Annotated in this window: 80 protein-coding genes (1 of these 80 running past the window's edge); 48 read left to right on the top strand and 32 right to left on the bottom strand. The window is 61.0% G+C overall.

The window, feature by feature from the left end; genetic code table 11:
• Window positions 1–61 precede the first annotated feature (61 nt).
• Window positions 62–1,330 (top strand): malic enzyme-like NAD(P)-binding protein, encoded by a 1,269-nt coding sequence (locus EC919_RS13795; protein ID WP_133774738.1) that lies wholly within the window; start codon window positions 62–64, stop codon window positions 1,328–1,330.
• A 247-nt stretch (window positions 1,331–1,577) separates the two neighbouring features.
• Here EC919_RS13795 and EC919_RS13790 read toward each other — a convergent pair whose 3' ends face one another.
• Window positions 1,578–4,052 (bottom strand): penicillin-binding protein 1A, encoded by a 2,475-nt coding sequence (locus tag EC919_RS13790; RefSeq protein ID WP_432213816.1) that lies wholly within the window; start codon window positions 4,050–4,052, stop codon window positions 1,578–1,580.
• A gap of 209 nt (window positions 4,053–4,261) precedes the next feature.
• Between EC919_RS13790 and EC919_RS13785 the strand changes: the two genes are divergently transcribed.
• The 12 genes from EC919_RS13785 (at window position 4,262) to hemE (ending at window position 21,198) form a co-directional block, all read left to right on the top strand.
• The gene (locus EC919_RS13785; RefSeq protein WP_074890782.1) at window positions 4,262–5,326 is read left to right on the top strand and encodes a pilus assembly protein PilM; all 1,065 of its coding nucleotides are present in this window, start codon (window positions 4,262–4,264) and stop codon (window positions 5,324–5,326) included.
• A complete protein-coding gene (locus EC919_RS13780; protein ID WP_133774734.1) occupies window positions 5,326–5,895 on the top strand; it encodes a PilN domain-containing protein in 570 nt (189 codons plus the stop codon). Before EC919_RS13785 ends, EC919_RS13780 begins: the two co-directional genes overlap by 1 nt.
• Entirely contained in the window at window positions 5,892–6,539 is a 648-nt protein-coding gene (gene pilO / locus EC919_RS13775; protein ID WP_133774732.1) for a type 4a pilus biogenesis protein PilO, read from the top strand. Before EC919_RS13780 ends, pilO begins: the two co-directional genes overlap by 4 nt.
• A complete protein-coding gene (locus EC919_RS13770; RefSeq protein WP_065986622.1) occupies window positions 6,536–7,063 on the top strand; it encodes a pilus assembly protein PilP in 528 nt (175 codons plus the stop codon). The genes pilO and EC919_RS13770 overlap by 4 nt, the downstream gene beginning before the upstream one ends.
• A 53-nt stretch (window positions 7,064–7,116) precedes the next feature.
• Window positions 7,117–9,195 carry a type IV pilus secretin PilQ gene (gene pilQ / locus EC919_RS13765; RefSeq protein WP_133774730.1) on the top strand — a complete coding sequence of 693 codons (2,079 nt, stop codon included), beginning with the start codon at window positions 7,117–7,119 and terminating at the stop codon, window positions 9,193–9,195.
• 4 nt (window positions 9,196–9,199) lie between these two features.
• Window positions 9,200–9,718, top strand: coding sequence for a shikimate kinase AroK (gene aroK, locus EC919_RS13760; RefSeq protein WP_065986620.1), 519 nt, complete (start codon window positions 9,200–9,202; stop codon window positions 9,716–9,718).
• 130 nt (window positions 9,719–9,848) lie between these two features.
• A complete protein-coding gene (gene aroB, locus EC919_RS13755; protein ID WP_133774728.1) occupies window positions 9,849–10,952 on the top strand; it encodes a 3-dehydroquinate synthase in 1,104 nt (367 codons plus the stop codon).
• Between the two features lie 10 nt (window positions 10,953–10,962).
• Window positions 10,963–12,588 carry an SPOR domain-containing protein gene (locus EC919_RS13750; protein ID WP_133774726.1) on the top strand — a complete coding sequence of 542 codons (1,626 nt, stop codon included), beginning with the start codon at window positions 10,963–10,965 and terminating at the stop codon, window positions 12,586–12,588.
• A 358-nt stretch (window positions 12,589–12,946) separates the two neighbouring features.
• Window positions 12,947–17,392, top strand: a complete 4,446-nt coding sequence (gene gltB / locus EC919_RS13740; protein ID WP_133774724.1) for a glutamate synthase large subunit — start codon at window positions 12,947–12,949, stop codon at window positions 17,390–17,392.
• Between the two features lie 122 nt (window positions 17,393–17,514).
• Complete coding sequence (locus EC919_RS13735; RefSeq protein WP_133774722.1) at window positions 17,515–18,933, top strand: FAD-dependent oxidoreductase; 1,419 nt, start codon at window positions 17,515–17,517, stop codon at window positions 18,931–18,933.
• 303 nt (window positions 18,934–19,236) lie between these two features.
• The gene (locus tag EC919_RS13730; RefSeq protein ID WP_133774720.1) at window positions 19,237–20,001 is read left to right on the top strand and encodes a S1 family peptidase; all 765 of its coding nucleotides are present in this window, start codon (window positions 19,237–19,239) and stop codon (window positions 19,999–20,001) included.
• Between the two features lie 132 nt (window positions 20,002–20,133).
• Window positions 20,134–21,198, top strand: coding sequence for a uroporphyrinogen decarboxylase (gene hemE, locus EC919_RS13725; protein WP_133774718.1), 1,065 nt, complete (start codon window positions 20,134–20,136; stop codon window positions 21,196–21,198).
• 274 nt (window positions 21,199–21,472) lie between these two features.
• Here hemE and EC919_RS13720 read toward each other — a convergent pair whose 3' ends face one another.
• A complete protein-coding gene (locus EC919_RS13720; RefSeq protein WP_133774716.1) occupies window positions 21,473–22,738 on the bottom strand; it encodes an MFS transporter in 1,266 nt (421 codons plus the stop codon).
• Between the two features lie 115 nt (window positions 22,739–22,853).
• Between EC919_RS13720 and EC919_RS13715 the strand changes: the two genes are divergently transcribed.
• The gene (locus tag EC919_RS13715) at window positions 22,854–23,744 is read left to right on the top strand and encodes a LysR family transcriptional regulator (protein ID WP_133774714.1); all 891 of its coding nucleotides are present in this window, start codon (window positions 22,854–22,856) and stop codon (window positions 23,742–23,744) included.
• Between the two features lie 83 nt (window positions 23,745–23,827).
• Here the strand turns inward: EC919_RS13715 and EC919_RS13710 are convergent, their stop codons facing one another.
• Entirely contained in the window at window positions 23,828–24,316 is a 489-nt protein-coding gene (locus EC919_RS13710; RefSeq protein WP_133774712.1) for a hypothetical protein, read from the bottom strand.
• Window positions 24,317–24,670: 354 nt separating this feature from the next.
• Between EC919_RS13710 and EC919_RS13705 the strand changes: the two genes are divergently transcribed.
• Window positions 24,671–25,453, top strand: a complete 783-nt coding sequence (locus EC919_RS13705; protein WP_133774710.1) for a ParA family protein — start codon at window positions 24,671–24,673, stop codon at window positions 25,451–25,453.
• Window positions 25,454–25,456: 3 nt separating this feature from the next.
• Here EC919_RS13705 and EC919_RS13700 read toward each other — a convergent pair whose 3' ends face one another.
• Window positions 25,457–25,834 (bottom strand): PAAR domain-containing protein, encoded by a 378-nt coding sequence (locus tag EC919_RS13700; protein WP_133774708.1) that lies wholly within the window; start codon window positions 25,832–25,834, stop codon window positions 25,457–25,459.
• 135 nt (window positions 25,835–25,969) lie between these two features.
• On the bottom strand, window positions 25,970–26,404 hold the full coding sequence (gene trxC, locus EC919_RS13695; protein ID WP_133774706.1) for a thioredoxin TrxC: 435 nt from the start codon (window positions 26,402–26,404) through the stop codon (window positions 25,970–25,972).
• 265 nt (window positions 26,405–26,669) lie between these two features.
• Between trxC and EC919_RS13690 the strand changes: the two genes are divergently transcribed.
• The 5 genes from EC919_RS13690 (at window position 26,670) to EC919_RS13670 (ending at window position 30,035) form a co-directional block, all read left to right on the top strand.
• Entirely contained in the window at window positions 26,670–26,960 is a 291-nt protein-coding gene (locus EC919_RS13690; protein WP_347876983.1) for an AbrB/MazE/SpoVT family DNA-binding domain-containing protein, read from the top strand.
• Window positions 26,960–27,322 (top strand): type II toxin-antitoxin system PemK/MazF family toxin, encoded by a 363-nt coding sequence (locus EC919_RS13685; RefSeq protein WP_133774702.1) that lies wholly within the window; start codon window positions 26,960–26,962, stop codon window positions 27,320–27,322. Before EC919_RS13690 ends, EC919_RS13685 begins: the two co-directional genes overlap by 1 nt.
• A 280-nt stretch (window positions 27,323–27,602) precedes the next feature.
• The gene (locus EC919_RS13680; protein WP_133774700.1) at window positions 27,603–28,532 is read left to right on the top strand and encodes a hypothetical protein; all 930 of its coding nucleotides are present in this window, start codon (window positions 27,603–27,605) and stop codon (window positions 28,530–28,532) included.
• A 113-nt stretch (window positions 28,533–28,645) separates the two neighbouring features.
• On the top strand, window positions 28,646–29,095 hold the full coding sequence (locus EC919_RS13675) for a hypothetical protein (RefSeq protein ID WP_133774698.1): 450 nt from the start codon (window positions 28,646–28,648) through the stop codon (window positions 29,093–29,095).
• Between the two features lie 277 nt (window positions 29,096–29,372).
• On the top strand, window positions 29,373–30,035 hold the full coding sequence (locus EC919_RS13670; RefSeq protein WP_133774696.1) for a hypothetical protein: 663 nt from the start codon (window positions 29,373–29,375) through the stop codon (window positions 30,033–30,035).
• Here the strand turns inward: EC919_RS13670 and selO are convergent.
• Genes selO through EC919_RS13655 form a run of 3 tightly spaced genes read right to left on the bottom strand, consistent with a single transcriptional unit; the run spans window position 30,019 to window position 36,678 of the window.
• Entirely contained in the window at window positions 30,019–31,482 is a 1,464-nt protein-coding gene (gene selO, locus EC919_RS13665) for a protein adenylyltransferase SelO (protein WP_133774694.1), read from the bottom strand. The genes EC919_RS13670 and selO overlap by 17 nt on opposite strands.
• Before the next feature lie 48 nt (window positions 31,483–31,530).
• Complete coding sequence (gene mscK / locus EC919_RS13660) at window positions 31,531–34,899, bottom strand: mechanosensitive channel MscK (RefSeq protein ID WP_133774692.1); 3,369 nt, start codon at window positions 34,897–34,899, stop codon at window positions 31,531–31,533.
• A 36-nt stretch (window positions 34,900–34,935) separates the two neighbouring features.
• Window positions 34,936–36,678: a potassium/proton antiporter gene (locus tag EC919_RS13655; RefSeq protein WP_133774690.1), complete on the bottom strand. Its 1,743-nt coding sequence runs from the start codon at window positions 36,676–36,678 to the stop codon at window positions 34,936–34,938.
• 232 nt (window positions 36,679–36,910) lie between these two features.
• On the opposite strand from EC919_RS13655, the gene EC919_RS13650 reads away from it, so the two are divergent.
• Window positions 36,911–39,535 carry a dermonecrotic toxin domain-containing protein gene (locus tag EC919_RS13650; protein WP_347876982.1) on the top strand — a complete coding sequence of 875 codons (2,625 nt, stop codon included), beginning with the start codon at window positions 36,911–36,913 and terminating at the stop codon, window positions 39,533–39,535.
• 20 nt (window positions 39,536–39,555) lie between these two features.
• On the opposite strand, the gene EC919_RS13645 is transcribed toward EC919_RS13650, so the two are convergent.
• Both EC919_RS13645 and putA read right to left on the bottom strand, forming a co-directional pair.
• Window positions 39,556–41,358 (bottom strand): acyl-CoA dehydrogenase, encoded by a 1,803-nt coding sequence (locus EC919_RS13645; RefSeq protein ID WP_133774688.1) that lies wholly within the window; start codon window positions 41,356–41,358, stop codon window positions 39,556–39,558.
• 216 nt (window positions 41,359–41,574) lie between these two features.
• On the bottom strand, window positions 41,575–45,528 hold the full coding sequence (gene putA / locus EC919_RS13640) for a trifunctional transcriptional regulator/proline dehydrogenase/L-glutamate gamma-semialdehyde dehydrogenase (protein ID WP_133774686.1): 3,954 nt from the start codon (window positions 45,526–45,528) through the stop codon (window positions 41,575–41,577).
• Window positions 45,529–45,958: 430 nt separating this feature from the next.
• Between putA and putP the strand changes: the two genes are divergently transcribed.
• Window positions 45,959–47,443 carry a sodium/proline symporter PutP gene (putP, locus tag EC919_RS13635; RefSeq protein ID WP_133774683.1) on the top strand — a complete coding sequence of 495 codons (1,485 nt, stop codon included), beginning with the start codon at window positions 45,959–45,961 and terminating at the stop codon, window positions 47,441–47,443.
• A gap of 57 nt (window positions 47,444–47,500) precedes the next feature.
• Here the strand turns inward: putP and EC919_RS13630 are convergent, their stop codons facing one another.
• Entirely contained in the window at window positions 47,501–48,172 is a 672-nt protein-coding gene (locus tag EC919_RS13630) for a polysaccharide lyase family 7 protein (protein ID WP_133774681.1), read from the bottom strand.
• 300 nt (window positions 48,173–48,472) lie between these two features.
• Between EC919_RS13630 and EC919_RS13625 the strand changes: the two genes are divergently transcribed.
• From EC919_RS13625 to EC919_RS13615, 3 genes are read left to right on the top strand one after another with little or no spacing between them, the layout of a single operon-like run.
• Window positions 48,473–50,629 carry a putative bifunctional diguanylate cyclase/phosphodiesterase gene (locus tag EC919_RS13625; RefSeq protein ID WP_133774679.1) on the top strand — a complete coding sequence of 719 codons (2,157 nt, stop codon included), beginning with the start codon at window positions 48,473–48,475 and terminating at the stop codon, window positions 50,627–50,629.
• A 57-nt stretch (window positions 50,630–50,686) separates the two neighbouring features.
• Window positions 50,687–51,187, top strand: a complete 501-nt coding sequence (locus EC919_RS13620) for a YgjP-like metallopeptidase domain-containing protein (protein ID WP_410928351.1) — start codon at window positions 50,687–50,689, stop codon at window positions 51,185–51,187.
• Between the two features lie 31 nt (window positions 51,188–51,218).
• Window positions 51,219–51,515, top strand: coding sequence for a winged helix-turn-helix domain-containing protein (locus EC919_RS13615; RefSeq protein ID WP_133774677.1), 297 nt, complete (start codon window positions 51,219–51,221; stop codon window positions 51,513–51,515).
• A 79-nt stretch (window positions 51,516–51,594) separates the two neighbouring features.
• Here the strand turns inward: EC919_RS13615 and EC919_RS13610 are convergent, their stop codons facing one another.
• A complete protein-coding gene (locus tag EC919_RS13610; protein ID WP_133774853.1) occupies window positions 51,595–52,053 on the bottom strand; it encodes a GNAT family N-acetyltransferase in 459 nt (152 codons plus the stop codon).
• A 205-nt stretch (window positions 52,054–52,258) separates the two neighbouring features.
• On the opposite strand from EC919_RS13610, the gene EC919_RS13605 reads away from it, so the two are divergent.
• Window positions 52,259–52,996 (top strand): substrate-binding periplasmic protein, encoded by a 738-nt coding sequence (locus EC919_RS13605; RefSeq protein WP_133774675.1) that lies wholly within the window; start codon window positions 52,259–52,261, stop codon window positions 52,994–52,996.
• On the opposite strand, the gene yccS is transcribed toward EC919_RS13605, so the two are convergent.
• The 12 genes from yccS to EC919_RS13545 form a co-directional block, all read right to left on the bottom strand.
• Window positions 52,977–55,184, bottom strand: a complete 2,208-nt coding sequence (yccS, locus tag EC919_RS13600; protein WP_133774673.1) for a YccS family putative transporter — start codon at window positions 55,182–55,184, stop codon at window positions 52,977–52,979. The genes EC919_RS13605 and yccS overlap by 20 nt on opposite strands.
• Window positions 55,185–55,441: 257 nt before the next feature.
• Window positions 55,442–56,620 carry an NAD(P)/FAD-dependent oxidoreductase gene (locus tag EC919_RS13595; protein ID WP_133774671.1) on the bottom strand — a complete coding sequence of 393 codons (1,179 nt, stop codon included), beginning with the start codon at window positions 56,618–56,620 and terminating at the stop codon, window positions 55,442–55,444.
• 151 nt (window positions 56,621–56,771) lie between these two features.
• A complete protein-coding gene (dbpA, locus tag EC919_RS13590; protein WP_133774669.1) occupies window positions 56,772–58,151 on the bottom strand; it encodes an ATP-dependent RNA helicase DbpA in 1,380 nt (459 codons plus the stop codon).
• Between the two features lie 86 nt (window positions 58,152–58,237).
• Window positions 58,238–59,680, bottom strand: a complete 1,443-nt coding sequence (gene mdtD / locus EC919_RS13585; protein ID WP_133774667.1) for a multidrug transporter subunit MdtD — start codon at window positions 59,678–59,680, stop codon at window positions 58,238–58,240.
• Between the two features lie 190 nt (window positions 59,681–59,870).
• Window positions 59,871–61,196: a TldD/PmbA family protein gene (locus EC919_RS13580; RefSeq protein ID WP_133774852.1), complete on the bottom strand. Its 1,326-nt coding sequence runs from the start codon at window positions 61,194–61,196 to the stop codon at window positions 59,871–59,873.
• Window positions 61,196–62,638 (bottom strand): TldD/PmbA family protein, encoded by a 1,443-nt coding sequence (locus tag EC919_RS13575; protein WP_133774665.1) that lies wholly within the window; start codon window positions 62,636–62,638, stop codon window positions 61,196–61,198. Before EC919_RS13575 ends, EC919_RS13580 begins: the two co-directional genes overlap by 1 nt.
• Window positions 62,639–62,882: 244 nt before the next feature.
• Entirely contained in the window at window positions 62,883–64,586 is a 1,704-nt protein-coding gene (gene betA / locus EC919_RS13570; RefSeq protein WP_166650538.1) for a choline dehydrogenase, read from the bottom strand.
• Between the two features lie 162 nt (window positions 64,587–64,748).
• A complete protein-coding gene (gene betB / locus EC919_RS13565; RefSeq protein ID WP_133774661.1) occupies window positions 64,749–66,221 on the bottom strand; it encodes a betaine-aldehyde dehydrogenase in 1,473 nt (490 codons plus the stop codon).
• A 74-nt stretch (window positions 66,222–66,295) separates the two neighbouring features.
• Window positions 66,296–66,889 carry a transcriptional regulator BetI gene (gene betI, locus EC919_RS13560; protein ID WP_133774659.1) on the bottom strand — a complete coding sequence of 198 codons (594 nt, stop codon included), beginning with the start codon at window positions 66,887–66,889 and terminating at the stop codon, window positions 66,296–66,298.
• A gap of 326 nt (window positions 66,890–67,215) precedes the next feature.
• Entirely contained in the window at window positions 67,216–68,397 is a 1,182-nt protein-coding gene (gene choV / locus EC919_RS13555) for a choline ABC transporter ATP-binding protein (RefSeq protein WP_133774657.1), read from the bottom strand.
• A complete protein-coding gene (gene choW / locus EC919_RS13550; RefSeq protein WP_192131039.1) occupies window positions 68,394–69,242 on the bottom strand; it encodes a choline ABC transporter permease subunit in 849 nt (282 codons plus the stop codon). The genes choV and choW overlap by 4 nt, the downstream gene beginning before the upstream one ends.
• 64 nt (window positions 69,243–69,306) lie before the next feature.
• Entirely contained in the window at window positions 69,307–70,254 is a 948-nt protein-coding gene (locus EC919_RS13545) for a choline ABC transporter substrate-binding protein (RefSeq protein ID WP_133774655.1), read from the bottom strand.
• Window positions 70,255–70,730: 476 nt separating this feature from the next.
• Between EC919_RS13545 and EC919_RS13540 the strand changes: the two genes are divergently transcribed.
• Both EC919_RS13540 and EC919_RS13535 read left to right on the top strand, forming a co-directional pair.
• Complete coding sequence (locus EC919_RS13540; protein ID WP_133774653.1) at window positions 70,731–72,107, top strand: L-serine ammonia-lyase; 1,377 nt, start codon at window positions 70,731–70,733, stop codon at window positions 72,105–72,107.
• Between the two features lie 459 nt (window positions 72,108–72,566).
• Window positions 72,567–73,670 carry a GlxA family transcriptional regulator gene (locus EC919_RS13535; RefSeq protein WP_074892165.1) on the top strand — a complete coding sequence of 368 codons (1,104 nt, stop codon included), beginning with the start codon at window positions 72,567–72,569 and terminating at the stop codon, window positions 73,668–73,670.
• A 37-nt stretch (window positions 73,671–73,707) separates the two neighbouring features.
• On the opposite strand, the gene EC919_RS13530 is transcribed toward EC919_RS13535, so the two are convergent.
• A complete protein-coding gene (locus EC919_RS13530) occupies window positions 73,708–73,974 on the bottom strand; it encodes a hypothetical protein (protein ID WP_133774651.1) in 267 nt (88 codons plus the stop codon).
• Window positions 73,975–74,305: 331 nt separating this feature from the next.
• Here EC919_RS13530 and EC919_RS13525 point away from each other — a divergent pair, with 331 nt between their 5' ends.
• Entirely contained in the window at window positions 74,306–75,145 is an 840-nt protein-coding gene (locus EC919_RS13525) for a 23S rRNA (adenine(2030)-N(6))-methyltransferase RlmJ (RefSeq protein ID WP_133774648.1), read from the top strand.
• A gap of 200 nt (window positions 75,146–75,345) precedes the next feature.
• Here EC919_RS13525 and msrA read toward each other — a convergent pair whose 3' ends face one another.
• From msrA to aceE, 4 genes are all read right to left on the bottom strand, one after another.
• Window positions 75,346–76,008, bottom strand: a complete 663-nt coding sequence (msrA, locus tag EC919_RS13520) for a peptide-methionine (S)-S-oxide reductase MsrA (protein WP_133774646.1) — start codon at window positions 76,006–76,008, stop codon at window positions 75,346–75,348.
• Between the two features lie 131 nt (window positions 76,009–76,139).
• On the bottom strand, window positions 76,140–78,833 hold the full coding sequence (locus EC919_RS13515; RefSeq protein ID WP_133774644.1) for a putative bifunctional diguanylate cyclase/phosphodiesterase: 2,694 nt from the start codon (window positions 78,831–78,833) through the stop codon (window positions 76,140–76,142).
• 460 nt (window positions 78,834–79,293) lie between these two features.
• Window positions 79,294–80,964, bottom strand: a complete 1,671-nt coding sequence (aceF, locus tag EC919_RS13510; RefSeq protein WP_133774642.1) for a dihydrolipoyllysine-residue acetyltransferase — start codon at window positions 80,962–80,964, stop codon at window positions 79,294–79,296.
• Between the two features lie 147 nt (window positions 80,965–81,111).
• The gene (gene aceE / locus EC919_RS13505) at window positions 81,112–83,757 is read right to left on the bottom strand and encodes a pyruvate dehydrogenase (acetyl-transferring), homodimeric type (RefSeq protein ID WP_133774640.1); all 2,646 of its coding nucleotides are present in this window, start codon (window positions 83,755–83,757) and stop codon (window positions 81,112–81,114) included.
• A 384-nt stretch (window positions 83,758–84,141) separates the two neighbouring features.
• On the opposite strand from aceE, the gene glnE reads away from it, so the two are divergent.
• From glnE to EC919_RS13465, 8 genes are all read left to right on the top strand, one after another.
• Entirely contained in the window at window positions 84,142–87,093 is a 2,952-nt protein-coding gene (gene glnE, locus EC919_RS13500; RefSeq protein WP_133774638.1) for a bifunctional [glutamate--ammonia ligase]-adenylyl-L-tyrosine phosphorylase/[glutamate--ammonia-ligase] adenylyltransferase, read from the top strand.
• Window positions 87,094–87,339: 246 nt separating this feature from the next.
• Entirely contained in the window at window positions 87,340–88,374 is a 1,035-nt protein-coding gene (gene waaF, locus EC919_RS13495; protein WP_133774636.1) for a lipopolysaccharide heptosyltransferase II, read from the top strand.
• A 1-nt stretch (window position 88,375) separates the two neighbouring features.
• Entirely contained in the window at window positions 88,376–89,440 is a 1,065-nt protein-coding gene (gene waaC, locus EC919_RS13490) for a lipopolysaccharide heptosyltransferase I (protein ID WP_133774634.1), read from the top strand.
• A complete protein-coding gene (locus EC919_RS13485) occupies window positions 89,440–90,564 on the top strand; it encodes a glycosyltransferase family 4 protein (protein ID WP_133774632.1) in 1,125 nt (374 codons plus the stop codon). Before waaC ends, EC919_RS13485 begins: the two co-directional genes overlap by 1 nt.
• Window positions 90,561–91,367 carry a lipopolysaccharide core heptose(I) kinase RfaP gene (gene rfaP, locus EC919_RS13480; RefSeq protein WP_133774630.1) on the top strand — a complete coding sequence of 269 codons (807 nt, stop codon included), beginning with the start codon at window positions 90,561–90,563 and terminating at the stop codon, window positions 91,365–91,367. Before EC919_RS13485 ends, rfaP begins: the two co-directional genes overlap by 4 nt.
• On the top strand, window positions 91,367–92,101 hold the full coding sequence (locus EC919_RS13475) for a lipopolysaccharide kinase InaA family protein (protein ID WP_133774628.1): 735 nt from the start codon (window positions 91,367–91,369) through the stop codon (window positions 92,099–92,101). The genes rfaP and EC919_RS13475 overlap by 1 nt, the downstream gene beginning before the upstream one ends.
• Window positions 92,098–92,853, top strand: coding sequence for a lipopolysaccharide kinase InaA family protein (locus tag EC919_RS13470; RefSeq protein WP_133774626.1), 756 nt, complete (start codon window positions 92,098–92,100; stop codon window positions 92,851–92,853). The genes EC919_RS13475 and EC919_RS13470 overlap by 4 nt, the downstream gene beginning before the upstream one ends.
• 194 nt (window positions 92,854–93,047) lie before the next feature.
• The gene (locus EC919_RS13465; RefSeq protein ID WP_133774624.1) at window positions 93,048–94,499 is read left to right on the top strand and encodes a lipopolysaccharide kinase InaA family protein; all 1,452 of its coding nucleotides are present in this window, start codon (window positions 93,048–93,050) and stop codon (window positions 94,497–94,499) included.
• Window positions 94,500–94,503: 4 nt separating this feature from the next.
• On the opposite strand, the gene EC919_RS13460 is transcribed toward EC919_RS13465, so the two are convergent.
• Complete coding sequence (locus EC919_RS13460) at window positions 94,504–100,554, bottom strand: membrane-targeted effector domain-containing toxin (RefSeq protein WP_133774622.1); 6,051 nt, start codon at window positions 100,552–100,554, stop codon at window positions 94,504–94,506.
• 382 nt (window positions 100,555–100,936) lie between these two features.
• Here EC919_RS13460 and EC919_RS13455 point away from each other — a divergent pair, with 382 nt between their 5' ends.
• From EC919_RS13455 to EC919_RS13440, 4 genes are all read left to right on the top strand, one after another.
• Complete coding sequence (locus EC919_RS13455; RefSeq protein ID WP_133774620.1) at window positions 100,937–102,694, top strand: carbamoyltransferase family protein; 1,758 nt, start codon at window positions 100,937–100,939, stop codon at window positions 102,692–102,694.
• Window positions 102,678–103,808, top strand: coding sequence for a glycosyltransferase (locus EC919_RS13450; protein WP_133774618.1), 1,131 nt, complete (start codon window positions 102,678–102,680; stop codon window positions 103,806–103,808). The genes EC919_RS13455 and EC919_RS13450 overlap by 17 nt, the downstream gene beginning before the upstream one ends.
• A gap of 78 nt (window positions 103,809–103,886) precedes the next feature.
• Window positions 103,887–105,095 carry an O-antigen ligase family protein gene (locus EC919_RS13445; protein ID WP_133774616.1) on the top strand — a complete coding sequence of 403 codons (1,209 nt, stop codon included), beginning with the start codon at window positions 103,887–103,889 and terminating at the stop codon, window positions 105,093–105,095.
• The gene (locus tag EC919_RS13440) at window positions 105,082–105,975 is read left to right on the top strand and encodes a lipopolysaccharide core biosynthesis protein (protein WP_133774614.1); all 894 of its coding nucleotides are present in this window, start codon (window positions 105,082–105,084) and stop codon (window positions 105,973–105,975) included. Before EC919_RS13445 ends, EC919_RS13440 begins: the two co-directional genes overlap by 14 nt.
• On the opposite strand, the gene EC919_RS13435 is transcribed toward EC919_RS13440, so the two are convergent.
• Window positions 105,944–106,585, bottom strand: coding sequence for a lipopolysaccharide kinase InaA family protein (locus EC919_RS13435; RefSeq protein ID WP_133774612.1), 642 nt, complete (start codon window positions 106,583–106,585; stop codon window positions 105,944–105,946). The two genes, EC919_RS13440 and EC919_RS13435, sit on opposite strands and share 32 nt — an antisense overlap.
• Before the next feature lie 121 nt (window positions 106,586–106,706).
• Between EC919_RS13435 and msbA the strand changes: the two genes are divergently transcribed.
• From msbA to EC919_RS13400, 7 genes are all read left to right on the top strand, one after another.
• The gene (gene msbA / locus EC919_RS13430) at window positions 106,707–108,527 is read left to right on the top strand and encodes a lipid A export permease/ATP-binding protein MsbA (protein WP_133774610.1); all 1,821 of its coding nucleotides are present in this window, start codon (window positions 106,707–106,709) and stop codon (window positions 108,525–108,527) included.
• Window positions 108,521–109,417 (top strand): GNAT family N-acetyltransferase, encoded by an 897-nt coding sequence (locus EC919_RS13425; protein WP_133774608.1) that lies wholly within the window; start codon window positions 108,521–108,523, stop codon window positions 109,415–109,417. Before msbA ends, EC919_RS13425 begins: the two co-directional genes overlap by 7 nt.
• 1 nt (window position 109,418) lies before the next feature.
• Complete coding sequence (locus EC919_RS13420) at window positions 109,419–110,822, top strand: PIG-L deacetylase family protein (protein WP_133774606.1); 1,404 nt, start codon at window positions 109,419–109,421, stop codon at window positions 110,820–110,822.
• A 151-nt stretch (window positions 110,823–110,973) separates the two neighbouring features.
• Window positions 110,974–112,398, top strand: coding sequence for a bifunctional D-glycero-beta-D-manno-heptose-7-phosphate kinase/D-glycero-beta-D-manno-heptose 1-phosphate adenylyltransferase HldE (gene hldE, locus EC919_RS13415; RefSeq protein WP_133774604.1), 1,425 nt, complete (start codon window positions 110,974–110,976; stop codon window positions 112,396–112,398).
• A 73-nt stretch (window positions 112,399–112,471) separates the two neighbouring features.
• On the top strand, window positions 112,472–113,446 hold the full coding sequence (locus EC919_RS13410) for a glycosyltransferase (RefSeq protein ID WP_133774602.1): 975 nt from the start codon (window positions 112,472–112,474) through the stop codon (window positions 113,444–113,446).
• Entirely contained in the window at window positions 113,446–114,156 is a 711-nt protein-coding gene (locus EC919_RS13405; protein WP_133774600.1) for a hypothetical protein, read from the top strand. The genes EC919_RS13410 and EC919_RS13405 overlap by 1 nt, the downstream gene beginning before the upstream one ends.
• Before the next feature lie 67 nt (window positions 114,157–114,223).
• The gene (locus EC919_RS13400; protein ID WP_133774598.1) at window positions 114,224–115,036 is read left to right on the top strand and encodes a hypothetical protein; all 813 of its coding nucleotides are present in this window, start codon (window positions 114,224–114,226) and stop codon (window positions 115,034–115,036) included.
• An 8-nt stretch (window positions 115,037–115,044) separates the two neighbouring features.
• Here the strand turns inward: EC919_RS13400 and EC919_RS13395 are convergent, their stop codons facing one another.
• On the bottom strand, window positions 115,045–115,343 hold the final stretch of the coding sequence (locus EC919_RS13395) for a metal ABC transporter ATPase (protein ID WP_133774596.1). 667 nt of this gene lie beyond the right edge of the window; only the last 299 of its 966 coding nucleotides appear in the window; its start codon lies off the right edge, out of view — the gene reads right to left on this strand; it ends in the stop codon at window positions 115,045–115,047.

The following is a 115,343-nucleotide window of genomic DNA, read 5'->3' as shown; positions in this document are numbered from 1 at the left end:
TTTATGACTTGCGTATGCTCGGCGGTCCGTCTGTCCAACAGCAAAAAAGCGGAATGCCCCCATGTCAGATTTGAAAACTGCCGCTCTCGAATATCACGCTCATCCCCGTCCAGGGAAACTCAGTGTCGAGATCACCAAAGCCACTGCAACCGCTCGCGATCTGTCGCTGGCCTACAGCCCGGGTGTGGCTGAGCCGGTCCGCGAAATCGGTCGCGATCCGGAGCTTGCCTACAAGTACACCGGCAAAGGCAACCTGGTAGCGGTCATCTCTGATGGCACCGCGATCCTGGGGCTGGGTAACCTCGGGCCTCTCGCGTCCAAGCCGGTGATGGAAGGCAAGGGCGTGCTGTTCAAGCGCTTTGCCGGTATCGACGTGTTCGATATCGAAGTCGATTCGGAAAGCCCGCAGGCCTTCATCGACACCGTGCGACGCATCTCCATCACCTTCGGCGGCATCAACCTGGAAGACATCAAGGCGCCTGAGTGCTTTGAGATCGAAAAGGCGCTGATCGAGCAGTGCGATATTCCTGTTTTCCACGATGACCAGCACGGCACCGCGATCGTTACCGCTGCCGGCATGATCAACGCATTGGAAATCGCAGGCAAAACCCTGGAAGCGGCGAAGATCGTCTGCCTGGGCGCTGGCGCTGCGGCCATCTCCTGCATGAAGTTGCTGGTGAGCATGGGCGCGAAGATCGACAACATCTTCATGATCGACCGTAACGGCGTGGTTCACGACGGGCGTACCGATCTGAACCAGTACAAGGCCCAGTTCGCTCACTCCACCGATAAGCGCACGCTGGCCGATGCTCTGGAAGGCGCTGACGTGTTCGTCGGTCTGTCCGGTCCGAACCTGCTGAGCGCCGAAGGCCTGAAATCGATGGCGGCCAACCCGATCGTGTTCGCCTGCTCGAACCCGGATCCGGAGATCTCGCCAGAACTGGCTCACGCCACCCGCAACGACGTGATCATGGCGACCGGCCGTTCGGACTACCCGAACCAGGTCAACAATGTGCTCGGCTTCCCGTTCATCTTCCGTGGTGCACTGGACGTTCGCGCCAAGCGTATCAACGAAGAGATGAAGATCGCCGCGGCCAACGCCCTGCGCGAACTGGCCAAGCTGCCGGTACCTCAGGAAGTCTGCGACGCCTACGGCGGCATCGCCCTGGAATTCGGTCGTGAGTACATCATCCCGAAACCACTGGACGTGCGCCTGCTGACTGTCGTTTCCGATGCCGTGGCGAAAGCCGCCATCGAAAGCGGTGTCGCGACCCTGCCGTATCCCAAGCACTACCCGCTGAAAAGCGTGGATGAAGTGTTTAACGGCTGATAGCTGAACGCTGCAAAAAAAAAGCCCTGCAGAGATGCAGGGCTTTTTTGTGGGTGCTTGCTTTGCAGCTTGGCGGGGTGCTTAGACCTTGCCTTGAATGACCGTAGGCGCCGGCTTGCTGGCGAACCGGCCTTGTCAGTCGACACCCTTTATCGCTGATTTACCGGGTTCGCCAGCAAGCCGGCGCCTACAGACGGCGCGTCCCCTGAAATCAGAGAAGTTGCCGAGGGCAGGCTTTACGCCTTCATCAGAACAAATCGATCGGCGCTGATTCATCCGCCGGCAGCGGGCTGCCTGGAGGAGGGCTGCCGCCGAGTTCGTTCACGCTAGGCGGCGTGTCTTCGCTTTTGAACAGCTCGAAGAACGCACCCGGCGTGCTCGGCGTGGCGGAGCGGCCGCTGACCGGGTCGATGCGCAGGCTGAGGATGCCCTCAGGTTCCGCCTGAACGTGCGGCGGTTTGTCCTTCAGCGCAGCACTCATGTACTTCATCCAGATCGGCAGCGCGACTGTGCCGCCAAACTCGTGGCGACCCAGGCTTTCAGGCTGATCGAAACCGGTCCAGACCGTCGTCACGTAATCGGCGTTATAGCCGGTGAACCATGCGTCCTTCGAGTCGTTGGTGGTCCCCGTTTTGCCCGCGATGTCCGGGCGGTTCATCGCCAGGGCGCGGCGACCGGTGCCGCGTTTGATCACGTCCTGCAGCATGCTGTTGAGGATGTAAACCGTGCGACCGTCAACAATCCGTTCCGCCACCACAGGTGCTGGCGCCGCGCCGGATGCATCCAGCGCATTCGGCACGACGTTGGCAGTCAGCGGCGGGGCTTCTGGCGCTGCATAGGTCGATGCGCTGCTGATGGCCGCTTCACTGACCGCCTTCGGGTTCGGGTCGTTGGCCGGCACTGTCGGCGGGTTGGCGACGAACAGGGTTTTGCCTTCACGGTCTTCGATCTTCTGGATGAGGTACGAGCTGACCTTATAGCCGCCGTTGGCAAACGCGCTCCAGCCGCTGACGATTTCCATCGGCGTGAGGGTGGCGGTGCCCAGGGCCAGGGACAGGTTCGGCGGCAGGTCCTGCTTGTTGAAGCCAAAGCGGGTGATGTAGTTGATCGCGGTGTTGACGCCCAGGCTTTGCAGCAGGCGGATCGACACCAGGTTACGTGACTTGTACAGCGCCTCGCGCAGCCGGATCGGGCCCAGGAAGGTGCCCGTGTCGTTCTTCGGGCGCCAGACCTTGTCGATGGCTTCGTCGACGAACACGATCGGCGCATCGTTGACCAGGCTGGCGGCGGTGTAGCCGTTATCCAGCGCTGCCGAGTACAGGAACGGCTTGAAGCTGGAGCCCGGCTGACGCTTGGCCTGCATCGCTCGGTTGTAGTTGCTCTGCTCGAACGCAAAACCGCCGACCAGCGCACGAATCGCGCCGTTCTGCGGGTCCAGGGACACCAGCGCGCTCTGCGCCACGGGAAGCTGGCTGAACTTGAGCGAGTTGTCCGGCTGACGCTGCAGGCGCACCAGATCGCCGACATGAGCGACATCGCCAGGCTGCTTGGGATTGGCGCCGACGCTGTTGGTGTTCAGGAACGCCTTGGCCCACTTCATGCTGTCCCAGGCGACGGTTTCTTCGTTCTCGCCATTGCGGGTCAGTACGCGGATGCCGGTCTTGTCGACCTGAGTGACGATGGCCGGCTCCAGACCGCTGATCGGACGCTGTTTGCTCAGTTCCTGCACCCAGCCCTCGCGGGTCTGGCCGGGGAATCGGCTCTCAGGCCCGCGATAGCCATGGCGCTGGTCATATTCGATCAAGCCGTCCTGCACCGCCTTGTTGGCGTCTTCCTGCAAGCCGCTCGGCACGGTAGTGGTGACGCGGAAGCCTTCTGTGTAGGCTGCGCTGCCATAACGACCCACCATTTCGGCGCGTGCCATTTCAGCGATATACGGCGCGTTCACTTCAGGGCTCTGAACGTGATAACTGGCGTTGATCGGCTCGACAAGGGCGGTCTGGTAAGTGTTCTGGTCGATTTTCCCCAGCTTGAACATGCGGCCCAGAATCCAGTCGCGGCGCTCTTTTGCGCGCACCGGGTTGGCCAGTGGGTTGAATCGTGACGGCGCCTTGGGCAGGCCGGCGATCATTGCCATCTGCGCGACGCTCAGGTCGCGGATGGATTTGCCGTAGTAAACCTGCGCTGCCGCCTCGATGCCGTAAGCCCGGTTACCCAGATAGATCTTGTTGACGTACAGCTCGAGAATCTCGTCCTTGGTAAGTTGGCGCTCGATTTGCAAGGCCAAGAGAATCTCGGTGGTTTTGCGCGAAAAACTGCGCTCGCTGGTCAGGAAGTAGTTTTTCGCGACCTGCATGGTGATGGTCGAGCCGCCGGACTGAATGTGACCGCTTTTGATCAGTTGGCTGGCTGCGCGCATCAGGCTGCTCGGGTCCACGCCGTAGTGGTTCTCGAAGTTATCGTCTTCGGCAGACAACAGGGCGTGAATGAAATTGGGGGGAATGTCGGCGAAACGGATGGGAGAACGGCGCATTTCGCCAAACTCTGCGATCAGTTTGCCGTCGCTGCTGAATACTCGCAGCGGGATCTGCAGCTGGATATTGCGCAGCGCATCGACCGAGGGCAGGTTCGGGGCCAGGTAGAGAAAGGCGCCGCTCAGGCCGAGCAGCAGCCCGCAGACGACCGCGACGATGGACCACCAGACAAACTTCAGCAGGCGTATCAAGGCTTTTGGATTTCCAGAAAAAAGAATGAGTTAGACGCAGGCATTTACAAATGAACACGCCTTGAAGCTTTGGTACACGAAAAAAACGCTGGGCATTATAAGCATTTTTCGTCGTCGAGCGTTATTTGCGCTACTGTCAAGTCAGCCGACAGTGGCACTGGACTAGAAATCATCCGTAAGTGACGGAAACGCATAGGGAATCGGTTGTGTTCGAACTCTTCAGTAAGAAGGCCAACACCCTTCTAGGGATCGATATTAGCTCTACCTCGGTCAAGCTCCTGGAGCTAAGTCGGTCCGGCAACCGTTACAAGGTCGAGTCTTATGCGGTCGAGCCACTGCCCGCCAACGCCGTGGTCGAAAAGAACATCGCGGAGCTCGAAGGTGTCGGCAGTGCTTTGACGCGTCTGCTGGTAAAAGCCAAGAGTAACGTCAAAATCGCGGCGGTTGCCGTCGCCGGTTCAGCTGTTATTACCAAGACCATCGAGATGGATGCAGGCCTTTCCGACGACGAGATGGAAAACCAGCTCAAGATCGAGGCCGATCAGTACATTCCCTATCCGCTGGAAGAAGTCGCCATCGATTTCGAAGTGCAGGGCTATTCAGCGCGCAATCCCGAGCGCGTCGAAGTGTTGCTGGCCGCCTGCCGCAAGGAAAACGTCGAAGTGCGCGAAGCCGCGCTGGCACTGGCCGGGCTGACGGCTCGTGTGGTCGATGTCGAAGCCTACGCGCTGGAGCGCTCGTTCGGTCTGTTGTCTGCGCAACTGGGTCAGGACCACGAGCAGTTGACGGTCGCCGTCATCGATATCGGCGCGACCATGACTACCCTCAGCGTGCTGCACAACGGCCGCATCATTTATACCCGCGAACAATTATTTGGCGGTCGCCAGTTAACCGAAGAAATTCAGCGCCGGTATGGTTTGTCCGTTAGCGAGGCCGGGCTTGCGAAAAAGCAGGGCGGGCTCCCCGACGACTACGTCATGGAAGTCCTGCAGCCGTTCAAGGACGCCGTGGTGCAGCAGGTGTCCCGTTCGCTGCAGTTCTTTTTCGCGGCCGGGCAGTACAACCGCGTCGACTACATCATGCTGGCCGGCGGCACGGCTTCGATCTCGGGCCTTGATCGCCTGATCCAGGAACGTCTCGGCACGCCGACGCTGGTGGCTAATCCCTTTGCTGATATGGCGCTGAGCGTCAAGGTCAACGCCGGCGCGCTTGCAAGCGATGCGCCTGCACTGATGATCGCTTGCGGTCTGGCCCTGAGGAGCTTCGACTAATGGCACGGATCAACTTACTCCCCTGGCGTGAGCAGCAGCGCGAGGAGCGCAAGAAGCGCTTCATCCTGGCGCTGGCCGGTGTGCTGGTGCTGGGCATCGGCGCCATTCTTTTGGCTGATCAATATTTAAGCAGTGCCATTGCTCATCAAAACGCCCGCAATCAATTTGTCAGGACCGAAATCGTCCAGCTCGACGCGCGCATCAAAGAGATCAGCGAGCTTAAGGCACGTCGCAAACAGTTGCTGGAGCGGATGAAGATCATTCAGGACCTGCAGGGCAACCGGCCGATCATCGGGCGCATCTTCGATCAAATGGCTCGTACCCTTCCCGATGGCGTCTATTTCAACGACGTCAAGATGACCGGGCAGATGATCAGCATTTCCGGCGCTGCCGAATCCAATAACCGGGTATCGGATCTGCTGCGCAATCTTGATGCCTCTGACTGGCTGGAGTCGCCGAGCCTGACCGAGGTCAAGGCAAACACTGCGGCGGGCGGCGTGGATCAGACCAACACCTTCCAGTTGACGGTGCGTCAGACGCAGCCAGCGGTTGAGGGGGTCCGGCCATGAACATGAATGATTGGCTCGATAGCCTGAAAAAGATCGACATCAACGACCTGGACATCAATAACCTGGGTTCGTGGCCCGCCGCGGTAAAGACCATCGCCGGCGCCCTGTTGCTGGCGCTGGTGTTGGCCGGTGGGTACTTCTTCTATATCCAGGACATGCAGGCTCAGCTGGATCAAGCTCATGGTGAAGAGACGGCGCTGAAAGAGCAGTTCGCGACCAAGGCCTATCAGGCTGCCAACCTTGCGGCTTACAAGAGCCAGATGGTGGAAATGGAAAACACCTTCGGCGCCTTGCTACGGCAGTTGCCAAGCGACACCGAAGTCCCCGGCCTGCTGGAAGACATTACCCGCACCGGTCTGGGCAGCGGCCTGGAGTTCGAGGAGATCAAGCTGCTCCCTGAAGAGGCTCAGCAGTTTTATATTGAATTGCCGATCCAGATTACCGTGACAGGCAGTTATCACGACCTCGCGACCTTCGCCAGTGGCGTCGCCAGCCTGCCACGAATCGTGACGCTGCATGATTTCGAGATCAAACCGCTGGACGCCAAGTCCCCCGGAAAGCTGCGCATGAGCATCCTTGCCAAGACCTACCGCTATAACGACAAAGGTCTTCAGAACGTCGACACGAAAGGGCCAGCGAAATGAGGGCGATGCGGTGGTTGTGCGTCGGCGTCACGCTGATGGGGCTCGCGGGTTGCGACAGCTCGAACGAATTTGATGATCTCAAGCAGTTCATGGCCGAGGTGCGCGCCCGGCCAGTGGGAACCATTGAGCCGATGCCCAAGTTCCGGCCGTACGAGGCCTTTACCTATGCGGCGGCCAGTTTGCGAAGTCCGTTTCAGCCGCCGATCAAGATCGATCTGGTCAACCGCCCGAAGGGCTCGCACCTGGTGCAGCCTGATCCGACGCGGGTGAAGCAGTTCCTCGAAGGCTTCAACATCGACTCCTTTGAAATGGTTGGCACGTTGAGCAATGAAACCGGCACGTTCGCACTGCTTCGCGGGGCGGGTGGCGTGCATCGGGTGAAAGTGGGCGATTACCTGGGACGTAATGATGGCCGGATCACGGCGATCACCGACTCGGCGGTGCAAGTGATGGAAATCGTTCCGGATGGAGAGGGGGCGTGGCTTGAGCGTCCGCTCAGTATTTCCCTCAAGGAGCGCTCATGAAGACGGCAAGCAAGCGAAGCACCTTCGGATCTGCACAGTGGTGGAATGTGAACATGAACAGGATTCTTTCGATTATCGGCCTGTCGCTAGGGATGGCGATGCTTTCACCGGTTGTTCAGGCGGCTAACCTCAAGACGCTGGATGTCGCCGCATTGCCGGGGGATCGAGTCGAATTGAAACTGTCCTTCGACGGTCCGGTGGCAGCGCCGCGCGGCTACACCACCGAGCAGCCGGCGCGCATTGCGCTGGACCTGCCGGGGGTGACCAGCCAACTGGCGATCAAGAGCCGTGACCTGGGTTCAGGCAATGCCCACAGCGTTGTGGTCGTCGAAGCCAAGGACCGCACGCGGGTGATCATCAACCTCACCACGCTCGCGCCCTACAGCTCGCGCGTCGACGGCAACAACCTGTTCGTGGTGGTGGGCCAGGGCGCTGCGGCCGCCCAGGGTTCACAGCCGAGCACCGCCATGGGCGCGGCGCGAGTGAGTGTGCCGGCCGCGCAATCGTCAAAACCTGTTGCGCGATCCTATGCACCTGGCCCGCGGTCGGTGAAAAACGTCGACTTCCAGCGTGGCGAGTTGGGTGAAGGCAACGTCATTATCGAGCTGAGCGACACCGGCATTGCCCCGGACATTCAGGAGCAGGGCGGCAAGATCCGCGTCGACTTCGCCAAGACGCAATTGCCTGAACCGCTGCGCGTGCGTCTGGACGTGAAGGATTTCGCCACCCCGGTGCAGTTCGTCAATTCCAGCGCCACGGGTGACAAGGCCAGCATTTCCATCGAACCGTCCGGTGCGTTCGACTACTCGGCCTATCAAACTGATAACAAGCTGACCATCAGCGTGCGTCCCCTGACCAACGAAGATCAGGAACGCCGCAACTCGGAAAAACTGGTCTACACCGGCGAGAAGCTGTCGCTGAATTTTCAGGACATTGATGTGCGTTCGGTGCTGCAACTGATCGCTGATTTCACCAACCTCAATCTGGTGGCCAGCGACACCGTCCAAGGCGGCATCACCCTGCGCCTGCAGAACGTGCCGTGGGATCAGGCGCTGGATCTGGTGCTCAAGACCAAGGGCCTGGACAAGCGCAAGATCGGTAACGTTTTGCTGGTCGGTCCGGCTGACGAGATCGCCGCGCGCGAGCGCCAGGAGCTGGAATCTCTCAAGCAGATTGCCGAGTTGGCCCCACTGCGCCGCGAGTTGCTGCAAGTGAACTACGCCAAGGCCGCCGACATCGCCAAGCTGTTCCAGTCGGTGACCAGCGCTGAATCGAAGACCGACGAGCGTGGTTCGATCACCGTGGATGAGCGCACTAACAACATCATTGCCTACCAGACCCAGGATCGTCTGGACGAGCTGCGCCGCATCGTGTCGCAGCTGGATATACCGGTGCGCCAGGTGATGATCGAGGCGCGTATCGTCGAAGCCAACGTCGATTACGACAAGGCCCTGGGCGTGCGCTGGGGTGGTTCGAGCAACAAGGGCAATTTCACTACTGGCGGTAGCGGCACCGTTACGGGTGCATCAGCGACCAATGGTCCCTACGTGGACATGGGCGTGACCGATGCCACCTCGTCGATCGGCCTGGGCTTCCTGACCAACAATACAATTCTTGATCTTGAGCTCACGGCGATGGAGAAGAGTGGCAACGGTGAAGTGGTCTCGCAGCCCAAGGTCGTTACCTCGGACAAGGAAACCGCGAAAATCCTGAAAGGTACGGAAGTGCCTTATCAGGAAGCCAGCTCCAGCGGCGCGACCTCGGTATCGTTTAAAGAGGCCTCGCTGTCTTTGGAAGTGACTCCGCAGATCACGCCAGATAACCGCATCATCATGGAGGTCAAGGTCACGAAGGATGAGCCGGACTACGTGAACACGGTACTGGGTGTGCCGCCGATCAAGAAAAACGAAGTCAACGCCAAGGTGCTGGTGGCCGACGGCGAGACCATTGTAATTGGTGGCGTGTTCTCGAATACGCAGAGTAAAGTCGTCGACAAGGTGCCATTTTTAGGCGATGTGCCGTATGTTGGCCGCCTTTTCCGGCGCGATGTGGTTTCGGAGTCAAAATCCGAGCTGTTGGTGTTTCTCACTCCGCGTATCATGAACAACCAGGCGATTGCTGTGAGTCGTTGATTCTGTGCGAAATTTAATTCTTGTGGGGCCGATGGGGGCTGGTAAAAGCACCATCGGTCGCTTGCTGGCCAAAGAGCTTCGACTGCCGTTCAAGGATTCCGACAAGGAAATCGAGCTGCGAACGGGTGCCAATATTCCCTGGATCTTCGACAAGGAAGGTGAAGCAGGCTTTCGCGATCGTGAGCAAGCGATGATCGCCGAGCTCTCCGCACTGGATGGGGTGGTCGTGGCCACCGGCGGTGGCGCAGTCATGCGCGAAGAAAACCGTCGCGCCCTGCATGCCGGTGGTCGGGTGGTGTATTTGCATGCGTCGGTCGAGCAGCAAGTGGGCCGAACCTCGCGCGATCGCAATCGACCGTTGCTGCGCACCGCTGACCCGGCGCGCGTGCTGCGCGAACTGTTGGCCATCCGCGATCCGCTGTACCGCGAGATCGCCGATGTCATCATCGAAACCGATGAGCGGCCGCCACGAATGGTGGTTATTGACATCCTCGCCCTGCTGGCCGAGCTTCCTCCCCGTTAAAGCGCAGACGGAAATGCGCTATCCTCGGCGACCATAAAAAGTGGGGTCGCTACATGGCCTTGCGCCATAGCCGGTGTCGGCGTTTTTCAAGACGCGCACCGGCAACCAATTGTTAACAGCGTGGGGACACATGCAGACACTCAAGGTCGAGCTTGGCGAACGCAGCTACCCGATCCACATCGGCGAAGGCTTGCTGGATCAGCCCGAGTTGCTCAAGCCGTATATAGCCGGAAAACAGGTGGCGATCGTCTCCAACGCCACCGTTGCGCCGCTCTACATGGACCGTCTCACCCGATCCCTCTCCGGTTACAGCGTCTTGCCGATCGTGCTTCCCGACGGTGAAGCCTTCAAGAACTGGGAAACCCTGCAAACCATCTTCGACGCGTTGCTCACCGCTCGCCACGATCGCCGCACCACTGTGATTGCATTGGGCGGAGGCGTTATCGGTGACATGGCCGGCTTTGCCGCTGCCTGCTACCAGCGCGGTGTCGAGTTCATTCAGGTGCCGACCACGCTGCTCTCCCAGGTCGACTCCTCGGTGGGTGGCAAAACCGGCATCAATCACCCGCTGGGCAAAAATATGGTGGGCGCGTTCTATCAGCCCAATGCGGTGCTGATCGACACGTTGTCGCTGAACACCCTGCCCGAGCGCGAGCTGTCCGCCGGGCTTGCCGAGGTCATCAAATACGGTTTGATCTGTGACGAACCGTTCCTGACGTGGCTCGAAGAGAATGTGGACAAGCTGCGCGGGCTGGATCAGGTCGCGCTGACCACGGCGATCGAGCGCTCCTGTGCCGCCAAGGCTGCGGTTGTTGGCGCTGATGAGCGAGAGTCCGGCGTGCGTGCCACGCTGAACCTAGGCCACACCTTCGGCCACGCCATCGAAACCCACATGGGTTACGGCGTCTGGCTGCACGGCGAGGCGGTGGCAGCAGGCACGGTGATGGCGCTGGAAATGTCGGCGCGTCTGGGCTGGATCAGCGAGCAGGAACGTGACCGGGGCATCCGTATTTTTCAGCGCGCCGGCTTGCCGGTAGTTCCGCCGGAAGACATGACGCCCGAGCACTTCCTCGAGCATATGGCGGTGGACAAAAAGGTCATTGACGGTCGTCTGCGCCTGGTGCTGTTGCGTCGCATCGGTGAAGCAGTGGTGACTGACGAATATCCACAAGAAGTACTACAGGCCACACTGGTCGCGGACTACCGCGCCTTGGTGGATCAGCTTAGAGGTTAATGAGAAATCCATGACTAGTTTGCACGCCGATGAGGCCTTCCTCGGTCATTACCAGTTGAGTCATGACCCCTTTGCAACGCGGGTTCCCGGCTTCAAGTTCTTTCCCGCACAGCGCAAGCCCGTGCTGGGCCAGCTGCATCATCTCGCGCGCTACAGCCAGCTGCTGCTGGTCGTGACGGGGCCGCACGGCAGTGGCAAGACGCTGTTGCGTCAGGCACTGGTGGCGAGCACCAACAAGCAGTCGGTGCAGAGCGTTGTGGTGTCTGCCCGTGGCGCAGGTGATGCGACGGGCGTGTTGCGCCAGGTTGCCCAGGCGCTGAACGTCGCTCAAGCGGAAATGCGCCCGATCCTGGCGCAGGTCGTGCAGTTGGCGCTGACCGGTCAGGAAGTCTACATCCTGGTGGACGATGCCGAACAACTGGGCGAATCTGCACTCGAAGCGTTGTTGGGATTGGCAGCAGGCACCCCGGAGGGGCGTCCGCATGTCTTCCTGTTCGGCGAGGCTTCGATCATTGATCGCCTGGATCAGCTGTGCGCCGAGAGCGGTACCGAGGAAGAACGCTTCCACGTTATCGAGCTGGCGCCCTATACCGAAGAAGAAACCCGTGAGTATCTGGCTCAGCGTCTCGATGGCGCAGGGCAGGGCGTTGAGTTGTTCAGCGCCGCACAGATCACTGATATCCACGAGCAGTCCGGTGGATGGCCAGGCGCGATCAACCAGGTCGCGCGCGATTCGATGATCGAAGCCATGATTGCCAGCCGCTCTGCGGTCAAGCGTCCAAGTATGGGGTTCAAAATGCCTAAGAAACACGTGTTGGCTTTGGGTGGGGTTGTTGTCGCGGCCGTGCTCGCGGCGTGGCTGATTCCAGGCCGCAGCAACGCACCTGCCACTGCGCCAGCCAACTCTCAGGCCCAACTGCCTCTGGGTCAGGGCCAGGCGCCGGCGCAACAATCGAACAACGGAGGCCCGGCCATCGAGTTTGCGGGTAACTCGCAGCCGATGCCGCTGCCAATGAACGGCTCGCAACCGGCGACCCGCGCGCCGTTGGCTGAAGCGGCGGGTTCGGGCGAGGGTGACGGCGAAGATGGCGGCCCTGCGGCTAATCAATCGCTGCAGCCGCCGACCGTGACCACCACTGCGCCACCGGTGGGCGCGACGGCAAGTCCTGCGCCGACCGTGGCGCAGCAGCCGGTCCCGGCAACGCGTCCGGCCCCGGCCGCCAAGCCAACGCCTGCTCCGGCCCCTGCCGCGAAACCTGCGCCAGCGCCGACTCAAGTGGCCACCGCCAAACCTGCTCCGGCACCGGCGGCCAAACCAGCCGCGGCCGCTGCAGCCTCTGGCGCGGCTGGCAGCGGTTGGTACGCAGGTCAGGCACCGACGCATTACGTGGTGCAGATCCTCGGCACCAGCTCTGAAGCTACCGCTCAGAGCTACGTGAAAGAGCAGGGCGCCGAGTATCGTTACTTCAAGAAAACCCTGCAGGGCAAGCCTCTGTTCGTGGTGACTTACGGCAGCTTCGCTGACCGCAATGCGGCACTGACCGCTATCAAGGCCTTGCCAGAGAAGGTTCAGGCTGGTAAACCTTGGCCTCGTACCGTCGGCAGTATCCAACAGGAACTCGCCGCCGCCCGCTGATGACGCAGGGGCCTTATCCAGGTCCCTCGCTTGGCCCTCCCGATATCACGCATGAGCGTGCTGCCAATGAGCAGCGCGCCTTGCGGTGTCTGCGTCTCAGACACGCATTGATCTTCGGGCTCTCATTGGTCAGACTCGCAAAAAAGCTCTGACTAGCACGAGAATCGATATAAAACCTTTCATGAATGCGACATAAATTTGCGACACTTCGTCGTCAAATTTGTGAGGACTTGTGTCGCTGTGTACAATGACCTCCCTTTTGCTCCCGCAAAGCCGGCATACGTTCGGCGTGGATGGTAAATGGTTGAATTGAAAAGAAATTTGCCTCGTTAAGGGGCAGCCTGGTGAGAATGTGTCTATGAAAGCAGGTCTGTACCATCCAGAAGAATTCAAGGATAACTGTGGTTTCGGCCTGATCGCCCATATGCAAGGCGAGCCCAGTCATCACCTGTTGCAGACGGCTATCGAAGCCCTGACGTGCATGACCCACCGTGGTGGTATCAACGCCGACGGCAAGACCGGTGACGGTTGCGGGCTGTTGATGCAAAAACCTGACACCTTCCTGCGTGCGGTGGCCACCGAGCACTTCGGCGTCGAGCTTCCGCGCCAGTATTGTGTTGGCATGGTCTTCCTCAATCAGGACGACGCCAGGGCCGAAGCGGCCCGCGAAAACATGAACCGTGAAATCCTGGCGGCCGGCCTGACCCTGATCGGCTGGCGCCAGGTGCCGATCGACACAAGCGTACTGGGTCGTCTGGCCCTTGAGCGTCTGCCGAAGATCGAGCAGGTGTTCATCGGCGGCGAAGGCCTGACCGATCAGGAATTCGCGATCAAGCTGTTCTGCGCACGTCGTCGCTCCTCGGTGGCCAATGCCGCCGACACCGACCACTACATCTGCAGCTTTTCCCACAAGACCATCATCTACAAAGGCCTGATGATGCCGCGTGATCTCACGGCATTCTTCCCGGACCTCAACGACGAGCGCCTGCAAACCGCGATCTGCGTGTTCCACCAGCGCTTCTCGACCAACACCCTGCCGAAATGGCCGCTGGCTCAGCCGTTCCGTTTCCTCGCCCACAACGGCGAGATCAACACCATCACCGGTAACCGCAACTGGGCCCAGGCCCGTCGCACCAAGTTCACCAACGACCTGATGGACCTCGACGAGCTGGGCCCGCTGGTCAACCGCGTGGGCTCCGACTCATCGAGCATGGACAACATGCTCGAGCTGATGGTAACCGGCGGCATCGACCTGTTCCGTGGCGTGCGCATGCTCGTGCCGCCGGCTTGGCAGAACGTCGAAACCATGGACCCGGATCTGCGCGCGTTCTACGAATTCAACTCCATGCACATGGAGCCGTGGGACGGCCCGGCCGGCATCGTCATGACCGAAGGTCGTCACGCCGTCTGCCTGCTCGACCGCAACGGCCTGCGCCCTGCGCGCTGGGTGACCACGAAAAACGGCTACATCACCCTCGCGTCGGAAATCGGCGTGTGGAACTACAAGCCCGAAGATGTGATTGCCAAGGGCCGTGTCGGCCCGGGCCAGATCTTCGCCGTGGACACCGAAACCGGGCAGATCCTCGACACCGACGCCATCGACAGCCGCTTGAAGTCCCGCCATCCTTACAAGCAGTGGCTGCGCAAAAACGCTCTGCGTATTCAGGCGACGCTGGAAGACCACGACCACGGTTCGGCGTTCTACAACCCGGATCAGCTCAAGCAGTACATGAAGATGTTCCAGGTCACGTTCGAAGAGCGTGATCAGATCCTGCGCCCGCTGGGTGAGCAGGGTCAGGAAGCGGTGGGCTCCATGGGCGATGACACGCCGATGGCGGTGCTGTCCCGTCGCGTCCGCACGCCGTACGACTATTTCCGCCAGCAGTTCGCGCAGGTCACCAACCCGCCGATCGACCCGCTGCGTGAAGCCATCGTCATGTCACTGGAAGTCTGCCTCGGTGCCGAGCGCAACATTTTCCAGGAGTCGCCAGAGCACGCTTCCCGCGTAATCCTCAGCTCGCCGGTCATTTCCCCGGCCAAGTGGCGCTCGCTGATGAGCCTGGATCGTCCGGGCTTTGATCGTCAGATTATCGACCTGAACTACGACGAAGCCATGGGTCTGGAAGCGGCCGTGTGCAACATCGCCGATCAGGCTGAAGAAGCCGTGCGTTCGGGCAAGACCCAGATCGTCTTGAGTGACCGCCATATCGCGCCGGGCAAACTGCCGATTCACGCATCACTGGCCACCGGCGCGGTGCACCACCGTCTGACCGAAAAAGGCCTGCGCTGCGACAGCAACATCCTCGTCGAGACCGCGACAGCACGCGACCCGCACCATTTCGCCGTGCTGATCGGCTTCGGCGCGTCGGCGGTGTATCCGTTCCTGGCGTACGAAGTGCTGGGCGACTTGATCCGTACTGGCGAAGTGCTGGGCGATCTGTACGAAGTCTTCAAGAACTACCGCAAGGGCATCACCAAAGGCCTGCTCAAGATCCTGTCGAAAATGGGTATCTCGACCGTCGCTTCGTACCGAGGCGCGCAGCTTTTCGAAGCCATCGGCCTGTCGGAAGAAGTCTGCGATCTGAGCTTCCGTGGCGTGCCGAGCCGCATCAAGGGCGCGCGTTTCGTCGACATTGAAGCCGAGCAGAAAGCCCTGGCCTTCGAAGCCTGGAGCGCGCGTAAGCCGATCCAGCAGGGCGGGCTGCTGAAGTTCGTCTACGGCGGCGAATACCACGCCTACAACCCCGATGTGGTGGCGACGCTGCAAGCCGCCGTGCAGCAGGGCGATTACAGCAAGTTCAAGGAATACACAGCGCTGGTGGACAACCGTCCCGTGTCGATGATCCGTGACTTGCTCAAGGTCAAAGAGCTCGACACGCCGCTGGGCATCGACGAGATCGAGCCGCTGGAAGGCATTCTCAAGCGCTTCGACTCGGCGGGTATCTCGCTGGGCGCGCTGTCACCGGAAGCCCACGAAGCGCTGGCCGAGGCGATGAACCGCCTGGGCGCCCGCTCCAACTCCGGTGAGGGCGGCGAAGACCCGGCCCGCTACGGCACCATCCGCAGCTCCAAGATCAAACAGATCGCGACCGGCCGTTTTGGCGTAACGCCTGAATACCTGGTCAACGCCGACGTGCTGCAGATCAAGGTCGCCCAGGGCGCCAAACCGGGCGAGGGCGGGCAACTGCCGGGCGGCAAGGTCAACGGCCTGATCGCCAAGCTGCGTTACGCAGTGCCCGGCGTGACGCTGATTTCGCCGCCGCCGCACCACGACATCTACTCGATCGAAGACCTGTCGCAGCTGATCTTTGACCTCAAGCAGGTCAACCCGGCCGCGCTGGTCTCGGTCAAGCTGGTGGCCGAAGCGGGCGTGGGCACGATTGCGGCCGGTGTGGCCAAGGCCTATGCCGACCTGATCACCATTTCCGGTTATGACGGCGGCACCGGCGCGTCGCCGCTGTCGTCGATCAAATACGCCGGCTCGCCGTGGGAAATCGGCCTGGCCGAGACCCACCAGACCCTGCGCGGCAACGACCTGCGCGGCAAGGTTCGGGTGCAGACTGACGGCGGCCTGAAAACCGGCCTGGACGTGATCAAGGCGGCCATCCTCGGCGCCGAAAGCTTCGGCTTCGGCACCGCGCCGATGATCGCACTGGGCTGCAAATACCTGCGCATCTGCCACCTGAACAACTGCGCTACCGGCGTGGCGACCCAGAACGACAAGCTGCGCAAGGACCACTACATCGGCACTGTCGACATGGTGATCAACTTCTTCACCTACGTGGCGGAAGAAACCCGTGAGTGGCTGGCCAAGCTCGGCGTGCGTTCGCTGGAAGAACTGATCGGGCGTACCGATCTGCTGGAAATCCTGCCGGGTGAAACCGCCAAGCAGCAGCACCTGGACCTGACGCCGCTGCTGGGCAGCGACCACATTCCGGCCGACAAACCGCAGTTCAGCCAAGTCGAGCGCAACCCGCCGTTCGACAAAGGCCTGCTGGCCGAGAAGATGGTCGAACTGGCGATCTCCGCCATTCAGGCCAAGACCGGCGGCGACTACGAACTGGACATCTGCAACTGTGACCGCTCCATCGGCGCGCGGATTTCCGGCGAAATCGCCAAGCTGCACGGCAACCAGGGCATGAACGATGCGCCGGTGACCTTCCGCTTCAAGGGCACGGCCGGGCAGAGTTTTGGCGTGTGGAACGCCGGCGGCCTGAACATGTATCTGGAAGGCGACGCCAACGATTACGTCGGCAAGGGCATGACCGCCGGCAAACTGGTGATCGTGCCGCCAAAAGGCAGCCCGTTCAAAACCCAGGACAGCGCCATCATCGGCAACACCTGCCTGTACGGCGCGACCGGCGGCAAGCTGTTCGCGGCGGGCACGGCGGGCGAGCGTTTCGCGGTGCGTAACTCCGGCGCCCACACCGTCGTGGAAGGCACGGGCGACCACTGCTGCGAATACATGACCGGCGGCTTCGTCTGCGTACTGGGCAAGACCGGCTACAACTTCGGCTCAGGTATGACGGGCGGCTTTGCCTACGTGCTCGATCAGGACAACACCTTCGTTGACCGGGTCAACCACGAGCTGGTCGAGATTCAGCGCATCAGCGGTGAAGCGATGGAAGCCTATCGCAGCCACCTGGAGCGCGTGCTGGCCGAATACGTGACGGAAACCGACAGCGAATGGGGCCGCAACCTTTGGGAAAACCTGGACGACTACCTGCGCCGCTTCTGGCTGGTGAAGCCGAAGGCCGCGAGCTTGAAGTCGCTGTTGTCCAGCACCCGCGCGAATCCGCAATAACAGCAGCTGCGAGCGGCAAGCTTCGAGCCGCAAGCTAACGGCAGCGCGCGAGTGCCTGCGAACATGATTTTCTTGCAGCTTCAAGCGTGGCGCTTGAGGCTGTAGTCAGGAGTTTTACCACCATGGCTGAACGTCTCAGTAACGACTTCCAGTTCATCGAAGTCGGGCGTAAAGACCCGAAAAAGAAACTGCTGCGTCAACGCAAGAAAGAGTTCGTGGAAATCTACGAACCTTTCAAGCCGCAGCAGTCGGCCGATCAGGCGCACCGTTGCCTGGGTTGCGGCAACCCGTACTGTGAATGGAAATGCCCTGTGCATAACTTCATTCCCAACTGGCTCAAGCTGGTGGCCGAGGGCAACATCCTTGCGGCCGCCGAGTTGTCGCACCAGACCAACACCCTGCCGGAAGTCTGTGGCCGCGTTTGCCCGCAGGATCGCCTGTGTGAGGGCGCGTGTACCCTCAACGATGGCTTCGGCGCGGTGACCATTGGTTCGGTCGAGAAGTACATCACCGACACGGCCTTCGCCATGGGCTGGCGCCCGGACATGTCCCGCATCGTGCCAAACGGCAAGCGCGTGGCAATCATCGGGGCTGGCCCGGCGGGCCTGGGCTGCGCTGACGTTCTGGTGCGTGGCGGCGTGAAGCCGGTGGTGTTCGACAAGAACCCGGAAATCGGCGGTCTGCTGACCTTCGGTATCCCTGAGTTCAAGCTTGAAAAGAGTGTGCTGAGCAATCGCCGCGAAGTGTTCACCGGCATGGGCATCGAGTTCCGCCTCAATACCGAGATCGGCAAGGACATCACCGTCGAGCAGTTGCTGGAAGAGTACGACGCGGTATTCATGGGCATGGGCACGTACACGTACATGAAGGGCGGCTTCCCCGGTGAAGACTTGCCGGGCGTGCACGATGCGCTGGATTTCCTGATTGCCAACGTCAACCGCAACATGGGCTTTGAAAAGTCGCCGGAAGATTTCGTCGACATGAAGGGCAAGAAGGTTGTGGTGCTGGGCGGTGGTGACACGGCGATGGACTGCAACCGCACGTCGATCCGCCAGGGCGCTAAATCAGTGACCTGCGCCTATCGCCGCGACGAAGAAAACATGCCGGGCTCGCGCAAGGAAGTGAAGAACGCCAAGGAAGAGGGCGTGAAGTTCCTCTACAACCGTCAGCCCATCGCCATCGTGGGCGAGGATCGGGTCGAAGGCGTGAAGGTCGTCGAAACGCGTCTGGGCGAACCGGATGCACGAGGCCGTCGCAGCCCCGAGCCGATCCCGGGTTCCGAAGAGATCATCCCGGCGGATGCCGTGGTCATCGCCTTCGGTTTCCGTCCAAGCCCGGCGTCTTGGTTCGATCTGCAGAATATCCAGGTCGACAGCCAGGGCCGTGTCGTGGCGCCGGAGCAGGGCCAGTTCAAGCACCAGACCAGCAACCCGAAGATCTTCGCCGGCGGCGATATGGTGCGCGGCTCCGATCTGGTGGTGACGGCGATCTTTGAAGGCCGCAACGCAGCTGAAGGGATTCTGGATTACCTGGGCGTTTAAAACCTGTTAGCTGCAAGGGGTAAACCAGAGCCGCAAGTAAGGCGTGAACCGCTCTGCTTGTGGCTTGGCGCTTGCCGTTCGCAGCTGCTCCATCCTGCTAAATTGTTCGTATCTGTTTCGCTTCCTTTCTCGGCTCCTCTTTTTGTGAAAACGCCAGGCACTCCTTGCGCGTCATTTCTGACAGTTCCCAATCCGACTCGATACGTTTCTAATTCGGCAAGGTTTCGAACGCTAGCGAGCCTTTCTTAAATTGAGTGGAAGCACGGGCCGATCTTTGGCGGCCTGTTGGATCAGGGAACGATAATGAACAAATTAGTTTGCTGTGTGGGTCTCGCGGCTTTTTTGACCGGTTGCGGTCAATCGGACCATGCGGATGAAGGCAAAAAGATCGTCGGAGGAGAGCCAGCGGCAAGAGGGCAGTACCCGTTTTATGCGGCGATCGTAAAAGAGGATGGGTCGCATCTCTGTGGCGCTGCGTTGATTGCGCCGCAGTGGGTGCTGACTGCCGAACACTGCATCGACGGCCAGGCTCCTCACTCCGTCAGCATTGGCCTGGAGCAATACCGGCCAACTGTCATCGAGAAGGACCGGGTCAGAATCCAGGCCACCTACGGGCATCCAGAGTTCGATCACACCGGGCAATACGATATTGCATTGATCAAGCTTGAGCGCGCGGCGAACAGTGACGCTTTCCTCAAGCTCGACGGGGCAGAGTTCCAGCTGGAGCCGGGCGTGGGCTACCCCGTGACACTGATCGGATTCGGTAAAACCGAGACGGGATACGGGCCAGACGTTTTGTACGAAGGCCACGGCCAGACCCTAGAGGACAAGGCGTGTATCGAAGTGCCCCCTGGCTACCCGGACACACACTTCAATCCATTGGTCAGCCTCTGCGCCGGATACAATCAGGCGCCGGGGGATTCCGGAGGGCCGCTGCTCTATAAATCAGGTAGCGATTACCTTGAGATTGGACTGGTGAGCCGTTCGTTGTGGATGAATGCCGGTCAGTACACCAGAGTCGCCTACTTTGCAGACTGGATCAAAGAGACGATGGAGGCCCACCCATAGGGCGGCGACGTCAGGAAAACCGGTATTGCGTTGATGCGACAAATCGCCCCGATAAATAAAAGGCACGGCACCGACCGTGCCTTTTATGTTGGTGTCTGAGAAAATGCCCGCACTTTTTTTCCGGATGCCGACATGACTGCCCTGAAGAACGACCGTTTCCTTCGCGCCCTGCTCAAGCAGCCTGTTGACGTCACGCCTGTATGGATGATGCGCCAGGCCGGCCGCTATCTCCCGGAGTACCGCGCCAGTCGCGCCAAGGCCGGAGACTTCATGAGCTTGTGCATGAACCCGGCGTTTGCCTGCGAAGTCACCCTGCAGCCGCTTGAGCGCTATCCGCTCGACGCCGCCATTCTGTTCTCCGACATCCTCACCGTTCCCGACGCCATGGGCCTGGGCCTGTACTTCGAAACCGGCGAAGGCCCGCGCTTTCGCAAAACCGTCACCACCCTGGCTGACATCGAAGCGTTGCCGATCCCCGACGCGCAGAAAGATCTCGGCTACGTCATGGATGCGGTCAGTACCATCCGCCGCGAGCTCAATGGTCGCGTGCCGCTGATCGGCTTCGCTGGCAGCCCGTGGACCCTGGCGACTTACATGGTCGAAGGCGGCTCGTCCAAGGATTTCCGCAAATCCAAGGCCATGCTTTACGACAGCCCGCAGGCCATGCACTTGCTGCTCGACAAGCTCGCACAATCGGTCACGGCGTACCTGAACGGCCAGATTCTCGCAGGCGCGCAAGCGGTGCAAATCTTCGACAGCTGGGGCGGCAGCCTTTCGGCCGCGGCGTACCAGGAGTTCTCACTGGCTTACATGCGCAAGATCGTCAACGGCCTGATCCGTGAGCACGACGGGCGCAAAGTGCCGGTCATTCTGTTCACCAAAGGCGGCGGCATGTGGCTGGAAAGCATCGCCGACGCCGGCGCCGATGCGCTGGGCCTGGACTGGACCTGCGACATCGGCGAAGCCCGCCGCCGCGTCGGCAGCAAAGTCGCGCTGCAAGGCAACATGGACCCGACCGTGCTCTACGCCAACCCAAACGCCATCCGCCAGGAAGTCTCGAACATCCTTGCCAGCTACGGCAGCGGCACCGGCCACGTCTTCAACCTTGGCCACGGCATCACCCCCGAAGTCGACCCGGCCAACGCCGGCGCCTTCATCGAAGCGGTGCACGAAATGTCGGCGAAGTATCACCAGTAAGCGGTTCGCAGAGATGAAAACGCCCGGCTAATGCCGGGCGTTTTTGTGTGGGGGGTTAGGCACGCAAAGGGCACAGATCTATCGACACTGAGCATCGGGCGCAGGATCGCTTCTGCCGAAGGCGTAGGAGCGCGCTTGCCCGCGATCTGGCGCGAAGCGGCAGTGGCTGTACCTCTGTGGTAGATCAGCAAGTCCGTGCTCTAAGGTCTTGCGGCCGGTTCCCGCCCGATCGCGGGCAAGCGCGCTCCTACAATTTGCATGTGCGGCTGTTGGTTTAAACCTGCACATTCACCGCCAGCGGTTTTACTTTCGCGAGTTTTAGCGCCACGGCGAGGGCGATCAGCAGGAGGGTGCCGATGAAAGCGCCGATGCCGTTCCAGCCGGCGTAGTGCCAGAACACGCCGCCGCCGGTGCCGGCAATGCTGGAGCCGACGTAATAGCTGAACAAGTACAGCGACGACGCCTGGCCTTTGGCTTTGATGGCCCGGCGACCGATCCAGCTGCTGGCAACGGAGTGGGCGCCGAAGAAGCCGAAGGTGAACATCAGCACGCCAACGATGACCACCACCAGCGGGGTGAACATGGTCAGCGTCACGCCGACGAGCATCAGCATTATCACGGCCCACAACACGTTGCGTCGGCCCAGTTGATCGGCCAGTGCGCCGATCTTCGCCGAGCTGTAGATGCCCGACAGGTACACCACCGAAAACAGGCCGACCACGGCCTGGCTCAAGTTGTACGGGTCTGCAAGTAAGCGGTAGCCGATGTAGTTGAACAGCGTCACGAACGCGCCCATCAGCAGGAAGCCCTCGAGAAACAGCCACGGCAGACCGGCATCACGGAACTGCAGAACGAAGCCCTCCAACAGGCTGCGGCCATTGAGCGGGCGAGCGCGGAAATTGCGCGACGGCGGCAGGATTTTCCAGAACACGCCAGCCGCGCCCAGCGCGATGATGCCCATGATCAACAGTGCCGTGTGCCAGCTGACGTAGTCGCTCAACACCCCGGTGATCACCCGGCCGCTCATGCCGCCGATGGCGTTGCCGCCAATGTACAGGCCCATCGCCAGGCCGATGTGCTGAGGGTGAATTTCTTCGCTGAGATAGGTCATGGCCACAGCGGCGAGTCCGCTCAGCGACAAGCCGACGAACGCCCGCGTGATGAGCACGCCTTCCCAGGTCGGCATCAGTGCGCTGGCGATGGTGAATAGGGCGGCCGAAAACAGCGAGAACACCATCACCGACTTGCGCCCGAGACGGTCGGAAATAGGGCCGGTGATGAGCAATCCGATCGCCAGCATCGCGGTGGACACCGACAGAATCATGCTGCTCTGGGCAGCGTTGATGGAGAAGTCCCGCGACAGCACCGGCATCATCGGTTGCACGCAGTACAACAGCGCAAACGTCGCGAAACCGCCAGAGAACAGCGCCAGCACGGTACGAATGAAAGCGGGCGTGTCCTTCTCGATGTACGTGTCGCCCAACGGGATGGCCGCACTGGTGAACTCGGCGGACGCGGAAGGAGATGCAGCAGTATTCACGGGTGACCTCAGACGGAGAGCGGGGAGCAGTGGCAAAAGAATATAGCCGCCTAACGATTGCTTCCAATATATTGTTCGACCTGTTTGATAGGTTTGACGACCTACTGGAATAACCATGGAATTACGTCACCTGCGTTACTTCATCGCTGTCGCTGAGGAGCTGCACTTCGGACGCGCTGCTCAGGCGCTCGGCATCTCGCAACCGCCGTTGAGCCAGCAGATACAGGCGCTGGAGCAAGAGCTCGGCGCGCGTTTGTTTGAACGCACCAATCGACGGGTGGAACTGAGCGAGGCGGGCCGGTTGTTCCTCGATGAAGCGCGCCTGGTGCTGGCGCAGGTCGAGAAGGCTTCGGACGTGGCCCGGCGTGCGCAGCTGGGGGAGCTGGGGGAGTTGAAGATCGGCTTTACGGCGTCTGCGCCTTTCACCTCAAGCATCCCCCAGGCCATCTTCGCGTTTCGCCAGCGTTATCCGGCCGTGCATCTGGCGCTTCAGGAAATGAGCAGCCGGGATGTGGCCGAGCGGCTCGAAAACGAGTCGATGCAAGTGGGCATCATGCGTCCCCTGCCGTTGTCGGATTCGTTAGTGGCCGTGGAACTGCTGCACGAACCGTTGGTGGCGATTCTGCGCTCGGACCACCCACTTGCAGAAGGCTCGGAACGCGGCATTCACCTGCGCGAGCTGGCCAGTGAGCCGTTTGTATTCTTCCCGCGCAGCTACGGCAGCGGGCTCTACGCGCAGTTGCTGGATCTGGCGCGCGAGGCGGGTTTCAGCCCGCTGTTCACCCAGGAGGCGGGCGAGGCGATGACCATCATTGGTCTGGTGGCGGCGGGACTGGGCGTGACGGTGCTGCCTGCGTCCTATCAACGTATGCGCATCGATGGAGTGGTGTACCGGACCCTGCTGGATGCGCAGGCCACTTCAGCCGTGTGGCTGGTGCAACGCAAAGATCAGAAATCGCCCATGGCCAAGGCGTTTGTCGAGCTGGTGACGCGCAAGGCGGGGTAACGCAGAGCCACAGCGCAGAAATGCGGGAGTTGTTGCACGTGGCCCAATGTGTAGAGCAATGCCAAGGTAGCTGAGCTACCCCGTCATTTGCTCGCTTTGCCCTGGAGAGGGCTGACCACGTATTTCAGTTCGCCGCTTTCCATGCTGATCCGGAAGAAACCTTCGGAGGCGTAATCAATGAACCAGCGATCGTCCAGGCTGCGACCGTAGGGACGCAACTGCACGCCAGGATAGTCAAAGCGCACTTCTTCGAGGGACGTCAGGGCAAACAGCACGGCGGCGAACAGCTCACGGGCCTCGTAGTTGGGCGGCAGCAGCTTGTCTGCCTTCCAGCGCTCTTCGCGAAGCTGCTGACCCGCCACCGGAGTGCCGAGGGTGTCCATCAACGAGAAGCGCAGACCGTGGCGTTCTTTCTGGATCGTCATCAGCCACTCTTCGCGCTGACCGGCTTGCTCGCGCTGGACGTGCAACTGCACGGGAAATTTGATGTGAGGTATTTGCGCAGGCAACGGCGCATGGCTGGCGCAGCCACTCACCAACAGCACGCATAACAGCAACAAAGCGCGAATCATGAAGCTTTACCTTCCAGGTGTGCCGACAATGTGTATTCCCGGGCTTCGAGTCGCCGAAATGACGCCGGCTATGGCGCGGCGCCATCACCGAGTGACGGGCATTATCTCGATGCCAGCGCACTGAGGCAAACGTTGAAACAAATAGTGTGTTTACTGATGATCTTTCTTGCGGGTGCGGCAGCAGCTTCTGTCACTGTGTTGGAGGCGTGATCGGTCTTTCGATGACGTGGCCCTTATCCTTACAGTCAGATTTTTCCGAGAGGCTCGCCCTACTCATCGCGATTGCCTAGACTCGGGACCCTTCATCGGGTCGCTGGCGATCCTTCACGGCTAGACAGCAACAGGGAGTCTTACATGCGGCGTGTGGTGTTCAATCAGAAGGGCGGCGTGGGCAAGTCCAGCATCGCCTGCAATCTGGCGGCAGTCAGTGCTCATGAAGGTTACCGGACGCTGTTGATCGATCTGGATGCTCAGGCCAACTCGACCCAGTACCTCACCGGTCTGACCGGTGACGAGATTCCCATGGGCATCGCTGATTTCTTCAAGCAGACCTTGTCGTCCGGGCCTGGCGCTAAAAAGAACCAGGTCGACATCTACGAGACGCCCTTCGACAACCTTCATGTCGTGACCGCTACGGCGGAGCTGGCGGATCTGCAGCCCAAACTGGAAGCCAAGCACAAGATCAACAAGCTCCGAAAATTGCTGGATGAGCTGAGCGAAGACTACGAGCGCATCTACCTGGACACGCCCCCAGCGCTAAATTTCTATGCGGTATCTGCGTTGATCGCGGCGGATCACGTGCTGATTCCGTTTGATTGCGACAGCTTCTCCCGTCAGGCGCTGTACGGGCTGCTCAAGGAAATCGAAGAGCTCAAGGAAGATCACAACGAGGATCTGGAGGTGGAAGGCATTATCGTGAACCAGTTCCAGGCGCGAGCGAGCCTGCCCCAGCAGATCCTTGATGAGCTGATCGCTGAAGGGTTGCCGGTGCTGCCGGTCTACCTCACCAGTTCGATCAAGATGCGTGAATCACATCAGGCCAATATGCCGCTGATCCATCTGGAGCCGCGGCATAAACTGACTCAGCAATTTGTCGAGCTGCATCATTTACTGGAAACGGGGGCGGGTAATCGCTGACGCCTAGGCGAGCGGCGCGTGGCTTTCCCGTCGGGCTCGGGTCATGTGTTTGGCTCGCTTGCGCGCCTTTTCGGCCATGTCCTTGGGAATGTCGATGGTCGCGTCCATGTCGGCTTCAAGCTCAGTCTGGCTGGCGATCAAACGATGGGTGCCTTCCTCGCAGCCGCAGCGTACCGCCTGGCCGTGCGTCGCCACGGCCACGAGTTCGTCGATGAAGGTCGGATTGCCTTGGGCAATGAAGCCGATCTGCGCACATCGCTCGCACCAGACCGGATCCCCCATGCGCGCCAGGCGCCGGTCCTCCCACGTGTGCGAGCCTGTAGCACTCAAAACCATGCCGCCGGTTGTTGTTGAATCGCCCTCTCTGACCACGTATGTCATTGCTAACCACTCCAGGGTGCCGATAGGAATGGCGAAGCCTAGACGCAGAATTCCACGAATTCGGTCGAAAGAGCGCTTTCAGAACATACCTACAGCGCTGGCTGTCACGCACTTCCATCGCCGAAGAAACGCCTTTCAGATTCCCTGACTGGTCAGCCAGGCCGTCAGCTGTTGCAACGGCATCGCGCCACTCTGCCGGGCGATCTCACGGCCGTCCTTGAACAGAATCAGGCTCGGGATCGAGCGAATCCCCAATTGCGCGGAAAGCTGCTGATTGGCCTCGCTGTCCAGCTTTGCCAGACGGACCCGACCGCTCAGCTGAGTGGCCGCTTGCTCGAACGTCGGTGCGAAGGATTTGCACGGCCCGCACCACTCCGCCCACACGTCCACCAGCAGCGGCAGATCGCCCTTGATCTGGCTGGCATAGTCGCCCTGCGTCAGGTTGAACGGCTTGCTCAGCAACACCGGCTGCTTGCAGCGCCCGCATTTCGGCTGGTCGGTCAGCCGCCCGGCGGGAATACGATTGAGCCCGTTGCAGTGCGGGCAGGGGATCAGCAGGGAATCGGACATGACAGAGGCCTGAGTAGGGTTGATGACTACTAGGTGGAGCCGGCGGGGTGAGTTATCAAGCTTTACAGGGCTCCACTCTATCGCGGTAGCTATGTTTTATATGGATTGGTTAAGGCGACGGGGGGTTCAGCGAATTCCTACGACCTTGGTCGTGGCTTCTCATTGGTGACGAATCGGCTCCTGAGTATGCTTCGCCCCTGCCTCCATCGCTCGCATCGAGATGTAGCGAGTGCTACGTTCGTAGCACTTCTGGTGAGGCCCTGTTATGAACCGAAAGAGAAATAAGATGACGATGAGCTCTACAATCCGGCGCCACGGTGGCGCAGCAGTTATGACCATTCCGCCCGCGTTCCTCAAGCTGCTTGACCTGGATATCGGATCCCAAGTCGAGCTGAGCGTGGAGGCAGGAGGCTTGGTCGCAAAGCCTCTCACGCACATTGCACGCAGACGATATACGGCCACCGAGCTGCTCAAAGGCGCGGAGCATGTGGCTGAACTCAACAGCGAAACGGCATGGGCCAGAGAGGGTGATTCGGTAGGACGGGAAATAACCTGATGGTTCGTCGCAAGGCACCTCGTCAAGGCGACGTGTACTGGATAGATCCAAATCCGGTTTCAGGTCGTGAAATGAAAGGGCGGCACCGCTTCATCATTATTACCTCCCAACGTATAAATCAGTTGGGTTTGTGTATGACCGTTCCGGTAACCAGTGCTGGCGTGCATGCGCGAGAGTCAGGGTTGGCAGTCGTCATCGGCGGTCACGAAACAAATGGCGTCGCGGTGTGTAATCAGGTGCGCAGCTTTGACATAGAGAGCCGAGTGCAAACGGGGTCCGCAAGGTTCATCGAAAGTCTGGACAAGATCACGACTAACGACATTGTCTCGAAAGTGCTGAGTGTCATCGACTTACAAGACTGATTGCGGCGAGCTGAGGTGTGATCTGTCTCAAATTTAGACGCTCGTCTAAGCGTCTACGGGTAAAAAACTCAAGCCTGAAGACGCAACGGATTCCTTTTTAATCCATCGTCCCAGCCGCCAACTCCGCGCGTTACGCCAAATTCCCAAACGCTGACTCTCCGAAAGCATCCCCTTTTCGCCCAACTGTTCGCCCTGCCTACCTGTTGCTAGTGTCGATGCGAGGGGCTGACTGACGACGATGCGTGTTGGCTCCCGCCATCTCAAAGCCAGGGAGTCGCCCATGATCAGCCAGATCCAGGCCGCCGTTGCAGCGGTTGTCTCGAACAAAACACAAGCCCTCGGCACTGTCGCGACCAGCGATCCAAAAGCTGTCGACAAGGCCGCACCGGCGACTGCCGACAAGGCGACGTTTTCGACGCTGGCGGCTCAGTTGAACGAGAGCGCAGCGCGAGCCCAGAAGAGGGACGCGGTGATGACCCACGCCGAGCTGGGGCAATACGGGCGCAATCGCATCAATGAGTTTTTGATCGAAGGCCGCACAGTCAACAGCGGCACCCGGGCCATGGAAGTGCCCAAGACAAACGACCCCGAACTGCTGGACCGCGCGCGCGAAGCCAGTGCGTTCGTGACCCGGACACTGGCAGGTGACAAGAACGCCAAAAGCCCGTTTGAGAACCTCTCCCGTGAACAACTGAACCTGATTGCCTTTGACGACAGCGCAAGCTTCACCCTCAACGAGCGGCGCGCGGCCTGGCAGGGCGTGCAGAAGATGGACGAGGACTGGCGCAAGGTGGCGATAAACGAGGGGGTGATCGAACAAGCTCAAACGGGCAAGGCATCCCGGTTCTACAACGACGCCCTGAGCTATCTCAAGTCGCTGCCGGCGATTGAGAGGGCGGTGAGCTATCCCAAAGGAGCAGAAGCGATCGTGGAAGCACGGCTTAAAAGCGACCTCACGCTGCCCGGTCTGCCGGGCGCTTTTGGACGCCAGGCGCCAGACCGCAAGCTGACCCTTTACGACATCCTCGCCGGCATCGTCGACACCACCAAAGACAAGAAAACCGACCCGAACAATATCGTTCACACGAATAAATTCTCGCCTCGTACGTCGCCGGTGCCGGCTACGGCGGCTCAGGACGCAGAAAAACCAGCGGCTGCGAATGCCGGTATGCAAGTTTCTGCTTCACCGAAGCCTGCAGCTGAAGCCTGATCCTTGAGGGCGCATGCTCGATGCGCTCCAAAGAGCCTATCCGTTCGGGTAGTAGGCATTTAACACGATGCCTGATTAGCTTTTTTTAGATCTATAAAAAGGAGGATCTAAAAATGAAAGTTAAAAATAAAGTTAATGCAGTGTTGCTGTTTTCTACTTTGGCCACGGTTGGGATGGCGAGTGCAGGACCTCAGGTGACCGTAAACTTTAAAAATGAAACCGATGAAAATGCAGTTTATGTGCGTGGAAGTAGCAGTAATGAACTGACCACATATTCGAACGCGTCACCCAAACCTGGCGCCGTGGCAGCGGGGGCTTCGACCAGCTTCAACGTTCGTCCAAGCGGCGCGTCTCCAATAAGCTACGCCACTGTGCGATATCAAGCGGGGTTCAAAACCTGCCAATTTACAACCAGCTATTTGATGACCTCTACACCGGGAGGTGTCCGCACGCCCAAGTGGAACAGAAGTGCGGTGTCGGGGGGCGGTGCCAGATGCGACGTTACTGTCACCTCCGTCAATTACTCCAACCACAATTGGGTGGTGGACTTCATCATGCGCTGATGACGCAAACATGAACCTGAGCTGCCCATGAGTGGCAGCTTCGGCTGCGCGTGGTATCAGAAAAGGAATTTCTATGCTTTCCACTATAAGTTCGCTCACACGAGGTCCTTTGAATGCAGGCGAAGTTGAAAAAACGCCGTTTGCCGGGTCACCAGTCGTAGACACTGAGCGGGCGCCGCCTACCCCACTAATGTCTCAATCGGAGGTCGCGAGCGTGTCAGTTCTGGGGCGGCAGCTAAGCGACAGTGCGGAGCGGGCGGTTCAGCGAGAGCTGACGATGTCCCGCGATGAGCTGGCGGCCTATGCGGCCAGGCAAAAAAGCAGGTTTTTGTTCGATGGGTATCAAGCCGGAAAAGCCCGGCATGATCTGGAGACGCCGCAAACCGATGATCCCGAGCTTCTGAATCGCGCCCAGCAAGCTACTGAATACGTGAACCGTTCCAGAGCTGGCGACTTGAATGCGAAAAGTCCCTTCGCGGGCCTTTCACGGGATCAGTTGATCCTGATTGCCTATGACGACCAAGGCGGTTACACCATCAATGAGAGGCAAGCCGCTTGGCGCGGCAGTGCGCAAATGGAATATAAGTGGACGCAAGGCGCCATTGCCCGTGCTCAACTCGAAAGCAGTATGACCGGCAAGGTGCCAGTCTTTCTGAGGGAGGTCCTGGAATATTACAAAGGCCTCCCGATGATCGAAAGGGTTCAGGACCGTTATCCCTGGAATTACGAGGCCGAAATGGAAGCGAAAATCGCAGAGGAGCTAGCGCTACCGGGGGGAGGCGAGCGCGAGCCCCAAACGCACGTACTCAACCTTTACGACATCCTCGCTGCCATGACTGATCCGGAAGAAAAGCGCTCAGAGCGCGAGGATCCGGCATTGCCCGAAACGGTGGAGGTTTCACCTGACCTCAACTTGCCCCCACTCACGACGAACAACTGATCTCCAGATGCTTGCCCCAATCCGGCGGCCGCTGTGCGTAACTCTCCATCCCGGGCTGTTCATCAAACGGTGTGCACAGCACCTGATGCAGGCGGCGGACTTCGCTGTCGTCGCCCTGTTCGGCCGCTTCGATGGCTCGTTGGGCCAGGTAGTTGCGCAGGATGTACAGCGGATTGACCGCGTGCATGCGCGTGCGACGATCCTGTTGGCTGGACTCGGGCTCGCGGCCGATACGGGCTTTGTAGGCATCGGCCCAGGCGTCGAAGCCGAGCATGTCGACGAAGTCGTCGCGCAGCTTCCCCACCGCGACGTCGGCTGACTCCTTGCCCAGATGGCGGAAAAACAGTGTGTAATCGACGCCGCTGTTCTGCATCAGCTGGAGCAAGCGCGCGATCAGGTCAGCGTCATCTTCTTCGGCCGTCGTCAGGCCCAGACGTCGACGCATCAGGTCCAGGTAATGCGCCTGATACAGCGGCAGAAACAGCTCCAGCGTCTCACGCAGTGCCTCGACGGTGACGAAGGGTGTCAGCGCCTGGGCCAGCGCGCTGAGGTTCCACTGGCCAATCGGCACTTGGTTGCTGAAGGAGTAGCGGCCTTCGTGATCAGAATGGTTGCAGACGAAATGCTGGTCGAAGTCATCCAGAAACGCGAACGGGCCGAAGTCAAAGGTGATGCCGAGAATCGACATGTTGTCGGTGTTCATCACGCCATGACAGAAGCCATAGGCCTGCCATTTGGCAATCAGCTCGGCCTGACGCTCGACGATCACGCGAAACATCGCCAGGTGCGGTTCGGGCTGTTCCAGGCACTCGGGGTAGTGCAGGGACAGTACGTGATCGGCCAGTTGCTTCAGCTGTTCCGGCTGCTTGGTGTAGAAGAAATATTCGAGGCTGCCGAAGCGCACGTGGCTTTGCGCCAGTCGCAGCACCATCGCCGCACGCTCCTGGGTTTCACGCCACACCGGGGTGCTGGAGCCGATCACGCAGGCCGCGCGACTGGTCGGGATGCCCAAGGCATGCAGGGCTTCTGAGGCCAGAAACTCGCGGATTGAGGAGCGCAATACCGCACGACCATCGCCCATGCGCGAATACGGCGTCTGGCCGGCGCCCTTCAGGTGCAGGTCCCAGTGTTCGCCGGCGTCGTTGTACACCTCGCCGAGCAGCAAACCGCGGCCATCACCCAGGCGAGGGTTGTACGAACCGAATTGATGACCCGAATAAACCATCGCCCGCGGATCGGCTTCGGCCCACAGTTTGTGGCCGCTGAAAATTTCAGCAAACAGCGGTTGTTCTGCCTGAGCGAGGTCCAGATCGAGCAACGCGAGGGCCGCTTCGCTGGCCACCACCAGCCGCGGGTCGGCGATGGGTTCGGGCAGCACGGTGGTGGAAAACACATCGCCCAGACGGGCAAAGCGATTATCGAAGGTCAGCTCGTCGAGGGCTTTCAAGGGATGCCTCCAGCAGAATGTCCGACCATTCTGCTGGGTTTTTCCAGGTCAGTCGAGCCTGACTTCCGGTGGCTCTGGCGCATCTTTTGGCGCCGGGGGCACTGCCGCAGGCGGCGTGATGGTTTTCTGCTCGGGCTCGATGGGCACCATCTTGTACTCCTGTCCCTGCATGTTCTTGAGGTAAACCTCCATCTGCCGGAACGAGATATTGATGTGCTGCTTCTTGAATTCCTTGTTGATGAACCGGTTGATCTCGTCGAGCACCGGGTTGCGGTCGCCCAGGTCACGCACGTGCATGCGCAGCTCGTGGTCGAGGGTGCTTTCACCAAAATTGAGGAAGTAAACGATCGGCTCGGGCTCTTTCAAGACCCGCGGATTGTCACGGGCGGCCTTGAGCAGCAGGTTGCGCACCAGGTCCAGATCCGAGCCGTAATCCACGCCCAGCTTCAGCGTCACGCGGGTAATCGTATCGGTCAGCGACCAGTTGATCAGTTGCCCGGTGATGAACGTTTTGTTCGGGACGATGATGTCCTTGCGGTCGAAGTCGGTGATGGTGGTCGCGCGGATGCGTATCTTGCTGACCGTACCTGAGAGCGCGCCGATGGTGATCGTGTCGCCGATCCGCACCGGGCGTTCGAACAGGATCATGATCCCGGAAATGAAGTTCGCGAAGATCTCCTGCATGCCGAACCCCAGGCCCACCGACAGCGCCGCCACCAACCATTGCAGCTTGTCCCAGCTCACGCCGAGGGCCGAGAGCGTCGAGACAAAACCGACGCCGGCGATGGTGTATGAAAGCAGCGTGGTGGTGGCGTACGAACTGCCCTGCTTGAGGTTGAGCTTCGACAGCACCAGCACTTCCAGCAGGCCCGGCAAGTTGCCGGCCAGCACGAAGGTAATGCCGATGATCACCAGCGCGCCGATGAGGTCGCCGAGGCTGATCGGCACCATGCTGATGTTGGCGCCGGTGCCGCTGGTGTATTCGTACAGCGTGATGTTGTCGAGGTACGAGAACACCGAAATCAGGTCGGCCCAGACGAAATAGAGCGCGCCGATGAAGCCCGCGATAAGTGCCAGACGAATCAGTCGCAGCGACTGCTGGTTGACCTGCTCGATGTCCAGCGTCGGCTCCTCGATCAGGGTCTCGCCTTCGCCGGCTTCTTTCGCGGCCTGACGTTTGCTCAGGGCGCGCTGGTACGCCAGACGGCGCGCGGCCACGCTCAGCCCGCGCACGAATGCGGCTTCGATCACCAGCCACAGCATCAGCAGATACAGCGTGTCGATCAGGCGATCACTGAGCTTCAGCGCCGTGTAGTAATAGCCAAAGCACACGGCGACGAACAGCGCGACGGGAAGGGCGGTGAAGGCCAGGCCCACGGCGCGGCGAAACAGCGATGCGCTGTGGTGGGTCGGGCTGGTGAGCAGCAGGCGCGCGAGCAGCCATGTCATGAGGGCGTAGCAGGTCAGCACCACGGCGATGCCGATCACATCATCGGCCAGTGCCGAGGGTTCGTGCTCGGCTACCGCAACCACTGTCACCAGCGCCAGCACCACAAGACCCAGACGACGGATCCAGCCGCGCAGGAATTCCACTTGCGGTTTTTCCCAGCGGAAGTGCAATTGCGCCACGCCGCCCGGCGCAAGAATCCGGTACGCGGTGTAGAAGACCAGCCAGGCCAGCGCCACTTGCAGCAGTGCCGAACCCAGGTTGACGTTCTGCCCACGGGCGTCGATCTGCAATGCAAACGCACACACCGCGAGGGTCAGCGACAACGGCATCGCCAGCAGCACGTTGATGAAGATCGCCAGCGGCGTCTGCCACTGTCGGTCCCGTTTAAAGTGGCCGATGTCGGCGTGCAGTCGATTGAGCTTGTCGTACAGCGCCTTGCGCTTCCACATCAGCGCGCCGATCACCAGAAACAGCGGCAGGAAGATCAGCGGACGCTGGGTCAGCCCGTCATACAGCTCGCTGACACTGGACGTCCAGGGCAGGGTAGTGACCTGTTTGACGAGTCGCGGCTGGATTCGCTCGAACCACTCCAGGTCCAGCGGCTTGTTGCTCGGAATCCAGAACATCTGCTCATCGAGGGTTGCCCGCAGGCTATTGGCCGTGCTGACCAGCTGTTTCTGATTGAGCTGCAGGGTGATGGATTCGTTGAGCAGCGCACTGAGCTCGCGATTCAGCCGCTCCAGCAGGTCGCTGCGGGTGGTGGCCAGATCGAGCAGTGTCTTGCGCAACGCGGGCGTGACGTCTTCCGGCTTCTGCGTCGCCAGCAGCGTGTCGACGTATGCGCTTGGGCTGCTCATCTGCTCGCGCTGCTGATTGACCTCGAACTGGTACAGGCGGATGTCGGCGATTTCGTCGGCCAGACCGCTGTCGAGCTTGAGCTTGGGTAAGGATTGCTTCTGTTTGTAGAGGATTTTCGACAACAGCAGACTGCCGCTCAGCACGTTGATTTGCTCGTCGAGCGCCTGATCGGTTTGCGTGATGGCATCCAGCTGGGTCTTGGTCTTGAGGTTCTGCTGGGTCAGCTCGTTGAGGCGGTCGGTGCCACGCAGCAGGTAGTCGGAGAGCTTGAGGTTGGCGGCGCTTTCGGTCGCCAGCAGGCTGCTGCCCCCAGCTTTTTGCGCTTCAAGGGACAACTGCGTCACGGTTTCCTGGGACTGGGCGCGACGCTTCTCGTTGATCAGCGTTTGCAGGTCCTGGATTTCCTGATCCTGCCGATTGACCTTTTCCGTCAGCAGGTCGCGCTGGCTGCCGCCCAGGTCCTGCAACTGGCTGTTCCCGGCAAGCTCCTGACGACGCAGTGCGATCAATGCGTTCAATGAGGCCTGTTCCGCGTTCAACGCGTTGCGCTGGTCGGCGTTGATGGCTTTGCCACCGTCTTTGCCGGACTTGAGGATGCCATTGATGGCCTGAATGCGCGTCTGGCTGCTGCTGATCTCGGCCTGGGCGCGCTCGGGCCGGGTCTGCGCGTTGATGGTCAGGCTGTTGGCGTCATTGAGGGCTTTTTGCAGATCAGCCTGCTGGGCGCTGCGCTGACTCAGCACTTGCTCAAGCTGCGGTACGTCCAGATTGGCGTAACGCTGCGCGACCGGAATGACTTTACTGGCCTTGAGCTTGGTCAGGTCGCGCTGGTTCTCGGTGGTCTGCCGAGGTGCATCGGCGAGCTGCTTTTTCAGGTCTTCCAGCTTCTGCTGGTTGTCTTTCTGGCTGGACAGGAACGTCAGCGTCTGTTCCAGCACCTGCTGCAGCGCTTTCTGGTCGTCAGCGGTCAGTTTGCGGTCGGCGATCTTGTCCAGGCTGCGCTGGACGGCCTCGCTGGACAGGGGGGGCGTATCGGCGGCATGCGCCGGTACGGACGACAGGCAAAGCCCAAGCAGGGCCGAGGCAAAAAGGTTACGCAGCGTAGACATAGACACCGGGTCGAGCGAGCAGAAATGGGGGGCAGTTTAAAGGAAGAGCGCGGGGCCCGGGCTGCTTCCTTCGGGGAATCTGACGCCCACTTTGAGGATCTTGTTCCCGTCCATAACCGCAACTGTCCAAATAGTTCCATTCCATTCGATCTGGTCGCCCACGATCGGCGCGCCGCGGTTCTTCTGGATGATGAACTGACTCAGCGGCATGCCCGGATCCAGCCCGTCGAGTTTCAGGCCGTAGAGTGCCGCGACAGCCCCCAGTTCAGCGTCTCCCTCCAGTACGAAGTCACCGAAGAAGCGCAGATCCAGACCGCGTTGCGGCGCCTGACTGAACAACTTGCCGAGGGCAGGAAGGTCATGTTCGTGGCCGATGACGCACAGCAGATCGCCGACTTCCAGCACCGTACTACCCGACGGGTGGAGCAATTGCTGACCACGGAAGAGGGCCGCGATCCGCGTACCTTCCGGCATTTTCAGCTCACGCAACGCGGCGCCGATGCACCACTTCTCCGCGCCAAGGCGATAGACGAACAGCTCCCACTCGCTGGTGACATGCACTTCGAGCGCTGCGCGGGAAATCGGCGCCGGATCAGGCGGCACCGTCACTTTCAGCCATTTCGCCACCCACGGCAGGCTTGTGCCTTGAACGAGCAACGACACCAGCACGATGAAGAACGCGAGATTGAAATACAGCTGCGCATGGGGCAGACCGGCCATCAGCGGGAACACCGCCAGAATGATCGGTACCGCGCCTCGCAAGCCAACCCAGGCGATAAAGGCTTTTTCGCGGTTATGGAACACCCGGAAGGGCAGCAGGCCGGCCAATACCGACAGCGGCCGTGCCACCAGAATCATCCACAGCGCCAGGCCCAGGGCCGGCAGCGCAATCGGCAGCAAATCATGGGGCGTGACCAGCAGGCCCAGTACCAGGAACATGCCGATCTGCGCCAGCCAGGCCATGCCGTCGAGCATGTGCAGAATGCCGTGGCGGCTGCGAATAGGCTTGTTGCCCAGCACCAGACCGCACAGGTAAACCGCGAGGAAGCCACTGCCGTGAATAGCGTTGGTCAGTGCGAAGACGACCAGACCGCCGGCCACCACCAGAATCGGGTACAGGCCGTTGGCCAGGTTAATCCGGTTGACCAGTTGCAGCATGATCCAGCCGCCGCCCAGCCCGATGATGCCGCCGATACCGAATTCCTGAACCAGATGGCCCAGCAGGCTCCAGTGCAGGCCGGTCTGGCCGCTGGACAGCATGTCGATCAACGTGACCGTGAGGAACACCGCCATCGGGTCGTTGCTGCCGGATTCGATTTCAAGGCTGGCGGTCACCCGTTCATTCAGGCCTTTGCCGCCCAGCAGCGAGAACACGGCGGCGGCGTCCGTGGAACCGACAATGGCGCCGATCAGCAGGCCCTGAATGATGTTCAGGTCAAACAGCCAGGCGGCGACCATGCCGGTCAGCCCCGTGGTGATCAACACCCCGACCGTCGCCAGCGACAAGGCAGGCCAGAGTGCGACCCGGAAACTCGCCACCCGCGTGCGCAGGCCGCCGTCGAGAAGAATGACCGCCAGCGCGAGGTTGCCGACCAGATAGGCCGTTGGGTAATTATCGAAGATGATGCCGCCGCCATCGACGCCGGCGACCATGCCGACCGCCAGGATGATCACCAGAATGGGAATGCCAAGGCGGGAGGACAGCGAGCTGACCAGAATACTTGCACCCACCAGCAACGCGCCGATCAGGAACAGGCTGTTGATGGTCGTGGCATCCAAGGGCGGTACTCCAGAAACGAATTCGAACAAACGAGGGCGCGAACTGACCATGCAGTCCGCGTGCCAAGGGATTTAACCTGTTGAATTGCATGGCTGTCAAAGCGTAATTCTTGACGGCCAAGCACTGGGAGCCGCGAGGTGGACGTATATCCAGAGGCCGCTGCGCCACGGTTGGTCGAGCGTTCAGCGCCGGCATGCGGGGGTGAAGGCGCCGTGGCAACGATAAATATGTATGGCAGATAGCGCTGGTAAATCTGATCACGTCTGGCGTTCATTTCAGCAAGAAGCGATCCACGCCATGCAGGTTTCAAACACAGCAGTAGCCGCCTCATCAGACGAGCGACAGCTCAAGCAAATAGCCAAGCGCTACGTTGCCGATTATCCCGATCTCCATGAGCTCGCCCGGTCTGCCGCGCAGAGCATCATCTTTCGGCACACGGGTAAGCACCTTGATCCCGCTCATGTGTATTGGCACCGTTTTTCGGCGGCCAGTAGCAGCCACCTGTCCTTTACGGGCTGGAAACACACCGGCCCACCGGTGCAATCGATGACCATGATCGAGCTGTTGATCCATCGGTTTGAAGTAAGCGACCAGTCATCTGCAGACGAGCTGGCCCTCTACGGCGGCTTTTACACGGACGGGCCCGGTCACGCGTTTTTCGACGAGCGCAATGAGGTTCGCCTGTTGCCCGAGGAAGTACTTCGGGATTTCTGGGCGCTGGATTTCAGTGCGGGCTATCGCCGCAAGATGGACCGGTTCTGGGCGCGGCACAGTGAGAATTGTTGCTTGCTTGCCAAGGCCAGTTACCTGGCACGTGCCGGGGAAAGCGTTGCCAGGCGCCATCTTTCTCTTGCCGACTTCCAGACGGTGCGAAGCGTCGTCAGCCCTGACCCCGTGCCCGCGTTGGCACAACTGCGTACGGCAGCGCCCGCATCGCCGGGTGTTTCGGTGTTTCCTCTGGAGCTCGGTGCATTCAAAGCTCGGGACATATTGCGCGTCGTCGGGCCTGGAGGAAGGCAGATTCTCTACCTTGGTGGGGATGCGCGGCCCTTTCGCAGCTTCGACACGCATCAGCATCTTTACCAGTGGCTCAAGGGGCAGTTTCTTTCCTTGAGGACCCGCGCATCCATCTGCACCCGTTTTTTGCGGTCATCGAGCGACTGGCTAACGCATCGCGATGCCTTTCAGCGCGACGTGGCGCAGCTCTTGAGCCGAGCTCAAGATCTTGACGGCACGGATCGACTCGTCAATCGAACCGGCGAGCACATTCCGGGTGATCCATTCGTTTATCTGCGCGACGTCGCGCGCCGCGACATGATCGATGACGCAACCACCTTGTTGACCAGCAACGCCGACCTGCGCAAACAGATTTGGCTGGGTTATCTGAACGCCTTCCTTTCGGTATTTGGCAACCTTGCGCCACTGGGCTGGCCGATGGCGCTGGCGGTTGTGGGTGCCGGTGCCGCCAGTATCGGCCTGAGCATCGATCAGGCCGTGAGCGCAAGAACCTACGCCCAGCGTCGCCTCGGTGTCCAGAGCGCGATCAGCAGCGCGATCTACCTTTTATTCAATTTACCTTTGTTGATGCGCATGGGAGCGGGTGTCAACACGGCTTGGCCACCGATGAGCCCGCCCCCGGTTGAGTTGCCCGCCAACCCGCTGTCAGGCATGCCGGGCGACTTCGTGCTTGAGTCGCAACTGCCTGCAGCCCAGGAAGGGCGTTTTCAAGGCACTTATCCGTTAGGGGATGGCGAGACGTGGGTGACGATCGGACGCGAGGCCCATCGCGTAAGTTTCGATGAGCGTCTCGGAAGCTGGGTGATTGTCGATTCAGACAATCCATTCGCTTTCAACGGTCGCTGTCCGGTGGTGCTCAGCGCAGACGGTTACTGGCAACGACTGCCTGCGCCGGGGTTGGCGGGCGGCATGCCGATGGACAGCGTCGCAGCCGGCGCTTCCGGTCCGCCACGGTTTATCCCCGTTCAGTCTGCCTTCTGGGATCGTTTCATGCAGTTGAACCTGTTCGACGAAAAGCTCTATTCCGAAGCCGCGCTTGCACGTCAGGAAGCCATAGTCGAGGTGTACCGGATGGACCCGCAGGAGGTCGTCGCTTCCGACTCGGAAGGTGAAGACGTCCACTTTGATGAGTGGGGGGCCAGGCATCGGGTATATCGCACCGCGGAGGGGGAGTACTTCGCGTCGAACATCACGGCCTACACCCACGATGATGAAGCGTATAACCAGTTTTTGCGCACCGGGGTGCCGAAATATCCTGATCAGGTGGCAATGCTCAGCCGGCTTGTAGAAGACGTCACCGTCGTGGGCATCAACAATGACGTGGCGCTTTATAGGGGTGGCAGCGGCGCCCGAGGGACGTCCGGGGCTTTTTTTCGTACCGGCGACGTTCAGGCGGGGGATGTACTCGTTAATACCGACATCACCTCCTTCAGCGAGAACCCCTACGTGGCACGGACGTTCGCCAGTAACCAGGCTGGGTTGCACGCCAGCGCGACGAATGAGCCGATCCGCTTCGACGACACAAGCGTGGTCTTTGTGTTACCCGAAAAAAGCTACATCGGTGCCGCACCCATTGCTCCGTTTTCGGCAAACCCGGAGGAGGCTGAAGCTATTTTTCTGCCAGGCCATTACTTTCAGATCGACAGCATCGAGCACGTCCTGGGGACGTTTTATCAATTCATGAAAGTGCAGTTGCGCGAGATCGGAGGGCCTGTAGAGGGGCGCAAGCTGCTCGACCTGCGTACCGGGGAGGCTTTCAGTCGCGAACAGTATGCCGCCCGACTGGGCAGTGACGCGAAGGCGTTGACGGACTTCTTCTTCCCCCTCTCAACCTTGTAACAACCCAGGAATTCTATCGCTCAAAACCAGTTTTCCCGCATGGAGAGGCAAGCGTCATCCCGCCGTTCGAGAATGGCCAGTTCGTGATGGCAGCCCGGGACTTCCCACGTCAGGAAGTACCGGGCTGCCTGCAACTTGCCCTTGTAGAAGTCAGTGTCGGCATCGTTGTTCTTCTCCAATCCCTCTTGGGCGCGGATCGCCTGTTCCAGCCAGCGCCAGCCAATCACCGCGTGCCCGAACGCCTTCATGTACAGCGCGGAATTGGCCAGTGTCGCGTTGACCTTGCCCTGGCTCAGGTCGGTGAGCAGGCCGAGGGTGACCGCTTGCAGCCGGGCGACCAATTGCTCCAGCGGCTGTCGCAGAGCGGTCAGCGATTCATGGGCCTGCGCGCGCTCACAGGTGTCAGCGATCAGGCGAATCAGTTGTTTGAGACCGGCGCCGCCGTTCTGGGCCAGTTTGCGGCCCAGAAGATCCAGCGACTGAATGCCGTGGGTGCCCTCATGAATCGGGTTCAGGCGGTTGTCGCGGTAGTACTGCTCGACCGGGTAATCGCGCGTATAGCCATGGCCGCCGAGAACCTGGATGGCCAGTTCGTTGGCCTTCAGGCAAAACTCCGAGGGCCAGGATTTGACGATGGGCGTCAGCAGATCAAGCAGCTCGTGGGCGTGTTTTCGCGCCTCCTCGCTTTCGCCCGTTTGTGTGTCGTCGAACAGGCGAGCAGCGTACAGGCCCAGGTCGAACGAGCCCTCGACGTAGGCTTTTTGGGTCAACAGCATGCGTTTGACGTCGGCGTGCTGAATGATCGAAACCGGCGAGCCGTCCGGTGATTTGCTGTCGGGAAGCCGGCCTTGGGGTCGCTCGCGGGCGTATTCCAGTGAGTACAGGTAACCGGCGTAACCCAGCATGACTGCGCCCATGCCGACACCGATACGTGCCTCGTTCATCATCTGGAACATGCAGCTCAGGCCCTGATGGGGCTTGCCCACGAGGTAGCCGACGCAGTTGCCGTTGTCGCCGAAGTTCAGCGCAGTAGAGGTGGTGCCGCGCCAGCCCATCTTGTGAAACAGCCCGGCCAGGATGACATCGTTGCGCTCGCCGAGGCTGCCGTCGTCGTTGACCAGAAACTTGGGGACGATGAACAGTGAAATGCCTTTCACCCCCGCCGGTGCGTCGGGCAGTTTGGCCAGCACCAGATGAACGATGTTTTCAGAAAGCGGGTGATCGCCGCCCGAGATAAAAATCTTGTTGCCGCGCAGGTGATAGCTGCCATCTTCGGCGGGCTCGGCGCGTGTGCGAATGTCTGACAGCGAAGAGCCGGCGTGGGGTTCGGTCAAGGCCATGGTGCCGAAGAAACGACCCTCGATCATCGGTTGCAGAAAGCGCCGCTTTTGCTCGTCGGTGCCGAAGTTTTCAATGAGATTCGCCGCGCCCATGGTGAGGAAGGGGTAGGACGACGTCGCGGTGTTTGCTGACTGGAAATGGGCAAAGCAGGCCTGGGACAGTAACGTCGGCAGCTGCATGCCGCCCGCTTCGAAGTCCCGGGCGGCGTTGAGAAAACCGGCTTCCAGAAAGGCATCCACGGCGGGTTTCACTTCCGGGATCAGCACCGCTGCGCCGTTCTCATAGCGCGGCTCGTTCTCGTCATTTTTGCGGTTGTGAGGTGCGAAGTACTTTTCCGCGATGCTGCGCGCCGTGCTGATCGCAGCATCGAAGGTTTCCCGACTGTGCTCGGAAAAACGCTCGCGCCGGGTCAGCGCCTCGGCGTCCAGCACTTCATACAGCTCGAAAGCCAGATTGCGGGAACTGAGCAGCGTCTCGGACATGGCAGCGTACCTTTCTTGGGGATGCCGTCGAGTCTAGAGGCGAGGGGGAGGGGTGAACAGGATGATTGATACGGGTGATGGAGGTATCAAACGATCAAGGCAGGCATACCGAATTCACTGTGGGACCGCTTGCCCGCGAACGCTTCAGGTCAAACACTGCTGGGGTGTCTGACCGAATGCATTCGCGGGCAAGCGTGCTCCTGCAATGATGCTGAGTTACCCGATTGTCATGAGGCTCGCGTTACCGCCCGCTGCGGCAGTGTTGACGCTCAGCGCACGTTCGATCACCAGACGCTCCAGCGCAATGTTGGTTTCGCCTTTGGACAAACCGTGAACGCCGACAATAGCGCCGCCGCGTTGAGCGACCTGTTCGCAGATGGCGCGCAGCTGATCGGAATCACCATGGTGCAATACCGCATCGATGGCGACCTCATCCTTGTTCCAGTCAGCGACCAGCTTGATGCGCGACTGCACGTCCTTCGGCAGGCGGTTACGCAGCGACTTACCCGGCTCAACGTCCGGCACGATCGCTGTACTGCCCACTGCCATCACGGCGGCCAGTTGCGCCAGCAGATCCGTCTCGTCCTCGGCCAGGCACAACACGTGCTCACGCGGCAGGATGCTGTAGCTGTTGCGCTCACCGGTCGGGCCCATGAGCGTGCGGGTCACGCCGCTTTGGGATTGCTCGGCGAACTGGCTGCACAGCGCTTCCAGGTCGCTGAGTTGCTGACTACCTGCCCAGGCCTTGAGCGCATTCAGCGGCTTTAGCATCGCCTCTTGCATGCGGGTGTCCGGCGCCTGTTGGGCATCGCGGGCGGCGAAGGATTTCTGCACGGCATCGGCGGGACGCGTCGACAGCAAACGGTACAGGTAGAGCGGGCCGCCGGCTTTCGGACCGGTGCCCGACAAACCTTCGCCACCGAACGGTTGCACACCCACCACAGCGCCAACGATGTTGCGGTTGACGTACATGTTGCCGGCGTTGACGTTGTCGATGACCTTGGCAATGGTCTCGTCGATGCGTGTGTGGACGCCCAGTGTCAGGCCGTACCCGGAAGCGTTGATCTGTGCGATCAGTTGATCCAGCTCACGGCGCTTGTAACGCACGACGTGCAGCACCGGGCCGAAGATTTCCCGTTGCAGCTCGTCGAAGCTGTCCAGTTCAATCAGCGTCGGCATCACGTAGGTGCCGCGCTTGATCTCGTCGCTGTCGGCAATGGCGACCTGATACACGCTGCGGCCCTTGTCACGCATCGCCTGAATGTGTTTCTCGATACCGGCCTTGGCGTCCTGATCGATCACCGGGCCAATGTCCACGGACAGGCGCTCCGGGTTACCGAGGCGGCTCTCGGCCATTGCACCTTTGAGCATCTCGATGACGCGGTCCGCGGAATCTTCCTGCAAGCACAGCACACGAAGCGCGGAGCAGCGTTGGCCGGCGCTGTCGAACGCCGAAGACACTACATCGATGACCACTTGTTCGGTCAGGGCCGAGGAATCGACGATCATCGCGTTCTGGCCGCCGGTTTCAGCGATCAGCGGAATCGGCCGGCCCTGGGCATCGAGACGGCCGGCGACGTTGCGTTGCAGCAAACGCGCAACTTCGGTGGAGCCGGTGAACATGACGCCCTTGACGCGATCATCGCCGACCAGCCGCGCGCCGACCGTTTCACCGCGGCCCGGCAGCAGTTGCACCACGCCTTCGGGAATACCGGCTTCGAGCAGAATGCGGACGGCCTGTGCGGCAATCAACGGTGTCTGTTCGGCGGGTTTGGCGAGTACCGGGTTGCCGGCCGCCAGCGCTGCCGCGACCTGACCGCTGAAGATCGCCAGCGGGAAGTTCCACGGGCTGATGCACACCACTGGCCCCAGAGGGCGGTGAGCATCGTTGCTGAAATCGTTGCGCGCCTGTACCGCGTAGTAACGCAGGAAATCCACCGCCTCGCGCACTTCGGCGATGGCGTTGGCGAACGTCTTGCCGGCTTCGCGAGCCAGCAGGCCCATCAACGGTTGTATTTCGGCTTCCATCAGGTCGGCGGCACGCTCAAGGATCGCGGCACGTTCGGCGGGCGGTGTTGCTTGCCAGATCGGTCCGGCGCTGAGGGCGCTGAGCAGGGCATTATCGACGTCCTCCAGATTCGCTTCCTGCACGTGACCGACCACGTCACGCCGATCGGACGGGTTCAGGACCGGCGTTTCAGTCCCAGCGCTGACCGGGCTGCCCAGCATGGGGCCGGCCTTCCAGTCGTTGTGCGCCGTGGCGAGCAGGGCCGAAGACAGCGAGGCGAGGCGATGTTCGTTGGCCATGTCGATGCCGGCCGAGTTGGCGCGCTCACTGCCGTACAGGTCGCGCGGCAACGGAATGCGTGGATGCGGCAGGCCGAAGCCGCCTTCCTGGGTGGCCATGCGCTCGATGCTGGACACTGGGTCGGCCACCAATTCCTGTATCGAAATCGACTGGTCGGCAATGCGGTTGACGAAGGACGTGTTGGCGCCGTTTTCCAGCAGTCGACGCACCAGATACGCCAGCAGCGTTTCGTGGGTGCCGACCGGTGCGTACACGCGGCACGGTCGGTTCAGCTTGCCGTCGGCAACTTTGCCCACGACCTGTTCATACAAGGGCTCGCCCATGCCGTGCAGGCACTGGAACTCGTACTGACCGGGGTAATAGTTCTGACCGGCGATGTGGTAAATGGCCGACAACGTGTGGGCGTTGTGGGTCGCGAACTGCGGATAGATGACTTCCGGCACCGACAGCAGTTTGCGTGCGCAGGCAATGTAGGAAACGTCGGTGTAAACCTTGCGCGTGTAGACCGGATAGCCTTCCAGGCCTTCGACCTGAGCGCGCTTGATTTCACTGTCCCAGTACGCGCCTTTGACCAGACGAATCATCAGGCGATGGCGGCTGCGGCGGGCCAGGTCAATGACGTAGTCGATCACATAAGGGCAGCGTTTCTGATACGCCTGAATCACAAAACCGATGCCGTTCCAGCCGGTCAGTTGCGGCTCGAAACACAGGCGTTCGAGCAGATCCAGCGACAGCTCCAGACGATCGGCTTCTTCGGCGTCGATGTTCAGGCCGATATCGTATTGCTTGGCCAGCAAGGTCAGCGACAGCAGGCGCGGGTACAACTCATCCATCACGCGCTCGTATTGCGCCCGGCTGTAACGCGGGTGCAGGGCGGACAACTTGATGGAAATGCCCGGGCCTTCATAGATGCCACGGCCGTGGGACGCTTTTCCGATCGAGTGAATGGCTTGCTCGTAGGACGCCAGGTATTTCTGCGCGTCGTGCTCGGTCAGCGCCGCTTCGCCGAGCATGTCGTAGGAGTACCGGAAACCTTTCGCCTCGAACTTGCTGGCGTTGGCCAAAGCCTCAGCGATGGTTTCGCCGGTGACGAATTGCTCGCCCATCAGACGCATGGCCATGTCCACGCCCTTGCGGATCATCGGCTCGCCGGACTTGCCGATGATGCGGCTGAGCGAGGAGGTCAGGCCGGCCTCGTTATGGGTGCTGACCAGTTTGCCGGTCAGCAACAGGCCCCACGTGGCGGCGTTGACGAACAGCGACGGGCTGTTGCCCAGATGCGGGTGCCAGTTGCCGGTGCTGATCTTGTCGCGGATCAGCGCGTCACGGGTGCCTTTGTCGGGGATGCGCAGCAGGGCTTCGGCCAGGCACATCAGCGCCACGCCTTCCTGGGATGACAGCGAGAATTCCTGCAGCAGGCCCTGAACGATGCCGGCGCGGCCACCCGCGCTCTTCTGGTTGCGCAGCTTTTCAGCGATTGACGCCGCGAGCTTGTGGGTGGCATCGGCCATCGGCGCAGGGAGGCGCGCCTGCTCAATGAGCATGGGCACCACTTCAGGCTCGGGACGGCGGTAGGCGGAGGTGATCGCGGCACGCAGGACGGACTGGGGGAGGATGCTTTCGGCGAATTCAAGAAATGCCTGATGGCCGTTGTCGGTCGGCAGGTCACCCTGATCATCGGCGTCTTTGCCACCCTGACCACTGAGATCATTCAGGGTCGCACCGCCCTCGAGCTTCTCCAGATAATTGAAGATCGCCTGCTTGATCAGCCAGTGGGGCGTCCGGTCAATGGAATGCGCCGCCGCTTTCAAGCGCTCACGTGTGGGGTCGTCGAGTTTGACACCGAGGGTGGTGGTGGCCATTTCTTATCCTCATGACAGCCACGGTCATGTGGCTTAGCTGCGGCAAGATTAGCTGTGGGACCGAAAGGGTGCAACCGGGTGCAACCGCTTTTTTCAAAGTGTTTCCAGAGTGCCCTGTAATGAGCCAATGTGGCCGTGGCTCGCCCGGTCAGGGTGCCCGTTGAATCTCGGGTCTATTGGGCGGATCTCCCGCAAATACTGCGCCGATGGCACTTTGATCTAAATTGTAAAAAAGCCCGGGAATGCCGGCTTTCGGGTTGCACCTGCTCCGGAATGTCCTCTAGGATGCGCCGCCTTGGTGCATTCAAGCGGTGTGCAGCGGCAAACTCTTGCCAACCCGCAACATACGCGAGCGACCTTGCGCGAACCTGATGCCTCAGGAGAACTTCGCTTTGCTCGCGCCTATAAAAACAACGCCGGAACCTAACCGATGAGCGTCAGCAACCCTACCTTGATCACCTTTGTGATCTACATTGCCGCAATGGTCCTCATAGGACTCATGGCCTACCGCTCCACCAACAATCTTTCGGACTACATTCTCGGCGGGCGCAGCCTCGGCAGTGTGGTCACGGCGCTTTCGGCCGGTGCATCGGACATGAGCGGCTGGTTGCTCATGGGTCTGCCGGGTGCGATCTACATGTCCGGTCTCTCTGAAAGCTGGATCGCCATCGGGCTCATTATCGGCGCCTACCTGAACTGGCTGTTCGTTGCCGGTCGCCTGCGGGTCCAGACCGAGCACAACGGCGATGCGCTGACCCTCCCGGATTACTTCTCCAGTCGCTTTGAAGACAACAGCGGCCTGCTGCGAGTGATTTCGGCCATCGTGATTCTGGTGTTCTTCACGATCTACTGCGCTTCCGGCATCGTCGCCGGCGCGCGGCTGTTCGAGAGCACCTTCGGCATGTCCTACGAAACCGCCTTGTGGGCGGGCGCCGCGGCGACGATTGCCTACACCTTCATCGGCGGCTTCCTGGCCGTCAGCTGGACGGACACCGTGCAGGCGACCCTGATGATCTTCGCGCTGATCCTCACGCCCATCATCGTGCTGCTGGCGACCGGAGGCATCGACACCACGTTCATGGCCATCGAAGCTCAGGACCCGAGCAACTTCGACATGCTCAAGAACACCACCTTCATCGGCGTCATTTCGCTCATGGGCTGGGGCCTGGGCTACTTTGGTCAGCCGCACATCCTGGCGCGCTTCATGGCCGCGGACTCGGTCGGGTCGATCGCCAAGGCTCGTCGCATTTCCATGACCTGGATGATCCTCTGCCTGGGCGGCACCGTTGCCGTCGGCTTCTTCGGCATCGCGTACTTTTCGGCGCACCCTGAGGTCGCGGGTCCGGTGACCGAAAACCACGAGCGCGTCTTCATAGAGCTGGCCAAGATCCTGTTCAACCCGTGGATTGCCGGCGTTCTGCTTTCGGCCATTCTTGCGGCGGTCATGAGCACACTGAGCTGCCAGTTGCTGGTGTGTTCGAGTGCGCTGACCGAAGACTTTTACAAAGCCTTTCTGCGCAAAAGTGCGTCGCAGACAGAGCTGGTGTGGGTCGGCCGAGCCATGGTCCTGCTGGTGGCGCTGATCGCGATCGCCCTGGCGGCGAATCCGGAAAACCGCGTGCTGGGTCTGGTCAGCTACGCGTGGGCCGGATTCGGCGCAGCATTCGGGCCGGTGGTGCTGATCTCGGTGATCTGGAAAGGCATGACCCGCAACGGCGCGCTGGCGGGGATTCTGGTCGGCGCGATCACGGTCGTGGTATGGAAGCATTTCGAACTGCTGGGGCTGTACGAAATCATTCCCGGCTTCATCTTCGCCAGTATCGCCATCGTAGTGTTCAGCACGATCGGCAAAGGCCCGACGCCGGGCATGCTGACGCGCTTTGAAGCGGCGGAGAAAGAGTACAGGGCGGCGTAGGGGCTGCCTGCTCAAGAGCCCGAGCGACACAAACGCTCGGGCTCCCCTGCGAGCGCATCAGCTCTTGTTGTGGTCGGCGTCCAGGTTGAAGAACATGGTCTTGCCGCCTTCGCTGGTGTAGCCCGTGTTGTCCTGGGTGTAGACCCCGGCCTTGAAGTACAGCTGCTGCTTGCTCCAGGTGGCGCTGATACGGTCGTTCCAGGCCATGCCATGGGCGGTCACGCTGAGCAGCCCGGCTTTATTAAGGTGGATGACGTAGTTGAACGTCTCGTTCAGGCTGACGTTTTCCGCCACCGTGATCACGCGCGCTTTTTTGTCGGTGGGGTGGTAGCGGACTTTGGCGACGATGTTGCCCATGTGCGTCGCTTCCAGATACTGATATTCGAGCTTCAACAGCGGCTGGGTGCTGTCGTAGACATGGATCTGACCGATGACGACCCTGCCGGAAGACGGCACCTGAAGAACCTTGAGCTTGGCGTTCAGGTAATTGTCGGCGTCCTGGTAGTACCAGTTGTGCAGCGTGCCGTTGGACCAGGTCTCGCGCAATTCGGTACGTGGGTAGATCGCGTTGGCGGTCTTGCTTCCGGTGACGGGTGCCCAGAATGTGATGTTCGACGAGCCAGACTTGAAGTACTTGCCGTCGTAACCTTGAATCAGTTGTTGTGTCTCGATAGTGGCGGGGGGCGAGCCCACTGGAATGCTCAGATTCCACGTTCCCAAATCAATCATGTCTAGTCGTCCGGTATGTCTCAATGCCAGCAAAGTCGCGGGCGCAAGGGGTTGTGGGGCGTTTTTTATACGGTTCACCGCCGCGTTTGTTAATGCGATTCCGTCGAACGGCTGACGTCAAAGTGCCGCTACTTTTGCTGCAGCTCAGGGCGGTGCTGACATTGAGCGCCATTACCGTTAGTCGGTTGGATGGCACTTTTTGAATGGCGCTGCTATGGCCGCCTTCTTTTTTCGCCAATCGAAGCTAGAGTAATGGCCAATCAGTCCATCAGCGGGGCCGTTCCCCGGGCAGTCAAGTGAATGATAAGTAGCAGCATGGAATGCGTGCAGTCCCTGCCACCCAGTGGCAAATCAGTCTTGTTGGTTGTTGATGATTACCCGGAAAATCTGGTGACCATGTGCGCGGTCTTGCAGCGACAGGACCGGGAAATCATCACTGCGGCCTCAGGCATGGAAGCGTTGGGTATTTTGCTGGACCGAGATGTCGATCTGGTGCTTCTCGATGTGCAGATGCCCGACATGGATGGCTTCGAAGTCGCCCGCCTCATGCGTGGCAGCCTGCGAACGCGGTTGACGCCGATCATCTTCCTCACGGCCAACGAACAATCCCGCGATTCGGTGCACAAGGGCTACGCCAGCGGCGCAGTCGATTACCTGTTCAAACCGTTCGACCCCAATATTCTCAGGCCCAAGGTACAGGCGCTTCTGGAGCAGCAGCACAATCGGCGTGCCCTGCAGAAGCTGAGTCGCGAGCTGGAATCGGCCCGGGCCTTCAATGCATCGGTGCTGGCGAACGTGGCCGAAGGCATCCTTGTCGTCACCGAAGACGGCGTCATCAGCTTCGCCAATCCGGCGATCTGCCGTTTGCTGGGCATGACCGACGGCGAGCTGCGCGGCACCGGGTTGTGCGCTTATCTGCACGAGCCCAGCGTCGGCGAATGGGCCGACTCCGGCTTTTATCATCACTATCGCCGTGCCGACACCTACCGCGTCCACGACGCCGTGCTGCGAACGCCCGAGGGCCGTCAGGTCCCGGTCGCGTTGTCGTGCGCGCCGCTGCCCGCCGAACAGCGCGCCATGGTGCTCAGCGTGCTCGACATGTCGGTGGTGCGTGACCTCTATCGTCAGCTCGAACATCAGGCCGTGACGGATTCCCTCACCGGCCTGCTCAACCGCCGTGGTTTCTATCAGACGGTCGAAGGGATGCTGCTGCGCAACGAGCACGCGGGCAAATACCTGGTCGTGTTGTACCTGGACCTCGACGGCTTCAAGGATGTGAACGACTCCCTGGGCCATGACGCCGGCGATCAGGTGTTGCAATGGGTCGGCGCGCAGTTGAAAGACTGCCTGCGGCCTTACGATGTGCTGGCGCGCATGGGCGGCGACGAGTTTGTGGTGGTCATCGACGGGCTGGACTTCCCCGAGCACGCGGCCAAGGTCGCCGAAAAACTCATCGAGCGGGTTTCCGCGCGGCGCATGATTGACGGGGTCGAAGCCACCTTGGGGGCGAGCATCGGCATCGCGGTCTACCCGGATTGCGGCACCAATCTGGATGGCCTGCTGCGCGCGGCGGACATCGCGATGTACGAAGCCAAACGGGCAGGGCGCCAGCAATACCGCTTCTTCGATCAGTACATGAATGGCCGCGCACGCTCCCGGCTGATGCTCGAAGAGAGCGTGCGCACAGCGATCGATGGCAAAGACTTTTCCATGGTCTACCAGCCGCAGGTCAACGTGGTCACCGGCAAGACGCGGGGTTTCGAGGCGCTGCTGCGCTGGCATCATCCGGACGCGGGCGACGTGCCGTCGGGTGTGTTTATTCCGCTGCTCGAAGAGACGCGGCTGATCAACAAGCTCGGCAGCTGGATTTTCGAACAGGGTGCGGCGCAGCGCCAACGCTGGAGCGGTGTATTCCCGGATGATCTGGTCATGAGCGTCAGCGTAAGCCCTGCGCAATTCAGCCTGCCGAACCTGGCGGCCGAGCTGCAGCGCGCGATGCAGATACATGGCCTGAAACCTCGGCAGCTGGAAGTCGAGATCACCGAGCCGTCGCTGGTCCACAACCTGGTGCACAGCCGCAAGCAACTGCAGGACCTGCATGACATCGGCGTGCGTGTGTCGTTGGACGATTTCGGCGCAGGCGACAGCTCCCTTGCCCATCTGCGCAACCTTGATCTGGACACCCTCAAGCTTGATCGACACTTCATTGGCGGCATGCTGGGATCGTCCCGCGATCTGGCCGTCGCGCGCAGCATCATTGACCTGTGTCACATGCTCGATATCGAGGTGATTGCCGAGGGCGTCGAAACCTACGAACAGTATGAGTGGCTGGTCGACAACGGCTGTCAGATCATTCAGGGCTTCCTGATTGCTCATCCGATGCCGCCATTGGAGGCAGAGCGTTTTGTCGAGCCGGTCGATCTGCCGGTCGCGTTACAGCTGCTCGGGCAGGGCTGACGCGGTAGACTCGCGCTTTTGCCTCGACCCGATCCGACCATGACTGTCACCACGCCCATGCCGCTCAAATACCTGCAGGCCTATCCCGAAGGCCTGCAGGATCAGGTTCGGCAGCTGATCGCGCAGAACCGGCTCACGGATTATCTGCAGCAGCGCTACCCGGATCGACACGAAATCCAGAGCGACAAGGCGCTGTATGCCTACGCGCTGTCGCTCAAGCAGGAATACCTGCGCAACGCGCCGAATATCGACAAAGTGCTGTTCGATAACCGCCTGGACCTGACCCACCGTGCGCTGGGCCTGCACACCACCGTGTCGCGGGTGCAGGGCGGCAAGCTCAAGTCCAAGAAGGAAATCCGCGTGGCGGCGTTGTTCAAGGAAGCGGCGCCGCAGTTTCTGAAGATGATCGTGGTACACGAACTGGCGCATTTCAAAGAGTCGGACCACAACAAGGCCTTCTATCAGTTGTGCGAACACATGCAGCCGGGCTATCACCAGCTGGAATTCGACCTGCGCATCTACCTGACCTGGCGGGACATGCAGACGGCCGTGCGCTGATCAGCCGCTAACGCTTTTCAAGGAAGTTTTGATGGAAGTCAGCAAGACCAAAAGCAGTTTTTACCGCCGCCTGTATGTGGCGTACCTGATCGACAGCGGCATCGCCAGCAGCGTACCGGCGCTGACCGACGTCACCGGTATGCCCCGTCGCACCGCCCAGGACACCATCGCGGCGTTGGCTGATCTGGATATTGTCTGCGAGTTCGAACAACTCGATGGCGCCCGCAATCATGCCGGCGGTTACCGGATTCATGACTGGGGCGCGATTGACCGCCGCTGGATCGAGGGCAATCTGCAGGCCATCAAGGCGGTGCTGGGGTATCCCTGACGTCGTGTCAGGGGCGTGGATTCAAGAGCTTCCCGGCTAAAGCCGGTCCTACGAAGGACGCCAAGGGCTCCGCGCCGGATCAGTCCAGATCGCGACGCATGCTGATATGGGGAATGCCGTCCTCGACGTACACCTCGCCCACCGGATTGAAGCCGTAGCGGCTGTAGTAGCCCTGCAAGTGCGCCTGGGCCGAGAGGAATATTGGCTGGTCCGGCCATTGGCGTTCCGCGTGCACCAGCGCCTGAACCATCAGTTCATGGCCCATACCCTTGTTGCGCATTGACGGTGCAGTCACCACGCGGCCGATGGTAACGTCGCCGTTCTGCTGAATCGGGTCCAGCAGGCGCAGGTAAGCGACCAGCTGATCATCCTGCCAGGCCATCAGATGGCAAGTATCGCCCAGCAAATCCTGGCCATCGACGTCCAGATACCAGCATTTCTGCTCCACCACGAACACCTGCGCTCTCAGTTGCAGAATGGCGTACAGCTGCTCTTTTCCAAGGTCGGTATGGTGTTTGCAAATCCAGTTGATAGACATGACGCCGGCCTGCGAGAAGAAGTTGATGCCGGATACTAAACGCATATCGGCGCAAGCCCAAATTCGCGGCAAGCCGGGCGAGACGATGGTTCAGTGAACGGTGTTTCATTTTGTTGAACTGCTGCACACACATCACAGTGTTACGAGTTGTGCAAAGCTCAAAATGAGTCTTCACTGAAGGCCAGTTGCCACAAGGAAGCTGAGCATGACGCGTTTGCTGTGCGCCGCAGGGCTGTTGGGAATGATGCTGATAGCCCAAGGCGTGGTCGCGCAGACATTGCGTCTTGCCGGCGATGCATGGGCGCCGTATGCCGATGTGTCATTGCTCCACGACGGGCTTTCCACCGACCTGATTCGCACGGCGCTGGGCCGCGCCGGTTACGACACCGAATACGAGCAGGTCCCCTGGGCGCGGGCGATACACGGGCTGAGCGAAGGGCGATACGACATCGTTATCAACGCCTGGTACAGCGAAGACCGCACGCGCATCGGGGTTTTCTCCGCGCCGTACCTGATCAACCGCCTGCGTTTCCTGAAGCGCAAAGACGCGTCCATCGACTTTCAGAACCTGCCGCAGCTGCACGGCTATTCCATCGCCGTCGTGCGCGGATACGCCTATTCGCCGGAATTCGACGCCGATGCCGACCTGAAAAAGGTGCCCGTGGCGGGTTTCTCGACCGCCGTCAGAATGCTTGCAGCGGGCAGGGTCGACTTGACGGTGGAAGACGAGTACGCGGCGCGGTTCGCCCTCAATCGCGAGCCGGCCGACGTGCAGGCCAACGTTGAATTCCTGCCTAAATCACTGAGCGAAAACAGTCTGCACATGCTGGTCAGCATCAAGCGGGCGGATCATCAGCAGATCGTTCTGGATTTCGACAAGGCTATCGCCGACATGAAAGCCGACGGCACGTACGACAGGCTCATCAAGCTGCACGGTCTGTGATGTCGGGTTCTTTGACCGGTTCTTTGATCAAGTGCGCTGCCAGGGTGCGCAGTGGCCCCAGTTGGCGGCAGATCAGCGCTAGTTGGGTTTGCACCAGCCGTTGCCCCTCGTCGATTTCTTCCGGCATCTGTTCCAGGCTCGTCGCCAGCGCCTCCTCTGCGTCGCTTTGCACCGCCACCGGCTCACGCATCGCCAGGCTTTGGGCGATTTCGTCGATGCTCGCGGCAAGGCTGGCTGCAGCGCCCTCGATCAGTTGCTCGCGCACTTCGGGCGGCAGCGGTGCGTCCCGGTGCGCGCCCAGTCCCGACAGGTAACTGAGCAGGGTGTGTGACAGCACCAGGAAGCGGAAACCCACGTCGGCCTCTTTGCGGAAATGCCCCGGCTCCATCAGCATGTTGGCCAGCGTGGTGGACAGCGCCGCGTCGGCGTTATGGGCGTTGCGGCGGGCCAGTCGATAGGCCAGATCGTCGCTCTTGCCGTTTGCGTATTGCTGCATGATCTGGCGCAGGTAAATGCTGTTGCACGACAGCGTGTTGGCCAGCACCTTGTTCAACCGACGACCTTGCCAGTCGGGCAGGAACAGGAACACCGCCAGGCCGGCGATCAGGCTGCCCAGCAGCGTGTCCAGCAGGCGCGGCAGGAACACGCCGTAGCCGTCGCCGACCTGATTGAAGCAGAACAGAATCATCACCGTAATCGCTGCGGTAGACAGCGTGTAGCGCGTGGTGCGGTTGACGAAGAACACCACGCCGGCCAGCACCGCGCACATCGATTGCAGGACCGGTGTGGTGATCAGGTCAAACAGAATCCAGCCCGCCGTCAGGCCAATCGCGGTGCCGATGATCCGCTGCCCGAGTTTACGCCGCGTTGCGCCATAACTGGGCTGACAGACAAACACCGTGGTGAGGATGATCCAGTAACCCTGGGACGGGTGAATCAGGTGAACCATGATGTAGCCGATAACCAGCGCCAGCGGCAGGCGCAGGGCGTGACGGAACAACAGCGAGGTCGGCGTCAGCTGCAGGCGCAGGCGGGTCCAGACGTCCTTGAGGTTGCGCGGCGAGCGGTCGAGCAGACTGCTGTCGGTGGCGTCGGCCAGGGCGTCGGGGTTGCTCGCATCACTGAGCAGCCGGTCGAGGGTACCGAGGTTATTGGCCAGCGCCCGTAACGAACGCAGCAGCCCGCGCCACGCCGGGTTGCTCTGAATGCGCAGGTGTTCCAGAGACGCGCGCAGATCATTCAGCGCGTGGGCGAAGCTGTCGTCATAGATGAACGGCTGGCGCAGCTGGATCGACGCCGACAGGTCACGGCAGGCGCGACCTTGCTGGCGCAGCAGGCGCTGGCAGCGAAACAGCACATCGCTGTGGAAGAACGCCTCGGCCAGGGAGTTGTAGGGATAGTGCGACGAACTGGCGCGCTCGTGGATGTCCTGCGCCAGGAAGTACAGCTTCAGGTAGCGACTGACCTTCGAGCCGGGGCGACCGCTGCCGACGCGGTTGAGGATGATTTCCTTGGTCACGTTGAGCGCGCCGACGACCTTGCCGTTCTGCTTGGCAAGCTCCAGCCGCTTGGCTTCGATATCCAGGGTGCGAATAGGCTCGAACAACTCGGATTTGAGTTTCAGGTACAGGCCCAGCTCGCGAAACAGCCGGGCCAGCGCCTGCTGCACCGGCTGATTGGAAAACAGCATCTGCCACAGCACCGACAGCAGGCCGTACCACGCCGCGCCTGCGACCAGCAGCATGGGCTCGTGCCAGAAATCGGTGACTTCGCCGCCGCGCTGATCGACGCCGATCATGGTGTAGACCGAGAGAATCAGCGTCGCGTAGGCGATGGCGCCGTAGCGCTCGCCCAGCGCGCCGAGCATCGTCAGGCAGAACGCCGCGAAGGCAAAGGCGCAAATGAATATCACGGGGTAGGGGAACAGCAGCTCCACGGACAACGCCGCGATGCTGAAACACACCAGCGTCACGGCCAGCGCATTGAGGCGGCCTTGCCAGCTGTCGTCGGTTTCCGACAGGGCACTGGCGATAATCCCGAGGAACAGCGGGATCAACTGAGACATCTCGTTCTGGTACCAGCACAGCGCCATGCTGCCGGTCAGCGCGATGAAAACCCGCACGCTGTAGGAAAACTTGTCCAGCGCCCAGAGACGGCGAAATGTATTACGCAACGATGTCGATGCCATGAACGCTGACGGCCTTGTTCGCGATTGATTTTGCTGAGGGATATGTACAGCGCCGGATGCGCGCTGTACATCCGGTTAGCAAAATTTATTCCGTGATGCTCACCGTGGCGTCTCTGAAACAGGGTTCTGAGTGCTGGTCTCGGTCGTTGTAGGAGCGCGCTTGCCCGCGAAGACGTAAGTGGCTTCAGCACAGGTGTTGGCTGACCCACCTCAATCGCGGGCAAGCGCGCTCCTACAGTGTTTGATGTCGTTGCACGCTAAACGAACTGCGCCGCCGCATACGCCGAGGCCCACGCCCACTGGAAGTTGAAGCCGCCCAGATGCCCGCTGACATCCAGCACCTCGCCGATAAAGTACAGGCCCGGCGATTTAAGGGATTCCATGGTCTTCGACGACACTTCACGGGTGTCGATGCCGCCCAGTGTCACTTCCGCTGTGCGGTACCCTTCGGTGCCCGCCGGTACCACTTGCCAGCTCGCCAGTCTGGTGGCGATGTCGGCCAGTTCGGCGTGGGTGTACTGCTTCATCGGCTTGGACACAAACCATTGCTCGGCAATCAGGTTGGCCATTTTCTTGGTGAAAATCTCGCCGAGCAGCGTTTTCAGTTCGCTGTTCGGGCGTTCGGCCTGTTGCTCGGTCAGCCAGCTGTGGGCGTCATGGTCGGGCATCAGGTTGATTTCTACCGTGTCGCCCGGCTGCCAGAAAGACGAGATCTGCAGAATCGCTGGCCCGCTCAAGCCACGGTGAGTGAACAGGATGTTTTCGCGAAAGCTGCTGTCGTTGCAGCTCACCAGGCAATCGACCGACGTGCCGGTCAGCTCGGTGCACAGCTCTTTCAACTGATCGGTGATGGTGAACGGCACCAGGCCCGCCCGGGTAGGCAACAGCGTGTGGCCGAACTGCTTGCCGACCTGATAGCCGAAACCGGTAGCGCCCAGCGTCGGGATCGACAGGCCGCCCGTGGCAATCACCAGCGACTCGCAACGGAGTTCACCCAGGGTGGTTTTCAGCAGGTAACCGTTTTCGGCTTTCTCGATGCTCTGCACCGACGTGTCCATGTGCAAGCTCACGCCAGCGGTGTCGCATTCCGCGAGCAGCAGACCGAGGATGTCGCTGGACTTGTTGTCGCAGAACAGTTGGCCGAGTTTCTTCTCGTGGTACGGCACGCCGTGCTTGCCCACCAGTTCGATGAAATCCCACTGGGTGTAGCGGGCCAGCGCCGATTTGCAGAAATGCGGGTTCTGCGAGAGGAAGTTGGCGGGCTCGGTGTACAGGTTGGTGAAGTTGCAGCGGCCGCCGCCTGACATGAGGATTTTCTTGCCCGGCTTGTTGGCGTGATCGATCAACATGACCTTGCGCCCGCGCTGGGCCGCCGTGAATGCACACATCAAACCTGCGGCGCCGGCGCCGATGATCACAACGTCAGTAACGGGCAAAGCGGTGTCCTCGGGTGTAAATAATCCAGGGGGTAGCGGTGAACCTGTAGGAGCGCGCTTGCCCGCGATTGCGGTGGTTCAGTGAGACATTTATGCCCTGACACACCGCAATCGCGGGCAAGCGCGCTCCTACAAAGAGGAGCTGCGGACCTTACAAAATCCGCACGCGCAACGATTTGCCCTTGATCTTGCCGTTGTTCAAACGCTCCAGCGCCTGCTTGGCCATGCTGCGTTCCACGGCGACGTAGGCCTGGAAATCAAAGATCGCGATCTTGCCCACCTGAGTGCCGGGAATGCCTGCTTCGCCGGTCAGTGCACCAAGGATGTCGCCAGGGCGCAGCTTGTCTTTGCGGCCGGAGCCAATGCACAGGGTGGTCATCGGTGGCAGCAGCTTGCCGCCTTCCTTGCGTTCCAGTTGGTCGTACTGCTGCCAGTTGAGCGGCGCTTTCTGCAGTTCTTCAACCGCGCGGGCGCGCTGGCTTTCACCAGGGGCCACGAGGCTGACGGCGATGCCGGTCTCACCCGCACGACCAGTACGGCCGACACGGTGGATGTGGATTTCCGAGTCCCGCGCCAGCTCGACGTTGAGGACCATGTCCAGACCATCGATGTCCAAGCCACGCGCGGCAACGTCGGTCGCCACCAGCACCGAGGTGCTGCGGTTGGCGAACATCGCCAGCACCTGATCGCGGTCGCGCTGTTCCAGATCGCCGTGCAGGCCGACGGCGGACATGCCCTTGGCGGTCAGGTGATCGACCACTTCCTGAACCTGCTGTTTGGTGAAGCAGAACGCCACGCAGGACTGCGGACGGAAATGATCAAGCACGCGGACCACCGCTTCGAGGCGTTCCTCTGGGGCGATTTCGTAGAAGATCTGCTCGATCTGGCTGTCGGCGTGGAGCGCCTCGACCTTGACGGTCTGCGGATCACGCATGAACTTCGATGACAGCTGCTTGATGCCGACCGGGTACGTGGCCGAGAACAGCAGGGTCTGGCGACGCTTGGGCGTCTGCTCGATGATGTCGGCGATGGCGTCGTAGAAACCCATGTCGAGCATGCGGTCGGCTTCGTCCAGCACCAGCGTGTTCAAGCCGTCCAGCACCAGCGAGCCCTTGCGCAGATGCTGCTGGATGCGACCCGGCGTGCCGACGATGATGTGCGCGCCGTGCTCCAGCGAGCCGATTTGCGGGCCGAAAGACACGCCGCCGCAGAGGGTCAGCACCTTGATGTTGTCTTCGGAGCGCGCCAGACGACGGATTTCCTTGGCCACCTGATCGGCCAGCTCACGGGTGGGGCAGAGCACCAGCGCCTGACAGCCGAAGTAACGCGGATTGATCGGATTGAGTAGGCCGATGCCGAATGCAGCGGTCTTGCCGGAGCCCGTCTTGGCCTGGGCAATCAGGTCCATCCCCTTGACGATCACCGGCAGGCTCTGCGCCTGAATCGGCGTCATCTCGGCATAACCAAGGGACTCCAGGTTAGCCAGCATGGCGGCGGAAAGGGGCAGTGAGTTAAAAGCGGTGTTAGTCACGGGACGGGCCTGCAAAACAAAATGTCGCGCAGTGTATCAGGTCGCGGCCCCTGCCTTGGGGCCGCGCGCGATAAATGGTGAGTGATTCACGCCTCGATCTCGGGCTCCGGTTGTGGCTTGCGCGCCGGTGCTTCGGGGGCCATGCGTGGCGAAAGCTGGAGAAAGATCGACGCCGCGAACATCGCCAGCACGCCGACACACAGGAAGGTCAGCTGAAACGCGCCGAGCACGTCGCTGACTTCACCCGTCGCCACGTCGTCGCTGAATCCGCCCAGCAACGCGGCCCCGCAGGCGACGCCGAGACTCAGGGACAACTGCGCGACCACCGACAGCAGACTGTTGCCGCTGGCGGCACTGGCGTCGTCGAGATCGATCAGCGTCACCGCGTTCATCGCCGAGAACTGCAGCGAGTTCACTCCGCCCAGAAACGCCAGATGGATCAGCAGCAGCCAGTACGGCGTGTCGGCACTGACCAGCGCCATGCTCGCCAGCAAGATACCCAGCAGCAGGGTGTTACCGGTCAGCACGATGCGATAACCCAGCCGTTCGATGGCTTTGGTCGCTAGAGGCTTGGCGAACATCGCCGCGAGCGCCAGGGGAATCATGCTCATGCCGGCATGTGATGGTGAGTAACCCAGGGCGACTTGCAGCATCAGCGGCAGCAGAAAAGGGAGGGCTCCGCTGCCCAGGCGGGCAAACAGGTTGCCCATGATGCCCACCGCGAAACTTCGGGTTTTGAACAGCTGAGCCGAGAACAGCGGCGCGTCCACGTGACTGGCGCGTAACCAGTACGCCGCCAGACAGGCCATGCCGCCGAACAGCAGCATCACCACCCGCAAGTGCGGCAAGTGCAGTTCGCCCAGGCCTTCCAGCGCAATGGTAATGAGCACCATCGACGCGCCAAACAACCCGAACCCCACCAGATCAAAACGTGTACGACCGCCGCCCTGAAGATCGGGTATGAATTTGCGCACCGCAAAACACCCGAGAATCCCCACCGGCAGGTTGATCAGGAAAATCCAGTGCCAGCTCAGGTATTCCACCAGCCAGCCACCAACGGTCGGGCCCATCAGCGGGCCCAGCAGGGCGGGCATGGTGATGAAACTCAACGTGCGCACCAGCTCGGTCCGTGGGTAGGCCCGCAGAACAATGAGCCGGCCGACCGGCATCATCAGGGCGCCGCCTAGCCCCTGAATCACCCGCGCCCCGACCAGCATGCCGACGGAGTTGGACACTGCGCACAGCAGCGAGCCGAAGCTGAACAAAAGGATGGCGCTGAAGAAGATGCGCTTGATCCCGAAGCGGTCGGAAATCCAGCCCGACGCGGGGATCAGCAGGGCGATGGTCAGCATGTAGGCGATGATCACCGACTGCATGCGCAGCGGGTCTTCTGACAACGAGCGAGCCATGGATGGCAGCGCAGTGTTAAGGATCGTGCCGTCCAGGCTTTGCATGAAAAAGGCGATGGCGATGACCCATGGCATCCAGCGCAGGGTGCGGGCGTCCAGCTGCGGTGTTGAGGTCGGCATGTGGATCGAGGGTCCTTGTGGTGGCTCGTGCTTGATCGGTTTGTTGCTATCGCGGGCTGCCTGTCACGCGGCATGTCCCGCTCATGGTCGCATTCCGTAGGAGCCGGCTTGCTGGCGAACGCATTACATCAGACACGCTTGAGGTGACTGACCCACCGCTTTCGCCAGCAAGCCGGCCCCCACAGATAGATTACAGCGTCAGCGTCAACCCACTCAGCAGCGCACCCGGCAGCAGATTCGAGGCGGTCTGGCGCTGACTGTAGGTGCTCGTCGACAGCAGGAGTTCCCTTTCTGTGGTCAGTTGTTCCAGCGCCGTGCCCAGCAGCGCGAAGAGACTGTCGTCGAAGCGCATGGTGTTGACCGGTGCCTTGATCTGCCCGTCTTCGACCCAGAACGTGGCGAAGCGCGTCATCCCGGTGATGCGCCCGGCGGTGCGGTCCGAGAAATTCAGGTACCACAGGTTGCTGATGTACAGGCCGGTGCCCAACGCTTTCAACACCTCGTCCAGTGCCAGCGAACCGCCCTCCATGCTCAGCGCGCTCGGCGACTCGCCCCAGCCTGCGCCGTTAGCGACGAGGCCGTATTCGGCGGCGCTGCGCGAGTCGATCATGCGATCCCGGGCCACGCCTTCGGCCACCAGCGACAAATCCATGCGCGGATAGCCCTCGCCGGAAAACGCAGGGGACAACGAGCCTGTGACCTGCTCGTTCAAACTCACCAGCGGACTCAGCGTGGCGTGGCCGTCGTACAGCCGCTGTAGGGGGCTGGTCTTGTCGGCCAGCGACTGCGCCGAGAATCCACCCCAGCACAGCATGCCTATGACTTCTTCCAGCGCGGCAGGCGCCAGATAGGCGCGGTATTGCCCGGGCGTGAGGGCATGTGCCGGGCGTCCGAGGAACGCCAATTGCTCACGGGCCAGGGCGAAGCGCCGTGCGAAGCTTTCGTCAGTCCAGGTGTGGCCGGCGTAGTTGGCTTTCACCGCCTGACCGTTCTCGTGGAACAGGCTCCAGTCGAAATTGAAACTGTTGGCCTGATGCCAGCCCAGCGCACCGCTTGAACTGGCGAAGCCGCGATAGATCGGCCCGGCCGCGTAGATGCCGACCAGGTCCAGCCCCTCGCCCAATCGCGCGATCTGCTCGACGACATGGGCGCTGTCCGGCAGCGGCGTTTCCTGCACGTTGCTGCTCTGCCAGGCCTCGTCGTTCAGTTGCAGATAAGGATCTTCCGGCAACAGCGTCAGCGTCTCGCGCAACTGAAGCAGCGCTTCGCTCAGGCGCTGTCGATCGACCTCGCCATCGCCCGACAGCGTGAGATTCAGGTTGGCGTGACGGCCTGCGGCGATCAGCTTGAAGGTCACGCTGGCCTGCTGCACGTGGCCGGCCTGGCGCACTTTGGCGTGATTAAAGCGAATGAAATCCGACGCTTCGGCGTCGTAGCTGAAGGTGTAACGCTCCTCCGCCGTGACTGCACTGTGCAGCCACTCGGCCAGGGCCTTGAATTGCGCTTGATGGGACATCATGCGTCACCTCCGAAAACATCAACGCTCGCGAACACGCAAGCGGGCGAGGCATGCCCCACGCGGATCACTTGATTGGGCTCGCCTTTGCCGCAGTTGGGTGTGCCGAGGACCTTGAAGGTGCTGGCGTCGCCGACCGCGCTGAGGTTGCGCCAGAACTGGGCGGAGATGGCGCGGTAGTTCGGGTTTTTCACCACGCCCTTGAGCTCGCCGTTCTCGATCAACTGACCCCACTCGCAGCCGAACTGGAATTTGTTGCGCGCATCGTCGATCGACCACGAGCGGTTGGTGCTCATCAAGATGCCGTGCTCGATGCCGCCAATGAGCTGCGCCATCGATTTGTCGCCCGGCTCGATATTGAGGTTGGCCATGCGGTCGATGGGGGCGCGGTTCCAGTTGGATGCGCGGCTGTTGGCGACGCCTTCCATGCCGCTGCGGTATTGCGACAGCGTGCCGCCCAGCGGCCTCACCAGTACGCCGTCCTTGATCAGAAATTGCTTGCTCGCCGGCGTGCCGTCGTCATCAAAGCCGTAGCTCGCCAGTTGCTCGGGGATTTCAGGATCGAAGGTCACGTTGAGCAGGCTTGAGCCGTATTGCAGGCTGCCGAAGTCGCTGGCTTTGACGAAACTGGTCCCGGCGTAATTGCGCTCATCGCCGAGAATGCGGTCCAGCTCCAGCGGGTGGCCGATGGATTCGTGGATTTGCAGGGTCATCTGGTCGGGCGTCAGCAGCAGGTCGCGCGGGCCGGTGGGTGTGTTCGGCGCCATGACCAGTTGCAGCGCCTGATCGGCGACGTTGACCGCCGCACCGATGATCCCGCAGGACGCGATGACTTCCGCGCCGCCTTGCTGGCCGAAGTTCTCGCGGCCGAGGCTGCGCGTCTGGCTGTCCTGTCCGTCGTAGGCTGTGACGGTCAAGCCTGGGAAGACGAAGCGCTGGGCCTGACGAATCTCGGCGCCGGCGTTGTTGAGGTAGATCTGCTCGACGTTCTCCAGCCCCAGGCTCACCTGCCAGTTGACCAGACGCTCGTCCATGGGCACGGACGCCGATTCGGCATTGAGCAGGGCGTAGCAATCGCTGAGCGAGGGAAAAGCGCTTTGCAGGTTGGGGGAAAGGTAATCGGCACGAGCGGTGGCGACAGCATGGTCGCGCAGGTCGAGGAGGGAATGCGGGGCCAGTTGCCGCGCTTGAATCTCAGCCTGTTCCAGCGCCGATTGAAGCCCGCGCTGGGAGAGGTCGTTAGTGGCCGCATAGGCTTCGACGCCATTGATACGCACGGTGAGCATCGCGCCCTCGTCGATGCTCAATTGCGGCGGCTCGGCGACGTTCTTGCGCACCGACAAATGCTGGCTGGTCTGTTTGACGTAACGCAGGGAGAAAAACGGGGCGCTGCTCTGCAGGGCGGCGAACCGCTGTTTGAGCTGAGCGGAGAAGTCGAACATGCAGGAAGGCTCCTTGGCGATTCGGAGAGGCAATGGCCCGAATCATAGCGCGGATGATCACTGCAGCGGGGGAGGGAAGGACAACGCGCACGCAGCGCGCCATTGTGGGATCGGCTTTAGCCGGGAAAGCGTCAGGTGTGACACCGCAAAATCGAGGGTGTACCCGCTGGCCTCTTCCCGGCTGAAGCCGGTCCCACTTACAAATGCGCGCCGTTAGTAGGACCGGTCCCGTGATTGGCGGTGGTTACTGCGCCAACGGGCCCACCTCTCGCATCGGCTTACCACGCACCGGCGCGTCGCCTGCCACGTAGTAATCAGCGGTGCTGCGCGGCAGCGGAGCACGACCGCGGATCTTGTCGGCGATTTTCTCGGCCATCATGATCGTCGGCGCGTTGAGGTTGCCGGTGGTGATCAGCGGCATGATCGACGCATCCACCACACGCAGCCCTTCCATCCCGTGCACACGGCCCTGGCCGTCAACGACCGCCATCTCATCGGTGCCCATCTTGCACGAGCAGGACGGGTGATACGCCGTCTCGGCATGCTCACGGATAAACGTGTCCAGTTGCTCGTCGCTCTGCACATCAATGCCGGGGCTTATTTCGCGGCCACGGTATTTGTCCAGTGCTGGCTGCTGCATGATCTCGCGGGTCAGGCGAATGCCGTCGCGGAATTCCTGCCAGTCCTGGTCGGACGCCATGTAGTTGAAAAGAATGCTCGGATATTCGCGCGGATTCTTCGACTTCAACTGCACGCGACCACGGCTTGGCGAACGCATCGAGCCCACGTGCGCCTGGAAACCATGTTCTTGCACGCCCTTGCTGCCGTTGTAGTTAATCGCAACTGGCAGGAAGTGGTACTGAATGTTCGGCCACTCGAATTCCTTGCGCGAACGAATGAAACCGCCCGCTTCGAACTGGTTGCTGGCGCCGATGCCTTTGCCGAGGAACATCCACTCGGCACCGATGGCCGGCTGGTTCCACCACAGCAGCGACGGGTACAGGGAGACAGGCTCTGTGCACGCGTACTGCAGATACATTTCCAGGTGGTCTTGCAGGTTCTCGCCAACGCCCGGCAGGTCGTGAACGACCGGAATATCGAGCTTCTTCAGCAACGGCGCAGGGCCGACGCCGGAACGCTGCAGAATTTGCGGCGAAGCAATTGCGCCGCCACACAGCAGGACTTCCTTGCGAGCGCGCGCTTCGATGCGGGTGTCGCTGTCGCCCACCATGTAAGCCACGCCGACGGCGCGCTTGTTGTCGAACAGAATGCGGTCAGTCAGCGCGTGAGTGACGATGGTCAGGGTCGAACGCTTCTTGGCTTCGTCCAGATAACCACGGGCGGTGCTGGCGCGACGGCCGAATGGCGTGACGGTGCGGTCCATCGGGCCGAAACCTTCCTGCTGATAACCGTTGAGGTCGTCGGTGCGCGGATAACCGGCTTGCACGCCTGCTTCAACCATCGCGGCGAACAGCGGATTGTTGCCGGCTTTCGGCGTGGTCACGCTGACCGGGCCTTCGCCACCGTGGTAGTCGTTAGGGCCGATGTCGCGGGTTTCGGCCTTGCGGAAGTACGGCAGGCAATCGAGGTAAGACCAGTCTTCAAGGCCCGGGTTTTTTGCCCAGCCGTCGTAGTCCATGGCGTTGCCGCGGATGTAGCACATGCCGTTGATCAGCGATGAGCCACCCAGGCCCTTGCCGCGACCGCATTCCATACGGCGGTTGTTCATGTGCGGCTCTGGCTCGGTCTCGTAGGCCCAGTTGTAGCGACGGCCTTGCAGCGGGAACGCGAGCGCGGCCGGCATTTGCGTACGGAAGTCAGCGCGATAGTCCGGGCCGCCTGCTTCAAGCAACAGCACGGTGACGCCTGCGTCCTCGGTGAGACGGGCTGCCAGGGTGTTACCGGCCGAGCCGGCGCCGATGATGATGTAGTCGAATTCCTGGGACATTGAAATGTTCCCTCTTTGAGATGTGTCTGAAATGGAGCGAATGTACGCGGTTGAAATCTGTAGGAGCCGGCTTGCTGGCGAATGCGATGCGTCAGGTTCTGCAACGTTGAATGACCTGACGCGTTCGCGGGCAAGCGCGCTCCTACAAGGGTCGGTGCGGGATCAGAACACCGACGCGTAATCGCCCAGCTCGACCTGCACGGACTTGATCCGGGTGTACTGCGCCAGCGAGCTGATGCCGTTCTCGCGACCCACGCCCGACTGCTTGTAGCCACCGACCGGCATCTTGGCGTCGGACTCGCCCCAGGCGTTGATCCAGCAGATACCGGCTTCCAGTTGATGAATCACGCGGTGCGCGCGGTTCAGGTCCTTGGTCACGATGCCCGCCGCCAGACCCATTTCGGTGTCGTTGGCGCGGCGGATCACTTCTTCTTCGGTGTCGTAGCTGAGGATGCTCATGACCGGGCCGAAGATTTCCTCTTTGACGATGGTCATCTCATCGGTGCAGTCGGTGAACACGGTTGGCGCGACGAAGGCGCCGTTGCCCAGCTCACCCTCGGTCAGACGGTCGCCGCCGATCAGCAGGCGGGCGCCTTCTTCCTTGCCCTTGGTGATGTAGCCGAGCACGTTTTCCATGTGCGCGAAGCTCACCAGTGGGCCGAAATTGATGTTGTCGTCCTGCGGATTGCCGACGCGGATGCGTTTGACGCGCTCAAGGATTTTCGCTTCGAAGGCTGCCTTCAGGGCGCTCGGTACGAACACGCGAGTGCCGTTGGTGCAGACCTGACCCGAGCTGTAGAAGTTGGCCATCATCGCGATGTCGGCGGCACGGTCCAGATCGGCGTCGTCGAAAATGATCAGCGGTGATTTGCCGCCCAGCTCCATGGTCACTTCTTTGAGCGATGAGCTCGAAGCACTGGCCATGACTTTCTTGCCGGTCTGCACGCCGCCGGTGAACGAGATTTTCTCGATACGCGGGTGCTCGGTCAGCCAGCTGCCGACGTCACTACCGGCGCCCGTCAGCACGTTGAACACGCCGTCCGGTACGCCGGCTTCGGTGTAGATCTCTGCCAGCTTCAGTGTGGTCAGCGAGGTGACTTCGCTTGGCTTGAAGATCATCGCGTTGCCGGCTGCCAGCGCAGGGGCGGACTTCCACAGGGCGATCTGGATCGGGTAGTTCCACGCGCCGATGCCGACGGTGACGCCCAGCGGCTCGCGGCGGGTGTAGACGAACGAGGTGTCGCGCAGCGGAATCTGCTCGCCTTCGATCGCAGGCACCAGGCCGGCGTAATACTCCAGCACGTCAGCGCCGGTGACGATGTCGACGTATTTGGTTTCGGAGATCGCTTTGCCGGTGTCCAGGGTTTCCAGTTCGGCCAGCTCATCGTTGCGTTCACGCAGGATGTCGACGGCACGACGCAGGATGCGCGAGCGCTCCATGGCGGTCATGGCAGCCCAGATTTTCTGGCCCTTTTCAGCGCTGACGACAGCGCGTTCAACGTCTTCTTGGGTCGCGCGCTGCACCTGGGCCAGGACTTCGCCATTGGCCGGGTTGATAGCTTCAAAGGTTGCGTTGCTGCTGGCGTCCACGTAGCCGCCGTCAATGTAGAGTTTTTGCAGTTCGAAACGGGCCATAAAATCCTCGCAGTAATCTGGGTGGGTGACGACCGAGTGCGCCGTGCGCTGCCTTGGTCGTGGTGCCGGCTGCTTCAGCTCGGCGCTTTTGCCAGTTGAAAGTCCATGTACTCGTAGGCGATCCGTTGCGCTTGTTGGGTGTCGAAGGCGTCGCCCGAAAGCGCGCCGCGCAGCCATAGGCCGTCGATCAATGCCGCCAGCCCCCGGGCTGCGCTGCGTGCTTCGTCCAACGGCAATGCGCGACGGAACTGGCAGCAGAGGTTGGAATACAGGCGGTGATCGTTGATCCGCTGGAGCCTGTGCAATGAGGGCGAATGCATGCTGGTTGCCCAGAAGGCGAGCCAGGTTTTCATCGCCGGACCGTTGACCTGGCTGGAATCGAAGTTGCCTTCGATGATCACTTTCAGGTGAGCCCGCGGGCTGTCGTCGTTCAATGCCCGGCGCCGCTCGGCGACGCTGGCGATCAGCGCATTCATCAGATGGCGCATCGTCGCTGCGATCAGGCCGTTCTTGTCCTGAAAGTAGTGGCTGATGATGCCGTTGGAGACCCCCGCCAGTTTGGCGATCAGCGCAATGCTCGCATCGCCCATCCCGACCTGATCGACCGCCGTCAGGGTGGCCTGGATCAACTGCTGACGCCGAATGGGTTGCATACCGACCTTGGGCATCTGTGGGACTCCTTGATGTAGCGGATGATCGTGAGTGGCTGTAAACGACGTTCACTGTAAAGCTTTTTAATTGAACGTTCAATCAACAAAAAGTTGCAGGCGCGCGGAGAAGGCGTGCAATGCCCCCGTATAAACGCGCGAAATCGAAGACATGTAGGAGTGAGCTTGCTCGCGATTGCGGCGCATCAAACGACGCAGATGATGAAGCTGCCGAAGCCATCGCGAGCAAGCTCACTCCTACAGTGGGTTGTTCGTTCGCGCGATGTAGGGTCGACGCGAATCCGTAGGAGCCGGCTTGCTGGCGAACGCGTATATCGGGCGCTGTCTCAGCCGTGATTCTTGCCCAGCAATGCGTGATACAGCTCGCTGTCACCGAGGATGCCGACCAGTTGGTTGTTCTCCTGCAGCACCAGCTTGTTGCCGGTGTGATAACGGATCTGCAGGGCGTCGCGCATGCCGATGTCGGAGTGGACGACTGTCGGTTTACGCCCGAGGGTTTCGACCGACTGGCCAGGCTCCCAGCTTTGCAGGTCAAGCGCTGCGCCATGCTGGTGGGCGCCGGTGATGGCGTTGCCTTCAGAGAGATCAATCCACGTGTCGTCGCTCGGGTCCAGGCAGACCTGAGAACCGTTGATGCGCGTGCATTGGGTGATCGGGCGCATCAGGCTACGGCCGCACAGCACGTTGAGCGGATTGGTGTGGGCGACGAATGTACGCACGTATTCGTCGGCGGGATTGAGCACGATCTCTTCCGGCACGCTGTACTGAATGATCCGGCCGTCCTTCATGATCGCGATGCGGGTGCCGAGCTTGAGCGCTTCGTCCAGGTCGTGACTCACGAAGACGATCGTCTTGTTCAGCTTCTTCTGCAGCGCCAGCAACTCATCCTGCAGGCCCTGACGAATCAGCGGATCGAGGGCCGAAAACGGCTCGTCCATCAGCAGAATGTCAGCATCCATCGCCAGCGCCCGGGCCAGGCCGACACGCTGCTGCATGCCGCCCGAAAGCTCGTCGGGCTTCTTGTTGCGCCATTGGGTCAGGCCGACCAGCTCCAGCTTTTCGTCCACCAGTGCGCGCCGCTCTTTCTCGGGACGGCCCTGCATTTCCAGACCAAAGCTGATGTTCTCGCGCACCGTCAGCCAGGGCATCAGCGCAAACTTCTGGAACACCATGGCGATGCGCTTGGTGCGCATCATCTTCAGCTCGGCAGGCGTGCAGGCAGCGATGTTGATCTGCTGGCCTTCGTGCTCGACGAACAGCGAGCCGCGGCTGACCGTGTTCAGGCCGTTGATGCAGCGCAGCAGGCTGGATTTACCCGAGCCGGACAGCCCCATCAGTACGCAGATCTCGCCTTTGTTGATCTCCAGCGTGGCTTTTTCGACGCCGACGATCTGGCCGGTTTTCTTGAGGATTTCTGCCCGCGTAAGGCCTTGGTCCAAGAGCTTGAGTGCCTCACGCGGGTCTTTGGAGAAGACGACGTCAACCTGATCGAATTTGATGATGCTCATGCGTCGGTCCTCACTTTGGCGTCCGGTTGTTTGCAGATCCGGTCGAGCATGATCGCCAGCAATACGATCGCCAGGCCCGCTTCGAAGCCCAGAGCGATATCAGCAGTGTTCAGTGCGTTGACCACAGGTTTGCCCAAGCCATCCGCGCCCACCAGCGCGGCGATCACCACCATCGACAGCGACAGCATGATGCACTGGGTGATGCCGGCCGCGATGCTCGGCATGGCATGGGGCAGTTCGATGCGGGAGAGCAGTTGCCGGCGCGAGCAGCCGAAGGCTTTGCCGGCGTCGAGGAGTTCTTGCGGGACATCACAGATGCCCAGATACGTCAGGCGGATCGGCGCAGCGATCGCAAACACCACCGTTGAAATCAGGCCCGGTACCACGCCGAGACCGAACAGGGTCAGGGTCGGGATCAGGTAAACGAAAGTAGGCACCGTCTGCATCAGGTCGAGAACAGGTCGCATGCAGGTGTAAAACATCGGTTTGTGCGCGGCAATGATGCCCAGCGGCACGCCGATCACGACACAGACCGCCGTGGCGAACAGCACCTGGGCCAGGGTCTCCATGGTTTCCTGCCAGTACCCCAGATTGAGAATCAGCAGAAAGGAAATGATCACAAAGGCGGTCAGGCCCCATTTGCGCTGAATGAAGTGGGCGAGCAGGGCAACCAGGCCGATCAGCACAAAGGGATTGAACCAGGTCAGCCCGCCGGTCAGGCCGTGAATCATGGTTTCCAGTGACGAAGCGATGGCGTCGAAGGTGCTGGCGCCGTGCTGCGTCAGCCATTCGACGAAGCCGGCGATGTACTCGCCCAGGGGGATTTTATGATCAGTCAGCATGATGTCGGTTGTCCGCGTGCGGGATGAAAAGAGGACAACAGGCGGGCGTACCCGCCTGCCTGTCGAGTTACTTCGTCAGCTCGGCTTTTGCGGCTTCCAGGCCAGGTTTTCCGTCCACGGTGGTGACACCCGCCAGCCAGGTATCGAGCACTTGAGGGTTGGTTTTCAGCCACGCCTTGGCGGCGACTTCAGGCTTCATCTTGTCGTCGAGGATGTTGCCCATCAGCGCGCTTTCCATCGGCAGGGTGAAGGACAGATTCTTCAGCAACTGGCCGACGTTGCTGCACTCGGTGGTGTAGCCCTTGCGCACGTTGGTGTAGACGGTGGCTTTGCCGAAGTCAGGGCCGAAGAAGTCGTCGCCGCCGGTGAGGTATTTGATTTTGAACCGGGTGTTCATCGGGTGCGGTTCCCAGCCCAGAAACACCACGTCGGTGTTGCGTCGCGAGGCGCGGTCGACCTGGGACAGCATGCCCGCTTCGCTCGATTCGACGACTTTGAAGCCTGCGTCTTTCAAGCCGAAAGCGTTCTTGTCGATCATGCTCTGGATCAGGCGGTTGCCGTCGTTGCCCGGCTCGATGCCGTAGATTTTGCCGTCGAGTTCTTTCTTGAATTTGACGATGTCGGCGAAATCGTGAAGCCCCTTGTCGTAGAGGGCCTGGGGAACGGCGAGGGTGTACTTGGCGTTCTCAAGGTTGGCGCGGACGGTTTCGACGGTGCCGGCGTCGCGGTAGGCCTTGATGTCGTTTTCCATGGTCGGCATCCAGTTGCCGAGGAAGATGTCCATGTTCTTGCCATCGGCCAGCGACTTGTAGGTCACCGGCACGGAAATCATCGTGGTCTTGGTTTTATAGCCCAACGACTGCAGCACGACGCTGGTGACGGCGGTGGTCGCCGTGATGTCGGTCCAGCCCACATCGGAAAAATTGACCATCTGGCAAGCGGCAGGCTCTGCGGCCTGGGCCAGGACAGGGAGACTCAGCGCAACGCCCAGTAACAGCCTTTGTGAACCTTTCATGTTGGACTCCTTTGGTGTTTTCTTCTCGGCATCAACCGCAGCTGATGCGTTTTCTGGTGTCGGCGAGTCAAGTTGGGAAAACAGCTCCATCACTACGTCTGGCGATTGAGTCGACAACGATCATGTAACAGGGAAAAACAAACGCCTACAGGGGGCGTCGTATCCAGTACACAGGGCGTCGTATCCAGTATCAGTGACGTCGCTTACAGGTTTTTTCCCTGCTCGCCGAATGATTCCCGGGACAAAAGCAGAGTGACGATACGGCAAAAAGTGCCGGAATCGGCAGCCGATCGTGCTCAGGCACCGGTTAAGGCAGATGCGACGTTGGTGGGCATGGGTGAGTCGGTGTGAGACGCCGCCCTGCAAAACAAAAGGCTGATGATGCCGCCATCTCGATGGATCGCTGCTTGAGCGTAGCAGCTCCATCGCCGGCCGCGCGGCGCGCCGGGAGCCCTGTTTTAGGAGGTTTGCGGTCAATGGCTATCAGCGTGTTCGACCTGTTCAAGATCGGTATCGGCCCCTCCAGCTCACACACCGTCGGCCCCATGCGCGCGGCAGCATTGTTCGTTCAGGGGCTGCGTGAACGCGATCAAGTGACTCAGGTGCAACGCCTCGAAGTACGGCTCTACGGCTCGCTGTCGGCAACCGGCGTCGGCCATGGCAGCGACAGCGCGGTGATCATGGGCCTGATGGGCGAATGGCCCGATGCAATTGATCCTGCACTGATCGGCCAGCGCATCGCCGAACTGCGTGAGACCGACACCTTGAAGCTCAACGGTGATCACCCGATCCCTTTCGTCTGGCAGCGCGACATGTTGCTCATCGACGAAAACCTGCCGTTCCATCCCAATGCCATGACGCTGGTCGCGTTCAATGAGCACGGCGAATTTCATCGCGACACTTACTACTCGGTGGGCGGCGGTTTTGTCGTCGATGAAGCCCAGGCCGCCAGTGGCGTGCTGGATCGCGACGAGACCGTGCTGCCCTATGATTTCTCCAGCGCCGATGAACTGCTGAGGCTCTGTGAAACCCATGGCCTGCGGGTGTCGCAACTGATGATGGAAAACGAGAAGGTCTGGCGCAGCGAAGACGAAATCCGTGCCGGGCTCATGCACCTGTGGCGTGCCATGCAGGAATGCGTCGAGCTGGGCCTGAAGCATGAGGGTATTTTGCCGGGCGGCCTGAACGTGCGTCGTCGTGCAGCGCGGTTGCATCGCAGCCTTCTGGAATTGAACAAGCCGAACGTGATTGGCTCGACGTTGAGCGCAATGGAGTGGGTCAACCTGTTCGCGCTGGCGGTCAACGAAGAAAACGCCGCAGGAGGTCGCATGGTCACGGCGCCTACCAACGGCGCGGCGGGGATCATTCCGGCGGTGCTGCATTACTTCGTCAAATTCAGCGACGAGGTCAGCGAAGCCAACGTGGTCGATTACCTCTTGGGCGCCGCGGCCATCGGCATTCTGTGCAAAAAGAATGCATCGATATCCGGCGCCGAAGTCGGCTGTCAGGGCGAAGTCGGTTCGGCGTGCGCCATGGCGGCGGCCGGGCTGGCGGACATTCTGGGTGCCACGCCCGAGCAGCTGTGCAACGCGGCTGAAATCGGTCTGGAACATAACCTGGGCCTGACCTGCGATCCGGTGGGCGGACTGGTTCAGGTGCCATGCATCGAGCGCAATGCCATCGCTGCGGTGAAAGCCATCAATGCCGCGCAAATGGCGCTGCGCGGCGACGGCCAGCACTTCATCTCGCTGGACCGCGTCATCCGCACCATGCGCGACACCGGCGCCGACATGCACGACAAATACAAAGAGACGTCCCGCGGCGGGCTGGCGGTCAGCGCCGTCGAATGTTGAGTCGGTAAACGCCCGTCCCGGAATAGAGCAGGTACGCACGCAGCCGCCTGCTCGCTTTTCGCCCACGGCCCAATGAGGCCGCTACGTTTTGGCGCGTGCTCTCTCTTGAGCTGGCGCGATGCCATCTGAATCAGCAGCCTAACGCCAGCCACCGATCATCCCGTGCGTCGGGTGACACTCCCCGCCCGCCCGCCTATCCGATGGTTCACACAAGTGCTACGGAATTGCTCATCCCGCCCGCCGCATCTGCGGCTAAGCGTTCCTCGGAGTCGCGATTTGAATCGTTATGTCGCTCCCGAATAGACGCTTCGCGACGTCGCAATCGGGAGTAGTTGAATGCTCATTCAACTTTAGGCATGGCAATTGCGTTGCAATGAATAAGCCCTCCACAGATGAGGGCGATACAACGAAAGCCTCCGCCGAGGCCTTCAACCGTTTTACGCGTGAGGAGAAAGTGTGATGACTACGTTCAACTCCGGGGCTCAACCCCAGAACCGTGCGCCCCAATCCATCGGCTTCCTGCTGCTGGACAACTTCACACTGATCTCCCTCGCGTCAGCGGTCGAGCCCCTGCGTATGGCAAACCAGCTGTCAGGCCGCGAACTGTATCGCTGGACCACACTGACGGCGGATGGCGGCCAGGTCTGGGCCAGCGACGGTCTGCAGATCACCCCGGACGCGGCCATGCACAAAGCGCCGGTACTCGACACGGTGATCGTCTGCGGTGGCGTTGGCATTCAGCGCACCGTGACCCGTGAACACGTCAGCTGGCTGCAGAGCCAGGCGCGCCAGTCCCGTCGTCTGGGCGCGGTGTGCACCGGCAGCTGGGCACTGGCCTGCGCGGGTTTGCTGGACGGGTTTGATTGCAGCGTGCACTGGGAATGTCTGGCCGCGATGCAGGAAGCTTTCCCGCGCGTTGCCATGAGCACGCGCCTGTTCACCCTCGACCGCAACCGCTTCACCAGCTCCGGCGGCACCGCGCCGCTGGACATGATGCTGCACCTGATCAGCCGCGATCATGGCCGCGAACTGTCCGCCGCGATCTCGGAAATGTTCGTCTACGAACGCATCCGCAACGAGCAGGACCATCAGCGCGTTCCGCTCAAGCACATGCTCGGCACCAATCAGCCGAAGCTGCAGGAAATCGTCGCGCTGATGGAAGCCAATCTGGAGGAGCCGATCGATCTGGACGAACTTGCGGTGTATGTCGCCGTGTCCCGCCGTCAGCTGGAAAGGCTGTTTCAGAAATACCTGCACTGCTCGCCATCGCGCTACTACCTCAAGCTGCGCCTGATCCGCGCCCGCCAGTTGCTCAAGCAAACCCCGATGTCGATCATCGAAGTGGCCTCGGTCTGCGGCTTCGTGTCCACGCCGCACTTCTCCAAGTGCTACCGCGAATACTTCGGCATCCCGCCACGGGACGAGCGCGTCGGCTCCAACACCGCACAGCAGGTAGCGATGCTGCCGATCCCGCCGTCGCTTGTTCTCGCGCCGTTGTCCGGACCGCTGTCGGCGCTGAGCCAGGCGCGTAATGAGTCGACGTTTGCGAGTGTGCGGTTGTAGGGCGACTTGCCCTAGCGTATTACCGCGTAAGGTTAGCTCAGGCCTGCGCCTGGCCTTGCTTGTAAGTGGCCAGCGCCGGCAACAACTGCTGATCAATCGCTTGGCGCACGGCCGGCAGAATCGTCGCGCTACCGCTTAGCAGTTTCTCCACCAGCTTGCGCAGTTCGCGGGCGCGATCGTCATTCAGTCCGCGCACCGCCTGGGCGCACGCCTGTTCAGCGCTGAGACCGGAAGGCACGTCGAGACCGATCGCCCTGAGTTGGCTGATCAGGTCGTCCTGGTCGATGAGGTCTGCGTGCATCATGACGTGCGCTCCGTTTATTGAGATTGATCCGATTCTGGTGCTGTGCGTGTCGGCTCGGCAAGGGCTGTCTCGGTGGATGTCTGGCATGCGTATAACCGTGTCGTTTTCGGCTATGTAACCGGTTAGTCCATTTGGCATAATCGCTCCACTTACATTGCGCAGACTACGGTTTGGTCACCCTCTGGCCCGCGCACATGCCTCACCCCGGTTTTGTAACGGCTTAACCGGGGATTTTTTTGCCTGTCGTCTGGGCTCCCTCCGTCGGCAGGGCATGAGCGGTCTGCGCAACTTCGGCTGTTTTGATAAACTCCGCAGCCTTCCAGGAGCCGCCATGAATTACCGTCACGCCTTTCACGCCGGCAACCACGCCGACGTTTTCAAACACATTGTTCTGACTCGCTTGATCGCGCTCATGTCGCGCAAGGAGCAGCCACTCGCTTACCTCGACACCCACGCGGGCATCGGCCTGTATGACTTGCAGGGCGATCAGGCCACGCGCACCGGCGAATGGATCGAAGGCATAGGCCGCCTCTGGGATGCCGACGATGTGCCTGACATGGCGGCTGGTTACCTTGATGCAATCCGTCAGATGAACCGCAAGACCGGCGAACTGCGTTACTACCCGGGCTCTCCTGAACTGGCCCGCCGCCTGACCCGCGAACAGGACCGTGTGCTGCTCAACGAAAAGCACCCCGAAGACGGCGCGCTGCTCAAAGACAACATGAAATACGACCGCCGTGTCGCCGTGCACCTGGGCGAAGGCTGGCACGTGCCCCGCGCCTTGTTGCCGGTTCACGAGAAGCGCGCGGTGATGCTGATCGATCCGCCGTTCGAGCAGCTCGACGAGATGAAGCGCTGCTCCGTCGCCCTCAAGGAAACCATCGCGCGGATGCGCCAGACCGTCGCCGCCATCTGGTACCCGATCAAGGACCCGCGCGCGCTCAAGCGTTTCTATCAGGACCTGGCCGAAACCGGCGCGCCGAAGCTGCTGCGGGTCGAGTTGTTCGTGCATCCGCTGGACACGCCAAACAGCCTTAACGGCTCCGGTCTGGCAATCGCCAATCCGCCATGGGGGCTGGAAGAAGAACTGCGCGAATTGATGCCATGGCTGGCGAAGAAGCTCGGCCAGACCCAGGGTGACTGGAAGATGGATTGGTTGATTGCGGAATAACTACGCCGGGTTTCTGCAGCGTGACGGCTCACGTCTTCCCGGCTAAATCCAGTCCTACAAGGGAAACGCGATCGATCAGTAGGACCGGCTTCAGCCGGGAAGGGGCCAGGTGCAACACCCTCAATTCTGCGGCGTGACACACGACGTCTTCCGGCTAAAGCCAGTCCTGCGAAGAGCGCCCGGTGGGTCCGTGGGGCTGCTTAGTTACCGGCCAGACTCGGCGGCATGCAGACGCCCGTCCCGCCAATGCCGCAGTAGCCTTGGGGATTCTTCGCCAGGTATTGCTGGTGATACGCCTCGGCGAAGTACACGGTGGGCGCCTGGTCGATCTCGGTGGTGATTTCCCCAAGACCCGCTTTGCCCAGTTCGGCTTGATACACCTCGGCGCTGGCCTTGGCTGCCTGCAGTTGCTCAGGCGTTGTCGCGTAGATCACCGAGCGGTATTGCGTGCCGATGTCGTTGCCCTGACGCATGCCCTGTGTCGGGTTGTGCAATTCCCAGAACATCGCCAGCAGGGCTTCATAGCTGACCTTCGCAGGCTCATACACCACAAGGACGACTTCGGAGTGGCCGGTCAGGCCCGAGCAGACTTCTTCGTACGTCGGGTTCGGCGTGAATCCACCCGCGTAACCCACGACGGTGCTGACCACACCCTCTTGCTGCCAGAAGCGACGTTCCGCCCCCCAGAAGCAACCCAGGCCAAAAATGGCGAACTCGACGTCATTGAAGAACGGCCCGAGCAGAGGACTGCCGTTGACGAAATGGGTTTCTGGCAGAGTCATGGGTGTTTCGCGCCCAGGCAGTGCCTGCTGGGCGGTAGGGAGAGCGTTTTTATTCACAAGTATTTCCGAGCGCAAGACCATGAGGCACATCCTCTCTGGGGCAGGACAACCAACATGCGTTGTCAGTGAAAACCGTATATGGGGTCAGAATCGGCTGATGCAAATGCAGGGCGACAAGTGTGCCGCACTGATGTAATGCGGGGAAGGGGGGCTCAGGCGAGCGGACCGCGCGGGTAGCGGCGCAATTTCTCGATCAGCTCTTCGCCCGGAATCGGCTTGTCGAACAGATAGCCCTGACCGACATCGCAGCGGTGGCGACGCAGGAAGGCCAGCTGCGCCGCCGTCTCGATGCCTTCGGCGACCACGGTCAGCTTGAGGTTGTGGGCCATGGCGATGACCGCCGAGGTGATTTCCATGTCGTCCTGATCATCGGGAATGTCCCGAATGAAGCTGCGGTCGATCTTGATCACGTCGATGGGGAATTTCTTCAGGTAACTGAACGACGAATAGCCCGTACCGAAGTCATCCATCGCCAGGGTCAGGCCGAGGGTCTTCAGCGACTCGAGTTGCAGGCGCGTGTCTTCGGTCGCTTCCAGAAGCAGACCTTCAGTCAGTTCCAGCTCCAGCAGCGATGGGTCCAGCTGTTCGTCGCGCAGAATACCGGCCAGCGACGAGACCAGCTCCGGATCGGAAAACTGCTTCGGCGACACGTTGATGGCCACATGCAGCTTGCCGTAGCCCGCAGCGGTCAGTTGCTTGCTCATGCGGCAGGACTGGCGCGCGACCCATTTGCCGATCGGGATGATCAGGCCGGTTTCTTCGGCAACGCTGATGAACTGGTCCGGGCGGATCATGCCTTTTTCCGGATGATTCCAGCGCAGCAGCGCTTCCATGCCCAGCAGACGTCCACTGCGCAGGCACAGTTTGGGCTGGTAGAACACTTCAAGTTCGTTCTGCGTCAGCGCGCGGCGAAGGTTGTTCTCGACGAACAGCTTGTAGCTCGCCTCGGCGTTCAGCGCTTCGGTGAACACCTGCACCTGATGCTTGCCGTTGGCCTTGGCCTTGTGCAGCGCCAGGCCTGCGTTCTTCATCAGCGTCTGCGGATCGCGGCCATGGATCGGCGCGCAGGCCAAACCCACCGAGCCTGTCACGCTGATCAACTGATTGTCGACGAACATGGGCTTGTCCAGTGTGCTTAGCACCTGGCTGGCCACCCGTTGGCCTTCCTCGGGACTGGTGTCGTCGAGCAGTACAGCGAATTCGTTACTGGCAAAGCGCGCCAGAATGCCGGTCGGGCTCAGGCTATTGCGCAGGCGGCGGGCGAGGCTGATCAGCAGCTTGTCGCCGGTCTGGTGACCCAGGCTGTCGTTGATGCGCTTGAAGTTGTCGATGTCCACCAGCAAAAGACTGATCGGCGTCGCGACGTCGCGGGCAAAGTGCTCGTCCAGGGTTCGGATGAACGCCGGACGGTTGCCCAGACTGGTCAGATTATCGGTGTACGCCAGGCGCTCGATCCGCTGCTGGGAGAGCTTGGCCTGGGTGATGTCTTCGTAGATGCCGATGTAATGGGTCAGTTCGCGGTTGTCGCCGTAGACCTTGGAAATCGACAGCTGGCCCCAGTACGGTTCCAGATTTTTGCGTCGGCTTTTGAACTCGCCCTGCCAGCTGTTTCCGCTGACCAGGCTCGAATTCGCGTCGAGCAGCAATGCGCTGAGATTTTCCAGCGCCGGCAGCTCTGAAAGGCGATGCCCATGAACCTCATCGGCAGGGTACTGCGTGATCTCGGTGAAGCTCGGGTTGACGTACTCGACCACGCCGTCGCGATTGACCAGCAAAAACGCATTGGCGCTCTGCTCCACCGCACGCTGAAACAGATGCAGGGCGCTGGTGGCGGTGCGGCGGTTGTGGTTGTTGATGGCGTGGGCAAACTGATCGGCCAGCTCACCGGCAAAGGCAATCTCATCGGACTGCCATTCCCGTGCCGTCCCGGTCTGCTCGAGGCACAGCACGCCGACGACTTGGCCATCAATGCGCACGGCGGCGTCAAGAATGGCGGTGATGTCCTGGGTGCGCAGTCGCTGAACCAGCTCGCGCGTACGCGGATCCTGCTCGACATCGTTGACGTCGATGGCGCGGCTGGTGTGCAGGACGTCCAGGTAGCTGGGGAATTCGCTGATGTCGATCGGGCCGGCCTTGGGGAACGTGCTGGTGTCGCGGCGATACTCGGCAATCGGCTCAAGGGTCTTGCCGTTGAGGTTCCACAGGCTGGCGCAGGAAATGTCGTAGATCTCGCAGGCGCTTTTGGTGATCAGCTCAGCGGCTTCCTGCAGCGAATTGTTCGAACTGTAGCGATGGCGCGCCAGGCGCAGAATCAGGCTTTGCTGCCCGCGGACCCGCTCCAGGTGCAGCAACTGTTCGTGCTGGGCGCGTTGATTGAGTTCCAGCGCTATTTGCAGGCGCGAGTTCTGTACTTCCAGATCGGGGCTGATGATCAGTTCACCGGGTTCGACCTGCTCACCGACTACCATCAGGTAGCCGCGCAGCAGGTGCCGATTGTGTTGCTTGTACCCTTCACCGATCTCCACCAGACCCAACGGGCCGCGCGTCGTGTGCAGGGTGTAGCGAATCAGGTAATGAGTGCCGCCCGCCAGTTGCATCTGCACGGCGTCGTGCAGTTGATAGCGCGCTTCGGGCTCCATGAGGCTGGCGTAAGGCGTGCCCACCAGCGCGCAGAGTTCGACGGCGGGCATGCTGAATTGCTTTTCGCAATTCGGATCCAGATAGAGCATGGCCCAGCTGGGTTCATTCAGCCGCTCGAAACGCAGCATGCCGAGCCGCGAGGGCACCGGTAATTGCGTCACGACCTCGGCCGCCGGTCTACCGGCAGCATCAGGTTGGCTTTTCATGAAGGAACTCGCTTTCAGGGTGCTGTCGCGCACGGGCAAGGAGCCCGTCTTTAAGTCGCGTGCCGCAAGGTTGCATCATGGCGAACGGGCTGACAAGTCAGCGCGATGGCTTAGTGCTATAAATCTGTCGGCAGACGGTTGATTTACTGGAGGTAATTGATCGGATTGTCGGGGTGAGGGTGAAGCGGCTGTTTTTTGTGCATGATCAGGTATCGGCAGCTCGACCGAATACTGTAGGCGCGCGCTTGGTCTGGGTCGCATCTGGACGAACGCATTGGGTCAGCCGATATGTTCGATTCCGTTTCATCGCATTCGCCAGCAAGCCGGCTCCTACAGTTTGTGCGGAGCCTCGCGCTTCTCACCTGGCAAAAAAAGCCCCGCCAGTGAGCGGGGTTGAGGTACGAGCGTGGCTGCTCGAGAAAGCGAAGGCCCGTTTCGCGTGAAACGGGCCTTGTACGGCTTACAACAGAATTGTGCGGATATCCGCCAGCAATTCGCTCAGACGCTTGGTGAAACGTGCTGCTGCGGCGCCATTGATCACGCGGTGATCGTAGGACAGCGACAGCGGCAGCATCAGGCGTGGCTGGAAAGCCTTGCCATCCCAGACCGGTTGCATGGTGGCCTTGGACACACCCAGGATCGCCACTTCCGGCGCGTTGACGATCGGCGTGAAGCCGGTCCCGCCAATGTGGCCCAGGCTGGAGATGGTGAAGCAGGCGCCTTGCATGTCGTTGGCCGACAGCTTTTTGGAGCGTGCTTTTTCCGCCAGCTCGGCTGCTTCGGCCGCCAGTTGCAGCAGGCTCTTCTGGTCGACGTTCTTGATCACCGGGACCAGCAGGCCTTCTGGCGTATCCACCGCGAAGCCGATGTTGAAGTATTTCTTGCGAATGATCGCTTTGCCGCTTGGCGCCAGCGAACTGTTGAAGTCCGGCAGCTCCTTGAGCATGTGCGCGCTGGCCTTGAGCAGCAGCGGCAGCACGGTCAGCTTCACGCCGGCTTTTTCAGCCACGGCTTTCTGCGCGATACGGAAAGCTTCCAGGTCGGTGATGTCGGCCTGGTCGAATTGCGTCACGTGCGGAATGTTCAGCCAGCTGCGATGCAGACCGGTTGCGCCCAGCTGCATCAGACGCGTCATCGGCACTTCTTCGGTTTCGCCGAAACGGCTGAAATCGACTTCGGGAATCGGCGGGATGCCCATGCCGCCGGCAGCGCCGCCAGCAGCAGGCGCGTCCTTGGACTTGGTCATGATCGATTTGACGTACGCCTGCACGTCTTCTTTCAGCACGCGACCGTGTGGGCCGGTTGCCGAAACAGCGTTCAGCTCGACGCCAAACTCGCGCGCCAACTGACGAACAGCCGGGCCAGCGTGAACCTTGGCGCCATTGTTCGCAGGTGCAGCGGCTGGCGCAGCTGCAGGAGCAGGCGCGCTTTCAGCTTTCGCCGCCGGAGCAGCAGCGGCCGCCGGAGCAGCCGCTTCAGCCTTGGCCGGAGCCGGGGCAGCCGCCTGAGCAGGCGCGGCAGCAGGTGCGGCACCCGCCACTTTCAATTTCAGGATCAGGTCGCCGGTGCCGACTTCGTCTTCGACCTTGACGCTGATGCTTTCGACAACGCCTGCGGCGGGAGACGGGATCTCCATCGAGGCTTTGTCGGATTCCAGGGTGATCAAGGATTGATCAGCTTCGATGCTGTCGCCCACTTTGACCATCAGCTCGATGATGCGAGCCTTGCCCGACGAGCCGATGTCCGGAACGTGAATGTCCTGAACGGTATCGGAAGCAGCAGGAGCCGCCGCTGCGGCAGGCGCAGGTTCGGCTTCGGCTGGCTTCTCGGCAGGCTTTTCAGCGGCAGGGGCTGGCGCGGCAGCAGCAGGTGCAGCAGCAGGCTCGGCCGCCGCTTCGCCTTCCACTTCGAGCTCAAACAATTCGTCGCCTTCTTTCAGGCGGTCGCCCAGCTTCACTTTCATCGCCTTGATGACACCGGCTTTAGGCGCAGGGATTTCCATGCTTGCCTTGTCCGACTCCAGCGTCAGCACGCTCTGGTCAGCCTCGATGCGATCACCGACCTTGACCATCAACTCAATGACTTCACCTTCACCGTTGCCGATGTCGGGTACTCGAATTAACTCACTCACAATGTCTCTCCTTAGGAGAACCTGTTCCTCGACTGCGCCGATTCATTTGCGACGAAACAGCCTGGATGCTCATTTACCGAAGTAAATTCCGCATCGGCGGCTGTTTCGCGCACATTTTCAGCGCTCTATTCGATCGTTACGCAGACCTTAGCAGTCCAGCGGGTTGCGCTTTTCAGGATCGATGCCGAACTTGGCAATGGCTTCCGCCACGACTTTAGGTTCGATATCGCCGCGATCGGCCAAGGCTTCCAGGGCGGCCAGCACCACGAAGTGACGGTCAACTTCGAAGAAGTTGCGCAGCTTCTTGCGGCTGTCGCTACGGCCGAAACCGTCGGTGCCCAGAACTTTGTATTCCTTGGTCGGAACCCACTGACGGATCTGGTCAGCGAACAGTTTCATGTAGTCGGTCGAAGCGATCACCGGACCTTTACGGCCGTTGAGGCATTCTTCAACGTAGCTCAGCTGTGGCTTCTGCCCCGGCTTCAGACGGTTGCTGCGCTCTACGGCCAGGCCGTCGCGACGCAATTCGTTGAAGCTGGTGACGCTCCAGACGTCCGCACCAATGTTGAACTGCTCGCGCAGGATCTTCGCCGCCTCGCGCACTTCACGCAGGATGGTGCCCGAACCCAGCAGCTGCACGTGGTGCGCGGCTTCTTTGGTGTCTTCTTCGAGCAGGTACATGCCCTTGATAATGCCTTCCTCGGAACCGGCCGGCATGGCAGGTTGCGTGTAGGACTCGTTCATCACGGTCAGGTAGTAGAAGACGTCCTGTTGTTCTTCGAACATCTTCTTCATGCCGTCCTGAATGATCACCGCCAGCTCGTAGCCGTAGGTTGGATCGAAGGTGCGGCAGTTCGGGATGGTCGAGGCCAGAATGTGGCTGTGACCGTCTTCGTGCTGCAGACCTTCACCGTTCAGGGTGGTACGACCGGCGGTGCCGCCGATCAGGAAGCCACGGGTGCGGCTGTCGCCTGCAGCCCATGCCAGGTCGCCGATACGCTGGAAACCGAACATCGAGTAGAAGATGTAGAACGGAATCATCGGCTGGTTGTGGCTGCTGTACGACGTACCTGCTGCGATGAACGACGACATCGCACCCGCTTCGTTGATGCCTTCCTCGAGGATCTGACCTTTCTTGTCCTCGCGATAGAACATCACTTGTTCTTTGTCGACCGGCTCGTACAGCTGGCCTACGGACGAATAGATACCCAGCTGGCGGAACATGCCTTCCATACCGAAGGTACGGGCTTCGTCCGGGATGATCGGAACGATGCGCTGACCCACTTCCTTGTCCTTGACCAGTTGAGTCAGGATGCGGACGAAGGCCATGGTGGTGGAGATTTCGCGGTCGCCGGAGCCGTCAAGGATCGCCTTGAGGGTTTCCAGTGGCGGGGTCGGCAGGCTGAAGCTCTGCGCGCGACGCTGTGGCACGAAGCCGCCCAGTGCAGCACGACGCTCGGCCAGGTAACGCGCTTCGGCGCTGCCTTCTTCCGGCTTGAAGAACGGCAGGGCTTCGAGCTGATCGTCTTTGATCGGGATGTCGAAGCGGTCACGGAAGTGACGCAGGCTGTCGACGTCGACCTTCTTGGTGTTGTGCGCAGTGTTTTTCGCTTCACCGGCACCGGTGCCATAACCCTTGATGGTCTTGGCCAGAACCACGGTAGGCTGACCCTTGTGGTTCACCGCGCTGTGGTACGCCGCGTAGACCTTGTACGGGTCGTGGCCGCCACGGTTGAGTTTCCAGATTTCGTCGTCGGACATATCCGCAACCATCGCCTTGAGTTCTGGCGAGTTGAAGAAGTGTTCGCGCACGAAAGCGCCGTCTTTGGCTTTGTAGTTCTGGTATTCGCCGTCGATGACTTCGTCCATGCGACGTTGCAGGATGCCGTCGACGTCCTTGGCCAGCAGTGGGTCCCAGAAACGGCCCCAGATGACTTTGGTCACGTTCCACTGAGCACCGCGGAACACGCCTTCCAGTTCCTGGATGATCTTGGCGTTGCCGCGAACCGGACCGTCCAGACGCTGCAGGTTGCAGTTCACGACGAAGATCAGGTTGTCGAGCTTCTCGCGACCGGCCAGGGCGATGGCGCCCAGGGATTCCGGCTCGTCAGTCTCGCCGTCGCCCAGGAAACACCAGACTTTCTGCTTGCCTTCCGGGATGTAGCCGCGGTGTTCCAGGTACTTCATGAAGCGCGCCTGGTAGATCGCCTGAATCGGACCCAGACCCATGGAAACGGTCGGGAACTGCCAGAAATCTTTCATCAGCCACGGGTGCGGGTAAGACGACAGACCGTTGCCATCGACTTCCTGACGGAAGTTATTCATCTGGTCTTCGGTGATGCGGCCTTCCATGAACGCACGGGCGTAGACGCCTGGCGATGCGTGACCCTGGAAGTAGATCAGGTCGCCGCCGTGTTCGTCGGTCGGGGCCTGGAAGAAGTAGTTGAAGCCGATGTCGTACAAGGTTGCACTGGAAGCGAAGCTGGAGATGTGGCCGCCCAGATCCGGGTCGCCGATGTTGGTCTTGACCACCATCGCCAAAGCGTTCCAACGTACCAGCGAGCGAATGCGGCGTTCCATGAACAGGTCGCCGGGCATGCGTGCTTCGTGGGTAACGGGGATGGTGTTGCGATAAGGTGTGGTGATGGCGTAAGGCAGTTGCGAACCACTTCGTGTGGCCAGCTCACCCATGCGGGTCATCAGGTAATGAGCACGGTCTTCGCCTTCTTTGTCGAGAACCGATTCCAGGGCGTCCAGCCATTCCTGGGTTTCGACGGGATCGAGGTCTTGCATGGCTTGCTCCAGGGCGGAAAGGCTTCCAGAATCGGTTGCCTGAGTTTGTTACGACTGGCCTTGTGGGCAGACGATGTAAATTCTTGGATGGCCGGATCGGTTCCCGGCGTTGTGTAGTTTTACTACAAATCTCGGGCTAATTCAGCTTTTTGACTTGTATATACAGTAGTAAAACTACAGCGGAGCGCTGTTTTCGCTCGTGGTGCAGTGTCCGGTAAAGCAGTGTTGTCGGTGCAAAAATCAGACGAGTCGCCTGATAGATCATGCTGGCAGCCAAGAATCGCTAGCCATCAGCAATTTTTAACCTTTGTTCGACAGTCCGTCCGGTCCGTGTGTACAACCGACGGGGTGGACTGGCATTTGAACGCCGATCAAGGATAGACCATGAGCCTTCCCCTGCTGGCCGAGCTGCCGGCTGTCCTTCTGCCGTTGCCCACTCGCGCCCGCCAATCCTGGCGCACCGCGCTCGATTCCCTGACCGATAAAGCCAGGCAGTCTTTTCAGACCTGGCCTGAGGCGCGGCTGCAGGCGTTCGAACGCGTATGTGCCGCCAGCGATTTTGTCGCCGATCAGGTTTCGCGCGATCCGCTGATGCTGCTCGACCTTGCTGAATCCGGTGAGCTGGAGCGCAGTTTTGCGCCCGGCGAGCTGCTGGGGCACCTCGCCAATTCAGTCATTCAGGCTGCCAGCGACGATGAACTGGGGCGTAATCTACGTCGTCAACGCACGCGCCAGCAAGTGCGAATTATCTGGCGGGATCTGACCCGGCAGGCCGATCTGGTGGAAACCTGCCGCGATCTCTCGGACATGGCAGATGGCTGTATCGATCTGGCTTACAAGTGGCTGTACGAGCGGCATTGCCAGCAATTCGGCACGCCGACCGGCCGTCGGACTGGCGAGCCGCAGCAAATGGTCATCCTCGGCATGGGCAAGCTGGGCGCTGTCGAGCTGAACCTGTCCTCCGACATCGATCTCATTTTTGCCTACCCCGAAGGCGGCGAAACCCAGGGCGTGAAGCGCCCGCTGGATAACCAGGAGTTTTTCATCCGCCTGGGTCAGCGATTGATCAAGGCGCTGGACCCGGTCACTGTCGATGGCTTCGTCTTCCGCGTCGACATGCGTCTGCGCCCGTATGGGTCTTCCGGTGCGTTGGTCCTCAGCTTCAACGCGCTGGAGCAGTACTACCAGGACCAGGGCCGCGACTGGGAACGCTACGCCATGATCAAGGCGCGGGTGGTCGGCGGTGATCAGGAGAAGGGCAGCGAGTTGCTCGACATGCTGCGGCCGTTTGTCTACCGCCGCTATCTGGACTTCTCCGCTATCGAAGCGCTGCGCACCATGAAGCAGCTGATCCAGCAGGAAGTCCGGCGCAAGGGCATGGCCGAGAACATCAAGCTCGGGTCCGGCGGCATTCGTGAAGTGGAGTTCATCGCCCAGGCGTTCCAGCTGATTCACGGTGGTCGCGACCTTAGCCTGCAACAGCGGCCGTTGCTCAAGGTGCTGAAAATCCTTGAAGGCCAGGGCTATTTGCCCGCTGCCGTCATTGATGAACTGCGTGAGGGCTATCAGTTTCTGCGCTACACCGAGCACGCCATTCAGGCGATCGCCGATCGGCAAACCCAAATGCTCCCCGACGACCCGCAGGATCAGGCGCGCATTGCGTTCATGATGGGCTTTGCCGATTGGGCGAGCTTTCATGTGCAGTTGATGTACTGGCGTGGGCGCGTCGCATGGCACTTTCGTCAGGTCATCGCCGACCCGGATGAGGAAGAAGGCCAGGAGGATCAAGGCGAAGAAATCGTCGGGGGCGAGTGGCTGCCGCTGTGGGAAGAGTCGCAAAACGAAGAAAGCGCCTGCCTCCAATTGCAGGAGGGCGGATTCGCCGATGCGCCCAAAGCGCTGAAGAATCTAAGCAATCTGCGCAACAGTTCGCAGCTGCGTTCGATGCAGCGTCTGGGGCGCGAGCGGCTCGATGCCTTTATTCCGCGGCTGCTCGCCCAAGCGGTCGAGCACGACAATCCTGACTTGGTGCTGGAGCGGGTGCTGCCGCTGGTGGAAGCGGTGGCGCGTCGCTCGGCGTATCTGGTGTTGCTCACCGAAAACCCCGGCGCGCTGCGTCGATTGCTGACCCTGTGCGCGGCCAGCCCGTGGATTGCCGAGCAGATCGCCCGTTTCCCGTTACTGCTCGATGAGCTGCTTAACGAAGGTCGCCTGTTCAGCCCGCCCCAGGCCCTCGAACTGGCCGCCGAGTTGCGCGAACGTCTGACGCGAATTCCCGAGGACGACCTGGAACAGCAAATGGAAGCCCTGCGCCATTTCAAACTGGCGCACCGTCTGCGGGTGGCCGCCTCGGAAATCACTGGCAGCCTGCCGCTCATGAAAGTCAGCGATTACCTGACCTGGCTGGCCGAGGCCATTCTCGAACAAGTGCTGGCGCTCGCCTGGCGCCACACCGTCGCCCGCCATGGTGCGCCGCGCCGACCGGACGGCACGTTGTGCGACCCCGGCTTTGTCATCGTCGGCTACGGCAAGGTCGGCGGCATTGAGCTGGGGCACGGCTCGGATCTGGACCTGGTGTTCATTCACGATGGCGATCCCCAGGCTGAAACCGACGGCGCCAAGCCGATCGATGGCGCGCAGTTTTTCACCCGGCTCGGTCAGCGGATCATTCACCTGATCACCACCCAGACCAACTCCGGCCAGTTGTACGAAGTCGACATGCGCCTTCGCCCGTCTGGCGCGGCGGGCTTGCTGGTGAGCTCCCTCGGGGCGTTTTCCCGCTATCAGGAGAACGAGGCCTGGACGTGGGAGCATCAGGCCTTGGTGCGCGCGCGGGTGCTGGTGGGCAGCACCGATGTCGGTCGGCAGTTCGAGGCCGTGCGTGCGTTGGTGCTGGGGCGTGAGCGGGATCTGCCGAAGCTGCGTCAGGAGGTCAGCGAGATGCGCGCCAAGATGCGCGACAACCTCGGCACCCGTGTAACGGCGGCAGGCAAAGGGGCGAATGCGTTTGATCCGACGGCCCGGTTCGACCTCAAGCAGGACGCCGGAGGTATCGTCGATATTGAATTTATGGTGCAATACGCGGCCCTGGCGTGGTCCAGAGAGCATCCCGCGCTGCTTCGTTACACCGATAACATCCGTATTCTCGAAGGCCTTGAAGAGGCGGGGCTGATGGCCGCCGCCGATGCCGGTCTGCTGCGTGAGGCCTACAAGGCCTACCGCTCGGCCGCTCACCGACAGGCGTTGCAGAACGATCCGGGTGTTGTGGCCGGCGACCAGTTCGCCACCGAACGGCGTGAAGTGATGCAGATCTGGGGGCAGTTGGGGCTGAGTTAATAAATGAAGGATTCTTCATTGAACTCGCTGGCCTCATCGCGGGCAAACGCGCTCCCACAGTTGAGCGCGGTCTCCTGCAGGAGCGCGCTTGCCCGCGATGACGTCAGAGGGTGCGCCACCGGATTCGGCGTGTGATACAGCCATCCGGTTCTATAAAGCTATGACAGGGAGGCGTCAGGCTGTGTGTGCAAGCATCACGCAGTCTGATGGGCCTCCCTGCTCGTTTCTGGTCGTTTTTGGATGAGCATGAGAATTCTGATCGTAGGGCCCAGCTGGGTCGGTGACATGGTGATGGCGCAGACGCTGTTCCAGTGCCTGAAGCAGCGTCACCCGCAGTGCGACATCGATGTGCTGGCGCCCGAGTGGAGCCGGCCGATTCTTGAACGCATGCCCGAAGTGCGCACGGCCTTGAGCTTCCCCCTCGGCCATGGCGCGCTGGAGCTGGCCACGCGCCGGCGCATCGGCAAATCCCTCAAGGGCCAGTACGATCAGGCGATTCTGCTGCCCAACTCGCTGAAGTCGGCGCTGGTGCCGTTCTTCGCCGGCATTCCCAAGCGCACCGGCTGGCGTGGCGAGTTTCGCTACGGCCTGCTCAACGACGTGCGCACCCTCGACAAACAGCGTTACCCGCTGATGATCGAACGCTTCATGGCGTTGGCTTATGAAAAAGGCGCCGAACTGCCGCGTCCGTATCCCAAACCCAGCCTGCAAATTGAAACCTCGAGCCGCGACGCGGCGTTGACCAAGTTCGGCCTGAGCCTTGATCGGCCGGTGCTCGCGCTGTGCCCGGGCGCTGAATTCGGCGAATCCAAGCGCTGGCCTTCCGAGCACTACGCCAAGGTCGCCGAAGCGAAGATTCGTGAAGGCTGGCAAGTCTGGCTGTTCGGCTCGAAGAACGACCATGCCGTGGGCGAAAGCATCCGCGAGCGGCTGATTCCGGGGCTGCGCGAAGAATCCATGAACCTCAGCGGCGGCACCTCACTGGCCGAAGCCATTGACCTGCTGTCCTGCGCGGACGCGGTGGTCTCCAACGATTCCGGGCTGATGCACGTGGCCGCCGCGCTGAATCGCCCGCTGGTGGCGGTGTACGGCTCGACCTCGCCGGGTTTCACGCCACCGTTGGCCGATGAAGTCGAGATCGTCCGCCTCGGCATCGAGTGCAGCCCTTGTTTCGAGCGCACCTGCCGCTTCGGCCATTACAACTGCCTGCGCCTGCTGGAGCCGGATTCGGTGATCCAGGCCCTCGGCCGTATTGGCGCCGCCCCGGTCGAGGTCGCCTGACTTGCGGGTACTGCTGATCAAAACTTCGTCACTGGGTGATGTGATCCACACCTTACCCGCGCTGACCGACGCCATGGGCGCGCTGCCGGGCATCCAGTTCGACTGGGTGGTGGAAGAGGGCTTTGCCGAGATTCCGACCTGGCATCCGGCGGTCGCCAACGTGATTCCGGTGGCGATCCGTCGCTGGCGCAAGAACCTCTGGCAGACCCTCAAAAATGGTGAATGGCGCCAGTTCAAGCAGCGCCTGCGGGACACCCGCTACGATCTGGTGATCGACGCCCAGGGCCTGCTGAAAAGTGCCTGGCTGACCCGCTACGTCAAAGCGCCCATCGCCGGGCTGGACAAGACCTCGGCGCGCGAGCCCATGGCCGCTCGTTTCTACGATCGCCCCTACGCCGTTGCCCGCGGCCAGCATGCGGTTGAGCGTTTGCGTCAGCTGTTCGGTCAAGCGCTGGGCTATCAGGTGCCTGCGGGATTGGGCGATTACGGCCTTGATCGCAGCCGCCTGCTCACTGCCACAAGCGACGCGCCCTTCGTGCTCTTTCTGCACGGCACCACGTGGGACACCAAACACTGGCCCGAGCTGTATTGGCGACAACTGGCTGAACGCATTATTGGTCAGGGGCTTGAAGTGCGTCTGCCGTGGGGCAACCCGGCCGAGAAGGCGCGGGCAGAGCGCATTGCCGATGGCCTTGATAATGCCGTCGTGTTGCCCAAACTCAATCTGGCAGGCGTTGCTCGCGTGCTGGCAAGCGCCCAGGGCTGCGTCGCCGTTGATACCGGCCTCGGCCACCTGGCCGCAGCGCTGGACGTACCAACCCTGTCGCTGTTCGGCCCGACCAATCCGGGCCTGACCGGCGCCTACGGCCGGTCGCAGGTTCATCTGGCGGCGGAATATCCCGCCTGCGCGCCGTGCCTGCAAAAGAAATGCACCTATCGACCGACCCCTGAAGATCAGCGTCAGGTCGATACCGAACGCGAGTGGCCCATGTGCTTTACTCGCCTGAATCCCGAGCGGGTAGCGAACCAGTTGGGCGCGCTATTGCTGGCAAAGGAACATCCCTGATGCAACTGGCATTCGTGCTTTATAAATACTTCCCCTTCGGTGGCCTGCAACGCGACTTCATGCGCATCGCCCTGGAGTGTCAGCAGCGCGGCCATCAAATCCGCGTCTACACGCTGATCTGGGAAGGCGACGTACCGCCTGGCTTCGAAGTGCTGGTGGCGCCGGTCAAGGCGATCTTCAATCACCGCCGCAACGAAAAGCTCACCGACTGGATGAATGCCGACCTGGCCAAGCGTCCCGTGGACCGGCTGATCGGCTTCAACAAGATGCCCGGCCTGGACGTGTATTACGCCGCCGACGGCTGTTACGAAGACAAAGCTCAGAACCTGCGCCACGGCCTGTACAAATACTGGGGCCGCTACCGTCACTTCGCCGACTACGAGCGCGCGGTGTTCGGCAAAGACGCGAAGACCGAAGTGCTGATGATCTCCGAAGTGCAGCAGCCTCTGTTCATCAAGCATTACGACACGCCGCTTGCGCGCTTTCATCTGTTGCCGCCAGGAATCTCTCAGGACCGCCGCGCGCCGCCGAATGCCGCCGAAATCCGTGCTGAATTCCGTCGCGAGTTCAAGCTGGCTGACGATGACCTGCTGCTCGTGCAGATTGGCTCCGGCTTCAAGACCAAGGGCGTCGATCGCAGCCTCAAGGCATTGGCAGCGCTGCCTGCTGAACTGAAGAAACGCACGCGGCTGTTTGTAATCGGCCAGGACGACCCCAAGGTATTCCAGCTGCAGAGCACAACGCTGGGCCTGGGCGATCACGTCACCTTCATGAAAGGGCGCAGCGACATTCCGCGTTTTCTGTTGGGCGCCGACCTGTTGATTCATCCCGCGTACAACGAAAACACCGGCACCGTGCTACTTGAAGCGCTGGTGGCAGGACTGCCGGTGCTGGTCAGCGCGGTGTGCGGGTACGCCCATTACATCGCCGAAGCCGACAGCGGTCTGGTGCTCGATGAGCCGTTCGAACAGAACCAGCTCAATCAGTATCTTGCCCGCATCCTCAAGGACGACGCCGCGCGCAGCACCTGGAGCCGCAACGGGCTGACATTCGCCGACACGGCTGATCTTTACAGCATGCCGCAGCACGCTGCGGATGTGATTCTGGCGGAGCACCACGGATGAAACTGATCCTTGCTGAACCCTTCAAGAGCCTCTGGGCCGGGCGCGATGCGTTCGAGGCCGTTGAGGCGCTGGAAGGCCAGGTCTATCGCGAACTCGAGAACCGGCGCACGTTGCGCACCGAGGTCGACGGGCGCGGTTATTTCGTCAAGATCCATCGCGGCATCGGTTGGGGTGAAGTGGCGAAAAACCTGCTGACCGCCAAGTTGCCGGTGCTCGGCGCGGGTCAGGAGTGGGACGCGGTCAATCGTCTGCATGAGGTTGGCGTTCCGACCATGACCGCCGTGGCGTACGGCGAGCGCGGCAACAATCCGGCCATGCAGCATTCGTTCATCATCACCGAAGAGCTGGCGCCGACCGAGAGCCTGGAAGATGTCAGCCTCAACTGGCGCACCGAACCGCCCGAGCCACGCATGAAGCGCGCGTACATCGCCGAAGTGGCGCGGCTGGTCGGGATGATGCACCGCGCCGGGGTCAATCACCGCGACTGCTACATCTGCCATTTCTTACTGCACACCGACACGCCGGTCACGCCCGATGACTTCCGGCTTTCAGTGATCGACCTGCACCGCGCCCAGACGCGTCCGGCGATCACCCAGCGCTGGCGCAACAAGGACCTGGCCGCGCTGTATTTCTCGGCGATGGACATTGGCCTGACCCGGCGCGACAAACTGCGCTTTCTCAAGGGCTATTTCCAGCAGCCGCTGCGGCAGATCCAGGCCCAGGAATCGGCGCTTTTGAGCTGGCTTGAAAGCAAGGCCGAAAAGCTCTATCAGCGCAAGTTGCGCTACGGGGACGCGCTCTGATGGCGGGCTGGAAGCTGGAGCCTGGCTACGCCGCGCTGACGGACGACTTCGGCACCCTCGACGCCGTGTTCGCCCTCAAAGGCGAGCGGCTGACCCGGGATCCGCTGTCCGAAGTCATCCGCGTCGAGCGCGGTGGCGTGAATTACTACGTCAAGCGCTACGTCGCTGCCGGCAAGGGTTTGCGCCGATACCTGGGACGGCCACGGGTGAAGTCCGAATGGCAGAACCTCAAGCGCTTCGCCAAGTGGGGCATCCCGACGGCGGAAGTCGTCGCCTGGGGCCTGGAGCGCAATGGCGCTGCGTACGATCGCGGCGCGCTAATCACCCGCGAACTGCCGCGCACCGAAGACCTGTCCGAACTGGCGCGGGTCAACGACACCCGGCTGGACAGCCGTTCATGGGTCAATGGCGTCAGCCAGCAGGTCGCGCGCTACACACGAACCATGCACGACCATCACTTCACCCATAACGATCTGAAGTGGCGCAACCTGCTGGTAGATGATCAATCGACGGTGTTCCTGATCGACTGCCCCAACGGCGCGTTCTGGGTCAGCTTCATGCTGCGCTACCGCATCACCAAAGACCTCGCCTGCCTGGACAAGGTGGCGAAATATCACCTGTCGGCCACTCAGCGCCTGAGGTTCTATCTGCAATACCGTGGTCGTGAACGCTTGAATGATTCTGACAAGAAGCGCATCCGCCACATCGTCAGTTTTTTTGAGGGCCGCGAATGAGTGTTTTCATTGCTGACGCCGACCGGGGGCTGCTGGAGCGGCACGGTCTGGCGGACTTCGATGCGTTGTGGAACGTCGAACTCGACGCGGTGGATGAGCCCAACACCGGTCGCGGCGGCTGGAGCAGTGTGTTTCGCCTGGAGCTGGAAGGCTCCGGTTATTACCTCAAGCGCCAGAGCAACTACCTGACTTACACCCTGCATCACCCGTTTGGCGAGCCTTCGTTTTCCCGAGAGTTTCGCAACATCAGCCTGTATCAGAAGCTGGGCATCCCGGCGCTGCATGCGGTGTTTTACGCAGACAGAAAAATCGACGGCGAGCGTCGCGCGATTCTGATGACCCGCGCGCTGGATGGCTGGACCGATCTGGACACGCTATTGCAAGACTGGCCCGAGCGGCCGGCCGCCGAGCGTCTGGCGATTCTGCAGGCGTGCGGGCAACTGGCGCGCACGCTGCACAAGGCCGGTCAGGTACACGGCTGTTTCTACCCCAAGCATATTTTCATGCGGGCGCGGGGTGGCGAGTACAGGGCGCAGCTGATCGACCTGGAGAAGACGCGCAAGTCGATCTTCGGCCAGCGCGACCGGGTCAAGGACATCGAGCCTTTGCTGCGTCGCGCGCCGGTCTGGAACGAATCGGAAATCCGCGAGCTTCTGGCGGCGTACCTGCACGCCCCGACCGACAGCGGGCTGGTTGACGCCTGGTGGCAGCGTGTTGCCAAACGGGGCAGCCACAAGCGCCGTGACCGGTAGACAAATTGTTTTGCCGCGCTTGATTAATCACCGTCCTGCTCAAAATGTAGGACCCGGCTTGCTGGCGAATGCGGCCTGTCTGGCGACGAGTGTGGGACCGGTGAGTTGCGTTAGCCAGCAAGTCGGCTCCTACAGCACATTTAATGCCTGTCAGGTCTGCGATCTGGACCTGGGCTTGATCAAAGAGGGCGCCGATGCGTTTGTCTGAACTGAAAAACGCCGGTCGCACCCCGGCGCTGCCGATGAACATCGCGCTGGAGGATGCGGCCGGTCCTGCCGAGTTGCAGTTGCTCAGCCTGTTGCGCGTCCTGCCCGGTCAACGGTACGTGGGCGCCGGCATCTGGCGTGGGCGCACGGTGCTGGCGAAGTTGCTGGTCGGTCCGAAAGCCCCTCGGCATTTCCAGCGTGAACGCGACGGTGTACAGGCGCTGGCAAAGCAAGGACTGCCGACCCCATTGCTGCTGGCCGACGGGCTGCAAGAGGGTGAGGGCGGCTGGCTGCTGTTCGAGTTTCTGGATCAGGCCGAAAGCCTGGGCGACGCCTGGAAATCGGTGGAAGCGCTGCCGCCACTGGACGATGAGCAGCAGTCAGTGCTCGGTGATGCGCTGGCCGCCGTGGGTCAGATGCACGCCAAAGGCCTGTGGCAGGAAGACCTGCACTTGGACAACCTGCTGCGTCAGGGTTCGACCTTGTACTTGATCGACGGCGCGGGCATTCGCGTCGAGGAAGCCGGCAAACCGTTGTCCCGGCAAAAGGTGCTGGAGAACCTTGGTGTATTCTTCGCCCAGTTGCCGAAGTCGCTGGAGCCGTTCACCGAAGAACTGCTCGTCTATTACCTGCTGAGCAATGGCGAGCACGGCCTGCCGGTCGAAGCGCTGCAAAAGCAGATCGATAAGGTGCGCAGTTGGCGCCTGCGGGATTACCTGATCAAGATCGGCCGTGAGTGCAGCCTGTTCAGTGTCGAAGACGGGCCGTTTGCCCTGCGCGCGATTCGTCGCGAGGAAGTGACGTCGATGCTGCCGGTGCTGGAGCAGGCCGACGCGCTGGTCGATGGCGGCCATCTGTACAAGACCGGGGGTGCGGCCAGTGTCGCCAAAGCTGACGTCGCTGGCCGCGAACTGGTGATCAAGCGTTACAACATCAAGAGCCTGGCGCACTGGCTCAAGCGTTTCTGGCGACCGTCCCGCGCCTGGCACTCCTGGCGGGAAGGCAATCGGTTGCGGTTCCTCGGCATCGCAACGCCCACACCGCTGGCGCTGCTGGAAAAACGCTTTTTATGGCTGCGCCGCGAGGCGTATCTGGTCACCGAGTTTCTGCCGGGGCCCGACATCATCGAGCGTTTTGCGCCCTACGTGGCGTCGGGCGATGCGCCAGAGGCCGAGTTGCAGGCGCTGGATCTTCTGTTCGCGCAGTTGATCCGCGAGCGCATCAGCCACGGCGATCTCAAGGGCCACAACGTGTTCTGGCACAACGATCGCTGGTCGCTCATCGATCTGGATGCCATGTGTCAGCACGGTTCCCAGACCTCGTTCGCGACGGCGTTCGCCAAAGACCGCGCGCGTTTCATGCGCAACTGGCCGGCGGACAGTGCGCTGCACCAAGTGCTGGAGCAGCGCATTCCGACGGTTTCAAAAACGCCAGACTGACCCGTCAGCTCACATGGTTGAGGTTCATCTCCACCAGGGCGTCGATCAGCGCCTGCACGTTGTCGAACGGCTGGCGATGAACCTGCGGCCATGACTCGCGCTCGACGTAGGCTTTGCCTGCGGTGTTGAACCGTATCGGCGTGTGCTTGAGGGTGCGGTCCCTTGAGCGATGCACGATCGTCGGTCGCAAGGGTTCGGACTCGTCGAGCAGGAACATGCCCGGACTGTGCAATCTAGCGCCAGCCGATACGGCAAGTTGAGGGCGCTTGGGCAGTTCGATCTCCACGAGGAAGTCATTCTTCACCAGCACCGACTCGTGATTGACCCCCGCAGGAACCTGCTCGCCCGGATCGATCATGATGCCGCGGCCTTTGCCATGGGCCACGTCCATCACCCGTACACCAATCCCCTGTTCCAGCTCGGCAATGCCAGGCACGCTGTTTTTGAAGGTGTTGGCATGGGTTTCACCCGCCAGCGCCATCCATTTGTGCGCTCCCATCACCTCCTGGTGCTTGCGTATCGTGCGAGACGCAAAATAGCTGAACACCTGCTGGCGCGTGGTGCTGGAGTGGGTCGGCAGATGGCGGATGAAGTAACTGGCGGCGCAATCGACAGCGCGGACTTCAATGCCATGCCGCCTGGCCTGGACCACCAACCTTTCGAATGAGTAAGCGCCTGTCGGGTCGGTCCGAAACGTTTTGTCCATGCGTTTGAGGTCATGCAGCAGACGTTTGCTCATCAGCCCGGTTTCGGCGAAGCGGTCCAAGTCGGCCTGATGCAGATCGGTCAACAAGTGCTCCATGTACAGCGTCTTTACGTTCTGGCGCGCCAGATGCTCCATGTTGTCGAGAATGAAGCGCTTGCTGGCGAGGGCTGAATGGGATTCGCCAATCACCACGCCCGAGGTGTTTTCATACAACTCTTCGATGAACATGCTCAACGGCGTATCGGCCTTCACTTCAGGCAAGATAACGCGCTCCGGCAAGGCGAGCGTGAGCACCGAGCGAGCGTCTTTCTGCAGCGTACTCGCCAGTTCAAAGAATCTCTCACGCACCTCCACCAGATGACTCTCCACGAAGAAGTAGTCGGGGTTCAGGCCTCTGTGACGGAAGTGGGCAAGGTCATGAAAGGTGCTCTGCATGCCGGCAGGCATTTGATAGCGGTTGTCGACCAGTGACTGGTGAATGGCGCCCAGCGGGTAGTCGTTGCTCCAGGTGGCGACATCGGCGCGGGTCCAGTAGCCAGCCGGATTCCATTCAAAACCGTGGTCACCGGTGTAAGGGTTCACCTCGCTCCTGCGGTGGGAAACGATGGCGCGGCGGTTAGGGTCAAGGCCCCATGCCATGGGCGAGCGTCGTTCAAGCAAACCATACAGCGCATCGTCCAGCGAGGTATCGGATGGACTGACAGGTGAAGAGGCGCCGGCCACATTGTCGATGTTCGGGTTGCCGATCCGTGCCTTGAAGTCTGCACGCGATGCAGCGCTGCTGATGACGGCATCACTGTCCACGGATATCTGGATCGGCGTGCCCAACGGCACGTCTTCGACCCGCAAACTGAGTACGCCTTGCAGTTCGCTGATGCCGGGCTGTTGCTGCCAGGTGTTGGCGGTCCGGTGGTCGAGCAGGGCGATCCAGCGTCGGCCAGGGTGCGTCTGAACATCGCCACTGATGACCTTGTTGCCGAAGAAAACCGCCATCTTTTGCGGCGCGAGGGCGTCACCTGCAGCGGATGCCACATCATTGCCAGCATAGTCATAACTGACCGAGGAACTGAATGGCCGAACCTCGATGCCGTGTCGGTGGGCCGTTTTGATCAGGTGGTAATAGTCGTATTTGTCGCTGCCGTTCTTGAGCGCGCCCTCGTTCACCGTATCCAGATAGTGCTTGATCATGTGGGAGCCGCTGCGCGTCTTGCTGCCGAGGGCCTTGTATTTCTGCAGCTTGTGCGTGTGCTGGTCGGTTTGCAGATGCTCGATGTACAGGACCTCGACCTTGCGTTCTGCCAGCAACGGCATGTTGTCGATCAGCAGTTGCTTGCTGGCGATGGACGTCGGTGCTTCGCCAATCACCAGACCACCGGATTTCTCCAGTGCCGCCTCGAAGAACGCCTGGGGCGTCACGCCATCTTCCAGCAACGGCAAGTCGGGTTTGCCCGGAAGGGGCGGCTGTTCGAAAAATGCCTTGGCGTCGCGGTAGAGATTCTGGCGCAGGGTCTGGTAGGTCGAACGACCGCCCTGGAAAATGTCATCAAAAAATTCATGCAGACCGAATGGGCCTCCTTCAAAGTTCTCAGCCTGCCTTGGGCTGACGATGCCGAAGACATAGGGTTGTAGCGATTCCGGCATTTCGTAATCGCTCACGTCACCCACCGCTGTGGCGGGGCCTGCCGGGGTTTCATCCAGACGGCTGAACGACGGGAAAACGCCGCCGCGCAACCCGGCAGTCTCAAGCAGTTGCCACTGGCCCTGGCTGTCGAGGCGCACTGTTTGCCGGCCGAAGAAGGCAAACGGGTTGTTTGGGTCAACAATCTGCCAGGCGGCCAGCCGTACGTCGTACTGGACCTGATAGGTCTGCCCTTGCATGGCGATGTAACAGTTGCCACGAACAACGCTGACCCCTTGCCCATGCGGGCGGTTCAAGGGGATGGCGTCCGCCAGAGACACATCCACCGCGTGCAGCGCAGGTGCGACGGTATTTGCTGCGACCCCCACCGGCGGGTTGTCCTGCTGCAATGCTCTCCATACGCCAGTCACATCGGTTTGCGCGTAGCGGCCGGTGGACTGAAGCGTTTCCGGGATCAGCGCTCGGGTCCGGTACAGCGGAACGTGACGGTTGGCAGATTGAGGCGCAGCCCAGAACAGTTCGTTCTCAACTGCCACTGGCTGCAGCGTCTCGTCGGTGGCATGGGCAACCGAGCGGGCGTACCTGCCGGCGGCTTTTGGTCCGCGCAGGTCCCTCAACACGCCGCCCAGCCCCTTGATTCCAGAATGCAGATCGCCTGCAGCGCCCGCGGTGTTGAGCCAGGCGCTGAGTACGTAAAAGCTGGCGGTGGCGTGATCCCGCTCGTCGAGGGCTTTTAACGCGCGATAACCATCTGCGCTTGCGATGAGCATGCCGACGGCAAAACTGGTGGGCGGGAAGGGCAGGGTCACTGCAGTGGCGATCAGCTCAAGGCTGTTCCAGACCTGGCGCAAGAGCATGTCTGCGCGCCCGGTCCGGGTGTCCGCGACATCCTGGATCTTGCGCTCGATCACTTGGTTGAAGCACACGTCATACAGATTGCTGAACGGCTGGTTCGGCAGCGCGGGTTTGCGACCACGGCCTTTTTTCAGTTCTGCCAGGGCAAATGCCAGCGGCATCCCGGCCTTCAAGCGGGCGCGGCTGAGGTAGTAATCGCCCATGCCTGCACTCAGCAGCGTGTTACTGAACGCGCTTAGCGGTCGGAAGGCGCGACCGTCCGGAGCCTGGGGCGTATACAGCAGCACCTGCTCCAGCGTGCTCGCCTCAGGCGGCGCGAGCAGGAAGCAGCCGTGAATGACCTCTGCACGGGAGGCGATGACCATCACATCCACGTTCAATTGCAGGGGATAAACCGGATAGCGCAGGCGCTCCGCCGGGCTGCTGTGATGCATGTTGAGGATGGAAATGTTGAGCCAGCTCAGTTGCGAGGCGTCGATGTGGCCTTCGAGGAAGCTGCGCAAGGCATCGGCGCGCATTTGCAGTTGCATCAGCAGCAGGCTCTGTAGACGGCGCCAGTCGTAGCCCTCGCTTGCAGGCGCCAGCAGTTGCCCACGAATCATCGCGATGTACTGATCGGCCAGCCACTGACCGCGAACCGAGCCGGCCACTTTTTCCGGGCTCAGTGGCGTGAGGTCAACGCCCTCGGGGCCGCTGAAGGTGGCGGTGGTGTCGGCAGCCGGGTTGAGCAGGCCCAGTGTGTCGTCGTAACCGTCGCGCAGCATCTGGGTGTAGGAAAGAGTCTCGCGGGGTGTATGAATGATGATGTGGTCAGGGTCCACTGTGTCGGGCGGCAGGCCCAGCAGCGCATTGATCTTGCGGCGTGCAGCCTGATGAACGTAGGTGTTGAAGTCGGTCACCTGGGTGTGTGGGGCGGCTTGGTAGGCGTCACCCGCCGCAACGATCGCATCCTCCAGTGCCACCATTTTCTGACGCTGCTCCGCGGATGCCCGCAGGAACCAGTCCGGTGTGTGCAGACGTTGCTCGGAGAGCATCACCTCGATGCGTGCCGACACCAGCGCGCGCAAGCCGCTGTTGTAATCGGGCAGGGTTGCATAGCTGATCCATTCCTCGGCCGGCGCGGGCTTTTCGCTCAAATCATGCAGTTGGTCTTTCAGGGCATCCCTTCTGTCCGCAGTGATCTGTTCCAGCAGGAACTGATGCATGTCGGCGGATCGGCTCCAGCTGACAAGCTCGCCGAGCAGCTGACGTTCGTTGTCGAAACGTTGGAAATGCCGGGCGCGCGGGTTGTCCGGGGTGAACATCAGCAACCCGTCCGACTGCCCCGACGCATCGAGCTTGCGCAACAGCAGCATGCTGCTCAGGGTGTCACGCCCATTGAGCTTGATCTGCTGCACGGTAACGGCCGGGTTTCTCGGGGCGACAGTGTCCGGATCCAGTGACTCGATGAGGGCCAGGTCAGAGGGCTGAATGTGCCCCTGTAACTCAGCCCCACGGGCCTGCGCGATGAGTTGATGATGCATCGCTTCGCTCATTAGGCGCTGGGTGGTAGGCGAACCGAGCGCCTGGCGCTGGGCGGGTCCGAAACGGCTTCGCAGGTCTTGCTCGTTGATGACCTCGGCGAGGTAGGTCGGGGTCAGGTCGCTGTACTCAGGCTCAAGGGGCAGGCGGTTGCAGGTGATTCGGCTGTGGGTCTGGAAGGCTGAACCTGACGCTGCGTCGCCAAGGTGCAGGCCGTAAAGCGCCAGATGCGTCAGGGTTCGGCTGACGGTGAAGACTTCACCGGTGATGGGCTGCGTGCGTTCGGTGCTGATCAGGACCTCATCCGGATCAAGGTCAATGCCCAGATCATTGGCCAATCGTGCCCGCAGACGACTTCGCGCGAACTGTTGCGGGGACGCGGCGCCGTCCATGACGCTCATCAATGTGCTGCGCGCGCGCTCGTAATTCAGCAGGCCAGAAGCGTAACGCTCGCGCTGCTCGACACTCGCCATTTCCAGCCAGTCGGGGCATGCGCGGCGCGCTTCACGTTGGGCGAGGCGATCCTCTGCAGCCGCAATGGCGCCCTCGGGGCCCCAGGATTTCGGCTGGCGGAGCAGGTCTTCAAGTCTGGCCATCAGGGTCTGAGCCGACAGGCTGGGGCCGGTCTTGAACAGCGCGTCGATGTCTACACGCTGGCTGCCCAGCAGGCGATCAAAGGCGTGATCGTAAGGTGATCCCTTGACGGGCTTTAGGTGAAAGTCCGAAGGGTGAGTGGTTTCCAGAAACACATCGCCCCCGGATGAGATCTCGAGCCATGCATCGCGTGTGCTGTCGTGCATCAGGCGCAGAAGAGGCAGGCGCAGGAGCGGGTGATTGATGCGACGGGCGAGTTCTTGCTGCAATGCCTCGTTCGACACAAAGCCTTCAACACCTTGTCCTGGCAACCAGAGCAGGGTCTGCCCCGGCTGGGCGGTCGCAACGATCGCGCCGGCGAATTCGATGCAACGCTGAGCATCAAGTTGGAGTTCGAGGGCGCTGAACACCACGTGCTCCTGCGCATCCATTCCCGGCAGGCAGCGGGAATAGTCGCGGTGCAGTTCGCCTTCTTCGATGTTCAGCAGCAGGTCGTCGCGCAGGGTCAATTCGATGCAGGTCACGAACAGCTCGCGCCGCGAAATATCACGCGCACTGGCCTGCGCCCAAAAGCGCTCAATGGCCGAGTGCAGAGGCGTTGCCTGGTCCAGGGGCGTGAGGCCGGGTGAAGCGTTAATGAAATTCTTTGCGTCCGGTAGCTGCTGGCATTCGGCGTCGAGAACAGCGGCGAGCGTTGTCAGCCGATCCAGTGCGGGCGGGTTGGGGGAAAATGTTTCCATGGTGCAGCATTCCTGATTGATCTCCGCGCGATAAGGTTGCGCAAGAGCCGGGCGAGAACCCGATGATTCGTCGAGCGATCAATCAATCAGAACGCCGGGGTGCGTGGTGCTAAATAGTTAACGCACGAGGTGAGGGGCGAGCGTGTAGGACCGGCTTCAGCCGGGAAGGTGCCATGTCACAACATCGACGGCGTACACACAGGTCTCTTACCGGCTAAAGCCTGTCGCACACGAGCATCGCGCGGCACTTCATTCCCTGCGACCACTTCCAGAGCCATTACGCTATAATCCCGCCCTTTAGCTGTCTGCCGCCGTGGCGCCAGACACACCTTATTTGTCAGGCGCGTGATGCCTGCATGCAGACTTAAGAGGCTAGACCCTAGTGGCATTGACGATCCTTGGCCTGTCCGGCGCCCTTAGCCATGATCCTTCCGCAGCCCTGTACATCGACGGCAAGCTGGTTGCTGCCGCCGAAGAAGAGCGTTTCGTTCGCGACAAGCATGCCAAGAACCGCATGCCCTATGAATCAGCGAAATTCTGCCTCGAGCAAGCGGGCATCAAGCCTTCCGATGTCGACGTCGTCGCCATTCCCTTCGCGCCCATCAGCCTGTTCGGCGAAGCGCGCTGGCACTACGCCAAACGCTACTGGTATGCACCGGACCGCGCACTCGACGCGATCCTGATGGGCAACCGCCGCTACAAGCGCTATCGCAACAAAATCGTCTGGTGCCTGGAACAACTGGGTTTCGATCCGAAAAAGATCAAGATCGAACCCGTCGAGCACCACCTGGCCCACGCCTCCAGCGCTTACCACTGCTCCGGCTTCCAGGAGAAAACCGCGATCCTCGGCATCGACGGCAAGGGCGAGTACGCCACCACCTTCTTCGGGTACGGCGAAAACGGCAAGATTCACAAGATCAAGGAATTCTTCGATCCGGACTCTCTCGGTGGCCTGTATGGCGCGATTACCGAGTTCCTCGGTTTCGAGATGCTCGACGGCGAATTCAAAGTCATGGGCATGGCGCCTTACGGCGACGCGACCAAATACGATTTCTCGCGCCTGGCTACGTTTGAAAACGGCGAATTGGTGATCAACACCGAATACGCCAACGTCATCGGCCTGCGTCGCTACAAAGAGAAGGGCAAGGGCTTCTACTTCTCGCCGAAACTGATCGAATGGCTGGGTCCAAAGCGCGAAGGCGACATTGCCGACGAGCCGTACATCCATTACGCCGCCAGCATGCAGGCGCTGTTCGAGAAGCTGTCGCTGCAGATGATCGACCACTACCTGGGTGACATTCTCAAGGAAACCGGCAAGCTCGCCTTTGCCGGCGGCTGTGCGCTGAACGTCAAACTGAACCAGAAAATCATCGCGCGCCCTGACGTCAAAGAGCTGTTCGTTCAGCCGGCGTCGGGTGATGCCGGCACTGCCGTCGGTGCCGCTGCCTACGTTTCCCACGCGCGTGGCGTGCCGGTCGAGAAGATGGAGCACGTCTACCTCGGCCCGTCCTACAGCAACGAAGACGTTATCGCCGCATGCGCCCGCCACCCGAGCAAGCCGGCCTGGCGCCAGATCGACAAGACCCCCGAGCGCATCGCCAAAATCATGGTCGCGGGCAACCCGGTGGCCTGGTTCCAGGGCCGCATGGAATTTGGTCCTCGCGCCCTCGGTGGTCGTTCGATCATCGGCTGCCCGAGCATTGCCGGCGTGGCCGATCGCATCAACCATCAGATCAAGTTCCGCGAGCGCTGGAGGCCTTTCTGCCCGTCGATGCTGGACACCGTTGCGCCGCAGATGATCAAGATCGATCATCCGGCGCCTTTCATGACCTTCACCTTCGAAGTGGCGGAAGAGTGGAAAACCCGCGTGCCGGAAGTCGTCCACGAAGACGGTACCTCCCGCGCCCAGGTGCTCAAGCGCGAGTACAACCCGCGTTACTACGACATGATGAAGGCGCTCGAAGACCTGACCGGCAACGGCGTCTCGCTCAATACTTCGCTCAATCGTCGTGGCGAGCCGATGATCTGCTCCCCGACCGATGCGTTGAATATGTTCTTCGGCTCCGATCTGGAGTACCTGATCATGGAAGACATTCTGGTGGTCAAAGACGGCGTGGACACCCATGACACGCTCAGCTGAGCGCCATGTTCTCCAGTTCTGCCACGGCTATGACGGGCCGTTCCTCGACTGCGCCCGTCAATACGCCAGCCTGTTCGTGGGCAGGGGATACCGTGTCACCACGGTATTCCTGACCGGCGCCGCCGATGCCGAAGTTGCCGCCAGTTGCGCGTCGGACGAAGTGCTGTTCATGGAGTACAGCTCCAAAGCCATCGGCGGTATGAAGGTGGGAGCGATCCGCGATCTGCGCAAGATCGCGGCGTCGCGCAGCTTTCAGTTTTGCATCACCCACCGTTTCAAGCCGACCTACATTGCGCTGGTCGCGACCCGATTGCCGGTGATCGGTGTCCATCATGCGTTTGGTGATTATCGGCGCCGCAGTCGCAAGGTGCTGGCGAACCTGTTCCGCTCCCGCCTGAGCCTGCTGGGCGTGTCAGATGCCGTGCGTGATGATATTCGTGCCTGCCTGCCGAAATGGCCGGCGGACCGTATTCAGACCCTTTATAACCGCATCGACGTCGATCAGCTGACCGCTACGCTCCTGTCCCGTGAGGAAGCCCGTGACGCTTTGGGGTTGGCGCCGGATGCGTGGGTAGTGGGCAATGTTGGCCGGCTGCACCCCGACAAGGACCAGTCGACGCTGCTGCGCGGATTCGCCCAGGCGTTGCCCGACCTGCCCGCCGATAGCCAACTGGTGATCCTGGGTCAGGGCCGGCTGGAACAGGACCTCAAGCACCTGGCGGCCGAGCTGGGAATCGGCCACGAGGTCATGCTGGCAGGGCAGGTGACTCAGGCCAGTCGCTACTTCAAAGCCTTCGACGTGTTCGCACTGAGTTCCGATCACGAGCCCTTCGGCATGGTGCTGCTGGAAGCCATGGTGGCCGGCGTGCCCCTGCTGGCAACCGCCTGTGGCGGCGCGAAAGAGGTCGTTGAAGGCGTGGGCATTCTGTTCCCGCTGGGCGGTGCCGAGCCTCTGGCTCAGGGGCTGATACATCTATCGCGGATGGACGCCGAGCTGCGTCAGTCCTGTGCGGATGCGATGTTGCAACGGCTGCACGACCGCTTCAGTGACGAGGCGGTAAAAGCGGTTTTCTGGCAGTTGCCGCAAGTCGTCGCGCTCACCTCGGAAACCTGATTTTATTCGAACCGCTGGCAGCCATTGGCCTCTCATAGCAATGAACACCCGGCTGCATAGCACAGGATATGGATTGGAATGGTTGTAAAAAATTTGCCGGCGCGTGCGGGTTACATTGCAGGTTTACTGCTTGCAGTGGTGATGCTGATCATATTTCTGGGGCCGTTCTGGTGGCCCGGTGAGTCAAGTTCCTGGGCGGCGTTCATTCGCGCGGCGCTGGTCATTGCCTTGCTCTGCGCGGCGCCGGCGCTGAGTCGGCGATCATTTTCAGTCAGTCCGTTGACCTACACCGTCCTGCTGCTGTTCGCCTATCTGCTGATGAACAGCCTCATGGCAGGCGACGACATGAAATCCCTGCGTCGGCTTCTGCTCATCCTGGTGTTTTTCATCGGCGTTGGCGTGATACGGGCGAGCGGCACCTTCGACTGGGAAAAAATCCTCAAGATATCGGTAGCAGTGGTCGCGCTGTTCGCCGCATTTTCGATGCTCAACCTGGCCATCCACGGCGCGTTCGTCCTGGGCTATCGGCAGATGTCACTGGCCGGCTCGGGTGTGACCGATGTGGCGGATTTCGGTAACACCATCGTTGCCGGCATGAACTACGGCCTGTTTCTGCTGGCGGGGATCTGGCTGACATTACGTTCCAGACGCCGTGCCGAAATTGTCCTCTGGCTGCTGTGCTGCGCCCTTATTGCCACCTACATCTATTTCACTTTCGCGCGCAGCGCCTGGCTGGCGTCATCGGTCGGCGGGATGGTCCTGCTCGGCACCATGACCAGTGGCAAATTGCGTCGCAACATCTTGATCCCGGCGGCTATCGTCATCGCGCTTGTGCTGATATTCGGCTTCAGCGAGCTGGCTTATGAGGTGCAGACCCGCGGCGTGACGGGGCGCAACGAAGTCTGGCTCGCCGTGTTCGAGCGACTGGCCGGCCATTGGTGGTTCGGGGTTGGCGCGGGTACGCCGCTCGGGGACGTTCACCTCTCCACCGGGCAAGTCGTGCGCAACACCCATGGCTTGTATTTCGAGGTGCTCTACCAGTTCGGCATCGTCGGTCTGGCGCTGCTGCTGGCGACGATGCTGCACGCCGGCGCCTGCCTGGCGCAAGCGCGCCAGACCTCGGAGATCGCCCGGCTCTGGCTGGCTATCCTCTGCTCTGTTGGTGTGGTGATGACGGTTGAGCTGCACACCTTCGTCGGCTCACCCAATCTGGTGTGGGAATGGCTCTGGCTCCCGCTGGCTGGCGCGGTCGCGATCTCCCGGGAGGCGCGGCGTGCTGAGGGTTGAAGCGCGTGGCGAACAACGCTGGCTGGTAGGGCTTGATCTGGAAGTTTGCCTGCAGGACTTCGCGCAGTCCCGGAGTTCTGTCACAGGGCCGGTGTTGCTGCTGGCGTCCGGGCCCTCGGCGAACGATTTTCCGCTTCCCCGTTACCGGAGCGTGCCGGTCGTCGCCATGAACGGCTCGATCGTGCGCTGCGTCGACGAGGGTATTCGGCCTTTCTACTACCTGTGTGACGACCCGAATTTTGTTATCGGCCGGCCCGCACTGGCGCTGATGGGCGTCAGCCACGGCGAGCATCTGGCGATGAGTCTGGATGTGCTTCAGGCGATTCACTCGGCCGACGCCACGGCCCTGATCGGCAAGAAGATCTATCTGCTGGAGCGAGTCAATCGCCAGGAAGGCAAGACCGTCATGTCGGATCGGGCCTATGCGTGGTCAATCCGCAACGACGACGAGTTGATCTCCAACTTTTCCCTGTTGCGCCGCAAGCCCAACCGCATCGGCTTCAGCCTGAACCTCAAACGCGGCTATTTCGGCAGCCGAACCATTCCTTTTGGCGCCTTGCAGCTGGTCGGTCATCTGGGGTTTCGTCAGGTGTTCGTGGTCGGGATGGACCTGCGCCAGAGCGGGGGGCGCTTTTACGAGAAGGGAGAAGCCGCTTTGCCCAGCAGTCTGGATGAGGATTTCGAGCAATACATCCTGCCGAGCTTCGCGCTGATGGCCCGCAAGATCCTGCCCCGAACCGGCATGCAGGTGTTCAATCTATCCAGCGTCAGTCGCATGCCGGAGCGGGTCATTCCCAAAATCACCCTGCAGCGCCTCGACGAGCTGTTGGGCGTTCAGCCCGACGCGTCTACGCAAACAGCGCCGTCAACCGCGCCGTGAAGTGGGCGCTCCGGCCTTTGGTGTAAGCCGAAATAAACGCTACGCCCGCATCGCTTTCCACCAGCCACGCGCGATCTTCCTTGTACCTGAGCAGGTGCTGGAAATTGCGCAGCCGCTTCGAGTCGCTCAACCTTCTACGCTGGCACTTCATGTCGGAGATATCGATCAGCCCCAGTTTCGACTCGGGGGTAAGGATCACGTTGCCCAGATGCAACGAGCGGAAGTAGACGCCGCGATCGTGCAAGTGGGCGATAAACGTACCCAGTTCAGCCCTTAGTGGCGCGCTTTCACCGTGCTTTTTCAGTACCTGGCGGATGGTCAGGCCGGGCAGCGGCGTGTAGCGCACGCCGTCGCGGCTGATGCTGGCAATTCGATAGGTAGCGATGACGTCGGGGCAGGGAATGCCGCGTTTTTTGAGGGCGTCGATGTTGTCGGCGAAGCGTTGCGCGTAGGGAAACAGCAAGGCCGAGCTGATCAGGCGCTTGCGGCGGAACAGTTTGAGAATGGTGCCGTCCTCAAGCAACAGAACCTTGTCCCCGGATCCGTCCGCTTCGAGCACGGTGGCGTTTTCTCGCAAGGCCAGATAGGCGCTGTGTTCCATTGGATGCATCGGCATACTTACCTGAACAAATGCGGCATGTTACCCGAGTCGGCCCCGCTTGGGTCGCGGCAGGGGTCGACAAATATGGGTTGTGCTACCATGCCCGCCTAATTTTTTCGTGCGGATTCCCATGAGCAGTCCTGATCCTCAAGCTAAAACGACCCTGGCGATTTACTTTCGTCTATTGACCTATGTGCGGCCGTACATCGGCCTTTTCTGCTTGAGCATTGTCGGCTTTCTTATCTTTGCGTCCACCCAGCCGATGCTCGCCTACATCCTCAAATACTTCGTCGATGGCCTCGCTAATCCCGAGGCCAGCCTGTTCCCCGGCAACCCCTATATCGGTCACCTGCAATTGCTGCAGGCGGTGCCGCTGATGATCGTGCTGATCGCGGCCTGGCAAGGTGCCGGCTCGTATCTGGGCAACTTCTTCCTGGCCCGAGTCTCCCTCGGACTGGTGCATGACCTGCGTGTCGTGCTGTTCAACAAATTGCTCACCCTGCCCAACCGATTCTTCGACAACAGCAATTCCGGGCACCTGATCTCGCGCATCACCTTCAACGTGACCATGGTCACCGGCGCTGCTACGGATGCGATCAAGGTCGTGATTCGTGAAGGCATGACAGTCATCTTCCTGTTCGGCGCGCTGCTGTGGATGAACTGGAAACTGACCCTGGTGATGCTGGCGATACTGCCGCTGATCGCGGTCATGGTGAACAGCACCAGCAAGAAGTTTCGCAAGCAGAGCAAGAAGATTCAGGTGGCCATGGGCGACGTGACCCACGTGGCGTCCGAGACCATCCACGGCTATCGCGTGGTTCGCAGCTTCGGCGGCGAAGACTACGAAAAGGCCCGCTTCGAAAAGGCCAGCCGCAGCAATACCAAAAAGCAGTTGGCGATGACCAAAACCGGCGCGGTTTACACGCCGATGCTGCAGTTGGTCACCTACAGCGGCATGGCCATCGTGATGTTTCTGGTCCTTTACCTGCGCGGCGACTCCTCGGCGGGCGATCTGGTGGCCTACATCACCATGGCTGGCCTGCTGCCCAAACCGATCCGTCAGCTGTCTGAAGTCAGCTCCACCATCCAGAAAGGCGTCGCCGGTGCAGAAAGCATCTTCGAGCAACTGGATGAGGAGACCGAACAGGACTTGGGCACGGTAGAACGCGACAAGGTTTCTGGCCGTCTGGAGGTCAAAAACCTCACGTTCACCTACCCGGGCACGGAAAAACGCGTGCTGGACGACGTGAGCTTTGTCGCCGAAGCCGGCCAGATGGTCGCGCTCGTGGGCCGTTCCGGCAGCGGGAAATCCACGTTGGCGAGCCTGATTCCGCGTTTCTACGATCACGTGCAGGGCCAGATCCTCCTTGATGGCGTCGAAACCCAGGCATACACCCTGCGCAGCCTGCGCCGGCAGATCGCCCTGGTGAACCAGAACGTCACGCTGTTCAACGACACCATCGCCAACAACATCGCGTATGGCGATCTGGCCGGCGTGCCGCTGGAAGACATCAAGAAAGCCTCGGCTGATGCTTATTCCGATGAGTTCATCGACAAGTTGCCCCAGCAGTACCAGACCCTCGTCGGCGAGAATGGCGTGCTGTTGTCCGGCGGCCAGCGCCAGCGTCTGGCGATTGCTCGCGCACTGCTGAAAAATGCGCCGCTGCTGATTCTCGATGAAGCGACCTCGGCGCTGGATACCGAATCCGAGCGCCATATCCAGAAAGCCCTGGAGAAGGTCATGCAGGGCCGTACCACGCTGGTGATCGCCCACCGCCTGACCACCATCGAGAAAGCCGACGTGATTCTGGTCATGGACGAAGGCCGCATCGTCGAGCGCGGCTCCCACGCCGAGCTGCTGGCGAAGAACGGTTACTACACCCGCCTGCATGCCACACAGTTCGAAGAAGACGAGCCTGTCGAAATCGACCGGGCAGTCGATGCATGCTGAGTCACTTGCGCGCATGGCGTGAGCGAGGCTGGACCCCGATCGATGCATCGACCTACGCCACCGCGTGGCAGCAGTTCGGCGGCAGCGTTGCCACGCACCCGCAGGTGATCGAGCGTCTTGCCGGGCTTGCGGATATTCCGGTGCGTTACCTGGGCTGGCTGCAAGACGGCAACGTCGTCGCTGCAGTTGCCTGCTGGGGCCGGGATCTCGCGCTGGCCAAAAAGGTGCTCAAGCAGCGTGATCGGCGTTTCTTTGATCTGGGGAATGCGGAGATTATTCTGCCGATTGCGCCCGGCGTGACAGTGCCAGTACGCCAGCGCATGAGCTATGTGTCGGAGCTGAACGCTGGCCAGATCGACACCCTCAAGCCGCAACCCGAGAGCCTGGCGATCGCCCGCGCGCCCGAGGATTACTCCAAGAAATTCCGCTACAACCAGCGCCGCGAGCAGCGTTTGCTTGAGGAGGCGGGCGGGGTCGTGCAGCCGATGCTGGATTTCACGTCCGAGGAACAAGCCCGCATCTATTCAAGCCTGTTTCACGCGCGCTGGGGCTTCGATGTGCCGGGCAAGGATCACTTGGCCAAGGTGTTCGAGCTCATGCGCGAGTTCATGACCGGCTCGATGATTCTGCTGGAGGGCAAGCCCATTGCCGCTCAGGTGCTGTACAGGGTCGAGTCGCCACACTGGGTGTCGGTGGAATACATCAACGGCGGCGTCGATCCGGCCCATCAGGCGTTGAGCGCCGGCAGCGTGCTGAGCTTCGTCAACACCCAGAATGCGTGGGCTGACGCGAGGGCGGTGAACAAGCCATTGCGCTATTCCTTTGGCCGCTCCGATCGCGAATATAAAGACCGCTGGTGCCAGACGGTGCCTGTCTACAAGGTTGGATGACATGTCAGGGCGCAAGCAGCAGCTTCTGAAACGACATCGGCGCAACAAGCGCCTGGCGCTGATCATCGGTCTGGTGCTGCTGATCGGCATTGGCATCTGGGTCGCGTGGTGGCTGGTGCCGTTGCTGATCGTCGCCGCGTGGGTGGCCCACGAAGCCTGGTTCTCCGACCATTTGTTTTATTCGCCCAAAAGCGATTACCGCTATCATTTTCCCGACGCTGTTCAGGCGCAGGCTGTCTCGGTCGTCAACGGCATGCTGCAACTGAGCGAGCCATTGGGCGAAGGCGAAACGCTGCTGCTGGAGCTCGACCTGCGCAGCAGCTGGCTCGGTCGCTGGCTGGACCCGTACGTGTTGGCAGGCGACGACCGTCAGGATTTCGAACGAGGTTTTGCCGGGCGTCGCTATGTGAACCTCACCGGGCAGCGAGACGTCGTTGCCGACAGTACGCTGCGTCTTAAAGGTGGTTTCTGTCGCATCTCCAGCGCAGCCCGTTTGTACGTGCTGAGCAACCCGGATTACCGCCAGCAGCGGTTGATGATCCTCGCGCCCCACGCCGACGATGCCGAACTGGCAGCGTTTGGCCTGTACAGCCAGGCCGCCGACTGCAGCATCGTGACGGTGACTCAGGGCGAAATCGAGGCCGAACGCTACGAACAACTGGGGCTGAACCGCGCCGATGCCGCGCGACTCAAGGGGCGCTTGCGCACCTGGGACAGTCTGGCGATTCCGCTGTGGGGCGGTGTGCCCCAGAGTCGGTGCGTGCAACTGGGCTATTACTGCCTGCAACTGCCGGCCATGGCCCAGTCACCGGATCAGCCTTTTGGTTCTCGCGATTCGGCAGAGACCGACATCCGCAGCGCGCGGCAGCACAACCCTGTGCCGTTGCCGGGTGACCAGGATGGCACGCCGACCTGGAACAATCTCGTGGCCGACCTCGCTGCACTGCTGGACGCCTATCGGCCGGACGTCATTGTCATGCCGCACCCGGAACTCGATCCCCACGCTGACCACATCGCCACGACTCAGGCGTTATACGAAGCAGTGAGCAGAAGCGCGCACACGCCGGACGTGGCGCTGTTCTACGCCAATCACCTGCACGACAACGACCGCTGGCCGATGGGGCTGGCCGGTAAAGGCGTCGCGCTGCCGCCGTTTGTTGAAGCGCCGTCGGTTGATCAGTTGTGGAGTACGTCGCTCGGGTCGGACGTGCAGCTGGATAAGGCCATGGCCCTGGCGATGCAGCACGATCTTCAGGGACCACCACCTTTGAAGAAGCGCCTGCGCCGGCAGATTCAACGCTGGCTGGCCGGTCGCGAATGGCCGCTGACGGGAGACGACGAATTCTTCCGCAAGGCCGTACGGCGGCATGAGGTGTTCTGGGTCCGCCGCTTTCCGCGCCCGTAATTGCAAGAGTCGATGCGCCATTCGTTGCACCATTTAAAGCGCCATTCGAAGCGCTGTTTGAAGCACTAAGGGATTCGCGGCCAACCGGCCAGCCAGCGCTGATCGCTGTGCTAAGATTCCGTCCTTGTCCATTTCTGCCACGGGTTGTTCGATGAAGTTGTCCATGCCGCGTTTTGATCAGGCTCAAGTGTTAGTTGTCGGCGACGTCATGCTCGACCGCTACTGGCACGGTGGCACTTCCAGAATCTCCCCTGAAGCACCGGTTCCGGTGGTCAAAGTCGACCAGATCGAAGACCGTCCGGGCGGTGCTGCCAACGTGGCGTTGAACATTGCAGCGCTGGGCGCCAAGGCCTCACTGGTCGGCGTCACCGGCATCGATGAAGCCGCCGACAGCCTGAGCAACAGCCTCAAGGCCGCTGGCGTCACCGCCTGTTTCCAGCGCATCGCCCACCAGCCCACCATCGTCAAATTGCGCGTCATGAGCCGGCACCAGCAGCTCCTGCGAATCGACTTCGAAGAACCCTTTACCACTGACCCCGAAGCCCTGAGCCTTGAGGTCGATGCTTTGCTCGACGGCATCAAAGTGCTGGTCCTGTCCGACTACGGCAAGGGCGCGCTGAAGAATCATCAAGTCCTGATCAAAGCAGCCCGTGACCGTGGTATTCCTGTTCTGGCCGACCCGAAGGGCAAAGACTTCGCGATCTATCGTGGCGCCAGTCTGATCACGCCTAACCTCAGTGAGTTCGAAGCCATCGTCGGCCATTGCGTCGATGAGTCAGAGCTGGTCGCCAAAGGCGCGGCGCTGATGAAGGAGCTCGATCTGGGGGCGTTGCTGGTCACCCGTGGCGAACACGGCATGACCCTGCTGCGCCCCGACCAGCCGACGCTGCATCTTCCGGCCCGCGCGCGAGAAGTCTTCGACGTGACCGGCGCTGGTGACACGGTTATTTCCACGCTGGCAGCAGCCATTGCGGCGGGCGAGGAGTTGCCGCACGCGGTCGCGCTGGCAAACCTGGCGGCGGGCATCGTCGTGGGCAAGCTCGGCACGGCGGCGATCAGCGCGCCCGAGTTGCGTCGCGCCATCCAGCGCGCCGAAGGTTCCGAGCGTGGTGTGCTGACCCTCGATCAGCTACTGCTGGCAATCGACGATGCCCGTGCCCACAACGAAACCATCGTGTTCACCAACGGCTGCTTCGACATTCTGCACGCCGGCCATGTCACCTATCTGGAACAGGCCCGCGCGCAGGGCGACCGGCTGATCGTGGCGGTCAACGACGACGCCTCGGTGAGTCGCCTGAAAGGCCCGGGCCGCCCGATCAACAGCGTTGATCGACGCATGGCCGTGCTGGCAGGTCTGGGCGCGGTGGACTGGGTCATCAGCTTCCCGGAAGGCACCCCGGAGAACCTCCTGGCCCATGTGCGTCCGGACGTGCTGGTGAAGGGCGGGGACTACTCGGTTGATCAGGTCGTCGGCGCTGACATCGTCGGCTCGTATGGCGGCACCGTGAAAGTGCTGGGACTGGTCGCCAACAGCTCGACGACAGCCATCGTCGACAAGATCCGCAGTCAGGACTGATCCGACGCCCGCAGCGCAGAGTGGCATCCCTTGCCGCTGCCATTTTTGTATTCGCAGTTCGGTATATGAACGTATGAAAGTCATGTTACTGGTGATGGATGAACAGCGCGTCATACTGGACGGCTTGTACGACACCGTACGGCAGCATTGTGACGACTGCGTCATCTTTCGCCTGAGCAAGCAACAGCAGCTGAATCTCGGGCCGTTTCTGGCCTCGGTCGACTATCAGCGCTACGACCGGGTGGTGATCTTCTCCCGGGTCAAACGGCTTGCTCGCCAGCGCGCGGTGCTTAAGTGCATTCCGGGGCTGATTTTTCTTGAGCACGATGCATATCAGAACTACATGAGCGCCAGCAAATACCACGGCATGTATTCGCGCCTTTATCGGCAGCTGCCGTGGAGTCGCGCGCTGCTGTCGGGCGCGGTGGTCGCGCGACGCATGCGCGGCGAAGGCATCGATGCGGTGTTCGTTTCCAAGGGCTATGACCAGGAAATGCTGCGCAATCTCGGGCACCATCGGGACATCCCTGTGGGCTTTCTCGGCAGCCTGAAAAGCCGCGAGTATTCCCAGCGCAAGCAACTGGTGGAAAACCTCGCGCAGCGCGCCGGCATGCTGGTGACGCGCACGGCCTCCGGCGCCGAATACCTTGAAACCCTCAATCGCATCAAGATATTCGTCAGTGCCGACATCGGCATGGGCGAGTTCATGATCAAGAATTTCGAAGCCATGGCCTGCGGTTGCGTGCTGCTCGCGTGGAGTCAGGGCGAAGAGGACGAGCTGCTGGGGTTCGAGGAAGGGCGCAACGTCATGTTCTACCGCTCCGAAGACGAAGCCGTGGAGAAAGTCCGTCTGCTGCAGAGCGACCCTGATCTCGCCGCTCGCATTGCCAGCGAAGGGCAAAAATTCGCCGAAGAACGCTATGCCTTTGCCCGCGTGGGCCGTGATCTGGCCGATGAAATTCAGCGGCCAATGCGCCCATGGCGGCGTCCATCCGCGTTGATTCGTACCTGGGTCAGATTGCGCCATGGCATGCAGGTGCCGGCCTGATGACGCTGCCGTCAGGCCACGACAGCGTCGCGGCCAGTAAACCCATCGCGTTGCCTGGCGCCGATCAGGACGCGTTCGGCGCGCTGCCCGCTGCGCTGCGCCAGTGCCTGGCAAACGCTGCTCGGGTCATCCTGATTGCCAACAACCCCGCCATCACCCAGGCGGATTTCGATGCCCTGGGCGTGGGCGCGGACGATGTGGTGGTCAGCTTCAACCTGTGCATCAAGGCCGCGCTGCTCAAGCCTGAAAGCGTCAACCTGTTCGTGCACGGCTTCAATGCGCCGGACTGTTATTTCTTCGGACTCCCCGCATCAGCTGAAGTACAAAAACTCGCCGCCCAACCTGGGGCGCGTTGCTTCACGCTGCTGGTGGGCTGCGCCGTGCCCCTGTGCCCGCTGCCTGACGTCGCGCTGTATTGGGACCGCATTCCGTTGCCGGCACTGGCCGAGCACTACCCGGTCGATCGCCCCAACGGCAAGCGCTTCGTCGGCCCCTCCACGGGTTTCAACGTCCTGGTGCTGCTTGACTGGCTGCGCGTCCATGGCGGTTACCCTTACAGGCTCATGACCCTGGGTTTTTCCAACGAAGCCGGCAAGCTCTGGGGCGGACACGCCTGGGACTATGAGCGCAACTGGCTGCTGGGCGCCGACGTCGAAGTAATCGCCCTCAAGCCCCGGAGCTGGTGGCGCAAGCTGTTATGTCGTAAATGAACGAGCCCGTCCGCCGCATGAGCGCGCGTGTCCAGGCGCATCGCCATTGATCCCGGAGAGTTTGTCAGTGCTGAACATTGCGGTCGCGTTTTTTGGTATCCCGCGAAACTCGGAAATCTGTTTTCCCTCCATTCAGGAAAACGTCCTTGGCCAGTTGCCGAAGGGCAGCAACGTCAGATGCTTTTACCACCTCTACAAGATCGACGAGGTGCACAACCAGCGCTCGGCGGAGAAGGGCGCGCTAAAGGCGCAGAACTACGACGTTTTCCAGCCGATGACAGGGGTTCTCGAATCCACCGACGGCGTGCTGGATCGCTGGGATTTTGAGCGGGTCAAGGCGATGGGCGACACCTGGGGCGACGAGCATGTCTCCCTGCGCAATCTGATCTATCAGCTCAATTCCCTGCACACCGTGACGGGCATGATGGAGTCGTTCGATCCGGACTTCGTGGTGTTCGTGCGTCCGGACAACTTCTTTCATTCGCCGCTGCCGGATTATGTCTTTCACTCGCCGCACGCACGACGGCTTAACGCCTATATTCCGGACTGGCAGTGGTGGGGCGGGTTGAATGATCGCTTCGCGATTTGCGGCCGCGACGTGTACCGAGCCTATGGCAAACGGATCGAGCGTATCTTCGAGTTCTGCGAAGCGACAGGCCGCAAGTTGCACTCGGAGCGCTTGCTCAAGTACGCGCTGCTCAAGGCTGACGCCCGCATTTGCACGCTGCCGACGACCGCTTCGCGTGTGCGCATCACCGGCGCCTTCGCCGAGGAGTCGTTCTCCCCGAAGCGGGGAATGGGCAAGCGTGAGAACCGCTACTTCCACTTTTTCGCCCGGCTGCGGACCTGGCGTGACAAACGCCTCACCGAGAAGAGCTGAGCTGTGCCTTACTTGTGCAGGCCGCTGCGAACCAGTCTGACCAGCCGCCGTGCCTTGATCCGCAGTTTGGTCAGCCCTGACTTGGGCTTCTTCTTCGGTGTGAGGCCCTGCTGCACCAGCCAGTCCTTCCAGCGAATACGCTCATCGCGCACCACCCAGCCTTCCTGCGGAGCGAAGCTCTCGGCCAGATAAAGCCCGCGCGTGCCCGCGGGTGAAAGCTTGTCGTTCTTCAGGGTGTACAGCTCGGGCAGGGGCGAGCCGTTTTCCAGCGGCATCAGGTACAGATCCGGCTTGCTGCGATTGAGGC

Origin of the sequence: Pseudomonas graminis (assembly GCF_004364335.1) — a bacterium.
GTDB lineage: Bacteria > Pseudomonadota > Gammaproteobacteria > Pseudomonadales > Pseudomonadaceae > Aquipseudomonas > Aquipseudomonas graminis_D.
Note: the sequence above shows the minus strand (reverse complement) of the source record. Positions and strands in the feature narration are given on the sequence as shown.

What these genes read in the sequence shown, in the direction of transcription:
- EC919_RS13795 (WP_133774738.1), top strand. Translation starts at nt 62, where the DNA reads ATGTCAGATTTGAAAACTGCCGCTCTCGAATATCACGCTCATCCCCGT.
- EC919_RS13780 (WP_133774734.1), top strand. Translation starts at nt 5,326, where the DNA reads ATGGCACGGATCAACTTACTCCCCTGGCGTGAGCAGCAGCGCGAGGAG.
- pilO (WP_133774732.1), top strand. Translation starts at nt 5,892, where the DNA reads ATGAACATGAATGATTGGCTCGATAGCCTGAAAAAGATCGACATCAAC.
- EC919_RS13770 (WP_065986622.1), top strand. Translation starts at nt 6,536, where the DNA reads ATGAGGGCGATGCGGTGGTTGTGCGTCGGCGTCACGCTGATGGGGCTC.
- pilQ (WP_133774730.1), top strand. Translation starts at nt 7,117, where the DNA reads ATGAACAGGATTCTTTCGATTATCGGCCTGTCGCTAGGGATGGCGATG.
- aroB (WP_133774728.1), top strand. Translation starts at nt 9,849, where the DNA reads ATGCAGACACTCAAGGTCGAGCTTGGCGAACGCAGCTACCCGATCCAC.
- EC919_RS13750 (WP_133774726.1), top strand. Translation starts at nt 10,963, where the DNA reads ATGACTAGTTTGCACGCCGATGAGGCCTTCCTCGGTCATTACCAGTTG.
- gltB (WP_133774724.1), top strand. Translation starts at nt 12,947, where the DNA reads ATGAAAGCAGGTCTGTACCATCCAGAAGAATTCAAGGATAACTGTGGT.
- EC919_RS13735 (WP_133774722.1), top strand. Translation starts at nt 17,515, where the DNA reads ATGGCTGAACGTCTCAGTAACGACTTCCAGTTCATCGAAGTCGGGCGT.
- EC919_RS13730 (WP_133774720.1), top strand. Translation starts at nt 19,237, where the DNA reads ATGAACAAATTAGTTTGCTGTGTGGGTCTCGCGGCTTTTTTGACCGGT.
- hemE (WP_133774718.1), top strand. Translation starts at nt 20,134, where the DNA reads ATGACTGCCCTGAAGAACGACCGTTTCCTTCGCGCCCTGCTCAAGCAG.
- EC919_RS13715 (WP_133774714.1), top strand. Translation starts at nt 22,854, where the DNA reads ATGGAATTACGTCACCTGCGTTACTTCATCGCTGTCGCTGAGGAGCTG.
- EC919_RS13710 (WP_133774712.1), bottom strand. Translation starts at nt 24,316, where the DNA reads ATGATTCGCGCTTTGTTGCTGTTATGCGTGCTGTTGGTGAGTGGCTGC.
- EC919_RS13705 (WP_133774710.1), top strand. Translation starts at nt 24,671, where the DNA reads ATGCGGCGTGTGGTGTTCAATCAGAAGGGCGGCGTGGGCAAGTCCAGC.
- EC919_RS13700 (WP_133774708.1), bottom strand. Translation starts at nt 25,834, where the DNA reads ATGACATACGTGGTCAGAGAGGGCGATTCAACAACAACCGGCGGCATG.
- trxC (WP_133774706.1), bottom strand. Translation starts at nt 26,404, where the DNA reads ATGTCCGATTCCCTGCTGATCCCCTGCCCGCACTGCAACGGGCTCAAT.
- EC919_RS13690 (WP_347876983.1), top strand. Translation starts at nt 26,670, where the DNA reads ATGAACCGAAAGAGAAATAAGATGACGATGAGCTCTACAATCCGGCGC.
- EC919_RS13685 (WP_133774702.1), top strand. Translation starts at nt 26,960, where the DNA reads ATGGTTCGTCGCAAGGCACCTCGTCAAGGCGACGTGTACTGGATAGAT.
- EC919_RS13680 (WP_133774700.1), top strand. Translation starts at nt 27,603, where the DNA reads ATGATCAGCCAGATCCAGGCCGCCGTTGCAGCGGTTGTCTCGAACAAA.
- EC919_RS13675 (WP_133774698.1), top strand. Translation starts at nt 28,646, where the DNA reads ATGAAAGTTAAAAATAAAGTTAATGCAGTGTTGCTGTTTTCTACTTTG.
- EC919_RS13670 (WP_133774696.1), top strand. Translation starts at nt 29,373, where the DNA reads ATGTCCCGCGATGAGCTGGCGGCCTATGCGGCCAGGCAAAAAAGCAGG.
- mscK (WP_133774692.1), bottom strand. Translation starts at nt 34,899, where the DNA reads ATGTCTACGCTGCGTAACCTTTTTGCCTCGGCCCTGCTTGGGCTTTGC.
- EC919_RS13650 (WP_347876982.1), top strand. Translation starts at nt 36,911, where the DNA reads ATGGCAGATAGCGCTGGTAAATCTGATCACGTCTGGCGTTCATTTCAG.
- EC919_RS13645 (WP_133774688.1), bottom strand. Translation starts at nt 41,358, where the DNA reads ATGTCCGAGACGCTGCTCAGTTCCCGCAATCTGGCTTTCGAGCTGTAT.
- putA (WP_133774686.1), bottom strand. Translation starts at nt 45,528, where the DNA reads ATGGCCACCACCACCCTCGGTGTCAAACTCGACGACCCCACACGTGAG.
- putP (WP_133774683.1), top strand. Translation starts at nt 45,959, where the DNA reads ATGAGCGTCAGCAACCCTACCTTGATCACCTTTGTGATCTACATTGCC.
- EC919_RS13630 (WP_133774681.1), bottom strand. Translation starts at nt 48,172, where the DNA reads ATGATTGATTTGGGAACGTGGAATCTGAGCATTCCAGTGGGCTCGCCC.
- EC919_RS13625 (WP_133774679.1), top strand. Translation starts at nt 48,473, where the DNA reads ATGATAAGTAGCAGCATGGAATGCGTGCAGTCCCTGCCACCCAGTGGC.
- EC919_RS13620 (WP_410928351.1), top strand. Translation starts at nt 50,687, where the DNA reads ATGCCGCTCAAATACCTGCAGGCCTATCCCGAAGGCCTGCAGGATCAG.
- EC919_RS13615 (WP_133774677.1), top strand. Translation starts at nt 51,219, where the DNA reads ATGGAAGTCAGCAAGACCAAAAGCAGTTTTTACCGCCGCCTGTATGTG.
- EC919_RS13610 (WP_133774853.1), bottom strand. Translation starts at nt 52,053, where the DNA reads ATGTCTATCAACTGGATTTGCAAACACCATACCGACCTTGGAAAAGAG.
- EC919_RS13605 (WP_133774675.1), top strand. Translation starts at nt 52,259, where the DNA reads ATGACGCGTTTGCTGTGCGCCGCAGGGCTGTTGGGAATGATGCTGATA.
- yccS (WP_133774673.1), bottom strand. Translation starts at nt 55,184, where the DNA reads ATGGCATCGACATCGTTGCGTAATACATTTCGCCGTCTCTGGGCGCTG.
- mdtD (WP_133774667.1), bottom strand. Translation starts at nt 59,680, where the DNA reads ATGCCGACCTCAACACCGCAGCTGGACGCCCGCACCCTGCGCTGGATG.
- EC919_RS13580 (WP_133774852.1), bottom strand. Translation starts at nt 61,196, where the DNA reads ATGTCCCATCAAGCGCAATTCAAGGCCCTGGCCGAGTGGCTGCACAGT.
- EC919_RS13575 (WP_133774665.1), bottom strand. Translation starts at nt 62,638, where the DNA reads ATGTTCGACTTCTCCGCTCAGCTCAAACAGCGGTTCGCCGCCCTGCAG.
- betA (WP_166650538.1), bottom strand. Translation starts at nt 64,586, where the DNA reads ATGTCCCAGGAATTCGACTACATCATCATCGGCGCCGGCTCGGCCGGT.
- betB (WP_133774661.1), bottom strand. Translation starts at nt 66,221, where the DNA reads ATGGCCCGTTTCGAACTGCAAAAACTCTACATTGACGGCGGCTACGTG.
- betI (WP_133774659.1), bottom strand. Translation starts at nt 66,889, where the DNA reads ATGCCCAAGGTCGGTATGCAACCCATTCGGCGTCAGCAGTTGATCCAG.
- choV (WP_133774657.1), bottom strand. Translation starts at nt 68,397, where the DNA reads ATGAGCATCATCAAATTCGATCAGGTTGACGTCGTCTTCTCCAAAGAC.
- EC919_RS13545 (WP_133774655.1), bottom strand. Translation starts at nt 70,254, where the DNA reads ATGAAAGGTTCACAAAGGCTGTTACTGGGCGTTGCGCTGAGTCTCCCT.
- EC919_RS13540 (WP_133774653.1), top strand. Translation starts at nt 70,731, where the DNA reads ATGGCTATCAGCGTGTTCGACCTGTTCAAGATCGGTATCGGCCCCTCC.
- EC919_RS13535 (WP_074892165.1), top strand. Translation starts at nt 72,567, where the DNA reads ATGACTACGTTCAACTCCGGGGCTCAACCCCAGAACCGTGCGCCCCAA.
- EC919_RS13530 (WP_133774651.1), bottom strand. Translation starts at nt 73,974, where the DNA reads ATGATGCACGCAGACCTCATCGACCAGGACGACCTGATCAGCCAACTC.
- EC919_RS13525 (WP_133774648.1), top strand. Translation starts at nt 74,306, where the DNA reads ATGAATTACCGTCACGCCTTTCACGCCGGCAACCACGCCGACGTTTTC.
- msrA (WP_133774646.1), bottom strand. Translation starts at nt 76,008, where the DNA reads ATGGTCTTGCGCTCGGAAATACTTGTGAATAAAAACGCTCTCCCTACC.
- EC919_RS13515 (WP_133774644.1), bottom strand. Translation starts at nt 78,833, where the DNA reads ATGAAAAGCCAACCTGATGCTGCCGGTAGACCGGCGGCCGAGGTCGTG.
- aceE (WP_133774640.1), bottom strand. Translation starts at nt 83,757, where the DNA reads ATGCAAGACCTCGATCCCGTCGAAACCCAGGAATGGCTGGACGCCCTG.
- glnE (WP_133774638.1), top strand. Translation starts at nt 84,142, where the DNA reads ATGAGCCTTCCCCTGCTGGCCGAGCTGCCGGCTGTCCTTCTGCCGTTG.
- waaF (WP_133774636.1), top strand. Translation starts at nt 87,340, where the DNA reads ATGAGAATTCTGATCGTAGGGCCCAGCTGGGTCGGTGACATGGTGATG.
- EC919_RS13485 (WP_133774632.1), top strand. Translation starts at nt 89,440, where the DNA reads ATGCAACTGGCATTCGTGCTTTATAAATACTTCCCCTTCGGTGGCCTG.
- rfaP (WP_133774630.1), top strand. Translation starts at nt 90,561, where the DNA reads ATGAAACTGATCCTTGCTGAACCCTTCAAGAGCCTCTGGGCCGGGCGC.
- EC919_RS13475 (WP_133774628.1), top strand. Translation starts at nt 91,367, where the DNA reads ATGGCGGGCTGGAAGCTGGAGCCTGGCTACGCCGCGCTGACGGACGAC.
- EC919_RS13470 (WP_133774626.1), top strand. Translation starts at nt 92,098, where the DNA reads ATGAGTGTTTTCATTGCTGACGCCGACCGGGGGCTGCTGGAGCGGCAC.
- EC919_RS13465 (WP_133774624.1), top strand. Translation starts at nt 93,048, where the DNA reads ATGCGTTTGTCTGAACTGAAAAACGCCGGTCGCACCCCGGCGCTGCCG.
- EC919_RS13460 (WP_133774622.1), bottom strand. Translation starts at nt 100,554, where the DNA reads ATGGAAACATTTTCCCCCAACCCGCCCGCACTGGATCGGCTGACAACG.
- EC919_RS13450 (WP_133774618.1), top strand. Translation starts at nt 102,678, where the DNA reads ATGACACGCTCAGCTGAGCGCCATGTTCTCCAGTTCTGCCACGGCTAT.
- EC919_RS13445 (WP_133774616.1), top strand. Translation starts at nt 103,887, where the DNA reads ATGGTTGTAAAAAATTTGCCGGCGCGTGCGGGTTACATTGCAGGTTTA.
- EC919_RS13435 (WP_133774612.1), bottom strand. Translation starts at nt 106,585, where the DNA reads ATGCATCCAATGGAACACAGCGCCTATCTGGCCTTGCGAGAAAACGCC.
- msbA (WP_133774610.1), top strand. Translation starts at nt 106,707, where the DNA reads ATGAGCAGTCCTGATCCTCAAGCTAAAACGACCCTGGCGATTTACTTT.
- EC919_RS13425 (WP_133774608.1), top strand. Translation starts at nt 108,521, where the DNA reads ATGCTGAGTCACTTGCGCGCATGGCGTGAGCGAGGCTGGACCCCGATC.
- EC919_RS13420 (WP_133774606.1), top strand. Translation starts at nt 109,419, where the DNA reads ATGTCAGGGCGCAAGCAGCAGCTTCTGAAACGACATCGGCGCAACAAG.
- hldE (WP_133774604.1), top strand. Translation starts at nt 110,974, where the DNA reads ATGAAGTTGTCCATGCCGCGTTTTGATCAGGCTCAAGTGTTAGTTGTC.
- EC919_RS13410 (WP_133774602.1), top strand. Translation starts at nt 112,472, where the DNA reads ATGAAAGTCATGTTACTGGTGATGGATGAACAGCGCGTCATACTGGAC.
- EC919_RS13405 (WP_133774600.1), top strand. Translation starts at nt 113,446, where the DNA reads ATGACGCTGCCGTCAGGCCACGACAGCGTCGCGGCCAGTAAACCCATC.